The following is a 95,661-nucleotide window of genomic DNA, read 5'->3' on the forward strand; positions in this document are numbered from 1 at the left end:
CTGCCTGTCATACGGACGGAGATCCGGATAATCCAGACTCATATGATCCTACGATAGATACTGAAAACTCGAAGCCGGTTATTACGCGTTTAGGCGGTGATATTACCGCAAATGTCGGTGATGGATTTACCGATCCGGGAGCAACGGCATCAGATGCGGAAGATGGAGACATAACGTCCAGTATTGTTATAGGCGGAGATAGTGTAAACACGGGGTCTGCCGGAACATATGTAATAACCTACAACGTAACGGATTCCGCGGGACTTGCGGCTGATGAGGTAACTCGCACAGTAACCGTTTCCGGTGGTAGTGGAAGCGGTGGCGGAGGAGGAAGTAGTGGCGGTGGCGGCGGTGGTAATGGCCCCCTCGGTCCGGTAAGTGGTGGGGGCGGATCATCTATCACCCTTCAAATCAGCAATGAAGCTATTGCTCTTAATGCAGAGGGGACCGCTGTTGTTACATGGGACACAAACCTGCAAGCAACGAGCCGTGTTATATTCGACACGTTATCTCACAATACGGCCGACAAGACACTTTATCCTCTTACAACACCCAAAGATACTTCCCTTTCAACGTCACACAGTATGACGATATACGGTCTTACGGCGGGAACCGAATATTTCTTCCGTCCTCTCTCTGATCGCACCAATGAAGAAGCTATTGGTATCCAGCTTTCCTTAACGCCGCTTTCTACAACAATAGCTCCTCCCATAACAACCCCGGTGGAGAACATTGCACAATGCTCGTATTTGGAGGAATTTATTCGTTTGGGAACGAATAATAATCCTACCGAAGTACGAAAGTTAGAAGTATTCCTACGTGATTTTGAGGGATTTACGGATATTACGGTAGACGGTATATATACCCAAACCGATTTTGATGCCGTAACAACATTCCAAGAAAAATATTTCGGAGATATTCTTGCCCCATGGAACCATACAGCCGGAACCGGATATGTGTACATAACAACACGCAAGAAAATTAATGAAATTTACTGCGCAAAAGCATTTCCTCTCACGAGTGATCAATTACGCGAAATTGACGCGTTTCGTACCCTTATCCAATCCGGCGTTCCTACAGATACCAGTATCGTAGGGTCCGCAAATGGATCGGAAGAGAATCACAATGTTGCTATAAACAACACTGTTCCGGCACCTGATACAACTGTTTCCGGAACAACCACGGCCGACATTATTGCATCTCTCGGCGATACATCTGATGGCGCTTCTTCAAATTCTGAAGGTACATCCTCTCAAGTAGCCCGCGTAATATCCGCACTTGCAGACAATAAGGGTGCCGTTGCTATTATTTTTATCGGCATAGGGGTGCTTATCATCGGACTTATTATTCTCTTTGTCCGCAAAGAGAGTGTTTCCGCTCCTACGAACATAGAAACACCCGTTCCTGAACTAATCCCCTCACCTACAACTGAACCGACGGAAATAAAGAACAATTCCGAAACACATCCGCCGATCATATAGTACGCTGTTTGTCCGGTAAGGCCCTTCACTTTGAAAATGAGGGGTCTTACCGTGCACAAACCTTTCATTTTCCTGAAGAAACTTTATAGAGGCAAAAAGCGTATTATAGTATAGTAAGAACAGATATAAGAAACCATCCGATTATGCCGTATCTTTCTCACAACTCTCCCCCGCAATCTTTTACTAATCACGCCGATGAGGATATTCTTGCCGCCTCCCTTTCAAATCCGCACATGTTTAGTATTATCATAGATCGATACCAAGAAGCATTTATGCGAGCATCGTACAGCATTGTGCGGCAAAAAGAGGAAGCGGAAGATATCGTACAAGAAGCGTTTACCAAAATATATCTGCACGCCGGTAGTTTTAAAAAACAGGAAGGCGCATCTTTTAAAAGTTGGGCGTATCGTATTGTTATTAATGCGGCCATATCGCGCTATCGCAAGTTAAAACGCATACGAGAAAACCAGGCGCCACTCGATCCCGAAATTTATAATAATCTTCCCGGCAAAGAACACTCTCTCGGAAATGCCGAAAATCGTCTTTTTACAAAAGAATTATTAGAGCAGTTACCCGATGATATGCGTCGCTTGGTGGAAGGACACTATTTGGAGGGAAAACCCTACCAGATACTCGCCTCGGAAGAACGCCTTCCCCTTTCCACCATAAAAATGCGTTTGTTTCGTGCAAAGAAACAGTTAAAACAATTCATACAATAACGGTCGAACCTTTTTATTCACTATTCATGCTTTTTTAAGCTTATTACAAATATGGAACTATCTACTGCCACAAAAAACTCCCTCATGCGCCGCGTGCATTTGATATTTTTCGCACGCCGCGTACTGCCCATGCTTGTCGTGGAAATGGGAGTGCTCGCGTTTGCTCTTCAAAAAATCGCCGAACACGTATTTATAAACCAAGTTTTGTGGAATGCGGTCGTGCATACGCTTACCCGCTCCCCCCTTATGATGATTTCCTTTTTCGGACAGGCATTTATAAACACGGAAATAACAGTGCAAATGCTTATCGTAGGTTTTGGCATAGCGGGCATATTCATGATGAAAGACATGATGCGCAGTACTCAAACGCTTTTACGGCATAACGCATAGCACGCAAAGGCGTTTGTAACTTTTTTATATATAAACTCGTTGTATGTGTGTAGCCCCGAAGATGGGGAAAGGTCGTAAAAATTATATGAAGTGCTAATACTCCGCTCCCACGCGGAGTTTTTTTTCGGGCAAAAATGGCTAAAATTTGTTGGAGAAAAATAACTAAGTACTATTATAATAATTTTGTCAAGACTTCCCTTGTCGCTTATTTTCTGGTATTATTTGCCTGTTGCTTATTACAAACCTATAACTACGTTCTCTTACACAGCAGACACATCCGACCGTGTCCGAAACACGAGAAACAACTAGTATGACCAATTCCTTTCGTTTTTTTCAAAGCAGCACTTTCCTTATTTTGGCTTTGTCTCTAACAACTTGGCGTTTTCACGCCTCATACTCCCTGTCATAACAATGGAGGGTAATTTCTTATGTTCCGTGCATGGTATGTAACCATTGCTTTTTGCTGTAACGAAACAATCACTATTATGAACACGGTAACCGTAGGAATTGCGGTAGTAGCTCTTCTGTTGGGAGGAGGAGTTGGCTATGGTCTTCGCCATCTTCTCATGCAACAGAGACGTAATTCCATTGAACTCAAGATCAGACAAATGCTCCTTGATGCGAAGACGGAGGCAAAAGAAGCACTTCTGGAAGCAAAAAATAAAGCGGTGAAAATCATAGAAGACGCTACCGCGGAATCAAAACGAGAAGAGGAAAAAATCCGCCGCCTTGAAGAACGCGTTCAAAGGCGCGAGGAGGTAATGGATAAAAAATATGAAGATATTGAGCGCGAAACACAATCACTGAAGGAAAAAACCGAAAAAATAACGGAAGCGAAGGAGCGCATTACCGCCATCGAGGAAAAACGCCGCGTTGAACTGGAACGCATTACCGGACTTTCCCCCGAAACGGCGCGCGATGAATTACTGGCGGCAACCGAAAAAAAGTATGAAGAGGATATTCTCCTTCGTATGCAAAAACTCGAACGCTCCGGTAATGAAGCACTCGAACGTAAATCGAAGGATATTCTGGCCGCCATTATTCATCGTCTTGGCTCTTCCGCGGCATCCGAATTTACAACGCTCACCGTACCTATTCCGTCCGAAGACATTAAGGGGAAAATTATCGGGCGCGAAGGTCGTAATATCCGTACCCTTGAACGCGCCGCCGGTGTTGAGATTATCGTTGACGATACTCCGGGAGCTATTATCATTTCCGGCTTTGATCCGGTACGCCGACATATAGCAAAAATGGCTCTGGAAACACTTATATCAGACGGGCGCATTCAGCCGGCGCGTATCGAAGAGGTGGTAGATAAAGCACGAGCGGACATGGAAAAACTCATTAAAAAAGCGGGGGAAGAAGCGGCGTATGAGATTGGTATATTTGACCTAGATGCACGACTTTTACAGCTTTTGGGACGACTTAAGTTCCGTACCAGCTACGGACAAAACGTTCTTCAGCATTCCGTTGAAATGGCGCATCTGTCCGGTATGCTTGCTTCCGAACTGGGTGGAGACGTCGCTATTGCTAAAAAAGGTGCTTTGTTGCACGATATAGGAAAGGCGGTTGATCATGAAGTACAAGGTACGCATGTGGAAATAGGGCGACGCATTCTACAAAAGTTTAATGCCGATAACCGTATTATACAGGCCATGCAATCGCATCATGAGGAATATCCTTATGAAACACTGGAATCCATTATCGTACAGGTTGCTGATGCTATATCAGCCGGCAGGCCCGGAGCCCGCCGCGACACCGTGGAAAACTATCTAAAACGCCTGGGCGAGCTTGAAAACATAGCAAATTCATTTGATGGTGTTGAAAAGGCATATGCCATCCAGGCAGGACGCGAAATTCGTATTTTTGTATCTCCCGAAAGTATTTCCGATCTTGATGCCAAAAAAATGGCGCGTACCATTGCTGATCGCGTGGAAGCCGAATTAAAATATCCGGGTGAGATTAAGGTAAATGTCATCCGCGAAACACGCACTATTGAATATGCCCGGTAATATCAGATAGAAACGGATTTCCACAGGTATTTCATGTGATATTGTTGAAAAATAAAGATAGTGTATAATACCACCAGAAGTTGCTACAGGTCCGTCGAAGCCTGTTATATAACAATCGTACAGTTTATTAGATCAGAAGATTTTACTTTGGACATATTAAGACACAATACTAAATGGTTTTGTTCGAGTATGCGCCAAAAGAAAATCATAAAATATATTTATGAATAAGGCAGATTTAGCAGAAGCAATTATGGATAAAGTGGGCGGCACAAAGAAGGCAGGAGAAGACGCAATTGACGCTGTATTTGAAACTATTACATCTTCCCTTTCAAAAGGAGAGGACGTAAGTATTGCCGGTTTTGGCGTATTTGCCGCAAAGCCGCGCGCCGCACGAGAAGCACGCAATCCCCGCACGGGTGAAACAGTGCATGTACCGGCAACAACGGTACCTAAATTCCGTGCCGGAAAGGCTCTTAAAGACGCCGTGGCAAAATAACATCCTTTTGTCTCGAAATAACAAAACCGCCTCTACTACATTAGTAGAGGCGGTTTTATCTATACGAATCAAACAACCAAAGATATACAACTATAACAAAATGGGAGAAAGTATATACGCTAGCACGCCCCCAAGCATTACACCCATAACAACCTCCCCCAACTTGTGTCCGCTCATGTCTATAAGATGCTTATAAGCACCTCCCCTTTGATGAAATTTTTTAAGAAGATCCTGCTGTTTTTTATTGTCGATTAAATTATATAAAAGGACGGAGGAAACAACAGCCGTAATGGCGAATGTCGTACTAAAACCTTCTTTTACGCCAACAAAGTAGGTAAGCCCCGCAAGGACGGCCGAATGACTACTTGGATACCCTGATGCCCACATATATGCCCAAAAAAATGATTGAAACGAAACACGCTCCCCTCCCAAAATACGAATACTATATTTTATGGTCTGGCTTATAAACCAGATAACCAGCGTCCCTATGATTATTTCCATACCCCATTATGACATATGAACACAAAACCGAATACATATAACTGTGTGTATTTCGTTAATCTATTTCTTTTATAGGAACAGATTGATTAAAAAACCTATCAAGTACCGCTCTATATTCATCCCACATAGGATCCAAGTCTTCATACTCACCTTTCCGCACCCATTTCATTTCTTGATTTTCCTTATCGAGCTTTATATCTTCGGGGTTTCCCATAAAATGGCATCGATATATCACCAAATAGTGATTTAACCCCGAAACACTTTTGTACACAAATGTATCAAAAATGCCTTCTACATCTATTTCCATAGAGAGCTCCTCTCTTATTTCCCTTTTAAGCCCCTCCTTAGGCGTTTCTCCTTCATTAAGGCGCCCACCCGGTAATTGCCATCTTCCTGCTTGTTTTGTTTCTTTTACAAGCAAAACGCGCCCCCCATACTCAAGTAGGGCCTTTTGCGGTATATCAGCTATAAAATGCTTATCTTTTTCCATAAAATCCAAAGACACAACATATCTTACCTAAAGATAGTTTTTTGTTATAAAGAATGGTACAAAATTGGAGCGGGTAGGGGGAATCGAACCCCCCTCTACAGCTTGGAAGGCTGTCATAATAGCCACTATACGACACCCGCACAATATTTTATTCGTCTCTCGATTCTACAGAAAATACATTAAAATAACAACGGTAGGATAAAATCTGGGGATAACCTGTGAGACATGGGGATAAAAGACATAAAAATGTCTTTTTGTCCAATATTATTCCTCTCTATCTTCCCTACCCCATGAAATAGCATTCCATATCCGTTCATGAATGTAATATGTAAGGAGTCCAAATAACGTAACAGCAACAGTAAGTCGAACAGAGAGTCCAAAACTTCGTGTTAAGTAATAACTATAACCGAACGTAAACACAGTTGCCAAAAAACGCCAAGATATTGCCTTTGCAACAGAACGCTTATTGGATTCAAAAAAATTCATATATATTCTTCACGTGAAGGATTTAATTAATGCCGTTCATCTGTTTCATATGAAACAATTGCAGGCATTATTTTGTGGACCTAGGGAGAATCGAACTCCCGTCACTACAATGCGAATGTAGTATCGTACCACTAGACCATAGGCCCGAATACTTAATATTACTTATACAAACTGTTTCTCATGAAACTTATGGATCGCACAGACTAATACAAGCATCCGTACTTTAGTATAGTACAAATGAAATATTTACATACTATACATACCAAAGACCTATTTCACATAAAACAGGTTCACACTTAACAATTTATGAATTCTTCTTGTCGGGGTGCCGAGATTCGAACTCGAACTACATGGTCCCAAACCAAGCGTGCTACCGTTACACCACACCCCGATATATACAATTTTCAACTACTAAAAGACATAATGCTTTTAGATTCACTTGGTTTAAAACCAAGGATTTATATACCACCGACATATAAATCTACCTCTTGCATTATACCCTGATATTAAGTTTTTCTCATATTAACAACGTTTCGTTACACAAACCCCATAGTATTTATGGATTCCCGTTTCATATGAAACAGGAATATGAGTAAATCCATAAAACCAATTAGAACGGCGTTATATAATCATCCCAAATTAACGTTATCAATACTATATATAATAGCCTTATTTGATAAAAAATCAAGTAAAACACAATAGACATCAATAACAAATTCCCTATCTTCTAATTCACTGTGTTCCATATGATATGATCTGATCGATCTTTCAAAGCGTTTCATTTTTCCGAATGTCATATTTTCTTCAGGCCTGTAGAAAAAAGGAGGATTTTTAGTATATATAACATCCATAGTTTCATATGAAACATCATTTTCTGGATTTAAAAAGTTTGAAATGGAACTTTTTACCTCTATAAAGTGTATTATATCCCCTTTTTCAGCAACAATATCTATCTCGCCCCATTTTCTTAGATAATTTCGCTCTATAATACACCACCCTTGTTTCACAAGAAACATCTCTACAATACTTTCCCCAATATCTCCTTTTTTACGCGTTGGCGATGGCATATACCCTCAACATATTAATCTTACCGTTTCATATGAAACGTTGTCTTGTAAATAAAGGAATTATCTATATTATATGAAGCCTTCATATAAAAGACATAATATAAAATATATTTTGTCTTTTATATTATGTCTTTTAATTGTCCGATAAAGAAACCACATATTCTTCTTTAGGCACCCCCGTAATACTAGCATACGCCATCAGAAATGCCCCTACAAATAATAACCTGAACATAAGAACAGGCCACCCGGGAATACCTATTTGATCAAAATAACCTATAACAAGGTATAAAAGAACGGAAAAAGGAGCGATAAGATCAGCATAAGAAGAAATCTTTTTTTGCATGAGAAATATACCCTGACGCACAACATCAATGAATAAAAGGGCTAAAAGAGGGAACATGGTTATTTGAAAAACAAGAGTAGCTTCATAACTTGGCTCATATTCAGTGATAAAAAAATTAACCACATCAACGGGGATACTGTTATATACAAGTGTTGCCGCAATACCCAACATACCCAACACAGCATAAACAAAAAGGGCAATAATAGTAACAAATTTCTTATGAAAAAGTTTTTCAAATACATACCCTCCTAAAAATAATGCCGAGAGAAAGACGAATATCTGCGCATATTCGAAAAAAAGAGCGTCCAGTTCGTAATTATTAAAAGCACCCGCAAGAGAACGTATGGTAACGAGAAACCAGAGAAAAGCGGTAAAAAACCAAAAAAGGCCGAACAAACGAAGCTCTCGCCCGATACTCTTCCACTTACCGAGAATGTATGTCGTTAAAGATGTTGCCGCCAGTGTAACAACAAGCACGATAATGGCATTAAAAAATCTTCCTATGTACAACATGGAAGAATTATATACTATGCGATTACTTTTTAAAAAGAATAACTGCCGTAATAAAATATAATACACAGAAAAAATCACAGGAAAAAAATAATATTGTGGTATAATAAGCACATGTACTATTTTGGGAGGAGGGGATTTACCCTTTTGGAAATCATGATAGCGATTGCCATTTTAGGTACTCTTGCAATCATAACAATATCTGCCTTCAGTCCGTTTCGAAAAGGAACGGATCTTGATACCGCAACAGAAAAAACCCTGGGTCTTTTATTGGAAGCGCGTGCAAGAACACTTTCTTCAGAAAATGCAACGCAGTATGGTATTCATTTTGAATCATCCCGCATCGTTCTCTTTACTGGCAGTACCTATATAAGCTCTGATCCTTTAAATGAAGAAACACTTCTTCCCAGTACCGTTACCGTATCGGGAATTTCTCTTGCGGGCGGGGGAGACGATATCGTATTTTCCCGCCTTACCGGAGAAATAACAGCATACGGCACCATAACACTTAGCCTTACCTCGGACGCCACCCAAACAAGACAAATTTCCATATTATCAACCGGCCTTTCAAGTATTTTATAGCCCCCATGAACAACACTTCTTCGCGTTCACGCGGATTTGGACTCATAGAAATCGTTATCGCCATTACTATTGTCGGATTCCTTATATTCGGGCTTATAACCGTAGCGCGCATATCGTTTGCAGGGGTTTCTGCAAACACGGAACGCTTACAGGCAATTTTTCTTCTCGAAGAAACCATGGAAGCCGTACGCATTATGCGAGACAATGGATGGACAACAAACATCGCTTCTCTTACTCTCGACACGCCGTATTACCTTGAATTTACCTCGGGTACTTGGGGAACAACAGGAACACCCGCCCTCATCGACAGCACCTTTACCCGTACCATTACTTTGTCATCTGTGGAACGAGATGCTAACGATGATATTATCGATTCAGGAGGCACGATTGATACCGACACAAAACGCATAATCGCCTCCGTTTCGTGGCCTTCGCGCGGAGAAATCGTAACCGTTTCAATCTCCGGTTATATTACCAATATATTTGCAAATTAATAATGAAGCGGGGATATACACTTATAGAAACTGTCATTTATATAGCGCTTGTAATAGTTATAGCCGTTGTTTTTGTACAAGTACTCGTATTCTTCGCTCAAGGATTTCGCCAAGCAAAAGAACTCCGTACTATGCATTTCTCGGCGGAAACAGCATTAGAGCGTATTGTACGTGAAATACGGTTTGCCGATGGCGTTACAATAGGAAGCAGTGTTTTCGATACTCACCCCGGCGTACTCACGCTTTCGAGCATTGACCCGACAACGGAAGTGCCCCAAATAATTACTATAAGCACGTCCGGATCACAACTCACCCTACAAAAAGACTCTGCATCGCCTGATTTTCTTACACCAAACACGGTAACGGTGGAAAATATAGTCTTTCGGTATATTGCAACACCCATTTCCGAAGCGATAAAAATAGAACTGCGCATTAACGGCAAAAACTTTTATTCAACTGCATTACTTCGAAGAAGTTATTGATAACCGGCAATAATGATACTACAAAAACAATACCTTGCGCGAAATCAGTATAATGGGGGATATGCGGCTTTGATTTCCGTTATGTTTTTTCTTTCCATATCCCTTCTTCTTACATTTGGTTTTTCCGCTCTTGCTCTTCAGGAAAAAGAAACGACGCGCCTTGTTTTACGGGCAAAGCAAAGCTATTTTCTGGCGGAATCAGGTATTGAAGATGCCACATATCGCATCATGAACGGAAAAGCCATTGATGCATCTGAATCACTCACACTAAATAACTCAACCGTTACGACTTCCATTACGGATAACTTCGGCGAAAAAGACATAGTCGCCACCGGAGACATTAACCAGTCTATTCGTATTGTCAGCACAACGCTCGAAACAAGCGCCGGGGCTTTATTCAATCATGCGGCACAAATAGGATATCTTGGCCTAACTTTTAAAAATGATTCGAGCGTAATAGGGAGTGTTTTTTCTAACGGTAATGTATATAGGGATTCCGGTGGTTTGAACAATATAGTTACGGGAGATGTATTTGTAGCAAAGGGTATTGGAACCCTGCCTGATCAGGAGAATACCCTTGGTTTTTCAGAAACAAGCACTATAGATCCCCCAAGGGAATTTTTCGTACATGAAGTTGATGGATTGCAGGATGCCGCACAACAATTTATCCCTACCGTAACCGCAGAGCCTCTCCGATTGGATTTTTATGTAAAAAAAGTGGGGAACGTACCAAATCTTAACATAAGAATCGTTCCTGACGACGGAAGTGGCGCTCCCTTACATAACAATACCATAGCAAGCGGTCAGCTAAAGGAAGATGCCATATCAGACAGTAACTTTAGCTGGGTTTCCATGACATTTAACTCAACGGATATTCTAACTGCGGGCATACCTTACTGGATCATAATAAATTCAACCGGCTTTAATGGCAGTAAATATTGGATTTTTGGAGGTGATGATGATACTTCCTACGCGGATGGAACATATTACACCACCCAGGATTGGAATCAAGTAAGTGCTGTTTGGATCCCTCCCGCTTCCGGTATTGCAGATATTGCGTTTAAATTATATTTAGCTGAAGTTGATACATACATCGATTCTATCCAAATAGGAACAGTCGCAGAACCAACCGATGCTCATGCATTACACATTGGTAATTCTATTATCCATGGAGACGCTTACTGTAATATTAATGATGGGGGAAATACTTTTGGTGGAGATAGTTGTCCCTGCGCTGATCCGCCTACATGTTCAGTATCAAATGACTTTGATGATGTTCTTCCTATCGATGCACCGCTTTCGGACCCTCAAATTCAACAATTTAAGGATAATGCGGATTTAGGCGGCACGTGCGATTTTTCCAGTTGCCCGCAATTTACCGGATCTTTCACTGTTAACTCAAGTAATACATTTATTATGGACGGCAGTGACGTAGCGGCATCAACCGGACCGGTGAATATTGTCGGCGATATGCTCATAAAAAATTCTTCAATTCTTACATTAGGAGGAGACATACATGTATCAGGAAAACTTGATATTGAAGGGTCGTGCACCATTAAACTTGATCCTTCTTATGGTTCAGCTACCGGTATTATCGTGGTTGATGGAAAAATAACGGTAAAAAACAATTGTATCGTAGACGGAGTTCCTTCCGATCCCGATTCGTACACAATGCTCCTTAGCACAGATCCGGACACAAATGATGCTATTACCATTGAAGGCAACGGCACCGATGTAGGTATTGTTTATGCTTCAAAAGGCAGTGCATTTATAAAAAATAACCCTATCATCAGAACACTCTACGGAAATGGCGTAAGACTGGAAGGAGGCGCCGTCCTTCAATACGAATCCGGTCTTGCAAGTTTAAACTTTAGCGGGGGACCGACAAGCGGATTTGCGGTAAAAACATGGCGTGAGGTAGAGTAGGGTAATAGTTATATACACAACATATAAAAAATTCCGCAGGAATTACTTCCGCGGAATATTATCTCTAAAAAGCACGTAAACCTATCAAGCGCCCAAAACGTTCCAGCCACTCGTCGGTTTTTTTCCATCTCGTCGGCCGTACATACAAAACGTCGCCTTCCGTTAAATGCCTACTATTGCGCATATCCACCATTGTCGATGTTCCGCTGGCATTCACAATCATGACATTCTCCCGTACGGCATACTCCGTAAAACCACCGGAAGCGGCCACCGCTTCTTGGATAGTATACGGACGCGTTAATCTTATTTGCTGAGGATTTTTTACCTCTCCTAAAACGGATACTGTTTCCGCCTCGGGAACAAACACTGCGTCTCCCGGCTTAAGAACAAAAGATGTTTCAGAGCCATCAGGCACGCCCGTCTTTAATGATTTAAGATCGAAAAGTATTCTTTTCCCTTCTCGTACTACATACACCTTCATACCGGAAGTGTTCTCATTAAGCCCTCCCGCCCATGCAAGAACATTAAATACGGTTGTCCCTGGAACAATCGGGTAAGGACCTGGCTTCATAACGGAGCCGGTAACGGTAACGCGACTGCTTATTTTTTCCCGCAAAGAAAGTTCCACCCGCGGATGGCGATAAAAACGACTAAGAGCCTTCCTGATAAGCATACTCGCTTCCGGAAGAGTTTTACCGGCAACCGAAACATAAGCCGATACTTCAGATACATATACCGTACCGTTACCCGCTACAGTTACCTCAAACTCTTTTATTGTGTCGGTGCCGTTAATTTCAGGAACTGCCTGACGAACAATCAAAACGTCTCCCGGCCCCAACGAATAATCATCGTCCGACGGCTCTTCAATGAACCCATGCAAACTTTCATTGCTATTTACGGCAGGACCATTAGGTAATAATATGTCTTCGGAACTACTTACTTGAGGAACCTGCCGCGCAGAACATCCGCAAAACGAGAAAAAAAGAAAAGCACCTATTATCCTAAAGGCACGCCATTGCCTATTTTTTTGCTCATGAGAATTCATGTCGCCCTCCTCCTGTTTTTTTAATCCATACAGTAAAAAATATAATATGTCAAATTTTTACCCATCTATCCGCCCGTAAAGTTGACAGCGATTTTATTATGAGTATAATGTATAGCGGTGCCCTATGCGTGTATATGTATGAGGCTTTCTTTAAAAGGATAGGAAAGGAGGTGATGCATTTGATTGTATAGTAATTGTTCGGTAAGGGGAGATTAAAACAACGTTTGTCTTTTCGAGGAGGAGACATGTCTGTAAGTATTTTCTGGAAGATTGGAAAAGGGGTTGTAATTGCGGCTATGTTGCTTATTGGAATAGCGTTGCCGGCCACAGCTCAGGTGCTGCCGGCACCCAACGCAACATCGGTAATAATCCTGGACACAACCGTGTCGGGTGGTCTGGGTAGTGCTGAAGCTGTGGAGTCTGTTGCTCTTGGTTTAACGCCCATAATTGTAACGGTCGCTGTGTGGCCAACGATAACAAGCTCCGATTTCTCATCGTATCGTGCCGTCATATTTGGTGACAGAAGATGCGCGGGTGTCGGTTCTATTGCACCTGCCGATGCAAACAAGGCAATATGGGGACCTGAAGTGGATGGCCCTGTTGTTCTTGTGGGAACAGATCCAATGTACCACTCACATTACAACGGCATTCCATCTCAAGGTGGAGATGTTGTCACTAATAGTGGTATAGCGTTTGCAACGAGCAATCCCACAAAAACGGGCATGTATGCAACACTGTCATGTTACTACCATGGTGTTGTCAGCGGCACGCCCGTTCCATTTCTTGACCCTTTCGGTGCGTTTACTGTACGCGGGGTTGGATGCTTCAATGACGCACATATCGTCGCCGTACATCCGGCACTTTCCGGCTTAACAGACCCAAGTCTGTCAAATTGGAGCTGTTCCGTACACGAAGCGTTTGATAGTTTTCCCCCTGACTTTCTGCCACTTGCCATTGCACGCAATACCAACGGAGCAGGGGAAATTGATTTCGCTGATGGCTCAAGAGGTGTACCGTACATAATTGCACGCGATGAAGAACTTTCGCCGATTAAATGCGGTGATGCCATTTTGGATCCAACGGAAGAATGTGATGATGGCAATACCGACCCGGGCGACGGATGTTCCACAACTTGCAAACTTGAGTTCTGCGGAGACGGCGTTATCACTGATGTACTTGGTGAAGAATGTGATGATGGTGGTACGTTGCCCGGTGACGGATGTTCGCCAACTTGCACCTTAGAACCCTTCTGTGGCGATGGCGTTACAGATGCCGGTGAAGAATGTGACGATGGTAATAACGCCAACGGCGACGGATGTTCTGCAGTTTGCGAACTGGAAAATGAACATCCGGACTGTTCCGGCGCATACGCTGATCCTGATTATCTGTGGCCGCCAAATCATAAAGGCGTCGCTATCGGCATTGAAGGTGTTACTGATCCGGACGGTGATAGTGTCGTCGTAACCGCAACCGGTGTATGGCAGGACGAAGAGGTAAATGCCATTGGTAATGGTGATGGAAATACATCACCCGACGCATCGCTCTCGCCTTTAGAAGTACGTGCTGAACGAAACGGCAACAAAAATACGCCGGGAGACGGTCGCGTATACCACATCTTCTTTGACGCAGATGATGGTAACGGCGGCACATGCTCCGGAGAAGTTACCGTATGCGTACCGCACGATCAAGGCAATGGCAATTTATGCGTTGATGGAGGTGCGCTCTACGACTCAACCAGCCTTCTATAAACTTCCTAACCTAATCATGTAATCCCAAAAGGATTATGTCATAACCACCCGCCCGCGATGCCACAAGCATTACCGGCGGGTTTTTTATTTATTTCATATCCGATCTTCACTATTTAACCCAGTGCTTTTTTTTAATAGTACCTACCGCTCCTTCCTCAACCGCATCTGCCTTCTTTTTTGCCTCGTCCGCTAATTTTTTAAGTTCCGCATCGCTCATTTCTCCAAGCTCCTTTACGCGCTTTTCTAAATAGTCCTTAGTGTTAAGTGCCGGATCATCCAGAACATCTTCCAAAAGAATTTTCAGGAGAAATCCGATACGCGGACCCGGTTCAATGTCGGTAATACGTATAACATCATCTCCCCGAATTTTAAGCATACCTACGGAAACAGGATCACGCGATAATTTTTCCACTAAAAAGCGAAAATGGCGTATTTTGTACGGCTCCGCTTTCGGTACACCGGAACCGATACGGTCACATATACGCACACGAATAAGGTCTTCCATATCTTCCACACCCACTTTCATAATAAGGCGGCGCACTGACGATTCCGTTACCTCGTCTACATTGTAATAAAACAGATGGTACCGAACGAGTTTTGTTACCTTTTCCACATATTGTTTCGGATACATAAGACGGTTCAGAATTACTTTCGTCATACGAGCCCCCACAACATCATGGCCATAGAATGTTGAATATGTTCCTTCACCATGTTTCGTGCGGGGCTTTGCAACATCGTGCAAGAGAGCCGCCATACGAACGTCAAACGGCCATCCTTCTTCTGCCGCATGCGTAAGGGCGCGTAAATTATGCTCCCATACGGTATAAATATGGTGTAGATTTTGTCCCACTCCATATCCTTCGAGAAGTTCGGGCATCACATAGGTAAGTATGTTTAACTCCCGCATAATCTCAAACCCACGTGCAGGCGCATCCGCCATCATAAGTTTTGTAAGCTCGCTTTGTATACGTTCCCGGGAAACATGCTGTAAAAGATCCGCATTCACCGTAATGGCACGGGCGGAATCAAGATCAATATCGAAATCCAACTGAACGGCAAGGCGTACGGCGCGCATAAGACGAAGCGCATCTTCGGAAAATCGCTCCTGCGGACGCCCCACCGCACGCACCAGCCTATCTTCCAGATCTTTTATACCATCAAACATATCTATTACTTCGCTATCCGTTTGATTCTGATCATCCGCCGTAAGCCGCACCGCCATGGCATTTATGGTAAAATCCCGACGTTTCAAATCCTCCCTTAATGTATTAGAAAACGTAACGGCGTCGGGATGGCGTCTGTCGGAATATGTCGTCTCGGCACGGTATGGCGTAATTTCAATATGCTTAAGGGAATCCTTTTTACTCTCCGTAACTACGGTTACGGTGCCAAAATTATTTTCGTAGAAACTGTCTTTCGGAAACAAATGCTGAATATCTTCCGGACGCGCATTTGTTGTAATATCCCAGTCCGACGGTGTACGCCCCAACAACAAGTCACGCACACATCCGCCCACAATATATGCATCAAAACCCGCGCCAACAAGTATGACGCCCGTGTTTACAACTTCAATAGGGAGGGGAGGGAATTTCATAATAAAGTATGTGCGCCCGCCAGGATTTGAACCTGGAACCTCTTGGTTCGAAGCCAAGCACTCTATCCAATTGAGCTACGAGCGCGTTTTATTGTATAATTTTATCGTCTATCTCTTCATAAGCCATGCAAGTATATCGTATCGCATAAACAAAATAAAGCCCAGAGGAGATTTCTCTCATCCGGGCAAGTTAACTCTACTAGGAACACGACACATCAATAATCGCCGGGCGGGCGATCATATCAAAATCGTTTCCACCGAGCGAAAAACCTTTCGGGTCTTTCGCAATTGATGACGGCATGGGACCCGTTGTCATACGTATCCATGCATCCAAGGACGCATGGTATAACCACGGAATTCCCGAAACGACTTTCAGATTTGTCGTTCCAGAGCATATCTCGTTCTCTCTGAAATATGCCTCTTTGTGTTTTATAATAACTCTAACAACGCCACACCCCTCTTTAAATTTTTTCTCAACCTCACCAACCACACGCCCGGCGTCAACTTTAGAAACAACGCAAGATGCCGCCGGTATGGTCGATGCTGATACGGGAGTAGTCGGGGAAACGGGCGCCATAACAATTGGAGCAGGAACAACACCGGCTCTCTTTATATTGTGCGGGTTGTTAGGATACGCTTCCCCCGCTTTGTAGAAAAAGCCGTCATGGCTATCTACAGCTCTTTCCAACAAATGCGGGGGACTTATTGATCGTGTGTTTCCTCCGCCTTTTGAGAAGGCATAAAAGAATAAAACTAACACTAGGAGGCCTACAATCGACAGTACGGCGTCGCTTTTTACTATGTGTTTCAGTAAAGTGGCGACGACAACCCAAAGAATAAGAAAGGCCAGCAGAAGCCCCCAAAAAAATGAAATGCCTATGGAATCAGCAGTAATGTGCCCCATGGCCGCTAATATTTCTACGGGCTTTTTACCAGAGAGTTTCTGCCGCCATGAAATGCCGTCAATAATCCCTATTTTCTCCTCGCCGGCGCTTTTCTCGCATGCCGCCAAACGAGTTTTTCTATCCGAAAGAAGTTTTTCCCGTTCGGCGTTTTTCTTTACCCACTCGTCCGTTTCCACATCCAGCGTAACAAGTTCGTTTGTTACATCGGCAATTTTCTTTGCATAAGAATCACCGATGTAAGCACACGCCTTATTAGTGTACTCTCGAACTTTGTCTGTTGTCATTTCAACAGCGGTAGCCGGTTTTCCGCAACTCAGAACCGCATTTTCCATTTCAGACATACGGATACGAGCCGCTTCATCACGCTCTCTTAGAGAAAGACTTCCTCCTCGGAAACGAATATCTTCAATATCCTTTTCCCATACTCTCCGAACCATACCGCAGAATAATTCCGTCTCCACAGTGAGAAGATCATCAACGGAAGAACATTCCGCCCGCGCCATTTGAGCATGAGCCTGATACTTAAGAAGGTTCAGTTTTTCCGTTTTTTCCGGAACGGAACCTGTTCCCGCCACAACTTCTTCCATCTCTTCTTCCCACGAATCACGAATAAGGTAGCAAAGATCCGCTTTCGGCATTTCTCCCAATGGAGGCCGAATTTCTTCAGCTATTTTTTTCTCCGTGATCTGACGCCTTTCTATTGTTGCCCCGTGAAGCCATGGGATATTGTTACTTGCCCATAGCCCGATGTTTAAGGAACCGATGTTCCATACAAGCAAAATCCTTGCAAGAACAACAGCCAAGACGAAAAGAAACGCCCATTTCCGTATTCGGCCGTGATAACTAAGAAAATACCTGAATCGGAATATCAAGTATAAAGCCAACCCAGCTAAAAGCACGGTTCCGAAAAAGATTGTTCCCCAGTCGGGTATAAGACCAACCCAACTAAATAAGAAAACAGCAAAGATAACCAACAACAGCTCTCCAAATATTCTTCTCGTACTCATGGTGCGTCCCCTTTTTTTCGTTTAGCGTCTTCTTCGGAAAAACCAGAGACTCCGGAAAATATCGGCAAGGGGCGCAATGCCACCGGAAAACATTTCCCAAAACTTTGGTCGCCCCTCGCGCTCTGGGGTATCTCCTTCGAGGTCTTCCAATACTCTCTTTTTACCCCATCTAAAAGCGCGGATAATACCTCCGATGCTTGCATACAAATACATGAGAATGGTAGTAGCCCACAAAAGCCATAGAAGTTCCCAAAGAGAATCGATGCGGGAAATTTCCTTGATTTCCGGTAAAACCGGCTCTTCCGGCTTTTGAGGAATCGGCGGCAATCCTTGGAGTTTCCGCGTTCTTTGAATTCTCTTCTGTGCCGTAAGGTGGTCTCCCCACCGCACATATGCATTATATTCGGAAAGACGCTCTTCATATTCGTTCTTCTTCTGGTCAAACTCTTCCTGCGCCATTCTTTCTTCTTCGGTAGCCCCCAGCAATACTTCCGCTGTACTGAAGTAATTAAAGTATGCGAAAGTACAAAGAATTGAAAGACCAAGAAGTATGTGTGCTATCTTACTGGCGCGTTTTGAGACTTTCACAACCGGTGGTCCGAACACATCAAAGTTTTCTGTTCGTTCCAACGGTGGAGATTCGATGAAGAATTTTGTTCGGCTCCGTATAAAGAGCCTGCGCTTCACATATCCCTCCAATGGAATAACGATGTCAATAATCCTTTTCTCGAACCCTTTCTCATATACGCTTAAGACGCAGGTTCCGGCACATGGATTTTTATCCTTATCCCACATGCGCACGGTGTATGAAACTTCTCCCGCCTCTGTTTCTTCGGGTGATTGTTCAAGAATTTTCATATCAAAGTCTGCTGCAACAATTGGTTTTAAAACCGTTATCGTGTCGCTTTGCCGCACGCTTGACTTCTCCCGAATATATGCGGCAACAACATGCTGTCCCGGAATAAGGTCGGTTATGTTATATACCGCCTTGCCGCCTGCACCAGAAGACATGTCCGCAACAACCCTTCCATTGAGATCAAACGAAATTGTTTCGTTTACCTCTTTTTTGTCATCGCGAGAAACAATAGCCGTAAGTATAACACTGCCCTTGCCATCCAGATCCGTCACCGGATCCGTATGCTCAAGGTGTATCTTAAACACCGGCTCTTTCGGTTTCGAGATGGAAATTTTTTTATCTTTCCTTATCGTTGTTCCCACAACCTGCGCGCTTACCGTATGACTGCCTGGCTCAATGCCGCGCATAACGAGAGATGCATTTCCGTCTTCCTCGGAAGACAGCGTTTCATACACCACCTCATCAAGGAAAAAACGTATTTCAACACCTTCAATGGGGGTATTATTTTTTTGTGACAGCGTAACTGCCACGGTAACATACCCCACACCATCTTCTTCTTTTGGCTCAGAAACACGCAAAACAAGTTTTGTGCCAGACAGATTAAGGTGGTTCTTGTCTTCTTTTTTTTCTTCTCCTTGAGGGTGACTTATGGTTATAGTCACTTTTTTTTGGCAGTCCCAGCAATAGGGGCCGCTCCAGTTAACAACATTACTCACACCGCAAAGCGGGCACGTTACGTTCTCCATAAATCACCTCTCTTTTTTCAAATTATTGATTGCAATATAACACTTTTTTATTAAAAAGTCAATAGTTTAAACACTTCATTCTACGTTTTTTATTATTTCTTTTTTCTTTTATATAAAAACACTCCAAATGGTGTAAATGAAGCGTTATTGACAAATAAGAAATTTACTGTATTTTTAATAACAAGACAAAGGAGAGCATACATGGAACGCCTTATATTGTTTTTTGTTATTTGGGCTGTTTTATCCGGATGGGAAGATAATAAAATAGCGTTTCGAAAAAGCGCTCTAATATTGGTTTATATTCATATCGGTATTCTTTTTTTTATTCCTCTGGGCGTCATTGGCCTCACGGCAAAAGCCGGTGGATTGGCCATTATACTGGGTTTTGCCGTAGGTGTGTTTATTTTTCTTTGTATTTTTATAGAAATGCTGGGGTGCCTTGCCTGGTATTACGGCGTGCGAGAAGATGGTCGTAGGGGTGAAGCTTCCTGGCGCATTCCTCTTCTTATTGTAGGCGGACTGCTCTGGATTATAGGCCTTCCAAACACGCTTTTCTTCTGACAATACTCCTTTTTATAAGGAGTTTTTTATTGCGCGTCACTCTTCTTTCCGGCGGCGGCCGTGAAACGCCTTATGCACTTCCCGAAGCTGTTTATCCGTAAGGTGTGTATATACCTGTGTGGTTGTTATATTCGTATGCCCCAACATAACCTGTACCGAGCGCAAATCGGCGCCGTTTATAAGAAGATCGGTGGCAAACATGTGCCTTAACGTGTGAGGGGTTACTTTTTTTGGAATACCCGCCTTAAGGGCATAGTACTGTAATATACGCTGAACAGAACGAGGCGTTAGACGTGTTGGTTCTGTAAGCGCATTTCCCTTATGCGCACTTACAAAAAGGGCCGGAGTAATATCTCCGCGCTTATCAGTATATGATTTTATGGCTTTTTTTGCGCCATCAGACAGAAAAACAACGCGTATTTTTCCTCCCTTTCCCCGAATGGAAAACTCATCTCGATCAAGCGGTATCGATTCTTTATCCAAAGAACAAAGCTCGGATACGCGAAGACCCGTTGAAAACAAAAGCTCTAGAAGCGCCTTATCCCGCAACACTGAAAGGGAAGACCCCTTTGGCGCATCAAGCAAACGCTCTAAATCCCGCTCATCTATTAAGTCAATTTCGCGCCCGTCTGTTTTTGCCAGCTCTATTTTTTCCGGAATAAGCGATGGCTCGTCCCGGCGCACAAGATATTTCAGAAATCCCCGAAGGGCGATAAGGTGGTAATTCTGGGTTTTTCTGTCTAATGCGGCTCTGTTAAGCCATAATCGGTATTGTCGCACAACTTCATCCGTAATAGCTTCCGGCTTTGTAACTCCTGAAAACCGAATAAACCGGGTAAGATACCGCCTATAATTATCAATGGTTTTCCTGCTCCGTCCCTTTTCAATCTCAAGATAGGCAAGATAATCGTCAATAAGCTTCATGCTTTTCATTGTACCAAATTGCCCCCTATTATGCTTACATATGGCAAAAGTTGCCGGTTACTTTATAAAGGGGGCTTGCAAAAAACCGCACACTATGGTAGTATGCGTGTACATGATTCCCGCAAAAGAAAAATCAAAAGTTATAGCAAAATTCCGTATCCATGAGAAGGATACGGGTTCTTCTGACGTACAGATAGCCGTTGTAACGGAAGAAATTACCCGCCTCGCGGATCATTTGAAAAAAAATCCCAAAGATAATCATTCCCGCCGCGGACTTCTTAAAATGGTAGCTAAGCGGAAAAATCTTCTTGCTTATCTTGCTCGTGAAGATGACGGACGTTATCAAGGTGTAATCAAAAAACTCGGCTTAAAGAAATAATGCCACATCTTATACTAGGTGGTGTTATTTTTATAAAACATACCATAAAACGTAAAGACACATAGGTTTAGCCATGACTTAAGGAACAGATAGACCGTCATGGATAACAGGAAGACATGCTAAATATGTGTGCCGTAAAGAAGAATTATGACAAGACCTCTCTATCCTGCTGAACGTGTTGCGGTGTTTATCGATGTACAAAACATGTACCATTCCGCGCGCAGTTTACATAATGCGCGCGTAAATTTTAAAGAAATACTGAAAGAAGCCGTGGCCAACCGCCACCTTATCCGTGCGTTTGCTTATGTAATACGTACAAAAACGGGGGAAGAACAGCCGTTTTTTGAGGCACTGCAAAAGCAAGGTATCGAAATTCGCGTACGTGACCTCTTGGAGTTTTACGGGGGTGCTAAAAAGGCGGATTGGGATGTCGGTATTGTCATCGATGCTATTCGTACATCCGAAATTGTGGATGCTATTGTTCTGGTAAGCGGGGATGGAGACTTTGTTGATCTGATCGATCATTTGCGTAGCCGCGGACGGCATATTGAAGTTATGGCATTCGGCAAATCAACCTCAAGTCGCTTAAAAGAGGCGGCCGATACATTTATAGATATTTCCGAAGAACCGAAAAAATACCTTATCAACATTAAAAAAGGTTCCAGTAAACCATAATAATAATTAATATATTAATAACGCAGTTGAAAGGAAAGGTCTGTAGATAGATAGATGCTTACTCATAGCAAGGCGTCTAAAATCTGGAGATCTGTACCGGAATACTGCGTATTCCATCAATGGAAACTAAACAATTCTCTATAGAAGTTGCCGGAAAACCGCTTGTGGCGGAATTTTCTCCTTTAGCCGAACAGGCAAACGGATCTGTACTAGTACGCTACGGGGAAACCGTCGTATTTGCTACTGCCGTTATGGACAAAAAAGAACGCGAAGGAGCAAAATTTTTTCCGTTAATGGTAGATTACGAAGAAAAATTTTATGCCGCGGGGCGTATTTTAGGCTCACGTTTCATGCGACGGGAAGGGCGCCCTTCCGAAGAAGCTATTTTAATGTCGCGCGTTATCGACCGCTCAATTCGTCCGCTATTTGACCACCGCATGCGAAACGACCTTCAGGTAACAGTAACGGCTCTTGCGGTAGATGAACAAAATGACCCCGATGTACCCGCACTCTTTGCGGCTTCTTTGGCGCTTGCCGTTTCAAATATTCCCTGGAATGGTCCGGTAGCCGCCGTACGCGTCTGTAAAACGGCTGAAGGGATGCATAGCATAAATCCCACATACGAAGAGCGGGAAGATAATACTCTTGATACGTTTTTTACCGGTGTTCCCGGGCACATAAACATGATTGAAGCTAGCGCCAAGGAAGCATCCGAAGAAGAATTCATTACGGCATTTGAAGAAGGGTCCGCCGTAATAAAACAACTTATTGCATTTCAAAATGATATCGTAAAAGAGATGGGCGTTCCCAAACGAACTATTAAGCTTCCGGAGCCTACCGATGAACTCATAAAAGCGCTCGCCGCATATGAAGAACGCGTGGAAGATGCCATATATGAAACCGATAAAGTTCTTCGTGCCGAACGCATGAACGATATGATGAACGAATGGATGAGCCACGTTGCTGAATCTTATCCCGATGCATCAGCCCAGCTCGCGGAACATATGTTTGAAGAGCTTATGAATAATATCGTACACCGCAACATACTGGACAAGCCGGATGGTGAAGAAAAACGCGCCGACGGACGTGCTCTTAATGAAATTCGCCCCCTCTTTACCAAAACACATATTACCGAAAGGAATCATGGGTCTGCTATATTCTATCGCGGACAAACACACATCCTTTCCGTGGCTACTCTTGGCGCTCCGGGAGATTCGCTCCTTATTGAGGGTATGGAGGTACGCGAAAAGCGGCATTTTATGCATCATTATAATTTCCCGCCATTTTCGGTAGGAGAAGTAAAACCCATGCGTGGTCCGGGGAGACGCGAAATTGGGCATGGAGCCCTTGCCGAAAAAGCACTTCGTGGCGTCATTCCGCCAAAAGAAGATTTTCCCTACACCATTCGTGTTGTTTCGGAAACATTCTCTTCAAATGGATCATCCTCGATGGGTTCCGTATGTGCATCTTCCATGGCACTTATGGATGCGGGTGTACCTATTAAAGCCGCTGTCGCCGGTTCCTCTATGGGACTCATGGTGCGTCACGACAAAGCAAGCGGAAAAGTAATCTATAAGGTTCTCACCGATATCCAGGGCGTTGAAGATCATTTAGGCGACATGGATTTCAAGGTTGCCGGCACGCGTACCGGTATCACCGCCATTCAGCTTGATATTAAAGTGGAGGGCGTTACGCTCGACATGATCCGCGATGCATTCGCGGAAGCCCGCAACGGCCGGCTTAAAATTCTCGATGCCATGGATGCCACTATAAGCGAAACTCGGAAGGAAATTTCTCCCTATGCACCGAAAATAATTACCATGACGATAAAGCCCGATAAAATTCGTGAGGTTATAGGACCGGGTGGAAAAGTCATTAACGAAATTATCGATCAAACCGGATGTCAGATAGACATAGAACAGGATGGCTCTATCTTCATCACCGGAACAAACACGGAAACGGCAATGGAGGCGCAAAAACTTATCGAAGAAATTGTGCAAGATTATGAAGTGGGGCAGAAATTCACCGGACGCGTAACACGTCTCTTCAACTTTGGAGCCATGGTTGAAATCGCGCCGCGCACGGAAGGAATGGTACATATCTCTGAATTGGCGCCATTCCGTGTCGAGCAGGTAACCGATATGGTAGATGTAGGGGATGAAGTGCCGGTAGAAATTATCGCTATTGATGACATGGGACGTATTAATCTCTCTATAAAGCGCGTCGCCACTCTTGAGGCAAAAAATCCCTCCGCAGGCAAATCATCCTCTCGTCCGCCTTCTGAAAACACTCCTTATAAGGGAAAACATGCTCCACGCGACAGACATGATCGTTCATAGATAGTGTAATAACTAGTAAAAACAACTGGTGGTACAAACATACCGCCTGTTTTTTGTATGACACCCGCCGAACGTACTTATAAACAACGTATACCGCATCTGCCACTTATCACTTTCTGCCTCCTACGGTATACTAAACACCATGGATGAAGAAAAACAACCAATAAATGAATCGCCGTCCGATAAATCAACAAGTCCGTTTGGAAGACAATCGGAAAAAAAACTTCCTCCCCAAGAAGATTCAAAAGAAGAAAAAGAAACGTCTACACCGGAAGAACTTCTGCCGCACATTCGCACAATGAAATATGACGTACAACACTATGTAAAGGAAAAAAATCTTTCTTTTTCGGACCTTGTCGCTAAACAACAACAAAAACAATCCTCCGAACCCTTCGTTCGGGAAGACCCTATTTCCGAAAAAGGATGGTTTCGGGGCGTATTAGGTCTTATCCTTCTTATTGTTCTTGGCATCGGCGGATACGGCGGATTTGTACTCTTCACCACGCGAAACACCCTTCCGGCTGAAGAAGCCCCTCCGGCAAAAGCATTTATTGTGGTGGAAGACCGTGAAGTTATAACCGTCCGCGACGGAGACCGTGCCGGCCTTCTGCAAAAGATCGAAGCTTCTCGCCGTGACCGCCTGCCGTCACGTTCCATAAAACACGTTGTTATACGACTTGAATCATTCGGTGGCGGATCTCGTTTTGCCACCATTGAGGACTTCTTTTCCATTCTAAAATTTCAAGTTCCTTCCGGATTTATGAATAATTTAGAAGATAAGTTTGATCTTCTTGTATATTACCGTCCCGATGGTGCTAACACTGCCCTTATTCTTGACGCGAAAGATGACGAACGCGCTCTTTCGCACATGCTTTCCTGGGAATCAAGCATCATGTTTGATTTCCGAAATCTCTATTTCGATGATGCCGTAACACAACCGTCTCAACTTTTTGAAGATACGGTTATTCGAAACATAGACGTTCGCACCCTCGCCCTCGGAGGCGGGCTCACGTTTTCCTACGGTATTTTTGCCGAAGATCTTCTTCTTCTTTCAACATCGGAAGAATTCCTTGAAATCCTTATAAACCGCCTCTTCGTCTCTCCTCCACGATAGACTTCCTCTCCCAAAAACCCTATAATAGACTCGTTACCAGAATATACTATTTGTAATCCATGACCTTAGATATCAACAATTTCAAAGCGAAACTCGAAGAAGAGCGGACACAATTGGAAATCCAGCTTTCGAAAGTCGGGCGGCGGAATCCGGAAAATCCTGAAGATTGGGAGCCAAAATTTGACGACATCAACGAACAAGAGTCCAGCGCTGATGAAATGGCGGACAAGTTTGAAGAAATGGAACAAACACTTGCCCTTCAAAATAATTATGAAAGCCGTCTTAATACGGTAAAGACCGCGCTCGCTAAAATTGAGGCGGGAACTTACGGACAATGTCCGAAATGCAATAAAGCAATCCCTCTCGAGCGCCTTGAAGCCGATCCGGCGGCGGGATGTATGTGCGAAGAAGCTTAGTTTTAAGCAATAGAAAACTTCTCCCACACAAGACAAAGCCCATCCTTGAAGGTCGTCTTGCTTACTAAAACAGACATGCTATAAAGAACATACGGGGAATACACACTGCCCTGTATTTTTTTGTCTTAATCTTTCCTAATAAGAGAACAACCTAAAAACTAACCTCTGAAAATGTCCGTAAAAATTCATTCAGCGGAAATTGTCGGTATTGATGGCGCTATTATAGACGTGGAGATCGACCTATCACCCGGTTTACATACGTTTTCAATCGTGGGACTCGCCGATAAAGCGGTGGACGAATCCCGGCATCGTATAGCGGCCGCTATAAAGAATTTCGGTGCCCGTCCACCGCATAAAAAAAATAATCGTGTTACCGTTTCCCTGGCACCTGCCGATTTGAAAAAAGAAGGTCCGGCATTTGATCTTCCTATAGCTCTTGCTTATCTTTTAGTATCTGAACAGGCAATTTTTACACCGGAGGGAAAGCTGTTTTTAGGAGAGCTTGCACTTGACGGCACACTTCGTCCTGTTAAAGGCACTCTTTCTCTTGCCATAGCCGCACAAAAATATGGCTATAAAGAATTATATGTCCCGTATGGAAACGGTATGGAAGCGGCGCTCGTTAACGGCATAACTGTTTATGAGGCGCGTCATCTGAAAGATATTGTATACCACCTTGAAGGATCCTCTCCTCTTTCTCCCGTTCCTATTACGAGCACAGAAAAAAAATCAACGGAACACCATGCGGACTTTTCCTACATAAAAGGACAGGAAGCCGCTAAACGCGGACTTGAAATTGCGGCGGCCGGCGGACACAATATAGCATTATCCGGACCTCCCGGCTCTGGTAAAACACTTCTTTCCCGCGCACTTCCGTCCATACTTCCACCACCCGAACGTGAAGAAATTATGGAGATTACTCAAATTCATAGCATTGCGGGCATATATCCGCCGCATGAGGGTATTATTACGGAGCGCCCGTTCAGAAGCCCGCATCACACAGCGTCCCACGTTGCTCTTGTGGGAGGGGGAACGACACCGCGCCCGGGAGAAATTACACTGGCACATCGGGGAATATTATTTTTGGATGAATTTCCGGAATTTGAAAAACGCGTACTGGAAGCGTTGCGTCAACCACTAGAAGACGGTGTTATCTCTATTTCCCGCGCCCGGGGATCCATCACATTTCCTGCACGCATTATGTTGGTTGCCGCTATGAATCCGTGCCCGTGCGGAAATACGGGAAGCGCTAAAAAGGAATGTATATGTCCACCGCATGCAATAGACCGATATGCACGAAGAATATCCGGCCCTATTATGGATCGCATTGATATGTGGCTTACCGTAGATGCCGTTGAACATGACAAATTATCCCTTAGTAAAAATGGAGAACCGTCGAGCACTATCCGAGATAGAGTAGAAAAAGCACGCATTATTCAAAAAGACCGCCTGAAAAAAACTCCCTACATTACCAATAGCGATATTGGTGCAAAACACATACAAACGTTATGTGTACTCTCTTCAAAGGCGGATGCAACATTACAAAATGCGGCGAGCGCACTGGAACTTTCGGCACGAAGTTATCACCGCGTTATAAAAATAGCCCGCACTATCGCAGACCTTGCCGGAGAAAATATCATCTCTGAAAATCACATTCTGGAAGCCATTCAATACCGTCCCCGAAAACAAGAATAAAGAATGGAGAAGTAAGCGCGCCATACCCGTCTCCCTTAAGAAACTCAATCCATTATTTGTCTAAAAACTACTACAGATGCCCGCTAGAAAGGATTTTTAGCGCCCCGAACTTCAAAATGCACATGACATCCCGTGGACCGTCCGGTTGATCCGATCGTACCAATCGTTTGCCCCTGCACGACGTACTGTCCAATGGAAACCCAGTTTGCGGTATTGTGCGCATAAAGCGTCTGGGTGCCGTTTGCATGTGATATTACGATATAATTTCCGTACCCGCCATTCCATCCGGATGCCCGAGAGACAATTACCGTTCCGGAGGCGGATGCATAAATAGGGGAACCACACGAAAGTGCTAAATCCACACCATTAAACCCATGTAAATCTTGTGTTTTCTTTCCACCACCTACAGGACGGATATAATAGCCGGAAGCATCTTTTAAATTGCCTATATTAATCCGAAGCTGACTTGTACCTGCCGCTATCACGCGCTCTTTTGTTACCTCTCCATCGGGAATAATAACCTCATCCCCAACAGCAAGCACCGCATCCGCCGAAAGATCATTATAGGCAAGAATTTCATCCAGATCTCCGCTATATTTTTTCGCAATGGACTGAAGAGTATCGCCCTTTGCAACAGCATGACGAATTCCCGTTACCGGCAAAATAACCAAAACATCTCCCGGTTTGATAAGATCCCCGCGCGTTATATTATTCGCCCAGATAATGGTATTGGTTGTTACCCCAAACATGCGCGCAATGATGGAAATATTATCGCCCTCGCGTACGGTATAAAGCGTAATACTATCGGTCCTTATTTCTTCCACATCGGCAATGCTTCCCAAAGGACCCACCACCGGAAGAAGGGTACTCGCATCTATAATGGGAAGCGATGCTCCTCCGGTAGCCGCCGCTTTTATATCCGGATTATGTGGTGCCTCCAAAAGAGGCATGGTTTGAAGAGATGTAGTTCCGTCATAATCCGCATCCGCTTCTTGCAACACATTATTAAGCCCTAAAAGACCGCCTATAAATGAAAAAAGCCCGGCGTGTGCCTGCTCTATAGAAAACAAGGATATGGTAAGCGCAACTACGACAAACAGGATTGCCTTTTTAAATCGGTACAAAGAAAGACGTTTTGATTTTTTCTGCGTACTAATGGAATTGCATATAATGATAATCTTCTAAATATGCGGAAAAGCGACAATAACACGGAGAAATTTCAGAGTACGGAGCGTTCTATATACGTCCTACCATGATACCAATCTTACCATACCGTGCAATATTGACAATAAAATAGTATTATTGTATATTATATTTAGTTAAATTTACCTGTGTAATCTTGCGCCAAAGAGGAGGCAAGTATGACCGATGTTTCGTATCTTTACGGGAACTTTGTCGAGGGTATTACAAAAAAAAGAGCCCCGGTGAAGGGAATTGTGGTAGGGTTTCAAGAAGGAGAAATTAAGGATTCTGTCCCGGAAATTTATCTTTTGATCGAGCGAGAAAATGGATTTCTGGAATCTATCTTATTTGAAGGAACAAAAGTCATAATATAAGCCTGCTTACGGGGCTTTTTTCTTTGTATATTATATTGCCTGCTTTCTTATTATCCTCTAGCCGTCCTCTCATGTTATCCTTTCTGTATCGCTACACTATAATCCTATGTCGCAAACAAACATCTTAAACGATCTGAATCCCGCCCAACAAAAAGCCGTTCTTACCAAAGACGGCGCTCTTTTGGTTATTGCCGGCGCCGGATCCGGGAAAACAAAGGTGCTCGTACACCGCATTGCACGCCTTATAGAAACAGGCGTTCGTCCTGAAAACATCCTTGCCGTTACCTTTACCAACAAAGCCGCCCGCGAAATGAAGGAACGTGCCATTCAACTATTAACAGGAAACGCACGCTCCGGCGAAACACCCACACCCAAAACCACGCCATGGATAGGCACTTTTCACGCATTGGGCGTTTATATTCTCCGGCGACACGGCAGTCATCTGGGCATCCCCGGCAACTTTACCATTCTTGATGAAGATGAGGCGCGGGCCCTCGTGAAACGGCTTTTAAAAGAACGTTCCGCTGACCCAAAACAATTTCCGCCCGCCCGCATACGCCAAATGATTTCTCACATGAAAAATAATCCCGCGACAAAACATGACGAAGAAGAGGAACACACCTATCCCGAAATAATACGAGATGTATTTCGGGCGTATGAAGAAGAACTTGAACGCGCACATACGCTCGATTTTGATGATCTGCTCGTGCGCACTCTTCGCTTGCTATCCGAATATCCCGACGTTCTTGCGGCATATCACCGTACATGGCCGTACATTATGGTGGACGAATACCAAGACACAAACCATATACAATACACCATAACGAAACTTCTAAGCAAAGGGTCCGGTAATATTATGGTAGTGGGAGATATAGATCAGGCAATTTATTCGTGGCGGGGGGCTAATTTTCGCAATATTTTGGCATTTGAAAAAGATTGGCCCAAAACAACAGTCATAACGCTTGAACAAAATTACCGCTCAACATCAATAATTCTTGAGGCGGCAAATACGCTTATCAAAAACAATAACGAACGGCGGGAAAAAAACCTCTGGACGGCAAATGAGGGAGGGGATCGTATTCGCATTACCGTAACGGACGACGAGCGACAAGAAGCGCGATATGTTTTGCGAACCATTCATGCTCTTACCCAAAAACATACGCGCCTTAACGATATAGCTATTTTGTACCGCACCAACGCACAATCCCGTGCCATTGAGGAAGAACTAATAAAACACGCTGTTCCATACCGCCTCGTAGGAGGCACGCGATTCTACGAAAGAAAAGAAATACGGGACATGCTTGCTTATATGCGTATTGCGCAAAACCCGGAAGACGTCATAAGCATGGATCGCATTCGCAACGTTCCCGCGCGGGGCATCGGAAAGGTTCTCGCGGAAAAATACAAGAATAACATTCCTCTCACACCAAAGGAACAGAAAAAGATTTCCATTTTTGAAAACATACGGCGCATACTGGAAGAAGCGCGTGCCAAGAAACCCGTAAGCGAATTTTTACAGACAATCATCCGGCATACGGCGTATGAATCTTTTTTGCGGGATGGAACAGCAGAGGGAGAAGACCGCTGGGCAAATATTCTTGAGCTTTTTACGGTGACAAAAGAATATGATTCCGTGCCAGCTCCGCGCGGAACGGAGCAATTTTTAGAGGAAGCATCCCTTCTTGCCGATGCCGACACGGTGGATGAAACAACGGGTGCTGTGCATCTTATGACCGTACACGCCGCAAAAGGGCTGGAATTTAATACCGTATTTGTTGTAGGACTTGAAGAGGGTGTGTTTCCCCACAGCTTAAGCGCATTTTCAGGGGATGAACTCGAAGAAGAACGCCGCCTGTGTTATGTGGCTCTCACACGGGCAAAATCACAGCTATTCCTCACTATGGCACGTACCCGCATGCTTTACGGAGAAAAAACATGGAATGAACCGTCGCGATTTCTTGCGGAAATTCCGGAACATCTCATAACAGAAACACCATCCAAACCGGCTATTCAAGAAGAAGATATCATAGGCTACGACATAGGATAACAACATGCATCCCAAAAAATCCCTCGGGCAAAATTTTTTAACCTCAAAAGAAACGGCAGGGCGCATAGTACGCGCGGCTACTCTTTCGCCGGGAGACGTTGTGTTGGAGGTGGGGCCCGGAAAAGGAATATTAACAGAACTTCTTCTGGAAACAGGAGCTGTAGTATTTGCCATAGAAAAAGATCCGCGCATGGTTCTCTTTCTGAAAGAAAAATTTGCGGATAAAAAAAACTTCACCATTACGGAAGGGGATATTTTAGACAGCACCGTCCATGACGTACTGCCCGATACTTATTCTATTGTCGCTAATTTGCCGTATTATATTACATCACATTTCCTGCGCCTTTTTTTGGAAGAATTAAGAAAAAAACCCGTGTCCATGACGCTCATGGTACAGCGCGAGGTGGCTGATCGTATTATAGCGCGCCCGCCGCACATGAGTTTATTGTCGCTTTCCGTGCAAGCTTTTGGTACACCAAAAAAAATACTCAACGTATCCCGCAAACAATTCTCACCGCCACCCGATGTAAATTCTGCGGTAATTACCATACAACAAATTTCTGATGCGTTCTTTATAAAAAATAATACAACGCCCCAAGAATTTTTCCCCGCAATCAAAAAAGCATTCTCCCAGAAAAGAAAAATGCTTCGTTCATCAATAGGCATTGCGGGGAAATGTTCCACAAAACGCCCACAAGAATTGTCGTTGCAAAACTGGCTGGATATAGTACCTCTAATAAAAAATGCTTTGTGAACTCACAAAGTATTTTTACTTACGAGACCGGAATATATCCGTCCGGTCCTCGTTTGTAAATTTTTTCCCCCGGTGTGGCCGGAGAAAGTGAAAGAGGAGAAGATCTCGCTCGGGGAGCCACGTTCGCCTGCAATGGAATCACGAACGACTCATACTTTCTACCATTAAAGACAGAAAACGCGAGTTGTTTATATTCTCCCGACGGGAAGAATATACTGCCGGATACCGTACCTCCCGGTGCAAGCGTAGCGCTTTGTATCTGAGTTTCGTGCAAGCGTGCAAGTTCCTGCTGTGGATTTCCTGTAAGAGCATGTTGCAGTCCCGCTCCAAACATACGCCCGGCATACGGCACCGATGATCCGAGCATCACAGCCCCTATTCCGAGAGAATTTAATCCTAATGAATCAACGGGTTCGCTCCACGATTTTTGCGGAGCCAGAGCGCTTGTCTGATGTCTATACAGGCCGTTAACATCAACGCCTTGTACGGATGAGATTGTGATAGGAATATTCCCTTTGTTCGTGGCGCTAAACTGAAACTCTGTCCAACGCGCACTGCCGGACACCGGCCGAACAAACACACTAAGGGAACCGTTCCTTGTTTCCACGCCTTTACCGGGTACGCCAACCTCTTTTGGCGCAAACACACCCCCGATTGCCCGTCCGGCAAACTCACTTGCTATATTGGTTGCCGTGTACTGCATTAACGCAGGGCCTGCGGCCGTGCACCCCGAAAGGGAAAGCACAACACACCACCCCAACATCCTTGAGAGGTTCACGTTCATAACCTCCTCCTTTCGTAAAGTTATATTGAATTATTAATACCACATATTATTTAAAAAAGCAAGTCTGTTCTCGAATCGCATACCGTATAATACGAATCATATATTACCCGCACCCGCATATACCCGTCTGTGGATCCCATATGGCATTTGGCCAGGCGCCGCACTGTAAATTAAGGCATCCGAGCGGTATGGTGCATCCCATGGAATGCGGTCCACAATCGGGAACGCTTACACACACAAAACCGGTACAATTAAGTCCGCAATTACAACAGCCAATCACGCTGTTAAATCCCGGCACCGTAAAAAATGGGGCATCATCCTTATAGCAATCTCCCCCCAATCCAAATGATGATCCCCCCGTTACCCATGACGCACGTGCTTCTTGTGGAATTAAAACAAAGGCGACAGCATCCAGTATATCCCGTACAAGATCATGCGTATTTTCCGTACTTATAAGAAACTTTTGCCCGCCAAGCATCACAGAAACCGATTTAAACTCCCTTTCATAACTCTGCCGCTCCCGCGTAACATCATCTTTAAGCGTGGTTGTAATATGATATATATACACTTCTTTCTGCTCTTCCGTAATAAAACCGCGTTCGGCGGCATATGCCACGAGTTGCCGTAAAATAACACTGATTTCTTCGTCCGTAGCGGGATTCGGATTAATATCCTTTTCATCAATAAACCCTTCATTCTTCATAAGAAGCTGTACATTATACAAAGAATCCCTGTACGTCGGCGGCCATAACCGGTCAAAAACAAGCTCTTCAATCTCTTCCGGAGAACGTTCTGGTGTTTTGTCGGGGGAAGAATCTGTAGTTGCAGGAATAGAAGAATGTTCCTTTTCCGGTACCTCGTCTTGATTTATGTGCGGTAATAATGTCACCACATTGTTTTTTATCGTTTCAAACACATCATATTGAGTGTTATTATCATCGCTTTCTTTTATTGCGGAAAATAGAGGAACTTTTTCATGCAAACCGCCCGTATATTCTTTCTCCGATAATGATACATATGACGAGGAAGAATAATCTTTACTCTCACGAGACAACTCATTGTCTTCTCCATAGCGCGTGCCTAAAAAAACCAGGGATAGTAAAACAAAAGCAAGTACTGATCCGCCGCCTAAAAAAAATATTGTTTGTTTATCTATGCCGTACATATGTACATCATATACCGTACCATGCAAAATATATAGAGGTTCATAAGTTATCCACACGGAAAAACATAAATTTGTCACGGGAAAAGGTACAATATATTGTATTAGCGGTAATGTCCGTGCGTTTTGCAATACCTTCCTAGTAAAAAATTTTTTATATTCCTTTTTACTCTCACAATACTCTTGAGTGTGGGATGGTATTTAAATTCTCCAAAAACACATCAGACAATACAGACAAACACATCATCCAAGAAAAAGGATTCCTCCACAGGCATCATAGCCAAAAAAGATACGGACGGCGACGGACTTCTTGATTGGGAGGAAACTCTCTGGGGAATGAATCCCGACAATCCCGATACTGACGGGGATGGTATTTCTGACAATGAAGAGGTTCTAGCACAGGAACACACGCTTTCTCTTGAATCCATCGCATCCATATCACCCGCCTCCGATACGCTTTCTGACGACGAACCGCCTTCTCTCGTTGCTCAAATTGCCCAAGATTTCGGAAAAACGTATCTCCAACAAAAATTCACCACCTCATCAATTGATACGGAGCGCATGAGTACGGATCTTGTAACAAAACTGCAAAATACCATTGTCGAAGAATCATCCCGAAATCTTTCCTCACCCTTTAGTGAAAAAGATATTATTGTGATAAAAGAAAACTCCTCATCCGCTCTGCTTACCTATATAAATGGGCTCGGAAATGCCATACAAAGCATGCCTCATATTGAAAAAAACGGCATACTGCTGTTTACTCTCGGACTTTCCAAACAAGAAATTATCAGTGAAGATCTTTTTACTGAAGAGCTTACGGGCTACCTGACACTTATAGAGTCGCTTAAAAAAATTCCCGTACCGAAATCCATGGCAGATACTCATATCGCTCTGATGAATAACTTCTGGCATCAGTATCAAATTATACGCAGTCTTTCGAAAGTGGACAGCGATCCGGTTCGAGCGCTTGCGGCATTCAATCGCTATCCCGAAATTGCCGAAGAATCCCTCTCTCCTCTTGGCGCTATTATAGATAGTATTGTTCAAAACGATCTCTCCTTTACCGAAGAAGACGGCGGTCTGGTGTTTGTCAGTTATAAGGAATTACGCAAATGAAATTTCTTTCCCTACTACGACAGTCTTTCAGATCTCACACTCTTGTTAAGGGAGGTGTTGCTCTTTTTATAGTTGGTAGTATATTCCTTCCATTCGTTCGTACGGCCGATGCCGTAGTTCCCGTACACTGCCCGACCATCTGCCAAACATGGGATGTTGCGCTTTCGGGAAAAATAGGCGCATCACCCGAAAGATGGTTTGCCACGAAAGAACATAGTTCAACCGGCCTTGCAAGCGTTACGGGGATCGTTGACGCAATAACAAACCCTTCACTCGATGCCATTCTTTGGGAAATAGCACGCGTTATCTTACGACAATTCGCTGAAAATATTATTGAATGGATTAAAACCGGCCAAGATCCGTTCTTTTTCGGCGGTACAAACGGGGGGTTATTCGTAACAAACATAGATGAGTTTGTGCTTGATGCGGCGGATAATGCGGCAGGCGTCTTTCTTTCGGAATATTTGGGAGATGCATATGATAATCTATGTTCTCCGTTTCGTCTTGATGTAGCACTTGGCCTGGGACACAGTTACGGGCGTGATTACGGCAGTTTTAAATATCAGGCACGGTGCAGTATAACCGACATTGTTGCCAACCTCGAAGATTTTTATAACGATTTTGAAAACGGCGGCTGGGAAGCATGGTTTGCAACGTCTCGCTATGAAAATAACCCCTTAGGCCTTCTTACTCTTTCCGTGGAAACTTCCATTGGCCGCGAAACGCGCGCCGCAAATGCCAACATTCTTGATTTTTCAGCCGGTCTCGGTTTTCTGGGTCTTCGCGAGTGTCCGCCGGAAAACCAGATTCCCGGCCCCACACAGGATGGAAAACCGCTTTGTAAAAATAACGGCTACATAACAAAATCTCCCGGAAAAGCCGTAGAGGATCAATTAGCCGATGCACTTGGTCAAGATATCCGTCAGCTGGAAATAGCCGATGAAATGAACGAAATTATTGCCGCCATTTTTGATGAACTTCTTTCCTGGGCATTGGGAGGCGCCGGCGGGGGACTCCTTGGTTACGAAAAAGGATCCGTTCCTGATTTTCCGGATCCCGGCGATACGGGAGCGCTTTCCTGTGCCCGCGCAACAGGAAAACCCAGTGGCTGTGAATGTTCATTTAATGAACAGTGCGCAAGTAAAATATGTAATGGAAGTCTGGTATGTGAGGCACCTCCAACACCGCCCGATATTCCCGGAGGAGGAACAACACAGTGCTCGGACGGTTTTGATAATGATGGCGATCGCCTTATAGATTCCGCCGATCCCGATTGTGTTGATGCAAATGACGATTCAGAAGCTTACCCTCTTCCCGAATGTAGTGATGGTCTTGATAATGACGGGGATTTACGAATTGATTTTCCTGTTGATCCCGAATGTCCCAATGCTCTCTTCAACGACGAAACAGGAGGACCACCACCTCATTGTAGTGATGGTCTTGATAATGACGGGGATAGCCTCATCGACTGGCCGGATGACCCGGGATGCAGAGACATATTTGATGATCGTGAAACGGATACTCCAAACCCGACTGAAAACTAAAACAAACAAGATTACATAATGATTTCTTTTTTGCAAAATAAAATACTCCTTTTTAGTGGCATACTCCTACTTACGCTGTTTGCGGTGTTTTCGCCGGCGGTATCGCATAGCGCGGATGCTCAATTTTATTCCGAATGCATAAATAACGTAATACCGGGAAAAATCGAATATGCTTTATGCGGCGAGGGCGCAACACTAAAAGCCGCCGCAGACGCTTGTGCGGCAAAAGGGTGTACAGGGCTTCAATTTCAATGTCTTGGATCCTCGGCGGGATCTTGCCCCACACCTCCTGTTGATCCCACCGCCACACTCACAAAGGCAGCCGGTGGTGCCGTCGTGCAGTACGTTCTTCCGAGTGTTATCAAGGCTCTTATCGGTATAATACAATTTCTTAATTCCGTTCTTGTCTGGGTGGTGGGAATTGTGGCACGTCTATTTGATCAAGCTGTTGCCATAGCGCTTGCCGGCTTTGGACAATTAAAATTTATTGAACTGGGCTGGACTATCGCGCGCGATGTTGCCAACATATTCTTTATTCTTATTCTTCTTGTTATTGCCATTGCCACCATCCTGCGTGTTGAAACATACGGCATAAAACAACTCCTTCCGCGCCTTGTCATTACCGCTCTTCTTATCAACTTTAGTTTGGTAATATCATTTGCCGTGGTAGATGCGTCCAATCTGTTAGCGCTTCAATTTATAGAGCCCATTTATCCGGTATCTAATAAAATTGCTGATGTTATGAATATCAGCCAAATAACAGCGCTTAACGCGGGCACTTCACCAAGAACAGAAATTGAGTTTACCGATGCGGTTACTAACGGTTTTTACGATGTTCTTAATAAGTACAATAACTCCCCTGTAGCAAATCCAAGCGCTGCGACCGCAATGGCTCTCGGCCAAGCTCCCAACCAGTTTGACCCTCTTATAGTAGATGGCTTGTTTCAGGTTATCATTCTTATTCTACTGCTCATTCTTATATTTGTGTTTATAGCGCTTGGCGCCCTTCTTATCATTCGCACCATTGCTCTCATGGTTATATTTGTTTTCGCCCCTATCGGATTTATCGCCGGCATACTCCCGCAAACAAAAGGATATAGCACGGACTGGTGGCGGGCACTGTTTAACTGGTCATTCTTCTTTCCGGCATCCGCCTTCATGATGTACCTTGCCATACAATACGGAAAAGAAATAAGCGCCATCGTACGAGATTCTCAAACGCTTAATACCGCCGCTCTATTCAGTTATGTGAGTATCGCCGCCATCCTGCTTGGCTCCATCTTGGTGGCAAAGAAAATGGGTATCTATGGAGCTGATGCCGCCATCAATATTGGCAGAAAGATACAAAAAAGTGCGCAAGGATATGCCGGTAGGGGAACTAAAAACTTAGGATTGCGAGCTACCGGGGGAGTAGCGCAAAGCGTCACGAAAGGCGTCTCAAGCATTCCAGTAATAGGCGGCGTACTAGCTAAAACTCCTGCCGCTATTGTGCGCGCAGACGAAAAGAGAAAAAGTGAAAAAGAAAAACAATACCGTGAAATTGCGAAAGGTTCCAAAACCGCCGTTCGAGCGGCACTCCAGGGAACAGCTCTTCCGGGCAATAAAGAACTTATCCGGCGCCTTGCCGTTGAAGAAGGAAAAGCGGATGCATTAGACACCGCAGACCTTAGGCGCGATCACGCAAAATACATCACCACAGGAAATACGAAAGCTATTAAGAATATTGAAAAAGTACTTCCTGAACTTGCCGCTACCCGCGGAGCAACTCCTCAAGAGCAGGAACTAAATCTCAACCAAGCGGTATCAAACCTAACCGTAAAAGATATTCAGGATAATCTTAGGGAAGATTCTCTTGCCAACGAAAAGGTTCAGAATGCGCTTCTTTTGGCGGCAAAATCAAATGTATTGGAAGCGGGATTGGATGAATTTGGAAAGAAATTTGGTGATGCATTGGAAAGCGCATACACTCGCTTAAAAAGCATTACACCGCCTCCCGGAACTTCTCAAGAACTGCATGCATACGATAAACTAAGCAGATCGACCGCGAAATTCTTTGTCGTAAGTCCGGGCGCTCAAATTCTTAATTCGAAAATAAGTCATGAAATTGCGTCTTCAGCTAAAACAAGAGGTCATAATTTTAATCCTTAATTTATATGGCAACACTTACACCACAAGAAGCGGATCAACGCATACAACGTCTCCCAAAGGCGCTTCGGCACGTTTTGTTTGCGGGAGCTACGGCTGACGCCGTATTTGATATTGGTACAAAATACAAACTTCTTATCGATAAAATGGGAGAACTGGCGTCCGAAATAGGCGACTTTATGATCGGTGCCACAAAACCAAATGAATTTGTCGGTAATTTGGAACGTCGCCTTCAAATAGATAAAAGCGTTGCAAAACAAATAGCCGACGATGTTAATAAGCAAATATTCGCCCCCGTCCGAAAAGAACTTCGTGAACTTCATGGCGTGGAAGAAAGCGATAAAGACACAAAAACGGAAGAGGTTCCCCAAAATATTGCGGAAACAACGGAACAAAGTACCGCTTCTTCCTTATTTGACGACAAACTTAATTTCGTAGAAGAAGAAGGAAAGAGTCTTTCTTTTGTAAAAAACAGCTCCATTGAAACATTAAAACGCGAACTTGATGAAGCGGTAGAAGAACCCCCTCACTTAAAAGAAAGTCATTCCTACTCACGGAATGACCCGTACCGTGAGTCCATCACCAATGATGCATCTCCGCCTCCAAAACCATTCCCTAAATCAATAAAACCGCCGGAAGAAAAAGCCCCGCCTCCGCCGGAAGAAAAGATCACACCCGCATCTCCCATGTTCTCCCGTCTTCCCGAAACAACCCTTCAACCCAAAAAGAATATTCCTCCCGCCGCACCTGTTCCGTATACAAATGAAAAACCTTTTTCTTCCTCTCCATTTAGAAAAATACCGTCTCCGGGACCAAAGGCTGTTATCGACATAGATACCATAGCCAATGAAAAAGTTTCTTTTACCCCTATAGAAAAGAAAAATGACCCGCCTCCACCGCTCACCTCTTCCTCGCAAGAAAAAGAGCCTGTTAAAGAAATAACCCCCGTATCTCCGCCTGAAATAGTATCTCTTGAAGAAAAATCTCCGGAAACCATACCAAAAGGAGGCGCTATCCCCACATTTCGCGGATTTTCCGCACAAAAGAAACAAGTGGAGGGCGTCCCTCGTGTACCGGATTACTTGCGTCCGGCCGCTTCTCCGCCTCCGCCAAAACCACCAACGCCACCCAAGCCAAACCCCGTAAAACAAAACCTTTCTCCTTCAAAACAAGATGAAAGCGATCCCTACCGCGAACCAATATCATAAAACACACTATCCGACCCTCACCATATACTTACATGCAACAATTTCAGGTACCACAATTTATTCAGGTGGAAGATAAAATTTTCGGTCCTCTCACCACAAAACAATTCTTCTATCTTCTGGGTGGAGGCGGGCTTTCCTTTTTATTTTGGTTTTTCTTCAATTTCTGGATCTTCATCATACTTTCCATTCCTGTCGTAGCACTCGCACTCGCACTCGCATTTTACACGGTAAATGGACAGCCTCTTGTTTCTGTTATCGGAAACTACTTTGGCTACATAGCACGCCCCCGTCTCTTTATCTGGAAAAAGAAGGAACATTTTTCCAAAAAAGATTCTGTCATAACGGGCGGAGGCGGGGGACTGCACATACCAAAAGTATCCCAGGATAAACTAAAGGACCTCGCATGGTCTTTAGATGTTATGGAGCATGTAAAGCGAGAACGTCCGCCAAACATTCGTGAAAATGCATTCCCCGCGAATAAAGATAAGGACAACGTCCCTCCGCGCACGACCGACGTCTAATAATATAAATCTTTTCTATGGCACAATCCACACGCCCCGCACAAGACATTGTCTCCATAAAGGAAGTTCGTGACGGCGTTCTTCTTTTGAAGGACGGTTCTTTTCGTGTGGTACTTATTGCTTCCTCTATTAACTTCGCTCTTAAATCGGGTGAGGAACAGGACGCTATCGTGCTTCAGTACCAAAATTTTCTTAATTCGCTTGATTTCTCCGTTGAATTCTTTATTCAATCACGCAGATTGAATATTGATCCATACCTTGATATTTTACGCGAACGCCTTAAACACACCTATCATGATCTTATGAAAATTCAAATTACCGAATATATCGACTTCGTAGGTTCATTTGTGGATTCCGCAAATATTATGACAAAGAATTTTTATATCGTTGTTCCCTTTACGCCGGGCGGATCTTTAAAGAAAAAAGAAGTACAAAGCGTTTTTTCCTCTTTATTTAAGGGAGGAAAGGAATCAAAGCCGATTGAAGAAGGAGCCTTTGAAGAATATAAAACGCAATTATACCAGCGTGTGGAGGTTGTCCGGCAAGGACTTATACGCACAGGCGTGCGCGTTGTACCGCTTAACACCGAAGAATTAGTGGAGCTGTTTTATGAACTTTATAATCCGGGAGAAGCGGAGAAGGGGAAGATACCGGAAACAACCGGTTAGGGCACCATATATTGGCTTTTTGGAAATGGTTCCAAGAAACCAATACCCGGCATCCTAATATTACACTATGGGTTTATTTGATTCCCTTACGGGGAAAAATAAGAAAAAAGAGGATGAAATTCTTCCTGTATTTCCGCAGGATATTTATGCCGCCGGCATGCTTGATTTGGGAGATGCTATAGCTCCCGCGGCTCTTGAGGTGAATTCCAGCTATATTCGCCTCGGTGAAAAGTATGCCCGCACCATATTTGTATTTACCTATCCGCGATTTCTTGCGACTAGCTGGTTTGCTCCCATCATTAACCTGGATAAAATATTCGATGTCGCAATATTTGTCCATCCCGTAAACACCGTTATTATTTTGCGCGATCTTAGAAAAAAAGTTGCCGAAGTGCAGTCGCAAATTTCCTTGCGCGAAGAAAAAGGACTGGTGCGCGATCCGGTGCTTGATACCGCATATCAAGATCTTGAAGCGCTCCGCGATAAACTGCAACAAGCCCAAGAAAAATTATTTAGCTTGGGACTCTATATAACCGTATATGCCGATACGCTCAAGGAGTTAGATGATTCGGAAACTGAAATTCGATCTCTTCTTGAAGCCCGTTTGGTATACGCAAAACCGGCATTGTTTCAACAGCAGGAGGGTCTTACGAGCACATTTCCTTTAGCACTTGATGTGTTAAAAATAAGCACCTACATGAATTCTTCTCCTATTTCGAGTATTTTTCCTTTTGTTTCCTTTGATCTTACATCCAATCGCGGTATTTTATACGGCATCAATCGGCACAATAACAGTCTTATCTTATTTGATCGCTTCACCCTTGAAAACTATAATACGGTAATCTTCGCAAAAGCCGGTGCCGGAAAATCATACATGACAAAACTTGAAATCCTTCGCTCCCTTATGTTTGACGTAGAGGTGATTGTGATTGATCCGGAAAGAGAATATGAGTATCTTGCCGAAACGGTGGGAGGACGCTTCTTTAATATATCGGTAAACTCGCCTCATCACATCAACCCCTTTGACCTTCCGTTTCCGCAGGATGATGAATCGGTGGCAGACGTACTCCGTTCAAATATCATAAACCTTGTCGGACTTTTTCGTATTATGCTGGGCGGCTTTACGCCCGAAGAAGATGCTATTTTAGACCGCGCCATTACGGAAACTTATGCCGCAAAAGATATTACCCCCGATGCTGATCTTACAAAAGTATCTCCTCCTCTTCTTTCCGACCTACAAACCATTCTTGCTGACATGGAAGGAGGGGATCATATTGCCGTCCGGCTAAGAAAGTATACCGAAGGAACGTGGGCCGGATTCCTCAATCACCCCACCAATATCAATATCGACAAACATATCGCCGTATTTTCACTGCGGGATATGGAAGAGGAAATTCGTCCGGTGGGTATGTATATCGTTACCCATTACATCTGGAATGTTGTGCGTTCAGAGCTTAAAAAGCGTATTTTAATCGTAGATGAGGCGTGGTGGATTATGAAAACGGAAGATGGTGCCTCTTTTTTGTACGGTCTTGCGAAGCGTGCGCGTAAATATTACCTGGGTGTTACTGCCATTACACAGGATGTTACTGATTTTATCAGCTCCACCTACGGAAAACCTCTTATAACCAACTCCTCCATTCAAGTTCTTCTCCGCCAATCACCCGCATCTATCGATATTATCCAGCAAACATTCAACCTTACCGATGAAGAAAAGTTCCTTTTACTGGAATCAGATGTGGGGGAGGGTATTTTCTTCGCGGGATTAAAGCATGTTGCCATTAAGGTTATTGCGTCGTATACGGAAGATCAGATAATTACATCCGATCCGGCGCAATTACTGGCCATTAAAAAAGCGAAAAAAGATCTTACGGAACAGGAGGGATTATAATAAATCTTGAACAGCTTATTTACAAGCATAATCTATTGCTATGGCATCAGACGCAATAGCGCAAATATCCATAGAACAATCTGATACCGAACAGGAAAGCCGGGCGGATCTTCTGCGTGCACGGACGGCCGATAAGCGGCGGGAAAAAAATACCGAAAAAAACCAAGAAATAAAAACCGGTACTCAAAAACCCTTTCCCATTAGTCCCGTAGAATCAGGGATTGGTATGATGATTGGCTTATGTGTGGACGCATTTGAAGCGTTGGGGGCGCTTACCGCCGTCATTCCCGTTATAGGGTGGGCTATTGCGGGTGCCAGTGCTGTGGTAGGAGCCGTATTTAGTGGTATAATGTTTTTAGGAATTGCTCTATGGTTTTTGTTTAAGGGAATTTGTCCCGACAATCCACATAATATAACATTATATACCGTTTTATTTGCCACAACGTTCAGTAATACCGTTTTTAATTGGCTTCCCGCATGGTTTGGATTTTTCTTCTGGCTATTTTATCGTTTTTATAAGAAAAAAATTATTCCTTTTTCATTCGAATCTAAAAAATAATGACGTATTCTTTTAAAAAATATAGTAGTCTTTTTGCTCTTGTAGGAAGTGGTACGCTTCTTGTTTTTAGTTTTATGACGTTCTCCGCTTATGCGCAAGACACTCTTGTTAGCCGTGATGTGCAGTTTATATTCACACCCCCTTCTCCCGGACCTCACGAAACTGTTCGGGTGGATGCACGTTCTTTCAGTTTTGATATGGAAACAGCCCTATTTACCTGGGTAGTAGATGGCGTAACGGTGGAATCGGAAGTCGGTAAAAAATCCATAACCATCACAACCGGTCCGGTGGGGTCCGAAACACGCATATCCTTAACTGCCATACCAAAAACAGGCAGACGCGTTGAAAAAAGCATTACTATTTTCCCCGGTAGTTTGGATTTAATATGGTCAGCGAATACATACGTGCCGCCCGGATATCAAGGAAAACCCCTTCCCACCCGAGGATCTACCGTAACCGTTACGGCCGTTTCCAATATTGCGGCCGGATTTGGACTCCTTTCGGCAAACGAGCTTTTTTACGAATGGCGGCTAAATAATATTATTCAACCCCAATATTCCGGACGGGGACGAAGTGTATTTTATTTTACTATCGGAACAAGTCCTAATATAGAACATGTTGTGTCCGTAATCGTGAAAGACGCTTCGGGTGCCACCACCCAAGAAAAACGCGTTACCATCAAACCGCAAGAGCCGCGTATATTGTTTTACGAAATAAATCCTCTGCGCGGTCCTCAATTTAATAATGCTATCACAGATCGTTTCTCGCTAACGTCGGGTCAAGAAGCCCAATTTCTTGCTGTTCCGTTCTTTATACGCACGCCTCTATCATCATTTACTTCTTTTTGGAAAATTAACACAGATATACTTCCTCCGGATGAATCCGATCGTGATATACTGAATTATCGTTCCGATTCGGGAAGTGCGGGAAAGCAAACTATTTCTTACGAAATTGAAAATCCGTCTTATATTTTTGAACGGGCACGTAATTCATTTATCATCAATGTACAATAACTTCTCTATGCGTATATTCTTCTTTATTGTAATAATCCTGTTATTCTTTTCTGTCGGGTGGTTGGGGGCGGATGCCGCCACTTACAACCTGCTCGCGCCCTTGCCGGGCGGAACAGCATCTATTGATACCAGTAACGGCTTTATTACCTATATTTCTCAAATTTTCTGGTTTCTCTTAAGTGCCGCCGGCATTTTAGCTGTTCTTATGCTTATTTTTGCCGGAGCCGAATATGTGGGCGCCGCCGGAAACCCCAGTGTTATAAATGACGCAAAAAGCCGTATTTTTAATGCTATCCTTGGCCTCCTTCTCGCACTTACGGCATATCTTATTTTAATAACGATAAACCCCAATCTGATTAATTTAAAATTAACTGTTCCTCCCATTCCGGCATCCGTAAATCCTTAGATATTATATGAACAGCGACAAACGAAAAAAAATAATTATTATCGGCGCAAGCGTTCTTGGTGTCATTCTTATTGGAACAGGAATATTTTTCTTTTTCCGCGGTGACAGTCAGAATTCCGAACAGTCATTTTTTGGAAGGCTGTTCGGCGGAGATATGCCCGTAATTCCCGGCGAAGGCGACGGTATAGAAACTCTTCCCCGCCCGAACACACCTGCAGAAGGGGAGGGGCCACGCCTGAATCGTGTTTCGGAAGAACCGGTTATCGGAGCAACATTCATACCCGATACTGATAAAATAAAATATTTTAAAAAAGCCACCGGTCACCTTTTTGAAAATACTTACGACGGATTAAACGAACGTCGCGCGTCAAATATCACCATTCCCGCCATCCAAAAAGCACTCTGGTCTCCTTCAAAAGAGTATGCGGTACTTTCCTATTATACGGACGGGGATATACGACACTTTTATACAAAATACTCCGGCACAACAACGGCAGAATCCGGTTTTTTACCGCCGTCTCTCACATCTATAACTATGTCCGCTGAACGTGATGTTATGGCATATACACTTCCGGTAAACGGAGAGACTGCCGTCATAACGGCACGCCCGGATAATACCGCGCAAAGCACTATTCTTCGCACGTCCATCCCTGACATTATACTTGCCTTTCCCGGATCACAGACGCTAAGTATACAAACAAAGGGGTCCGCTTATGCTGAAGGTTATTTATATACCCTCACAACGCCAAACGGAAATCTCGTTAACGTATTGGGCGAAATATACGGACTTTCATCGCTTTGGTCCCCGGATATAAATACCGTTCTCTATTTTTCAACAAACCAAAACGGCAATAGCCCGTCACTAAATCTTTATTCAAAAAATACCGGAGTGGTACGCACCCTTTCTATGACAACACTTCCGGAAAAATGCGTGTGGTCATCACGGGAAGAGGAACATATCCTTTATTGTGGTATTCCCGATAAACTCCCCCGCACGACATTACCTGATGCGTGGTGGCAGGGGACCGTATCATTTTCCGATTCCATTTGGCGCATCAACCTGGATACTAATGAACAAATAAAACTTATAGATACAAGCGAGTTGAACGTAGATGCTGTGCATCTTTTCACTTCAGGGGATGCTTCTCATCTCTTTTTCACCAATAAAAAAGACGGCAGCTTATGGAGCTACCGCCTTACTGGTCTCTAAAAACCATGTATATTTAGGTTGTATTTGTTGAAGGTTTTATAACCACACGCCTGGTTTCTCCCTCCCCGATGCTTTCCGTCTCTATGTCAGGATCTTCTGCGAGAGATACGTGAATAATACGGCGCTCGTATGCGCTCATGGGCTGCATAATAACTTCTTTTTTAAAATACCGCACACGTTGAGCGCTCATACGTGCTCTGTCTTTAATTTCTTCAATGCGTTTTCGCTGGTAATCATTAACGTCAATAAGAAAGGGAATATACTCATCTCCCAAAACCCGCTCCGCCATGCGCTTTACAATAGCATGAAGTGCCAATAAGTGCTGTCCATTTTCCCCTATTAAAATGCCGCCGTCAGGCGTTTTAATATGAAAACATACGCTATCTATAAGCTCTGTTTCTTCAACCGAAGACACAATATTCATTCGTTTAAGCGTTTCTTCAAGAAGACTTCGTATCACCGGCGTTGTTTCGTTCTGGTTCATGATCTTGGGAAGATGTGGCCATTATTATCTGTGCTTTTCTGCGCACGATTGACTCGTGGATAATAGCAAATAGGTTCATTGTTGTCCAATAAAGCGCAACAGCAGCCGGGAAACGAAGTCCGATTATAAAAATAACAATCGGCATTACGTACATCATCTGCGATGTCATGATACGGGAAATGTCGGGCATACCGGAAGAAGACTCTTTTGGCGGTGTTTTGGGGGATGGAGGCATTGCCAACTTCATTTGAATAAATTGTGTGATTGCAGCTAAAGCCGCCACAAAAACACTCGCCTCCATAAGATCGATAACCCCGAAAAACATGGTATGTATCGTTTCCGGCAACGCAACAAAAGAGTAAAGCTCTCCCGGAATCGTTTCCATATTAAGTCCGGCCCCAAAAACATGATAAAGCGCAATAAGAATGGGGAGTTGCACAATAAGCATCAGGCATCCCGAAAAAGGATTAACGCCGTGCTCCTTATACAATGCCATAATCTTTTGCCCTTGTTCCTGCTGATTATCTTTATGTTCTTGGCGTATTTGGGAAATTTTTGGCTCAAGTGTGCGCATTTTTGCCTGCGCTTTCACTGAATGATGAGTAAAAGGAAACAATAAAAACCGCACCGCAATCGTAAGGATAATAACAGCAAAACCAAGATCATGAAATGGTAAGAATGTCGTTAAAAGAATAAGCGCATTTAAGAGCGGTTTATGGAGAATTTCGTTATAGAGTGTTATAAAAATATTCATTGGTAATTATTACTTAACAGGATCATATATATCATGCCGAGAAAAAGGGTGGCACCTGCCAATACGACGCATGCCACACCATATTCCTTTTATAAACCCATATGTTGTGAGCGCATTTATGGTGTATTCGGAACAAGATGGGTAAAAACGACACGTGCGAGCACGCCCTCTCATAAAGAATCCATGATCAGGTGAGAAAAAAAAGCGATACGTCTTTATAATATATACGGCTACTAAGACCATGTTTACTATTAATCTATTTCTAACTTAGAGTGCTTACTTCTATCGTTCATGATAGCACTTTTTTTCAGTATTATCTCTATATGTTTTTTCATATCCTTATAAGATATACCGACAATATCCGGGTACGTACGCAATACGCAATCATACCCACCGGAGAGAGAAGGCAGATAAAATCGTATAATCTCATGAAGCTGTCTTCTAAGACGATTTCTAACAACAGCATTCTTGGAAACAGCTCCGGAAACAACAAAACCGAATCGTATATACTTTCGGTCTGTTCTGCTATATAAGAGCGTAAGGGGACCGCTTCGGGCCGTATGACGAGCGTCAAACACCCCCTTAAAATCTCCTCTGCTTACTAAACGATGTGTTTTAGGTAGCAATTTCCTTTATTTACAAGGTTTTTATAGGTTATACCGTAAGCTTGGCCCGCCCCTTTCGACGTCGTCGAAGAAGGACGTTTCTTCCCGTCTTTGACAACGAACGCTTTAGAAATCCATGCGTACGCTTACGTTTTTTGTTCTTTGGTTGATAGGTAACTGACATATCAAACACCATACCATACTTTCTTTTATACTTCAATATGGATGTTTATTTTCTCTAAAATAAGAAGTTCATACACAGGTTATACACAATTGATTGATTTTGAGGATAATATGTGGATAATTTTTTTCTTTACCTCTTTTCTGATACAATATACATACAAAGAAAAAATATACGGCATGTGGATAATATATTTCCCTTTTTTCTTAACTTTGAACCTTTTAGTCACCCATAACTGTTCTTAATTATGACAAACGAGGAATTATGGCAGGCAGTTCTCGGGGAAGTTGAGCTCGCTATCTCACGCGCTAACTTCATAACGTGGTTTAAACACACATCTATTGCACAAAATGAACATAATGGCATCGTAGTACATGTACCAAATGCCTTTACGAAGGAATGGTTGGAAAATAAGTATCATAAGCTTATTATGCGGGCTCTTAGAAGTAATAATCCCGACGTACGCAGTATTGAATACGTTATCTCATCCTCTCCACCGCCCATATATACTCTCGACACACCATCACGGCCGCAAGCGGTCGTTATTGAAACGACCGGACAAGAAGAACAGCTTGATTTTCAGGACTTTAGCGTTGACAAAGAAACAAATCTTAACCCTCGTTATACTTTTGATACGTTTGTCGTTGGGGGGTTTAATGAACTTGCTCATGCGGCGGCAATGTCTGTTGTAAAAAACATAGCGTCCCTCTATAATCCCTTGTTTATTTATGGTGGTGTGGGTCTTGGAAAAACCCATCTTTTGCAATCCATCGGGAATGCGGTTAAAAAAGAAAATCCGTCTCTTTCCGTGCATTATGCAACATCAGAAAAATTCACCAACGATCTTATTACCGCCATACAAAACAACGAACCCCAACGATTTAAAGACCGTTACCGTAAATTCGACGTTCTTATTATCGATGATATTCAGTTCATTGCCGGAAAGGTGCGTACCCAGGAAGAGTTTTTTCATACATTCAATGCATTGTATGAAAACAATAAGCAGGTTATTTTTTCATCCGACCGACCGCCAAAATCAATCCCCGATCTGGAAGAACGCCTTCGTTCTCGCTTTGAAGCCGGTCTTATTGCTGATGTATCCCAGCCCGACTACGAGACACGCCTTGCTATTACACGATCAAAAGCCGCCGCACGCAACCTTTCCGTTCCGCCTGAAACCCTTGAATATATAGCCTCCGCCGTCGAAAAAAACATCCGTGAACTTGAAGGAGCGCTTAATATAGTCGTTGCACGAAGTAAAGTACTAGGACGCCCGCTTACTCCCGAAGAAACAAAGGAAATCCTTCTTCAAATAATTAATAAGCCGAAAAAAGTCATTACCGCGGCGCGAATCATTAAGGAAGTTTGTCAGTTATATGATATTCAGGAACGCCACTTATTTGAACGAAGCCGTAGGCGTGAAATTGTACGTCCCCGTCAGATAGCCATGTATCTTCTACGTCAAGATTTTGGAGGATCCTTTCCGTATATCGGACAAAAATTTGGCGGCCGTGACCATACGACAGCTATTCATGCCTATGAGAAGATTTTACGCGACATGAAGACCGATACAAAATTGTCCGATGAAATAAATATGCTTCGCGATCAAATCTATGAAACGTAAGGATATTCCGTACATAACCCCATAAAAAGACATTACAAAAGACAAAGGGGATTACCCGTTAATAACAAGTGGTGAATCTACGTATAACATAGTTGTAAGATATCCCTCCCGAAAAACACCTTCACATACCATACATGTTATACCCTACTTCCTCCTCTTTTTATCCCCACACCGATTACACATAAGACGATGTGCAGTAGGAGATTTATGAAGTTATCCACCTATCCACAGGCCTTACTACTAGTGCAAAAAATAATAATTATTTTCTTTATTACTAATAAGTAATTAATAAAGATCCGGAATATATGAAATTCACCGTTCTCAAAGACAATCTAAAGGAAGCCGTTTTATTGGCGGAAAAAACCACCGGACGCAAGTCTTCACTTCCTATATTGTCCGCTATATTAATAACAGCTGAAAAGGGGCGTATTACTCTTACTGCCACAAATCTTGAAACCGGCATTGAAATTACATTACCGGGCAAGATTGAGCAAGAAGGAAGAATAGCGGTTCCGGCGCGTGTTTTAAGTTCTTATGTAGGTTTACTTAGAGATGAGCAAGTAGAAGGATTACTTGAGGGGGATAATTTGGTATTAAAAACAGGTGCGGGACGAACAGTTATGCGTGTGTATCCAGCGGATGAATTTCCTCTTCTTCCTAAAACAGAGGAGGGACATATGATTGAATTACCGGCACGTACAGTACGCGATTCACTTAGGCGTGTTGCGGTAGCGGCGGCAACGTCTGATATAAAACCTGAAATTGCGAGTATTTTATTCGCCTTTACACCAAAGGATCTTATAATAGCCGCAACGGATAGTTTTCGGCTTGCGGAAGCGAAAATTACCGGGACATACGGAGTTTCCGGTGATGGTATGCGTTTTTTATTGCCGGTACGCAGTGCACATGAACTTGTGCGCCTCTTAGATAATGAAGACGGATCGGTAGAGGCTTATATTTCCAAAGGGTATGTTACGTTTTTAACAAAACGCTTCCGTATGGTCTCCCGGTTAACGGAAGGTGTATATCCGGATTATGAGCGCATTATACCGACAAAATTTATTACAGAGGCGCAGGTGAAGCGAGATGATGTGTTAGAAATGCTTCGTCTGTCCAGTGTGTTTATAGGAAAACTTCAGGATGTTGCGTTGTTTGTAGATCCTGCTGGTATTATGCGTGTTGATACGGTAAATGCGGAAGTGGGTGAAAATACATCTCATATTCCGGTAGAGGCTAAAGGAGAAACAATGCAGATAAGTTTTAATCATCGTTATGTTCTTGATGGTCTTACGCAATTACCTGGTGGAGATACGTTTTTTGGCTTTACATCCGCTTCCGGTCCTTTGTTAATGCAGAGTAAGGGGGAGGAGGGAAGGTATAGATATATTGTTATGCCAATGAAGGTTTAATATAAAAGTATCCTGTTCGATATATTATTTTTTTATTGCTTTTATATGAACTCTTACCTATAAATAATACTGATATGTTCCTTAAATAAAGGAGGTAGGTGATGGATATTGAAGAGCGGCTTATTATTGCGGCAGACTACGATCCCGAAAAATCCGGTGGCGTAAAGGATGTTGTCCGTAATGTGCTTAATCTGGCGGATAACCTTGAAGGTCTTGGTGTATACATTAAGGTTAACTCCGCGCTACGAGTGGCGGGGTATTATCTTATAAATAAGTTGCATGATAGGGGTTTGAAAGTATTTGCGGATTTGAAGCTTATCGATATTCCAAATACAATGAAAACCGATGCTTTATTGCTGGCTGATTATTTTCCGGAAATACTCACGGTTATGTGTTGTGCGGGTACTTCCGGTATGCGCGCCGTTCAAAATGTACTTTCGAAAACAAAAGTTCTTGGGGTTACGGTGCTTACAAGTCTTAATGATGAAGAATGTCGCAGTGTGTTTAACTGTTCCGTTAATGATGGAGTGTTGCGATTTGCTCATATGGCGAAGTTAGCCGGCTTAAATGAGCTCGTAATTTCACCCAAGGAAGTTGAGGTTATTAAAAATAACTTCGATTCTGAATTTTGGCTCAATACGCCGGGGATTCGTCCTGAATGGAATTTAGTTGAAGGAGACGATCAGTCACGTTTCCTAACGCCCGTTCAGGCGATTAGAAACGGAGCAACGCGCATTGTTGTTGGACGCCCAATTACTAAAGACAAGAATCCAAGGGAAGCCACAGAACGCACCTTGGAAGAAATAAGGCAGGGATTAAGCGAAAATTAACTCCACTCTAACGAATAAAAACCCTTTGCAAATAATGCATAATTGGGTTTTTTTTATAAAAATGGAAAAAATAGAAATAGGTGTCAGGCACTTTTTGGACAACATACCAATGAACGTTCACTGAACATATCATGGTATGTTTTTTTGTGGGGAAAGAAAAAGCCCAGATGGGGGTGTCTGGGCGGGGCTTGTTATAAGAACTTGTTATTCTTCAGTAAAGACACTAGTTGGATAAGAAGCCACGAGGTTTCATTTGGGTTGCCTTGTGGACCTAGCCATTTATCGTTAATAAAACAGATAAGTCTGCGTGCATAACAATATACTGCGAGTTCTGTTCTATAATCCACCCCTTGTATGTGGGGTATTTCTACAAGTGCGATCTCGTCTGTTGGTAATGTTTCCTTTACTTGATTCCACCGTTTAAAAGAGTAGGGAATTTCCATCGTATCCAGGAAAGTAAATAAATGGGGCGAATAATAGCGTGTTATTGTTTTATGGATGTTGCCTCCACTTATATAGACATTCATTAAGTTCTCCATTTCTTTTCGAGTATCTTTTTACAATATACTAGTATTGGTTTTGTAACACAAATTATTGTTTAACTTTCGAGAGAAGAGCAAGAGCAGTGATTTTAGCGGCGGTTGCTTATGAAAAAAGCGTACCATAAGCATAGTACGCTTTTGTTGTAGAAATCCCTGTTTCATACGGGTAGAAACTCAAGATAGGGACTCTTATTCTGATACTGCGGCATGGAAGAGATCATTAAGCAATCCGATCACGATAGCTTTCTTCGCATAAAGATCAAGACAGGATAATTCCTTCCGAAGTTCCTGGACCCTGTCGGTAAGTTGTATTTCTTCTTTGCGGGGCAGAAGCGCCTTGATCGCTAATGCGGTTATCGCTTCAGGAAGACGGACGGACTCATTACCGACAGTACCAAAATCAGAGCCTTTGCATGATGTACGCGCATCAATATAGGGAGAATGATCAACGTTAGTTCGGGTTGATAGATCGCGTACTTCATAAATACGCGGTTTGTCTTTATTGTCGTTCGGGTTCAAACATACTAGTAGATCAAAATCTATCAGATGTTTCATAGCGTATGCCGGGACGTTTGCTTGGCGGAGGATCTTTTTCGGATTCATTACTACAAAACAATCTCTTTCATATTGCATCGCATGCTTCTTAAGCACAGTTAAGGCGATTTCATACTGTTCCCTACGCTCTGTTGTTCCTTTGCGGTACCCTTGCGGCTGGTTGTCGGGTACGGGAAGGCTTTCAGAACGCCTTTTTTTAACCTCCTTATTGGAATTCCCCCCTTGAGGACCGGTTGCGGGCGCTGAATTCATGATCTCACGCATCTCTTTTATGGCTTGTGTTTTTAACTGACTTATCCTACTTTCTGTCAGATTCAACATTTGTCCAACTTCTTTTTCAGTGCGATCCTCATAAAATAGAAGGGTCAATACTTGTTTGCTTCGATGTGGTAGAAGATCAAGGGTCTTAATCGCCATACGGAGTAATTCCGCCTCCTCTACTGCGGATTCCGGATTATTCGAGTAATCAGGCAACTCGAATTCATAGGATTCCAAGTAATGGTAATGATTCTCTGTATTACCCGGATAGGGAGGCAGTATATCCCCTAAACCTCTTACATCGATATGTGCACGTGCCCTTCTTTTCTGAAATTCCTCCATGGTGAGGCCTAACCGCTCCGCCTCTTCTTCATGAGTTGGAGTGCGATGAAGCTCCTGCTTCAAATTTAAATTATTAGAAGTAATTTCTCTCTCCATCCTACGCGAAGAGCGCGGCGCTATATCAATGGAGCGTAAATGTTTTATCATTTCCCCATTGATTCGCTTCTTTGCATAGTCAGTAAAAGCAACACCATAAGACGGATCATACCGGTCTCTACACTGAAGCAAGCCGACCACACCGCTTTGAAAAAGCTCTTCGATAGAAACAGTATTCCGCCGTAAGGATTTCTGCATATTCTGCGCCATAGTGCGCACCATCGGTAGAAGGGATTCTACATCGATGGGAGCATCGGCAATTTCCCTTTCTTCAGAAGACATAAAACTCATCCCCCATTCTGAATTTATGTTATGTGAAGGTATGTGTGTTAATGAGCACGTGTAGAAACTCTGCGTACGCGACACAGTATCTTTTACGCAACTCACGCAAAGAATTACACGCTTACATTACTGCCCGAACCGAATAAGATTACCTACAAAGGTTATTCGGTTTTCGGACATTGTACGTTATAATCTATCTTTTAGCAATGACCTATCTTATTTATATTCGGCAACACGCACCCCTTACTCAACCTTAAACTTCACTTCTTTTTCTTCCACATTTCCTACATTATCATAGACCTTAATGAGAAGTATCGCGTTTTTCTGATCGGGAGTAAGTGATGAAAAATCAACCGAAAATGATCCTATACCCTTATCAGATCCCATAAATTGTCCATTCAGAAAATAATCCGCCTGCTTAATGGGATACGTTCCTTTTGTAGAGAGTGTTATGGTAAGTGGAAGAGATCGCTGATAAGTGGCTCCATCCTGCGGATGAACTATAATAATATGCGGTTTGTTTTCTTCCGTGTGAACATCATCAAATTCAGTGGGAATATTGTTTGGTTCGCCGGTAATATCGATATTATTTTGTACAGCCCAGGCCTTAACACCTTCTTCCCAGTTTTTATATTGGGCGTCTCGTTCAGGAAACTCCGGAATAGGTCCGCGCGGATCGCTTTTATTCACCCAGTGCAGTATGGAATGAAGTTCCGGTACTACGCGTATTTCGCGGAATTCTTCAGGCGTGGCATCTGTGGCACGTTTTCCGGATACGGTATCAATTTCGTATGTAACACCGCCGCGCCATTCTCCCATAAGAAAGGGTTTTGTTACGTCTTCTCTTTCCGGTGGTACAAAATCTTCCGGCGGCAAGGTTTCAAATACGCGTTCCAGAAAATCATGCCAAATAGGTGCTACGATAAATCCGGCAACTTTTTTCTCCATAGGGGAATTATCGTTGTTTCCCGCCCACACACCGGCTACGATGTTGGGAGTGTATCCTAAGATCCATGCATCACGGAAATCGTTTGTGGTTCCGGTTTTAGCGGCTACAGGACGTGTTGAGAAGTATAATGCCGATTGTGACCCGAATGCGGGTGTGCGCGCGGCATTGTCGGACAATATATCGGTAATACGGCGTGCAATCTGTGTATCAAGAACGGGTCGGGGGGTTGGTTCGTAATCAAAAAGCATATCTCCGTTATTTTGTTCTATATGAAGAATCATGGCGGGTTCATTGCGCACGCCATCATTTGCAAACACGCCGTAAACGGAAGCAAGCTCAAGGAGTTGTACCTCACCGCCCCCTAAAACGAGGGTAAGACCGTATCGATTTTGTCCTTCAAGGGTAGTAATACCGAGTCGGGACGCCGTTTCAAGAGCTTTTTTAATACCTGTGAGGTAAAGAACTTTTACGGCGGGTATGTTTACGGACTGCGCTAATGCTTCCCGAAGTGTCATAGGGCCGTGAAATGTGCCGTCGTAGTTGCCGGGCCGGTAACTTTCTGCTCCTGCGGATGCAAATTCTGTTTGTACGTCAAAAACAATGGTTTCCGGTGTATATCCCTGTTCGAGAGCGGACGCATAGACGATCGGCTTAAAGGCGGAGCCGGGTTGGCGGAGAGCGGTTGTTATATTAAAATTTCCCTCATCTTCACGATTAAAATAATCACGCGATCCAACCATGGCAAGTACTTCACCGGTTTTCGGATCGATCGCTATGATACCGGTATTGGAAGCGCCGAAATCATTATCTATTGTTTCCGCATACTCGGCAATAGTTTCCTCCGCGTGCTGTTGATAATCGATATTAAGCGTTGTTATTACCTGCAAGCCGGTCTTTTTTATAAATTCCTCACCATATAGTTCATGAAGCTGATTGATAACATCCATAACAAAGTGTGGTGCGCGAATGCCGTGTTCAGCAACGGGAAGAAAAGCTATGGTTTCTTCTTTTGCCGAATCACGATCCTCTTCTGTTATATATCCCAGTTCTGCCATACGGTTAAGAACAGTGTTTTTACGTGCCTCTAGTTCGCGAGTATGAGTTCCATAAGGGGAAAAATAGGAGGGTGCCTGTGGAAGAGCCGCTAAATATGCCGCTTCCGCAAGAGTAACGTCTTCGGCGCTTTTGCCGAAGAATATTTGTGAAGCCGCTTCCACGCCATAGGCATTTGATCCGTACGAAATTTCATTTAGGTACATGTTTAAAATTTCATCTTTGGTATTAGTGCGTTCGATTTTGAGCGCAAGTACCGCCTCCTTTAACTTACGGGTAATGGTTTTTTCGGGGGAAAGGAGGGTATTTTTTACCAACTGCTGTGTGATGGTTGATCCGCCCTGAACAAGAATGCGTCCGCGCATAAGGTCCGTTATAAATGCACGAAATATGGAAAAAGGCGATATGCCGTGATGATTGTAAAAGTTGGCATCTTCAATGGCAATTGTTGCGTTTTTAATTTCGCGAGGAATATGGTCAAAATTAATAACAGTGCGCTTTTCTTCATTAAAAATTTCGAATAAAAGCGTCTCTCCGGTGCGATCGAAAATTTTTGTTGATTGAACCACTTCCCGTTCCCGTAATTCGGCGGCACTGGGAATATCAAGGGTGAGAATAAATATGCTTAATCCCGCAATTCCCGCTAAAAACAAAAAAAGACCCAGGACAAAAAGCCCTTTTACCATACGTCCAAATTGTTCCCATTTCCGCTTTTTTGGCATAATGTCAATATATAGGAGTGCGTAGTAGGTAGCAAGAGGTGATAAGTGTGTTGTCTGGATAATATATATAATGCCATGGTACGCTTACAGGTATGAAAGACGATATAAGTAGGCGCATAGACGACCTTCTTGCCCGCGGGGTAGATGAAGTTATAGATAAGGAGCATTTGCGCAACCGGCTTAATGTATCGGCAGGCGGAGGAAAAGCGCTTCGCGTAAAGCTTGGTATTGATCCAACAAGTCCGCATATTCATCTTGGTCGCGCCGTACAACTCCTTAAGTTACGGGATTTTCAGGAGCTAGGGCATCAGATCGTATTTATTGTGGGGGATTTCACCGGTGTTATCGGAGATACGAGCGATAAGGAAGTCGAACGCCCTATGCTTGCAAAAGAAAGTGTTGAGAAGAATATGAAAACATATCTAAAGCAGGTCGGTAGAATACTTGATATGAAGAAGGTAGAGGTGCGGTATAATTCAGAATGGCTTAATAATGTTTCCTACCAGGAGATTACTCGTCAGGCGAATGTTTTTTCACTGCATGATTTTATCGGACGAAAAAATATAAAAGATCGTTTGGATGCGGGTAAGCGTATATCGCTTAGGGAACTTCTTTACCCGCTCATGCAGGGGTATGATTCAGTGGTTATAGAGGCGGATGTGGAAATTGGCGGTACTGATCAGCGATTTAATATACTCGCCGGACGTACTCTTCAGGAAGAATACGGACAAGAACCGCAGGACATTATAACAAGTAATCTTATCCTGGGCCTTGATGGCAGGAAAATGAGCTCCAGTTGGGGTAATACAATTAATATTACGGATGAACCGAATGATATGTACGGAAAAATAATGAGTATGGCGGACGGGCAAATAATCCCCTATTTCGTGCATTGCACGCGCATACCGATGAATACCGTAAAAGCATACGAAGAAGATATGAAGAACGCGACTAATCCGCGGGATATAAAAATGATACTCGCGCGTGAAATTACCGCCTTGTATAACGGAGAAAAAAAGGCAAAAGAGGCGGAAGAATATTTTACATCCGTATTTCAAAAAAAGGAAATTCCAAAAGATATACATTCTGCACATGTCCATGCGGACGAATCAATAGATGTTGTTCTTTTCCGCCTTAAGCTTGCTTCATCAAAAAGTGATGCGCGTCGCCTAATACGGCAGGGAGCCGTATCTTTGGACGGTGAAAAAATTAGCAAGCCGGAATACATGTTTAAAAGCGGAGGTATTCTTCGGGTGGGGAAACGTCATATGATAAAAGTTATATATCCGTAATGGTGTTTACAATAGAAAGTTGTTAAAAGAAAACCCCGCACATATGTGCGGGGTTTTCTTTTCAAAATATACGCGCTTACTCTTCGTCCTCGTCTTCTTCATCTTCTTCTGTAATCTCATCGCCTTCCATCATTTCATCTTCATTTGAGATAAACTCATCCATAGTATAAATAAATACTATTTCTAGTAAAACGACCGTTGGCGCATCATCAATTACGAGACGCTTTATAATAAATAACAAAAAGAAAAACCTCTGTCAACGGGTAAAATATCCTTATTTTTTAACGATATTACGCAGTATGTTTTGTTTTTGCTGTAGCGGCCGCGGTAAGAGCGATTGCGAGCGCGTCAGCGGCATCATCGGGTTTTGGAATGGCGGGAAGACGCAGTAATTGCGTCACCATATACTGCATCTGTTTTTTGTCAGCATTTCCATATCCGCATGTGGCAACCTTTATTTCAAGGGGTTTAAGTTCTACAAAAGGGATGGCATGTATTTGGGAAAGAAGAATAATAATACCGCGTGTTTCAGCAACCTTGAGAGCTGTTTTTGCATTTTTAGAAAAAAAGAGCTCTTCCGTAGCGAGAAGATCCGGTTTTTCTTCCTCTATAATACGGGTAAGTTCTTTGTAGAGCGCATGGAGTCTTTCCGCATGAGGAAGCGTTTTTGCAGTTTCAATGCATCCGGCACGGATATGGGTGGTGGTCATACCTTCTCCTAGAATAATACCATACCCCATGCGCCCGAATCCCGGATCAACGCCAAGTATTTTCACGACGAAGGAGCAATGTTGGTAAAGATGCTCTGAATATCGTCATGCTCGTCTAATATTTCCACGAGAGTGGCAATTTTTTCCCGAATAACGTCATCCGCTTCTACGGTTGTTTGCGCTATCCATTCGTCATCAGATTTTTTAAATGCCCACAAGGCACCGCCCGGCGCCATCTTAGTATCATGATCCGAAAGAATTTTACGAATTTCTGAAAAGGTGCGGTTATTGTTGTCCGTTATACCCTCGATAATTATAGCAACACCACCCGGACCAAATGCTTCGTAGGTTACCTGCTGTAATGTATCGGCGGACATACTGGCTTTTGCAATAGCTCGCTCGATCGTATCTTTAGGCATATTCACCATTTGTGCTTTTTCGATGGCCGTGCGGAGTGCCGGATTCATATCCGGATTCGGTCCCTTTTCTTTTGCGGCTATGGTAATAACACGGGAGAGTTTGCCAAAATTGGCGCTTCGCTGTGCGTCTTTAGCGCCCTTTTTATGTTTAATGTTTGCCCATTTTGAATGTCCTGACATACGTTTTTAATTTTACCATTATAATTATTCATTCGTTTCTTTATGAATCTTACGGGAATATTTGAGTATAAGATCCTTAGCCTCATGTAAGTGCGGAATTTCATGAACAACAAAGCTTTTTTCTCCGGCCGTTTGAATGGTCATGTTCCCGAAATCAAACATGGTTGGAATAAATCCGGGAGTTTCCACGGTAACATCTTGTACGCGCTCTATCAAGAATTCCGAAGTTTCACGACTGAAAAGACCACGCTGTTCCAGATCGATAATACGTTTATCGGTAATAACCCACACATCCAAATAATAATTAATCCAGGATGTAAATAAAAACGCAACCGTAAAAAGAACATATAAAGTGAACAAAAGCCGTCCGAGCGGAATAACAATATCTTCACCGATATAAGGGGTAAGAAAAACACGGAGTAGAAAAATAAAAAATCCGCACACCAAAAAACCCAAAATAGCGGCAATATCTTTGGCAAGAGAAAACCAATGGCGATGGATTACCAGAAGTACTTGTTCGTTTGCATCAAGATGAAGAGGTTTTATAGGCATAATGAGGTGTGTTTTCTTTATATCACAGTAATGAAAGATCATTCCATGGTACGCGCAGAAAGAATATGATGGAGAGGATAATTAATATTCCTGAAACAACAATAAACGGCATAATAAAGTTATGTGTGGGATCTTTTTCAATCACATACGTACGTACATGATAAATAAGGGCAGCGGCAAACGCGATATATCCGCCCAATATAAGAAGAAAAATAATAAGACTTATAATAACCATGGTGCGTATAAGGCCTATAAAAGCTTTTTTTGATGTTCTTCCGGCATATGCACACCCATGTGATCGTATGCTCGTGCGGTGGCGATGCGTCCGCGGGGCGTGCGTTCTAAAAACCCGAGCTGTAAGAGGTAGGGTTCGTGTACGTCCTCTATGGTCTCTATTTCTTCGGCAGTAGAGGCGGCAAGCGTTTGTACCCCAACGGGACCGCCACGATATTTTTCGATAATGGCGGTTAAAATGCGCCGATCACTCGTATCAAGTCCCAGTCCGTCTATTTCAAGAAGTTGAAGAGCGGCGGTACTCATCTCGGATGAGATGGTGCCGGTTCCCCGCACCTCGGCGTAATCACGGCATCGTTTCAGTAGGCGATTTGCGACGCGCGGTGTAAACCTGCTTCGACGCGCAATTTCATGCGTAGCATCTGCGTCAATGGGAACGGAAAGAATATTTGCTGAACGGGTAATAATGCGTTCAATGTCATTTTCCGTATAAAAATTAAGACGAAATACACCTCCGGCAAAACGAGAGCGAAGCGGGGATGATAAAAGCGCAATACGGGTAGTTGCGGCAAGAAGAGTAAAAGGGGGTAGATCAAGCTGAATGACGCGTGCGGAGGGCCCTTTCCCGAGAACAATATCAAGAGAGCGTGATTCCATGGCAGGGTAGAGAATTTCTTCTACGAGCTTATTTAATCGGTGAACCTCGTCTATAAATAAAATATCTCCGGGGGATAGATTGGTAAGAATAGAAGCAAGATCCCCAACGCGTTCAATGGCAGGGCCGGATGTTATGCGAATTTGCGAACCCATTTCTTTTGCAATAAGATGAGCAAGTGTTGTCTTACCAAGTCCGGGCGGACCGTAAAACAACGCATGCTCCATGGGTTCTCCACGTTTCTTAGCCGCTTCTATAAATATAGAAAGATTTTCTTTTATGGTGCTTTGACCAATATAATCATCCCATGTTTGCGGACGCAGTGTCATATCGAGTGATTTGTCGTCGCGTTCACCGGCGGGAGTGAGAATATGTTCGTTTTTTAGTTCCATAATGAGTGAAGATATAGATTTATTTTGCGTGTCTTTTTATAGCGGGAACAGAGGTACATAAAATGTCGATAAAAGTAGGGGGTTGACTTTTCTTTTTAAATCTGTTATAAACTCTAAGAACAGCAAACAGCCAAAAAGGCGGTTTTTCTTTGGAAGCCTCCAGACAATTAAGGCCTATACACCTTACCTGGATCCTTTTGTTGCGGATATTCTGGTCGTCGCGTTTACGTGCCGTAGCTGGGGTACTCCCACGTTGGATTCTAAGTCCTTTGTACCTATGCGGGGACAATTGTCCGGAGGCTTTCGAAGAAAAAAACTACTATTCTCCCGTAACGCGTTCCACTTCCGAAATGCTCGTAATTCCCGCGAGCATTTTTAGTATACCATCCTGTTGCATGGTGAGCATGCCTTGTTTTTCTGCCGCTTCCCGTACGTCCGCTTCGGATGGTCGTTCAAGAATAAGATGCTCTATTTCATCATTAATACGAAATACCTCGAAAATGCCAATGCGTCCCGTGTATCCCGTATTATTACATGAGGCACATCCCTTAGCACGCCATATTGTCGCACCGGAAAGAGGAGGTGTGGTGTAGGGTTTAGGTAGTTCTCGTACCATTTCTTTTACACTCGCAAGCTCCTCGCCTTCAAGAATATACCCCTCTTTGCAATGTTCGCATAAACGACGGACCAGCCGCTGTGCCATGGCTATGTTAATGGCAGGGGCGATAATACTGGGATCTACTTCAAGATCAATTAGGCGCGGTATGGTTCCCGGCGCATTATTGGTGTGTAGTGTGGAGAATACGAGGTGTCCGGTAAGGGCGGCATGCATAGCAATCTCCGCCGTATCACGGTCGCGGATTTCTCCCACGAGAATAATATCGGGATCCTGGCGTAAAATAGATCGAAGGCCGTTGTTGAAATCATATCCTTTTTCGGTATTAACCTGTGTCTGATTAACACCGGTAAGATGATATTCAATAGGGTCCTCGATAGTGATAATATTTATGTTCGTATTGTTTACTTCTCGAAGAAAGGAATAAAGAGTGGTTGTTTTTCCGGAACCGGTAGGACCGGTTGTGAGAATCATGCCATTGGGTTTTTTAAGCTCTTCTTCGACAAGTATGCGAACCGGATCTTGCATTCCTAAATCCTTAAGACCAATATCTATTGTCTTCGGATTTAAAAGACGCATTACAATTGATTCCCCGTGAGGTCCCGGCAGAGTAGAGGTACGGACTTCTATATCAATATCATCCGTACGAATGGTAAATCGTCCGTCTTGTGCGCGATTTTTTATATTAAGCTTAATGCCGGACAGCAGTTTAATGCGTGAAAGGAGAAGAAGGTAAATACGCTCCGAGAAAAAAGTAACGTCTTCCAGTACGCCATCAATACGTACGCGAAGACGTGTTTCTTTTTCTTCGGCCTCAATATGAATATCCGATGTCCCCAGGTTAAGAGCTCCTTGTAAAAGCACTTCAAGTGTTCCGCTCGTTTTACGGTCTTCTTTTGCTTCAAGAAGGGGTGATAGGGTATTGGTAAGATCGGCAAGACTTCTTATGGTACGAGCCGCTTTGGTGATGTCGGACGTAGCGCGGAGTTCAACAACACCCTCTTCAACCGCTTTAACGGTTGATACTTCTTTATATTTTTCCCACGCCTTTTCCAGGCTGTGTGTGGAAACCAAAAAAAGTTGTGGTATGTAGCGTTTTCGTTTTAAGTCTTCCAAAAGAGCCTGTGCGGAATCATGATTAGGTGCACGCAAGCCGATTTTTATATTGCGTCCGACTATCTGAATAACGGCAAGTCCCGCATCTCGTGCGATGGATTCGGGAATAACGGCGAGTGAATCAGTATCAATAGATATAGTATCCAAATTTAAATAAGGGATGCCGTATTTTTCGGCAAGCATGCGTGCGAGATCTTCCCCTTCTTTTATGTGAAGCTCGCGCAGGTGCTCATCTACTTCATCTTCGCTAAATTCTGTCATAGAGAAAGTATATCATTTGTCATTCCGTTCTTGAAACAAATTTTCTCGAAGATAATCCGGGAAATGCCATACGCACAGGTATTTATAAGACGTTTTTTAAGAGTTTTCGTATTTCTATCTCCGCCTCGCTGAAAGTCGTGTATGATTCCAGAATAAGATATCCGTTTGTAAGAGGCGTTTTCGCTTCAAGAGAAATAATACGAAGCATCTCCCGATCAGATCCATATATAAGCACCTTTATATGATCTTGTTGCTTGGTTTTCATTTCTTCCTGCCATAAAACAATAGCCATAGAGGGAAGAGTTATAATGGTGCTCATATGTTCTACCAGCGAAGGAAGAATTGACGGTTTTGTTTCCGTTTTTTCAAAATCTTCTTTTGGGAGAAATGCCCACAGTACATCAATATCTTCATCAGTATGGGAACGTAACAGTGCGCGCCCTAAAAGTTTCATGTGAGCTTCATTCCAGGGGAATAATGCCTTTTCTTTAACGTCTACTGCGGGAGGGGATGTGTACGTATGCTTTATGTGTGAACGGGAGAGGTTAAGGATAACGCGCTCATTCTTAAACGGCGCATCATGCGTAAGAGTATTCGATAAATCTTTTTCGTCGGCAAATCCAAACGCCACAATGGCGTCACATGCCGGATAATGTTCCTCGAGATCAAAAGACTCTTTTGTTATGGGATGGTCCGGAGAAAGAAAAATACGTAAATGCCCATTTTGTTTTTCATACCGAAGTTCGCCTATGGGATTTTCTTCAATATTAAAAGAAAGCGCGACTTCTTTTTTAATTCCTTTTTCGGGAAAAAGATTCGCCCAACGTTTTTGCACAGCGGATGGCATATTCATTATATGCGCCCTATCATTAAGTCGCTCCTTGAGAGCATGAGCCGCAAGTACGTCGGTATCTTCCGATTCACTGCCAAGTAAAATACCTACGCGCTCAGATTTTGTAATAGTATCCAATAAAGATGATATATCACCATTTTCCATGCTTCATTCCTAGCATAAGAGGAAAGCGAGCGCACTATTGACTTTTTATATATTTAACAGTATAATGATAAAAATCTATTCTCGTTAAAAAAGGGGATTATATGGCAATAAAGAACATCGCTTTTTTGGTAGCCCTAATCTTTTTATTTGGTTCGGTAGACGTTTCTGAGGCTGGTGGTCGTAGGAGGCGCAATAATAGCGGTCGTACAGCAGCATTTGCCACTATTGGTACGGTGCTAGGTATGGGATTATTGCTTCGTTTTTTTAACAACAATAAACGAGAAGAAACGGAACGCCTTGCTATCAAAAAGGAATACGAAATGCAGGGCAAACAAGCGGAGCTGAATGCAGCGCTTGCCGCACCTAACGCACTGGGAGACAATAGAGAAACGTCCACTGTTGACCAAACGCTTCCGGGTCGCACGATTTTACACGCGCCGTTTCGGACGGCATCACCCAATCCTATTCCGCGGAACGATGGAAGTTTGTTGCGAGATAAAAAGAGGCGAGAATTCCATCAGAAAGCGCCGAAGTTTATTCCTCCACCACCTCCACCGGCAAAAGGGGAATTTAGGACGGAGCCGGCTCATTATGTGCAAGCCTCGCTTGGCGAGCGCAAGAGAAAGCCACAACTTCCTCGTATTGATACTTTGCACCAGCTTCGTGCAGAGCTGCCTCTTACGGATGAGTATAGAAACGCGCGCCTTGCGCTTTCTATGGGCATTGAAGAGGTAAGTGATCCGAATCGTGCGGCGTATAGCAAAAGTGAACTTCGTGCCGTTCTTGGAAATCTTAAGGAACTACAAGAACGTAGGCGTAGCCGCGCCCTCGACGATCTTGTAATGTATCTTTTATGGGCGGTTAGATAGGAGGATTAGTGAAGATAGTACTTTTGATTGCAATTATCATATTATCTGGGATATCATCGGTATCGGAAGCGCGATACTATAACAGGAGTTATAGGTCACGGTATTATAATAATTATCATTATAACGATAATTATTATAATAGATATCGATATAGGCACTGGAATGGGTGGTATGGACGCAACAATTATAACTATTGTTGCGATAGTGATAAAAGTACTGTCGAAACCGGACGAGAACGGTTTCGACAAAAAACCATTATCGAGAAAAAACCGGACGGATCATTCCGGTATGAAAATTCTCGATAAAACATGTTCCTTCATTTTAAGCGACATCAAAACAGGTGTCGCTTTTTTCTTTACCCGCTTTATATATGGCGTATATCTGCTACTATGCGTGCATATGGAATCAAAAGAATTTACCTCCCATTCAGAGGATGAAACAAAGGCCATTGCCCGTTCTATAGCGAAGGAACTTATGAATAATCCGCTAGAGGGAGCGGGAGCGTTGGTGGTGGCTCTTACCGGAAATCTGGGCGGCGGAAAAACAACGTTTACGCAGGGATTCGCTGAAGGTTTTGGTATTACGGAAACCGTTTTAAGTCCTACTTTTATCCTTATGAACACATACCCCATTCCTCTGTATACAACAACAAAAACACAACACGAATCCTTTAAAAATCTGGTGCATATCGATGCATACCGTCTGGACACCTCTATGCAGTTACACGCCCTTGGTTGGGAGGATATAATGAAAAGTATCCATAATATTGTTTTGATTGAATGGGCTGATAGAGCGCGAAAACTATTACCGGAACGGTATGTGGAGATACAATTTGAGGTTATTCATGAAAAAACAAGACGTATATTACTTAAGATATTATAATACTTCTTACTAATGGTTTCTTCCCAAAAAATAGAGCAACCGCGCAAGCTTCTTATTCTTCTGGATACGCATGCTCTTATTTACCGTGCATTTCACGCCTTACCTCCGCTTACATCACCGGCGGGGAAACCCGTAGGAGCTGTGTATGGTGTCGCTAACATTGTTCTTAAAATGCTGAAGGAGTATAAACCTGATTACATTGCCGCCGCATTCGATCGTGCGGAACCGACATTTCGCCATGATGCCTATGACGGTTATAAGGCGCAACGGGAAGAAGCGCCAGACGATCTCATTGCTCAATTCGGTACCACACGCGAGTTAATGGACGCATTTCATATTTCGACTTATGATGTTCCCGGTTTTGAAGCTGACGATATGATTGGCACCATCGTAACCCGTGTTTTAAAAGATACGGATGATGTTGATATTCTTATTATATCGGGAGATGCGGATTTACTTCAGTTGGCGGATGAAGATCGTGTGCGGATATATCGGCAGGGAAATAAAAACGTATCCGACACAACGCTTAATGCGGCGGGTGTGCGAGAAAAATATGGATTCGGACCGGAGCATATTGCGGATTATAAAGGATTAAAGGGGGATTCTTCGGACAATATTAAGGGTGTGCCGGGTATTGGGGATAAAACGGCAACGGCTCTCATTATGGAATTCGGAAGTATTGAAAATATTTACAAAGCGCTTTCCAGAAAAGATGCCTATCCGGCATTATTTAAACCGCGCGTGGTACGCGCTCTGGAAGAGTATAAGGAAGATGCTTTTTTTAGCCGTGACCTGGCGCGTCTCCATACGGAAGCACCTATATCTTTTGATCTTGAAAAAACATACTGTCCCCGGTTTGATACGGAACATGCTTATACTTTTTTGGAACAGCAGGGATTTCGCAGCCTTTTAGCGCGTTTGCCCAACGAAAACGGAAAAAAGGAGGAGGTGCTGGAAGATAAAAGCACTAAGCATAACGTGCATCAATGCACAAAAGATACGGAGGAAATGTTCATAAAGAGTGTTTCGAATATGCCGATAGTAGGATGGCTTCCTGACGAAGACCGCACCGGCGTTTTGATAGGAGATAAAAAAATGATATGGCATATTTCCGCCAAGGAATGTTTTCGCATGAAAAAAATGATACGGGACCTATTTAGCGATGCCGCTAAAAAGCATATTGCCCACGAAGCAAAAGATTTAATACACATCCTGCATGCGGCGGGCGTGGATTATGTTGCATTTGCCCATGATACGGGTATAGCCGCATGGGTTTTAGATCCCATCGAGCGGGACCTTACCATTAATGCTTTGGCGGATATGTATTTGGGAGTGGAATTGAAAGCATATGAAGAAGGTGTACTTTATTTGGAGGATATTACAAAAAAACAGGAGCAAAATCTTATAGCCGATAAGGTGGATAATGTATTTTATACAATAGAACTTCCTCTTATACCGGTACTTGCACGCATGGAAGAAACAGGTATAGCGCTTGATACAAAAGAGTTAGCCGTATTTTCCCGTAGGTTGGAAAAGCGCATAACGGAACGAGAAAAAACGATATATGCGCTTGCGGGAGAAGAGTTTAATATAAACTCGCCGAAACAACTTTCTGAAATTTTATTTGATACCATCGGCATTATGCCGGAGCGCATGAAAAAAACAGAGGGAGGAGCTCGCTCTACGCGTGCATCCGAACTTGTAAAAATGAAGGATATGCATCCGATTATCGATGAAATTTTGAGTTACCGGGAGGAAGCGAAACTTAAGTCGACTTATGTAGATGTTCTTCCGGTTCTTGTACATAAGGATACGGGACGCATCCACGCCACGTTTAATCAAACGGGAACCGTAACAGGGCGATTATCATCGCAGGATCCTAATTTACAAAATATTCCTATTAGAACGCCGTTAGGACAGGAGATTCGCCGTTCCTTCGTAGCGTCTCCGGGATATGTATTCATCGCGTGTGATTATTCGCAAATCGAACTTCGCCTCGTAGCATCTCTTTCGGGGGATGAAAAAATGATAACGGCGTTTAAGAACGGGGAAGATATCCATACCCGTACAGCGGCGGCCGTACACGCGGTTTCGCTCAAGGAAGTAACGTCCAGTATGCGTCGGGCGGCAAAGGTTATTAACTTCGGTATTCTCTATGGCATGGGGGCGGTAAGTCTTGCCGAGAATCTTGGCATAACGCGTAAAGAAGCGGATGTGTTTATAAAAGCATATTTTGCGGAATTTCCGCGCATAAAGGAATACATGAATGAACTTAAGGAACAAGCCGAAGAAGAGGGATATGTTGAGACATTATTTGGACGCAGGCGATATTTTAGGAATATGGCATCTTTAGGATGGCAGGCGCGGCGGGAAGCGGAGCGCATGGCTATTAATGCGCCCATTCAGGGATCGGAAGCGGATATTATGAAAATCGCAATGATACAGATAGCGGAAAAACTCAAAAAGGAACAAAGTAATAATACCGTGCGTCTTCTTATTCAGGTACATGACGAATTGCTGTTTGAAATAAAAGAAGACTTAGCAGATCATTACGCAAAAAAGATCGCATCCATTATGGAATCCGTATGCACGCTCGCCGTACCGCTTACGGTAGACAGTAAAAGAGGAAAAAACTGGTATGAATTGAGTGTATAAATTTACGTATGTTATGGCTACACTATTTGTCCATGATACAATACAGTGATGGAATCTTCGGAAAAAAACGTCACATCCGTACAAAAGCAATATATGGAATTTGACTCACGAAGAGTTTCGGTTACAAACTCGTTATTTTTTCGCATTTTTATATCCATTTTCGGCCTCTCCATTATTCCGGTTATTGTTTCGGGCATTCTCATAGCGGCGGCATATCAAGCCATTTTACGGGATTATGTACACGGCGGTATCCTGGCGATTGTAGAGCAGAATGTTCGTATTCAATTTTTATTAATTCTTCTTTTTATTGTTATTCTTGTTTCATTTTTTTCTTTTATTCTGGCACGCAGTATTACACGTCCCATACAGTTATTGATTAGCGCCACGCGCCGCATTACGGATGGCGATATGAATATACGCATTAAGCTTGATAGGAAAGATGAAATTGGAAAACTTGCCACATTTTTTAATATTATGGTTCAACGCTTTGTTGAAACACAAAAAAGAAATACAGCCATATCACGCATTAAATCACAGTTTGTATCTGTGACGGCGCACCAACTGCGTACACCGCTTTCGGCCCTTAAGTGGACAATACGTATGCTTCTTGACGGCGATATAGGGACACTGCAAAAACGACAAAAAGATTTGCTTATGCGCGGATACGATACAAATGAGCGCATGATACGATTGGTGAATGATTTTTTGAATGTTTCGCGTATCGAGGAGGGGCGATATGGGTTTCATTTTGATAAGATACAGATAAGAACGAGTATTAGTGAGGCTATTGAGGGAGTTTCTCTTGATGCCGCACGCCGACACGTTGCCATATCCACCGATCTGAAAATCCCTGAAGATCTTGTGATTGTTGCCGATAAAGAACGTCTTCATACCGTATTTACCAACGTTCTCGATAACGCGGTGAGATACAGTAAAGAGAACGGTTCCGTTATCGTATCGGCATTTATGCGTCCGGACGAATTACTGCAAGTAGATATTACCGATACGGGCATAGGTATTCCCGCGGAGGAACGCGACCGCATATTTACGCGCTTTTACCGTGCATCAAATGCCACGCGGCATCAAACAGATGGATCGGGACTGGGATTATTTATCGTACAAAATATTGTCGAACGTCATGGAGGCACGGTGTGGTTTACTTCAGAGGAGGACAAGGGAACAACTATTTCTTTTACCCTACCAAGTGATGGTAGGGATTTAAACGAGAAAAAGGATTCGTTTAAGGAATTTATGGACGCTGTATAGTCATGTTGCGTCATGATAGTATAAGATATACGCTAAATACCGATCATTATGAAAAAGCGCATTCTTGTTGTTGAGGACGAAAAAGATCACCTGAATATTATGGTGCATAAACTAGAACTTGAGGGATATGAAGCGCTTTCAGCGGAGGATGGCGCGGAAGGACTTCGTATGATAGAGGAAGAAAAACCGGATCTGGTGCTTTTGGATGTTGTACTGCCTTCGATGGACGGGTTTGAAGTATTGACTCGCATGCGCGAAAAAGGCATCACAATACCTGTGATTATTGTTTCAAATTCGGGGCAACCCGTAGAAATTGACCGCGGAACGGCATTGGGAGCGAAGGACCATCTTGTAAAAGCAGAGTTCAATCCGGGAGACGTTATAGAAAAAATTCGTATTCAGCTGGGGGAAGTGTCTTTATCGGAGGAGGAGAAGGAGAAAAAGAATCACGAGTCGTCCAGTAACGTTCCTATAGCGCATTATGTGCAAAATAAGGAAACAATTATTTTAATTGTTGAGGATGATAAATTTCTTCGGGACCTCATTGTGAATAAATTTTCGAAAGAAGGATTTACGGTACATGAGGCCGTCGATGGAGAAATGGCGTTATCCGTATTGCAGAAAGTCGCGCCGCAAATAATTCTCCTTGACCTACTTCTTCCGGGAATAGACGGATTTGAAGTTCTTCGGCGATTACAAGCGGATGAAAAACTTTCCGCTATTCCCGTTGTTGTCTTAAGTAACTTGGGTCAGCAGGAGGATATGGATAGGGCACGTTCATTGGGTGCGCGAGATTTTCTCATAAAGGCGCAATATACGCCAGGTGAGATTATTGTGCATATAAAGAAAATTCTTAGCGAAGCATACATTAATTAAATGTTTTAAATGAAGCCTGCGGATATATTCTAATTATGCTGTATTTTTTTTATGGGGACGATACATACCGGAGTCGGAAAAAACTTCGTGAGATTGAAGACCGTTTTCACGCACTTATGGGAGGAAAAGAGGCAAGTGTACGCATTGAAGCCGCATCGGAAGAGATTGCCTATATGCGTCGTACTATCGAAACACCATCACTGTTTCGCGATAAGCGTCTCATTATTATAGAAGGAAGTCGCGAAGCGTCGGCGGATATTCGGGAATATGTGGAAGAGCGCGTCCCGGCATATGCCGCCGATGAGGATGTGTATGTACTGTGGGAGAGGGGACTGGGAGATTCATGTAAAAAATTTGTTTCATTGGTAAAACAATACGCGACGAAAACACAGGAATTTAGCTCTTCGTCTTCGGTGGGAATACGTTCTTTTTTGGAAAGTGAGTTGCAGAGGCGGAAAAGAACTCTACCGGCCGATAAGAAACAGGAATTACTTGCGTATGCCGGAGGAGATTCTTGGCGTCTCGTCAATAGTCTTGATAAGGTTCTTTTGGAAGGAGACGGTGACACACATGAACGGGTATCCGGGCAGAAGGAATCCAATATATTTTTATTTACGGACGCCGTCGGTATGCGAAAAAAAGATCAAGCGTTTCAATTGTTTCATCAGTTTAAGGAAGAAGGTATGGCGCCGGATCAGATATTACGCGCACTGGCATGGCATGTGCGCGTTCTTGCTGTTGTTGCCGATCTTGTAGCGCACGGTGAACGGGAAAGTGATATTGCACGCCAGGCAAAACTTCATCCCTTTGTAGTTAAAAAGGCCATAATGCAAAGCAAGAAATTTAGCTTAGCGGAGCTTTCAAATTTTTATAATCGCCTCTCTTTGTTGGATACGAAAACAAAAGAAAACCGAGGGGATATATCCCTCGGCCTTCTGGATGTACTGCTTGCATTATAAATTAGGATCCTTTCTGTATGAGTTTTGCGAGGTAGGATTTTTTACGAGATGCAGTATTTTTTTTGAGAACATTTGTCTTTGCCGCCTTATCAATTGCTTTATACGCTTTTGGAAGGAGTACCACGGCTTCCTCTTTTTTACCCGCCTCCACAAGTTTTTTAATGTCTTTTGCGGTATCTCGAAAGGCCCGTGTTTTTTTCAGGTTTTGGATGCGGCGTTTTTCTGATTGTCGCAGGTCTTTAATTTGTGATTTTATATTCGGCATAGTTTTACGACTATAGCATATATACGGTTAATGTCAAAACCTAAATACGGGTGAGTATATCGCGCAGTTTTGCCGCTCGTTCAAAATCCAAGTTTGCCGCCGCGTCCAGCATTTCGTCTTCCAGTTCCTTTTTTAATTCCGTTACCGACCGTTTTTCTGTTTTTACGCGTCTAACAGCATCTTCAATTGTTTCCTCTTTTGCATGTTCAGGAAACCATTCCCGGACATCTTTTTGTATGGCGTGGGGAATAATGCCATGCTTTTTATTGTATGCGTTCTGTTTTTTGCGCCGGCGTTCCGTTATGCCCATAGCGCTTTTCATGGAATCCGTTATGGTATCGGCGTACATAATAACGCGTCCCGACAAATGGCGCGCGGCGCGTCCCATTGTTTGTATGAGTGTTGTTTCATTGCGTAGAAACCCTTCTTTGTCGGCGTCCAGAATGGCTACCAGGGAAACCTCCGGCATATCAAGTCCCTCTCGCAGAAGGTTAATACCAACGAGGGCATCAAATGTTCCAATGCGGAGCTTATTGAGAAGCGCGGGGCGTTCCAGTGTTTTTATGTCGGCATGAATATATTCGGCCTTAATACCGGCATCTCTAAGATAATCCGCAATATCTTCCGCAAGTCGTTTTGTTATAGTAGTTACAAGTGTTCGTTCTCCCCGTTTGGAGCGTATTTTTATTTCCTGAATCAGGTCCTGAATCTGGTTTTTTGTGGGGCGTATTTCTATTTCAGGATCCAGTAGTCCGGTGGGGCGTATGATTTGTTCTATAACGGGACCTTGTTTTAATTCGTATGAACTCGGAGTAGCTGATACATATATTGTTTGTGATACTTTTTCTTCGAATTCGGCGAATTGGAGAGGACGGTTATCAAGCGCCGATGGTAATCGAAATCCATGATCAACGAGAGTGCGTTTTCGTGCCTGATCTCCGTTATACATGCCGCGAATTTGGGGAAGCGTAATGTGTGACTCGTCGATAAAAACAAGGTAGTCATCCTTAAAATAATCAAATAAGGTATATGGCGGATCTCCCTTTTTTCGGAATGATAAATGACGGGAATAATTTTCAACACCAGACAGATATCCGGTATTTTTAAGCATTTCCATATCAAATCGCGTGCGTTGTTCCAAGCGTTCAGCTTCTAAAAGTTTTCCGTTTTTGCGAAAGACGGCAAGTTGTTCTTCCAGTTCGGTATAAATATTTGCAACAGCTGTGTCTATTTTTTCCTGTGGCGTGACGAAATGTTTTGCCGGAAATATACGCATGTCTTTTTGTGTGGAGGTGTTATTTATGCGGTCAATCTGATTGCCAAAAAATTCGATTGTCGTTATTTCCATGCCGGTTGGAGAGGTAATGGTTACCTTCTCTCCTTTCGCCGTGAATGTTCCGGGAAGGCTTTGTATGTCATTTCGGGTATATTGAAGAGTGGCAAGCGTTCGTAGGAAATCCTGCCGGCTAAGGGTTTCTCCCACACGAATGCGCGCACTCATGGCATCATATTCACGCGGATCCCCAATGCCGTAAATGCAGGAAACGGAGGCGACAATAATAACATCTTTACGGGAAAGAGCGGATTGTGTGGATGCGTGCCGTAGACGGTCGATAAATTCGTTTATACTCGCATCCTTTTCTATATAGGTATCTGTTTGGGGAATATATGCTTCCGGCTGATAATAATCGTAGTAAGATACAAAATAGTGTACGGCGTTTTCCGGAAAGAACTCCTTAAATTCCTGATAAAGCTGTGCGGCAAGAGTTTTATTATGGGAAAAAATGAGGGTTGGTTTTTGAATACGCTCAATAACATTCGCCATGGTGAATGTTTTTCCGGACCCCGTAACACCCAGAAGTGTTTGATAGGGCTTTCCTTCCCGAATACCGGCCGCTAAGCTTTCAATAGCAGTGGGCTGATCTCCGGTAGGTTTGAATGGTGATGAGAGATGAAATTTTGACATAATAACGTAGCCATTATACAGTATGGTGAGGAAATGAAAAGGAATGGAAATTATCTATAAGCGAGCCGCGGCTTCGCTTTTTTCTTTCATTAAAAAAACCTATACTACCAATATATCCTGACCGTTAGCATCTAATACTGAACATATGATATCACGCATTGAAGGCATGATTGTACTCAAGGGAAATCGGTTTCTTGTTATAGATGTGGGCGGCGTGGGGTATAAGGTGTTCGTAGCGCCCGAGACCCTTAGAGCCATTCCGTCAGATCAGGGTTCTATAGCATTGTGGACGCATACGCATGTGAAGGAAGATGTTTTGGATTTATACGGATTTCCAACTTTTGCTGAAATGAGTTTCTTTGAGACGCTCATTTCGGTTTCCGGCGTAGGACCGAAATCAGCGCTGGGTATTTTGGGTGTTGCTCCTCTCGATACCCTGAAGCGCGCAATAGCATCGGGAGAGACGATATATCTTACCAAGGTGTCCGGTATCGGTAAACGTGTGGCGGAAAAAATCATAGTGGAGTTACGAGATAAGCTAGGTGGAGACACGATGAGTGATGAGGTGCGTGAGACTATGCAGGGAGATGCCGATGTTATTGATGCTCTTCTTGCTATGGGATACGGTCAGCGAGAAGCACGCGAGGTTATTCAGAAAATTCCGGCAGACATTACGGAAACAAAAAAACGTCTCGCGGAAGCACTTAAAATTATGGGAAAAGGACAATAGTATTATGCAGGAACCGACAGAAACAATATTGCGTTTTTTCCGCCGCTTAATTCCGGAGCGGCTCTTTATTATATTTCAGCCGTACTACCATAAAATTCTTTCGGGCTTTGCTTCTATGCTTTATCGCCGACCGTCGAAGAATCTTATCGTTATAGGTGTTACCGGTACAAACGGAAAATCAACTACGGTAGAGTTTCTTTCCGAAATTCTTACGGAGGCTGGGTATCGTGTGGCGTCGACATCCTCTATTCGTTTTCGTATTCACGACCGTGAAAAAACAAATACAGCGAAGATGACTATGCCGGGGCGGTTTACATTACAAAAGTTTTTACGCAGTGCTGTGCGCGCCGGATGCACGCATGCGGTTCTTGAAGTAACATCCCAGGGTATACGGCAATTTCGGCATGCAAATATTGATTTTACTATAGCGGTTATTACAAATATAACCCCCGAACACATAGAATCACACGGATCTTTTGAAGAATACAGAAAAGCAAAGGCGGAGCTGTTTGCTTTGGCACCTATTCACGTTCTTAACAAAGACGATAAAGAGACGTACGATCATTTTTTGCGCATACCCGCTGATGAGCGGCATGTGTACAGTGTTCTGGATATTCCTAAAAAACTGCATCTGAAGATACCGGGTGAATTTAATAAAGAAAATGCGATGGCGGCCCTCACCGCGGCGCGTGTATTGGGTGTCGATGATAAAGTAAGTATGCGCGCCCTTTCACAAATAACATATATACCCGGGCGCCTGGAGATTATACAAGAAGAGCCGTTTGGTGTTGTAGTGGATTATGCTCATACGCCGGACGCACTGGAGAAGGTATACGAATCTTTTGATGTAGGCACGCATAAACTTATTTGCGTTCTAGGATCCACCGGTGGCGGGCGGGATACTTGGAAGCGTCCGGAACACGGACGCATTGCCGCGGAGCATTGCAATAGTATATTTCTTACCGATGAAGATTCTTATGACGAACCTCTGGATCATATTTTAAAAGATGTGGAAAGGGGTTTTTATAAAGCACCGTCCTTGCAGACAAAAAAACTTCATTATGAAAAAATTTCCGACAGAAAAAAAGCCATTGAAAAAGCCATTATGTCGGCACAAAAGGGAGATGTTGTTATTATTACGGGGAAAGGTTCCGAATCGGTTATGATGGGGCCGGACGGTACGCGCATTCCTCACGATGATAGGGAGGTGGTACGCACGATACTGGCACAAAGGAAAAAAAATCATGGAAATGGAAAAGGAGGTCTATCTCATACTGCATAATATCCGCAGTCTTCATAATGTAGGGTCCTTATTTCGAACAGCGGATGCGGCCGGCGTTGCGGGTATTATCCTTACGGGGTACACATCAAAGCCGATTAGTGCACTCGGATATGTTCGTCCGGAGATTGCAAAAACAGCGTTGGGAGCGGAGCATGTCGTATCATGGAAATACAAAAAAAGCATAAGAAATGTCGTATGCCAGTTAAAAAAAGAGGGCGTTTCCGTTGTGGCGCTTGAGCAGGGTGAACAAGCGGTCGATTATAGAGCATACGTGCCAGCATATCCCATGGCGCTTATTGTCGGTAATGAGGTGCGTGGTTTGTCAAAAGCATTACAGAAACAATGCGATACGGTTATTCACATTCCCATGCGGGGAGTAAAGGAGTCATTAAATGTTTCGGTGGCGGGAGGAATTGCTCTTTTTGAGCTAATGCGCTAAAGGTAATATATAGAACAACGTTGAAAACATATCTTGTTTTCCGTATATTGCATACCATATACTATATATCATGAATGAAATCGTACTTGATATCGAAACAAAAAAATCATTTCAGGAAGTGGGGGGAAAAAACAATATGCATCTCTTGGGCGTATCGGTCGTTGGCGTGTATCAGTATGCCGACGATTCATTTCGGGCGTATGAAGAAAAGGATTTTTCCGAACTTGAACAGGTCCTTAAAAACACATCGCGCGTTATAGGTTTTAACAGTAAATATTTTGATTTTCCTGTTTTACAACCACACATACAAATTGATTTAAAGTTGATTCCGCACCTTGATCTTATAGAGGCAACGCAAGATCACTTGGGTTTTCGCGTATCCCTCGATAATTTGGCAAAGATTAATTTAGGTGTGGGAAAAAGCGGGCATGGTTTGGATGCGATAACCTGGTGGCGGGAAGGGAACATAGAAGCCATTAAAAAATATTGCCTGGATGACGTTCGTATTACGCGTGATATTTATGAGTATGGAAAAAAACACGGTAAGGTGGCGGCGGAAACACGGACCGATCCGCGGGTAGATATACCGGTACATTGGGAAATCGCAAAAGACGACCCGCGATATGTACAGGGATCTCTCTTTTAATACATAAGAAAGTGAAAAAGAAATACCACCCCTCAAGGGCGGTATTTCTTTTGAATCTTAATAATGTATGGTGGGCGATCATCTTTTACCTAGAACTGAATTATTACCTAAATACCACGAAAAGTACAATTTAGTGTTGATTTGCAACGAAATTGATACATTAATTAAAAGAATTGCTTGCAGAAATTAATAGACAAACAAAAAAGCACCACCAAGGCGGTGGTGCTTTTTTTAGATGGCTATGACCCCAATAATATTCGTAAGTTTGCTGACATTGAGACCATAATGTTATCCATCATCTCATATGCATCTTCATTGGTAGAATATTTAATTTTTGCTTCTCCCATTGAATAAGCCAAGAATGATACTGCGTTTAGCAGGTCTTTATTATCCTTGTTTTCAAGGATAAAACGTCGGTAAAATGGATGGGCAATATTCCATAGAATAATTGTCTTTTTACCTTGTTTTTCTACGTCAAATATAATTCCCGCGCTTCCAAAATCATGTAATTCAAACTTTGCTATTTCAGGAAGAGATGGGCGTCCTCTGTGTTTATCTGTCTCCGGCGTTTTATTTTCTTCTTTCTCTCTTGCTTTTCGTGTTCTTTTTACAGGTATTTCCTTTTTTGCGTCAGACACATCAAGGAGTTTTCTGCTTTGAGCTATAGCTTTTTCAGCATCACTAAAGTTTAAATCTTCTGACTCTTCTACAGAATGGATTTTTCGGAAGCGGTTCCGAAGAGTATCGATTTGCGGCAATACATCATTTTTCAACTTGTCTAACACCGCTTGTGATGGTTTCACACCATGTTTGGAGTAATTAACACCCATAGCCTGATCTAATGTTCCCGGGAAGAATATCTCAACTCGTACTCGGTTTAGATCATTGTGTTTTGAGAAAATATTTAGCGTTTCCCCACCAGAGATTTGTCTATGGTTCCTAATTAGATAAAATCCTTGATTTGTTTGATTGAGTTTAAGTTTCCTGTTTATTGATTGGTCAAACATGGGAAGAACATGGATCTTAACAACTATTTCTTCTTCTCCAATGTTTGGAACTTTAATCGAAAACTTTTCACTACTGTAAAGTTCAGACCGTTTTTTATATTCATCCACCAAAATACCATCTTGCCACATGGGATCCACAATATCAACTTTAGAGTTGTTAACTGTAATAACTTTGCCCGCGCGGAGAAACTCTCTGAATACTTCACCAAAATACTTACTTACCCTGTCAGAAAGCTCATTAATATCCGTATAATTAACCTGATCACACTTTTCAATGATTAGTACCGTTCCGCATTTATCCAACCCATATCCTGCCGCAATACGCATATCCTCTTTGGATGATTTCTCCCTGTAAACCTTAAAGTCATTAACTTCCGCCATATAATCCAAATCCATAATACCGGTGAGCATATCTTGTCCTTCCTCTTTGGTGTATATAACAACCCTTCTTCCTATGGATATAGATGCGGTTACAAGCCCCATCCCAAACCTACCAAGGTCTGACTGGGTATCACGGGAAGTTAGAGATCCTAATTTTAGTGCTTGTTCTAATACATCTTCACTCATCCCGATCCCGTTGTCTGCAATAGATACCCGATAATCCTCCCTGTTTTTTTCAATTTTTATGTCTATAAGACTGGCGTCAGCATCAAGCGAATTATCTACCAAATCAGCTAAAGCGATGCTGTTATCATAGCCGCTAAATCGAAGGGACTCCATCAGTTTAGAGGCGTTAGGAGTATTATTCCTAGAGAAGTTTTTGTATTCCATTTTATTTGACCTCGATAGCTATTAACCACCAAGATCGGTTAATTTTAATAAACAAAAACAGACCACATAGAGCGTCTGTGTACGTTAAAAATATTATGGATCCATAAGCTTTTAGATTAGGCCTCGATAACGCCGTAGCGCCACCAAAACACTGCTTATAATTTAATATCTCCAGTATACATGATGAGATTTTTTTGTCAAGCGCATGTGATCATGTATAGTGAAGACATGTTTAGAAACGAGGAGAAATCTGAACACAAAGACCTGCCCACCACACTAGAGTCCTTGGACACGGGTGATGGGCTATACATTGCTATTGGTGATCCATTGCCCAACGGAGACGTAAAAGTAAACTACTTTTACAGCAATGAGATACCTAAACTGAAAGCAAAAGTTGGAAATACTGTGCGCCAAATGAAAATCTCGTATGACTCTGTTGCGTACGACAACAATCAGTTGCTACATCTTTTATTTGGAAAAACAAAAAAGTTTCGTGAACAAGTTAAAGAAAAAAACTAACCCGGATAATGTTTTTGTTGACAGCAAAGAACTTGTTGAGTTTCTTCATGGTGCCATTCGCGCCAAAGGAAGAACGACGCAACATACGCAATTTTCAGTAAGAGAAGCGATATTTCTATCCGAACTTATTTTACACAAACAAAACGATCTAGTCCTATTTGTAATTGCGGACTATATGGCTGATAACTACCACAGTAGAGTTTCTGTATTTGCAAATGGTGCTTCATTCAGACGATTGCAATTCTTCAAACAATTTCTTTTGCATAAAGGAAATGCTACTAAAGCGGCAATTGGTGCTGGCTACAGTCCAAAATCAGCCAAGCAACAGGGTCATAGATTACTTCGTTGGATACAAAATAATCAACACAAATCAGTATCTGGGTTTCCTCTATAAGTCATCAAAAGTAAGCATTTTACTCGAACCAATAGAAACTCTTGCCTAAAGTAAGCCGGATCCACTGATTTGCTATCAATGGCATATTTAGTGATTTTGTTCTTTGGCTTTACTCGAAAAAGTAATCCCTATCCCAAGCAACACGATGAATACACTCAATTGAACCAGCCCATGGAGCGAGAAAGCCTCAAAAATGAAATTAAGTATATAACCAAGATAAGGAATAAACACTGTCCAAGTTGGGGGAGTAGGGATCGCAAAACCAAACAAATCTCTTGCAAACGGCTCATCAGGTTCTTTAGAAACTATCATTGAAAAACTTATGAGGAAAACGATAGCAATCCCGATAAAAAAATTGCCAACAATTCTATTTAATTTTAACATATTTTCGCGTAGGTTTTAAGCTAATAATTGCTCACACAAAAAGTCCGCATAACACACATCGACAATTCTTTTCGGATACTGCGGGATATTCCAAAGAATAACTTATTGATTACATACTTTCAGGCATCACTACGATAACCACACAAGGCGCACAAATATGAGATAACCAAGCAGTAGAATTACCGTTATTGGTGTAAAAACCAACATCATTCGCCATTCTTTTTTATCTTTTGTTTTGTCTAAACGCATAAGCGATATTGTGCCGGTGGCAACAGCAAAGATCATAAATACGATGGTCAGATACAAAGACGCAACAAAAAGGTTCTCGGAAGCAAAGAACAGGAAATCATCCAAATCTTCATGCCTTTCTAACCAGTCTGACAAGTATTCATACCTGTATACAAAATCATATAACCAGTCAAACGACGACGGCAAAAATGTTCCTATCCCCACCCACAGTAATCCAATAACATACAGCACAATGAAAACGAGAGTAAGTTTTGAGTATTTATTTGTTGTTGAAAACATATTCATGGTTTATATTATTTTCCTCTAATAAACAAAGTTTTTATCCTATGGCGTAGTAGTATCAAGATCCCCAAAATTATGAAAACGAGCCTCAACAATGGTTCGTCAGTAATATCACCCCCTACTTTTCCAAGAAAAACGCCGGGAAGTAAACCAACTACTACCAGCAAATAACCAAACAAGTCCCATTCGGAGCGATTATTTTTTTTGTAATTTTCTAGCGACTCTTTGTCAGTTATTGTAGACTGAAAATAATCTTCTCGCGCTTTTCCTTTTAGAAAAGGTGGGATTGGCTTGCCTACCAACTTAAAGTTAGGTTTGTACAGCTCATCCTGCTTTTTTTCGTTTTGATTTTCCATGTTCGCGTAGGTTTTAACTATTAAAAGTTGGCCACAAAAAAGGCCGCACAACTCACACCGACAATTCCTTTCGGAATTGTCCAGCACCCTTTCGGGTACTGACCTACGCGAATAAGTGGCGGTCATGCGACCATCTTTATTCGCGTAGGATTTGATACCATACCTTTAGAAATCTAAAGGGTTAGGTTTGTAAGTATAATTATATAATCACAATTGTGATAAGGGAAGCTGATCTTCTTTCTTCAAGCTCATTTCTCTATAGATCTTCTTTAAGCTTTCCTTCGCATATCTTATAAAAGTATCATATTCTTCTTTTTGCCTATCAACTTCTTTCAAGAATGCCTCATACATTTTAAGAGACCCCGGCATGTTGTTATTCTTTTCGTACATTAAGCCTTGTACAAAAAGAAGCTCTTTTTTGCTTTGATATTTTTTATAGTATTCAGCTAAAAACACTAATACACTATTGAGCGTAAAATCCGTTACATATCCATCAAGTGCCTTCTTATACAAATTAAACGATCTTTCAAAATTGCCTTCAAGTAAAACAAGAAAGGCTTCGCTATATCTCCAAGCACTATCAGGTAAACTACTGTTCCTATTTTGTTTTTTAATTTGTTTAATAACTTTTTTTGACCCCAACACATCTCCTTTTTCAAAAAGGTATAAGGCTTTGCTTAAACGCGCTCCGTAATGATTTGGCAGTATTGCTAAAGCTTTTTCATTTAAATCAATGGCATTGTCCAAGTTACTTAAAAAATACTGCTGTGTTCCAAGAATACTATTTGTTTCTGCAAGCCAAAATGGAAGTCTCTGAAAAACCGGACTTAAATCTTTTCGTTTTTTCAGATCAGAATGTAGAATGTTATATAAATCACTGTGGAGCTTTTTATGTGTATTAAAATCACCACTCAAATGTGCGGCGATACCAATAACATAAAGTGCTATTTCTCTTATGTTTTGTGCAGTCACAGGAATAGCACCCAAAATATCCCTAGCTACGAAATCCCATTTCTTATCAATTAACGCCTCTGTGAAACTTTGAGCAACAACTTGTTGTTGTATTTTTTTCAACCGCCGATGTCTTACCATAAAACGAAGATCAAATCTATATTGATCTTCATAGTTCAAACTTTTGCCCCAAATTACAAATTGTCCCCGTGTTTTATTTGAAGCAATCTTTGCAGTGTCATCATCCACAACTTTCTTTGCATGGTAATCTTCTAATTCGATTAACTCAATAAAAGCACCACTCTCTATTCCCGATAATATGCTTTGGAAGTTGTCTATGACGTCTTGTTTCACCTTGCGAGCGTTTTCTGAATTGTCTCTAATTGCAATTACAATGCCGATGTTCTCCTTTTTTCTTTTGGGGTACCGAGTATTTACAAACCATATTATAAGAGAAAAAATTGCCAACAATAGAGCGCCAAATGTAACCATCTCCCATAGATTTTTTATGATTAGGTCGTCTGTTGAGTCTTTTAACACAAAAGATAGAAATTGCCTACCAGCATAGAACACTGCAAAAAAAATCACAACCCCAGTGTACTTTTCATACCAACTCTTCTGTATCCACTCAATTATGCTCTGAATATCTTTAAAACTCATTTGAAGTTATTTTAAGAAATGCTCTATATCAACCTTTCTATACCGTCTATCGCCGCGTGTACCATACCGTATTGCCCTTAAAATGCCTCTATTATCCCAGTTACGCAGGGTATTGGGGTGAACACTCAAAATCTCACTCACTTGCCTTAAAGAGAGTATTAGGGGCAAATCTTTGAAATTGTCTTGTTGTTTTTTCATACAAGATAACTTACCATAAGTTTACATTTCTTTTTAAGGAAATACAAGGCTTTATATACTAATATAGTATAGTTCTATACAAGATCTCTTATTTATACAAATAGATGCAAAAGGACGATACACAACAAGGAATACAGCGAGTGGCCATATACATAAGGGTATCCACCGAAGAACAGGTTGAAAAATATGGCCGCGATCTGCAAGAGTCAGCTATCAAAGCACTTATAGCTTCGAGAGGTCATCTTGATAATAAATTGGTTTTTGCGGGTGAAGATTATATCTATTTTGATGAGGGTATTAGTGGCACAATGCGAGTTGAAGAGCGTCCCGCATTCACGCGATTAAAAGAAGATATACTTAATTCCTTGCCGGAGAACAGACCGTTTGATGCTGTTGCTGTTTATAAAATAGACCGTTTTGCTCGAAGGTTAAAAATACTTTTAGAGATCATTGATTTTTTTGAATACAACAACATTAAGTTTTTGTCGGTCAACGAAAGTATCGACACATCAACACCTTTCGGTAAGGCAATGCTTGGTATTATTGGTGTCATTGCTGAACTAGAAATTGAAACCATTAAGCAACGCACACAAGCTGGACGGGATGAAGCAGCTAAAATTGGTGTTGTAATGGGTAATGCATCTTTGTTTGGTTTCAAGAAGACTCTTGAAAAAAGAGCAGAAATCTTTGAGCCAGAAGCTAAAATTGTGCGCTTAATTTTTGGTTGGTTTTTGCAAGAAAAACTTGCAGTTGGATTGATTGCAATCCGCCTTAAAGATATGAAATATCTATCACCAGAAGAGTCGGCAATCTATTACGGAAAACGTGGGGGTAAAAGCAAGAAAAAGAATAATCCATTCCATTGGACAGTTGGTGCGGTGCGAAGTATCCTTTCTGATGAAATATATGTGGGCGTTTATTACTACAACAAATCAAAAGGTCGTAAGCGATTACCAAAAGAACAATGGAAAAAATCCTCTTATGCCGTACCACAAATAATTGATAATCTTACTTTTGAAAAGGCGCGCAGGCGTTTAGAACAGAATAAACACGAACGCCCCGTTACACATTCAAATCACACATATCTTTTAAGTGGTTTGCTCACATGTGATGCATGTTATGAACCAAAACGAGATCATGCAACTGGTAGAAAGTATTGGGTTGGATCTCGAAAGAAAATAGATGGCAGTGGTACATATACACATGCCTATAATTGTGGGAGAAAAAATAGGAGTAAGTACGATATTGATGCCTTATGCACAACCCTGCCGTTACCTGCTAATGAGATAGAAAAATACATTGTAGCATTTACAAAAAATCTTCTAAAAAATCCAATTACTACATTTGAATACCAAAAAAGATTAGCATCTACACAAAAAGGTATTGAACATTTAGACAGACAAGAAAAGGAATATATTGAACTTATTGACGGGTTGCCGGGAAAAATGAGCAACCTCCGAGAACAACACGCTAACGGATTTATCAATATGGAGACACTAAAACAAGAAATGAATGAAGCGAATGGTGATTTAAAAAAATATAGACAAGAGTTGGATCTCATTCGGCAAAGAAGATCGGAAAGTTATCTCTCAAAAAACTACATAGAAAGCATCGGGTTGTTTTCAAAGCGATATAAAACTGCCCTCAACGATATTTTCGGAAATAGAGATGAGATATATCAGATCCTTCATGCACTAATAGAGGAAATTGTCGTTTACTCACGCCCACTTAAAAAACGAGATGTTGTTGCAGGAATAAAAAGAGAGAACCAGCTAATCCCGGATCGGTTACACATTAAACTAAAACTGCCCCAAGAGATACTTCAAGAGCTTTCGGTTCGTAGTGAAAAATCATCTCTGGTGGGTGATGTAGGACTCGAACCTACGGCCTTCTCGGGTCTTTTAACGTTACACTGGTGGGCGCACAAGGACTCGAACCTTGGACCTTCTCGGTGTAAACGAGACGCTCTAGCCAACTGAGCTATGCGCCCCCACCAGTGTAACGTTAAAAGTGTAAACGGTTTAAAGACACGGGGATGTCTTTAAACCTCTAGCCAACTGAGCTAATCACCCGGAAGATTATATTATAAAGTGTAAACGATTTAGAGGCATTGCCATGTCTCTAAACCTCCAGTCAACTAAGTTATACGCTCAAATTGTTCCTAATTTATACCGCAATAAGGATTTTTATGCAATAAACGGTAATTTAATTGAAGATAGTTTGCATATGTGCCGCGGGTCAGAATCGAACTGACGACACGAGGCTCTTCAGGCCACTGCTCTACCACTGAGCTACCGCGGCAATATGTATAAGATATAGCATGCTTTAATAAGAAAATCAAAAATATTTTATTGAATAGTACTATAATACCCGGCATATGCCGGGTATTATAGTACTATTCTTCTTTTGTTTTAACGCGCACCCGTTGAGTACCGGATCGCTTATTTAATTTAGGCAATTTTACGGTAAGAAGTCCATGTTTAAACGATGCCTCCGCATTATCGGAGTCAACTTCTTCGGGAAGGAGTATGGAGCGAGAAAATAGTCCCCAATAGAGTTCCTGATAGTAATGATCGTCGGATTTTGCCTCATCATGATGCGCGCGTTTTCCACGAATGGTTATCATGTCCTGCGTTATAGAAACATCCACGTCGTCAGGTTTTACGCCGGCCATGGGGGCCTGAATAACAATATGGGATGGTGTCTGATATACATCCACCGTAAGCTGTCCCTCATGATCCTCTACTTCCTCAAGCCATTCTTTATTACCGTCATTATCATCATCGCCATTGTCTTCAATGGCAATAGTAGTGCTTGCAACACCTGCTTGAGGAGATTCATCGGTATCGTCTTCTTCTTTCGATTCGGTATGTTCGTCATGTACTCCCGTCAATTTTTCAAAAAATGAACGATCGTCGTTAGACATACATATTAAAGGTTATTTGTAACACGTTGAAATTTTCTTAGCTTCTTAACTTTATCAAAAGCAAAAATAAGAACAACGCCGGTAAGAACGAGAACTCCCAGGGTCTGGCTTATGCCATCACTTGAAATATCCTCGGACATTACCAGTACGTTAAATATAGCATGAAGGATGGTGGCAAGTACAAGCCCCCACCATGTGTAACTTTTCCGGTGTTCCGGGGTATAAAATGAAAGCGCTATCATATAGCCCACGATACCGGAACTTACGGCATGCAGGAGTGTGGCGCCCAAAAAACGAAGATTTCCTACAATAAGTCCTTCAAAAACACTTGCACCGAATGCCGGAAGAAGAAAGAGCATGTTTTCAAAGGCGGCAAATCCGAGAGATACGGTAATAAGGTAGATCATGGCATCCACAGGTTCATCAAAATCGCGTCCTTTCAAAACGAGTTTTTTTGCACTTTTATATTTTACATATTCTTCTGTGGCGGCAAATGTGACGATAAGAAATAAATTGGCTATAGATGCAAATGCCGCAAGGGGAGGGTGATTTATTGCACACAAGGTAGATTCGTTTGGCGGAAAAAATAAAAATGCGTTTATGCAATAAAAAAACGATTCCGCAAATAAAGCAAAAGGGATGGCGATACCGCCGGCAAGGAATGCCTTAAATATAAGCCGCTTTGGTTCGGGATGAATATCTTCTCTTAACCAGAAGAAAAGCCAAACAAGAGCAGGAATAAGACCGCCTAAAACAGCATACAAAAGTTGTGTGCCAAAAGATGTCATAGTGTATGTCTTGGAAAAGATAGGCAAAAATAAATATTTTTTGGCATTATCTTATGGATTATAGAGCATGCTTTCAAGAAGGCCATGTTTCTACTAACAAGAGTTCTTTGTCTTTTTTTGGCATGTAGCGCCAAATGGCTTCCGTTACAAACGGAATAAAGGGATGAAGGAGCTTTAAGAGAGTTTCAAGGATTTCATGAAGCACCCAAATCGCGGCGTCTCTGTCCTTCGATTGTTTCTTGGCAAGGCGCGGCTTCGATTCTTCTATAATCGTATCAGCAAACGTATGCCAGAAATAGTGATAAAGCTTTTCGGCGGCAAGATATAATTTATACGATTCAATATCCGATGTTATCTCCCGAGCAAAAACATGCAACTCTTCCAGTATCCTTTCATCCTCTTTTGTAAGAGGGGGTTTTTCCGAAAGATTGGTATCATGAATATTCGAGAGGACAAAACGGCTTGCATTCCATATTTTATTGGCAAAATTGCGATATCCGCGAATCTTATCTTCCGACATTTTGAGATCATTTCCGGGACCATTTCCTATGATAAGAGAAAGACGCGTTGCATCAGCGCCGTATAGGGTAGCCATATCAAGCGGATCAATGCTGTTTCCCAGAGATTTGGACATTTTACGTCCCGTGCTATCCCGCACAAGACCATGGAAATATACCGTATGAAATGGAATGGTTCCCGTATGAAAACCGCTCATTAAAATCATGCGGGCAACCCAGAAGAAAATAATGTCATATCCGGTTTCAAGAACATTGGTGGGGTGATATATCTGAAAATCACTCGTATCTTCCGGCCATCCGAGTGTGGAAAATGTCCAAAGACCCGACGAAAACCAGGTATCTAGCGTATCGGGATCCTGGTGAACTGTTCCTTTGCAGTGGGGACATGCGGTAATTTCCTCAATACTTACAATTGGTTCCGCGCAAAGAGGACTTATTTTTTTATCAGAACCGGAATATTCGCAGTACCACACCGGAATTCTGTGTCCGAACCAAATTTGCCGGCTAATACACCAGTCACGAAGATTATTGATCCAGTTAAAATATATTTTTTCAAACCGATCCGGCACAAGCGCTATTTCCTTGCTTTCAACGGTAGTTTGCATTATTTTTTTCAGTGACGTTTCCGTGCCGGCAGGAATGTTCCGCATGGTTGAATGTTCATGCTTAAACGGCGCGTTTACATCGACAAACCATTGTTCCATAATTTGCGGCTCAATCGTGCCGCCTCCACGACTATTTATGGCAATGCGGTGCTGATAAGTTTCATCTATTTTTTTCACCAACCCTTTTTCTTTCAGTTTTTCAATAATTTTTTCGCGCGCCGGTATAATTTTCATACCCGCAAACTCTTCACCGGCACCGGGAAGTAGTTTTCCGTAATAATCAATAATCTGCTCCTTATCTAAGTTGTGTCGCTCGGCAATATCAAAATCGGTTGCATCGTGCCAAGGAGTAATGGTCATAACACCGGTCCCGAATTCTCTATCAATTGCCGTATCTTTAATGATAGTCGCGGTAATGGGACCGTTAATCCATTCAAGATTAATTTTCTGTCCGTCTTTATATTCTGCGTACCGTTCATCATCCGGATGCATGACAACATACTTATCGCCAAACTTTGTTTCCGGGCGCGCGGTTCCTATAACAAATGGACCGTATTTCAGATAATAAAACGGCGCCGCCTCATCTTTATAATCAAGCTCATCATCAGAAACCGTGCTTTGCATTTTCGGATCCCAGTTTACTATTCGATGTCCGCGGTAAATAAGTCCGGCATCATACATGCGCTTGAATGCCGTGCGCACGGCATATGAGCGTTTCTCATCGAGCGTATATGCCTCGCGCGACCAGTCCAAAGAAAACCCCATTTTTTTAAGCTGGTTTACGATAGTGTCATGGCTATCCTTTGCAAATGTTTCCACGCGCCGCAAAAATTCTTCGCGACCCAAATCGTGCCGGTTCTTTTTTTCTTTCTTGTATATTTCCCGCTCTACTTTTTCCTGCGTGGCAATGGCGGCGTGATCCGTTCCCGGCAACCATAATGCTTTTTTACCCCGCATACGCCAAAATCGTACAAGAATATCTTGTACGGTATACATCGCATGTCCCAGGTGAAGTGTTCCCGTTACATTTGGAGGAGGAAGAATAATGGTATAGGGTTCTGTTCGTTCACCCGGTAGGTTGTCCGGATTAAAAAATCCCGATTCCACCCATTGATTATATATAACTTCCTCTGTTTCCCTGGGATTATACGGTTTTTCAAAATCCGATAGATTATAAGACATAACGCTATACTAGCACTGCTTTTACCGTATCTACAACCGCATCCGCGCTTCCGGCCGAAGAGTTTTCCATATGCTTGTCGTGGCGTCCGCGCGGTGGATATAAGAAGCAATCGCTATCATGAGTGCGTTATCGCCCGTTAGGCGGGTGGACGGCAAAAAACAGGCGGTATCAGGAGGAAGTTGGTTGTTAATTTCTGCGCCTAATTGTCTGCGCAACTGGTCATTGGCGGCAACTCCGCCGCCGAGCAGAATTGCCCGGGCGCCATGCTTCTTTGCCGCCCTCATTGTTTTTGTAACGAGAACTTCCGTAACCGCATCCTGAAATTCCTTTGCAATAAAAGGACGCATCTGCTCAAGGGAAACATGTTCTTTTTTAAGTTTTTCGGTTAAATACAACACAGCCGTTTTAATGCCCGAAAACGAAAAATCAAAATCTCCGGAATGAAGCATGGGTCGCGGTAGTACAATTTCAAAATTTTTTTCTTTTTCATCCGTTTTTTGCCGTGTTTTCGCCAAATGAGAAATAGCGGGACCGCCCGGATATCCAAGTTCAAGCAAGCGTGCCACCTTATCAAACGCCTCACCGGCGGCATCATCCCGCGTGGCGCCAATAATTTCATATTGCATCCCTTTTTTTATGAGAATCAGCTCGGTATGTCCGCCGCTTACTAGCAGTGCAAGTGCGGGATAAGGTACGGTACATAATGCGTATGTTTCGTTTTCTTCGTCCGTTATCTGTTTTAAAACCGCCGAAATTATATGTCCCTCCATATGATTAACGCCCAAAAGGGGAATATTCCATATATATGAAAGCGCACGCGCCATATTAACACCCGTCCAAAGTGCCGGTTCCAGTCCCGGTCCTTGGGTTACGGCAATAAGGTTAATTGCCGGTACGGGAAGAGGAGTAATTTCCTTTTTACATCTTTCCAAAAGATATGTTTCGCGTTCAAAAATAGAATCTAGAACGCTAAGATCTGATTTTTTTGATCCGGATTTTTTATTCTCCACACCCGATTTACCAAGAACCTGAAGAAGAAGGGGAATAAGGTTTTTCTCATGTTCTCGTTTTGCCATATTCGGCACAACGCCTCCCCATACATTGTGTAATGCGGCCTGGGAGGAGGTTATGTGGGAGCGCACGGAAAAAACGGGCGTTTCACCATCATTATTCACATCAACAAGAGCAATGGATGTTTCATCGCACGATGTTTCTATGGAGAGAATATGCATGGACATACGGTACTATTAATGTGTGTGTTTGTAAATTGACCCGTTATTCGTGCTCGTTTATTATAAAGAGATAGAAAGCATACATACATATCCGGTCGATATATAGTTATTATGTACTAAATATCCATTATGAATATATTACAATATGGTTTTACCTTAGTTACGGTTTTCGCACTCTCTTTTGCGGGACCGATGGCAGTTTTAGCGGAGGACACTCCTACCAATTCTTCGGATTTGCAAATGATGCAGGAGGAAGGATTAAAGGATAACCTTACGGCAAAAGAACGTGAAGAGATGTTGCGGCTCAAGCGAGAAAACCAGCTTACGGATTTGGAAAAAAGACGTGATGCATTGCAGATGCGGGCAGATATGCAAAGAGAGCACAGTGAAGAAATAAAAGAGAATCGTCCGGGAATAATGATGGATCGGGAAGAGTTTTCAGGAGAAAATGGAGAGGGTCGGATGGATGAAATGATGGAACGGCGGTCGTTGGAGATAAATGCGCGTATGGAAGAACGCAGGCGTGAGGTCGATGAGAAACGTGACGAAATGAAACAACAGATCGAAAAAAGAAAGGAGGAATTACGAACAAGATGGGAAGAGCATAAGACAAAGCTTAACGAAGAGCGTAAGGAGCGTATTCGAAATCATGCGGAAAAAATTATAGATCGTGTACAGGCCGCCATTAACCGGCTCACTCATCTTGCTGAAAAATTTACCGCGCGCCTGGCTTTATTGGAAAGCAACGGCCGCGATGTAAGCGTAGCACGTGAGTATATTGCGACGGCACATGCGGCAATTGCCAGCGCGCAGACATCTTTAGATGATGCTAAAGGTGCACTGCGTAGTGCGGTGGACGCGGAGAATCCTGCTGATGCTATCGGAAACGCTCGAGCATTATTTGAAGACGTAAAAGCATTCCTTCGCGAGGCCCATATCGCTCTCAAGGATGCGGTGGTATCGGTGCAAGACGGGAATAGTGATGCCGACGACAACATAGATGATGAGTCGGACGATGAAGATGATAATGGTGATGATGATATTAATTAACAATAGAATATGAATAAAAACCTCATAATTCTCATCATCGTGGCGGCCATTATTTTGGGAGGTGTATATTATTTCGCGAATAATGATAATGACAGCGGAGCCCTTCCGCCGGAAGTTATTGAGCAGGTAAGTTCAGACACTACACTGAAGGTTATCGACGAAGAGCTTAATAATACGGATATAGACACCCTGGACCAGGAATTTGCCGATATCGATGAAGAACTTGAAGCCGCGCTCACCGAACTGAACACCGTTCAGTGAGGAAGTGCAACACAAAAAAACTCCACCCATGGGTGGAGTTTTTCTTTATGTTATTTAGATACTAATGTGCCGGTGCCGGTGTTGGAATGGGAACATCTGCCGGGGATGTGTTTTTCGCACGTTTTAAAAAGAACGTAAGTACCGGCGGCGTAAAGAGAGTGGTAAGAATAACCATAATGACAATAATGGAAAAGAGTTCTTCCGATACCACACCCAGAGATCGTCCAATTGTAGCAAAGATAAGTCCCACTTCGCCTCTGGGTACCATGCCCCAACCTACAATGGATTTACTTACATTTCCGGCAACAAGTCCGGCAACAACCTTTCCAATAAATGCCACAACCGTAACGCCAAGAGCCACAAGAAGAAGAGGGCCGTCCGCGAGTGTTGCTAAATTAACGCCCATCCCCGTTACAACGAAGAAAATAGGAACAAGAAACAATCCAACCGGTTCAATAATGTCCTCAACATGTTTGTGCGCATGGGATTCAATAACTTGTTCAATACGGTTCCGACACACTTTATCCATATCGTCACTAATACATTCTCCGATATCATCAACAATTTTTGGATTCTTAAAGTACCGAAAGTGCACGGGATCAAGTACCAGACCGGCGGCAAACGCACCCACGATGGGAGCAAGTCCGATTTGTTCAGCCACAAAGGCAAGGATAAGTCCGGATGATATGGCAAGAGTAAATTTCGTTCCGGTACCGGTATGGATATGGGAAAATAGACGCCCCAGGTAATCAGCCACGAATCGTCCGGCAACAATAGCACCCGCAAGAAACAGAAATGCCTTTGCGACAATCCATCCAACCGCGCCAAACGAAACGGCACCCAATGTAACCATTGCGGATACAACCGCAAGAATAATAAGGCCAAGCACGTCATCAATAACGGCGGCTCCCAGTACGATTTGTGCCTCCTTCATTTGCAGTTTTCCCAGATCACGAAATACACGCGCGGTAATACCAACCGATGTGGCCGTCATGGCCGCGCCGAGAAATAAATACGCACTGGAGGAGAGTCCCGGAAGTAATACGGGGCCTACGATATACGCTCCCAGTATAAAAGGAACAACAACACCCACAATAGCCACTAAAAATGCGCTTCCTCCAACGGTGCGCATTTTCTGAATATTCGATTCAAGGCCAATCTGAAAGAGAAGAATAACAACACCAAGTTCTGCTAAAAACTGGATAATGGCATTGTCTTTAATGGGTTCAAGCGTATGAATGCCGATAAGAGCCAGGTTTCCCAGTACAATTCCGATAACCAACTCGCCTAAAACCGATGGTTGACCAAAACGTTCCACCAGACTGGAGAATTTTGCCGCCAGTAAAATAACGGCAATCCAAAGAAATGTCACAGCAACGTTGGCATGAGATCCCGCTTCTTCCGCCATCACACCGCCCTCGTTTGCGTAAGCGAAAGAAAGTCCCGCGACGAGGGTAATAATGGCAATAATAGCAACAAGATATTTCTTCAAAAATTGCATAGGATTATATATTATAATAAACAATAAAAAACACCCACTTACCATACTTGTACACTAAAAAATACACAGGTATGCGAAGGCGTAGAAAGACTATGGAATTAAAACGTCACGGCAGCATATGAATAACATATGCATATGCTATCGTGATATTTTAATAGCGAGTAATGAATATAACTGGTAATTCAGGGAGCCCCCTACGCCATAAATATTTCCTCCGTCAATGTACTACCGATAGTATAGTCCTAAGAAAAAATAATGCAATAGGAGTACGGGTGTGGATATGTTTCGGGGTAATTACCTGGATGTGGATACCGATACCTGCCTGTTTTGTTAAAATGGAGAGTATGAAAAATCATTTTTAATGCAGGGAACAATTATGACTTATGTGTGGCGGTCCCACGGGGAATCGAACCCCGATTTCCAGGATGAAAACCTGGCGTCCTAACCGTTAGACGATGGGACCGTGTGTCTTAATTAATTTGTGCAAACACTCTATTGTTAATACCGTTTTTTCTTATTACGATTCATCGTCGTGCCTTTATGAAAAGACGGATTTCCAGGATGTTCCCGATTTACTCAAATCTGTGATTTGATTGTAAATCGCAATCCCGAGGGGAAAACCTGGCGTCCTAACCGTTAGACGATGGGACCGTGTTTTGTGATATCATATGAATACCACACATTTGCCCTATATTCAATAATATGTTCTTTATAAATGATTATGCTTGGGCGTATAGCTCAGTTGGTTAGAGCGCTACATTGACATTGTAGAGGTCAGAGGTTCGAGTCCTCTTACGCCCACCATGCCGCCCATAATTTACGAAGACGATGACATTCTTGTGATAAACAAGCCGGCAGGCGTACCGGTGCATTCGGACGAGCATTATAACAAGGGAACTATATTAGACGATGTACGAAAGCAGTACCCCGAAGCGGAGCTTGCACATCGGTTGGACAAAGACACGTCCGGCGTTCTTCTTATCGCGAAAAATAAAAAAGTACATGAATTTCTAAAAAAGCAGTTTCAGGAGCGAACCATTAAAAAAACCTACATAGCGCTTGTGGTAGGCCGGATGACACAGAGCGAAGGGGTAATAAATCTGCCCATAACGCGCTCGAAAAAGGATTTCAGAAAACGTGTAGCAACACCGCGTCCGGATGAAAAAGCCCGAGAAGCAATTACGGAATATGAAGTACTAAAACGCTATGAGGAGTTTACCCTGTTAAAAGTATTTCCGCATACGGGCCGTACGCATCAAATTCGTTCCCATTTATCTTCTCTCGGAACTCCTGTTACGTGTGATAATTTGTATGGCGGGAAGCGGTTTGTGTGTCCCGAAGGGCTTACGCATCATTTTCTTCACGCCGAAGAACTGGAGTTTGTAGTACCTGGCGGAAAGACAGTACACGCAAGCGCGCCTTTACCGGCGGATCTCCATACCGTTCTTCTGCACCTGGCTATATTGCCAAGTACATAATTTTCTGCTATAACACCATGGTAGTTTATAGAGAAATATTTTATCCATGCAAGGAAGCATAATAGCATCACCCGTTCCGGTAGCGGAGCGAAAAAACCTTGATATGCGTCCCGGGGACACAGTTCGTGTTCACCAGCGCATTACGGAAGGAGACAAAACTCGAACACAGATATTCGAGGGTCTTGTTATTGCGCGCAAGCACGGCACCGAGGCGGGGGCAACGTTTACTGTGCGCAAGATAGCGCAGGGCGTTGGTGTGGAGCGTATTTTTCCTCTGTATTCTCCCAATATTGAGAAAATCGAAATTGTAAAGCGATCCCGCGTACGGCGCGCAAAACTCTACTATGTACGCGAAAAAGCGGCGAAAGAACTTCGCCGCCGCCAGAAACGTCTTGATGTGGACAATCTTGGCCGCGTAGGATTTGATGCGCCACCGGAAGAACAACCGGTACCGGATATATCTCCGGCAGATGAAAAAGAAATACCGAAGGAAACGGAAGAAAACGTAACAGCAGAAACGGTTCAGACAGAGAAACAAAACGAGGTACCGGAAGAGAAAAAGGAAGATTCAAAACAAGAATAACAAAAAAGAACCGCACAGTGGCGGTTCTTTTAATGCATATATCTTTCTGTTACAATGCGGATACAAAAATATTTTGCGCGGGTGGCGGAATCGGTAGACGCGTCAGCTTGAGGGGCTGGTGGGGCTTAGCCCCGTGGAGGTTCAAATCCTCTCCCGCGCACACATACAAAAAGCGCCGCAACAGGCGCTTTTTATATGTGTGTCTCTATTGTACCAAGTTAAAACCTATTTCAAAAACCGGTAATGTGCCACG

At 42.9% G+C, this 95,661-nt stretch carries 92 protein-coding genes, 9 tRNA genes and 1 pseudogene; 54 read left to right on the forward strand and 48 right to left on the reverse strand.

The features are described from left to right. From COU90_03630 to COU90_03650, 5 genes are all read left to right on the forward strand, one after another. Positions 1–1,481 (forward strand): hypothetical protein (locus COU90_03630; GenBank protein PJE64167.1); only part of this gene is annotated, 1,481 nt, incomplete at its 5' end. A 143-nt stretch (positions 1,482–1,624) separates the two neighbouring features. Beyond that, positions 1,625–2,200, forward strand: coding sequence for a hypothetical protein (locus tag COU90_03635; protein ID PJE64168.1), 576 nt, complete (start codon positions 1,625–1,627; stop codon positions 2,198–2,200). Between the two features lie 51 nt (positions 2,201–2,251). Further along, a complete protein-coding gene (locus COU90_03640) occupies positions 2,252–2,590 on the forward strand; it encodes a hypothetical protein (GenBank protein PJE64169.1) in 339 nt (112 codons plus the stop codon). A 485-nt stretch (positions 2,591–3,075) separates the two neighbouring features. Next, a complete protein-coding gene (gene rny, locus COU90_03645) occupies positions 3,076–4,602 on the forward strand; it encodes a ribonuclease Y (GenBank protein ID PJE64170.1) in 1,527 nt (508 codons plus the stop codon). A 220-nt stretch (positions 4,603–4,822) separates the two neighbouring features. Next, positions 4,823–5,098 (forward strand): hypothetical protein, encoded by a 276-nt coding sequence (locus COU90_03650; GenBank protein PJE64171.1) that lies wholly within the window; start codon positions 4,823–4,825, stop codon positions 5,096–5,098. Positions 5,099–5,188: 90 nt separating this feature from the next. On the opposite strand, the gene COU90_03655 is transcribed toward COU90_03650, so the two are convergent. From COU90_03655 to COU90_03690, 8 genes are all read right to left on the reverse strand, one after another. Next, the gene (locus tag COU90_03655) at positions 5,189–5,599 is read right to left on the reverse strand and encodes a hypothetical protein (GenBank protein ID PJE64172.1); all 411 of its coding nucleotides are present in this window, start codon (positions 5,597–5,599) and stop codon (positions 5,189–5,191) included. A gap of 55 nt (positions 5,600–5,654) precedes the next feature. Further along, a complete protein-coding gene (locus tag COU90_03660; GenBank protein PJE64173.1) occupies positions 5,655–6,089 on the reverse strand; it encodes a hypothetical protein in 435 nt (144 codons plus the stop codon). A gap of 65 nt (positions 6,090–6,154) precedes the next feature. Then, positions 6,155–6,229: transfer RNA gene (locus COU90_03665), tRNA-Gly, on the reverse strand. Between the two features lie 124 nt (positions 6,230–6,353). Then, positions 6,354–6,575: a hypothetical protein gene (locus tag COU90_03670; GenBank protein PJE64174.1), complete on the reverse strand. Its 222-nt coding sequence runs from the start codon at positions 6,573–6,575 to the stop codon at positions 6,354–6,356. A 72-nt stretch (positions 6,576–6,647) separates the two neighbouring features. Beyond that, positions 6,648–6,721: transfer RNA gene (locus tag COU90_03675), tRNA-Ala, on the reverse strand. 171 nt (positions 6,722–6,892) lie between these two features. Beyond that, a tRNA-Pro gene (locus tag COU90_03680) sits at positions 6,893–6,966 on the reverse strand. A 238-nt stretch (positions 6,967–7,204) separates the two neighbouring features. Beyond that, a complete protein-coding gene (locus COU90_03685; protein PJE64175.1) occupies positions 7,205–7,642 on the reverse strand; it encodes a hypothetical protein in 438 nt (145 codons plus the stop codon). 133 nt (positions 7,643–7,775) lie between these two features. After that, positions 7,776–8,498, reverse strand: coding sequence for a hypothetical protein (locus tag COU90_03690; protein PJE64176.1), 723 nt, complete (start codon positions 8,496–8,498; stop codon positions 7,776–7,778). Positions 8,499–8,609: 111 nt separating this feature from the next. Between COU90_03690 and COU90_03695 the strand changes: the two genes are divergently transcribed. The 4 genes from COU90_03695 to COU90_03710 are packed head-to-tail and all read left to right on the forward strand — an operon-like array spanning position 8,610 to position 11,979. Continuing rightward, positions 8,610–9,077, forward strand: a complete 468-nt coding sequence (locus COU90_03695; GenBank protein PJE64177.1) for a hypothetical protein — start codon at positions 8,610–8,612, stop codon at positions 9,075–9,077. A gap of 5 nt (positions 9,078–9,082) precedes the next feature. Continuing rightward, positions 9,083–9,571 carry a hypothetical protein gene (locus COU90_03700; GenBank protein ID PJE64178.1) on the forward strand — a complete coding sequence of 163 codons (489 nt, stop codon included), beginning with the start codon at positions 9,083–9,085 and terminating at the stop codon, positions 9,569–9,571. Between the two features lie 2 nt (positions 9,572–9,573). Next, positions 9,574–10,053 (forward strand): hypothetical protein, encoded by a 480-nt coding sequence (locus COU90_03705; protein PJE64179.1) that lies wholly within the window; start codon positions 9,574–9,576, stop codon positions 10,051–10,053. A gap of 12 nt (positions 10,054–10,065) precedes the next feature. Further along, the gene (locus tag COU90_03710; protein PJE64180.1) at positions 10,066–11,979 is read left to right on the forward strand and encodes a hypothetical protein; all 1,914 of its coding nucleotides are present in this window, start codon (positions 10,066–10,068) and stop codon (positions 11,977–11,979) included. A 64-nt stretch (positions 11,980–12,043) separates the two neighbouring features. Here COU90_03710 and COU90_03715 read toward each other — a convergent pair whose 3' ends face one another. Next, positions 12,044–13,024 carry a hypothetical protein gene (locus COU90_03715; GenBank protein ID PJE64181.1) on the reverse strand — a complete coding sequence of 327 codons (981 nt, stop codon included), beginning with the start codon at positions 13,022–13,024 and terminating at the stop codon, positions 12,044–12,046. 623 nt (positions 13,025–13,647) lie between these two features. Between COU90_03715 and COU90_03720 the strand changes: the two genes are divergently transcribed. Further along, a complete protein-coding gene (locus COU90_03720) occupies positions 13,648–14,772 on the forward strand; it encodes a hypothetical protein (GenBank protein ID PJE64255.1) in 1,125 nt (374 codons plus the stop codon). Positions 14,773–14,881: 109 nt separating this feature from the next. Here the strand turns inward: COU90_03720 and COU90_03725 are convergent, their stop codons facing one another. From COU90_03725 to COU90_03740, 4 genes are all read right to left on the reverse strand, one after another. Further along, positions 14,882–16,366 carry a hypothetical protein gene (locus COU90_03725; protein ID PJE64182.1) on the reverse strand — a complete coding sequence of 495 codons (1,485 nt, stop codon included), beginning with the start codon at positions 16,364–16,366 and terminating at the stop codon, positions 14,882–14,884. A gap of 11 nt (positions 16,367–16,377) precedes the next feature. Then, positions 16,378–16,451, reverse strand: a tRNA-Arg gene (locus COU90_03730). 114 nt (positions 16,452–16,565) lie between these two features. Then, the gene (locus COU90_03735; GenBank protein ID PJE64183.1) at positions 16,566–18,278 is read right to left on the reverse strand and encodes a hypothetical protein; all 1,713 of its coding nucleotides are present in this window, start codon (positions 18,276–18,278) and stop codon (positions 16,566–16,568) included. A gap of 21 nt (positions 18,279–18,299) precedes the next feature. After that, positions 18,300–19,880: a hypothetical protein gene (locus COU90_03740; GenBank protein PJE64184.1), complete on the reverse strand. Its 1,581-nt coding sequence runs from the start codon at positions 19,878–19,880 to the stop codon at positions 18,300–18,302. 201 nt (positions 19,881–20,081) lie between these two features. Here COU90_03740 and COU90_03745 point away from each other — a divergent pair, with 201 nt between their 5' ends. After that, positions 20,082–20,441, forward strand: a complete 360-nt coding sequence (locus COU90_03745; protein ID PJE64185.1) for a hypothetical protein — start codon at positions 20,082–20,084, stop codon at positions 20,439–20,441. A 36-nt stretch (positions 20,442–20,477) separates the two neighbouring features. Here the strand turns inward: COU90_03745 and COU90_03750 are convergent, their stop codons facing one another. After that, a complete protein-coding gene (locus COU90_03750; protein PJE64186.1) occupies positions 20,478–21,374 on the reverse strand; it encodes a hypothetical protein in 897 nt (298 codons plus the stop codon). A 103-nt stretch (positions 21,375–21,477) separates the two neighbouring features. On the opposite strand from COU90_03750, the gene rpsO reads away from it, so the two are divergent. The 6 genes from rpsO (at position 21,478) to COU90_03780 (ending at position 27,983) form a co-directional block, all read left to right on the forward strand. Beyond that, the gene (rpsO, locus tag COU90_03755) at positions 21,478–21,744 is read left to right on the forward strand and encodes a 30S ribosomal protein S15 (GenBank protein PJE64256.1); all 267 of its coding nucleotides are present in this window, start codon (positions 21,478–21,480) and stop codon (positions 21,742–21,744) included. 147 nt (positions 21,745–21,891) lie between these two features. Further along, positions 21,892–22,419: a hypothetical protein gene (locus COU90_03760; GenBank protein PJE64187.1), complete on the forward strand. Its 528-nt coding sequence runs from the start codon at positions 21,892–21,894 to the stop codon at positions 22,417–22,419. 119 nt (positions 22,420–22,538) lie between these two features. Beyond that, entirely contained in the window at positions 22,539–24,758 is a 2,220-nt protein-coding gene (locus COU90_03765; protein ID PJE64188.1) for a polyribonucleotide nucleotidyltransferase, read from the forward strand. 142 nt (positions 24,759–24,900) lie between these two features. Then, positions 24,901–25,872 carry a hypothetical protein gene (locus COU90_03770; GenBank protein ID PJE64189.1) on the forward strand — a complete coding sequence of 324 codons (972 nt, stop codon included), beginning with the start codon at positions 24,901–24,903 and terminating at the stop codon, positions 25,870–25,872. Positions 25,873–25,931: 59 nt separating this feature from the next. Further along, the gene (locus COU90_03775) at positions 25,932–26,288 is read left to right on the forward strand and encodes a hypothetical protein (protein ID PJE64190.1); all 357 of its coding nucleotides are present in this window, start codon (positions 25,932–25,934) and stop codon (positions 26,286–26,288) included. A gap of 171 nt (positions 26,289–26,459) precedes the next feature. After that, complete coding sequence (locus tag COU90_03780; GenBank protein ID PJE64191.1) at positions 26,460–27,983, forward strand: magnesium chelatase; 1,524 nt, start codon at positions 26,460–26,462, stop codon at positions 27,981–27,983. Between the two features lie 83 nt (positions 27,984–28,066). On the opposite strand, the gene COU90_03785 is transcribed toward COU90_03780, so the two are convergent. Further along, positions 28,067–29,107, reverse strand: a complete 1,041-nt coding sequence (locus tag COU90_03785) for a hypothetical protein (protein ID PJE64192.1) — start codon at positions 29,105–29,107, stop codon at positions 28,067–28,069. A gap of 237 nt (positions 29,108–29,344) precedes the next feature. Between COU90_03785 and COU90_03790 the strand changes: the two genes are divergently transcribed. From COU90_03790 to rsmA, 3 genes are all read left to right on the forward strand, one after another. After that, positions 29,345–29,539, forward strand: a complete 195-nt coding sequence (locus COU90_03790; protein PJE64193.1) for a hypothetical protein — start codon at positions 29,345–29,347, stop codon at positions 29,537–29,539. A 106-nt stretch (positions 29,540–29,645) separates the two neighbouring features. Continuing rightward, positions 29,646–31,586 (forward strand): ATP-dependent DNA helicase PcrA, encoded by a 1,941-nt coding sequence (locus tag COU90_03795; protein ID PJE64194.1) that lies wholly within the window; start codon positions 29,646–29,648, stop codon positions 31,584–31,586. 4 nt (positions 31,587–31,590) lie between these two features. Next, on the forward strand, positions 31,591–32,340 hold the full coding sequence (gene rsmA, locus COU90_03800) for a ribosomal RNA small subunit methyltransferase A (GenBank protein ID PJE64195.1): 750 nt from the start codon (positions 31,591–31,593) through the stop codon (positions 32,338–32,340). A gap of 19 nt (positions 32,341–32,359) precedes the next feature. On the opposite strand, the gene COU90_03805 is transcribed toward rsmA, so the two are convergent. After that, on the reverse strand, positions 32,360–33,103 hold the full coding sequence (locus tag COU90_03805; GenBank protein PJE64196.1) for a hypothetical protein: 744 nt from the start codon (positions 33,101–33,103) through the stop codon (positions 32,360–32,362). A gap of 124 nt (positions 33,104–33,227) precedes the next feature. After that, positions 33,228–34,418: a hypothetical protein gene (locus COU90_03810; protein PJE64197.1), complete on the reverse strand. Its 1,191-nt coding sequence runs from the start codon at positions 34,416–34,418 to the stop codon at positions 33,228–33,230. On the opposite strand from COU90_03810, the gene COU90_03815 reads away from it, so the two are divergent. The 11 genes from COU90_03815 (at position 34,413) to COU90_03865 (ending at position 46,567) form a co-directional block, all read left to right on the forward strand. Continuing rightward, positions 34,413–35,402 carry a hypothetical protein gene (locus COU90_03815; protein PJE64198.1) on the forward strand — a complete coding sequence of 330 codons (990 nt, stop codon included), beginning with the start codon at positions 34,413–34,415 and terminating at the stop codon, positions 35,400–35,402. The two genes, COU90_03810 and COU90_03815, sit on opposite strands and share 6 nt — an antisense overlap. Further along, positions 35,399–36,946, forward strand: a complete 1,548-nt coding sequence (locus tag COU90_03820) for a hypothetical protein (protein ID PJE64199.1) — start codon at positions 35,399–35,401, stop codon at positions 36,944–36,946. The genes COU90_03815 and COU90_03820 overlap by 4 nt, the downstream gene beginning before the upstream one ends. A gap of 18 nt (positions 36,947–36,964) precedes the next feature. After that, positions 36,965–39,094, forward strand: a complete 2,130-nt coding sequence (locus COU90_03825; protein PJE64200.1) for a hypothetical protein — start codon at positions 36,965–36,967, stop codon at positions 39,092–39,094. Positions 39,095–39,099: 5 nt separating this feature from the next. Continuing rightward, the gene (locus tag COU90_03830) at positions 39,100–40,299 is read left to right on the forward strand and encodes a hypothetical protein (GenBank protein PJE64201.1); all 1,200 of its coding nucleotides are present in this window, start codon (positions 39,100–39,102) and stop codon (positions 40,297–40,299) included. Between the two features lie 32 nt (positions 40,300–40,331). After that, entirely contained in the window at positions 40,332–40,820 is a 489-nt protein-coding gene (locus COU90_03835) for a hypothetical protein (GenBank protein PJE64202.1), read from the forward strand. 17 nt (positions 40,821–40,837) lie between these two features. Beyond that, positions 40,838–41,488 carry a hypothetical protein gene (locus COU90_03840; GenBank protein PJE64203.1) on the forward strand — a complete coding sequence of 217 codons (651 nt, stop codon included), beginning with the start codon at positions 40,838–40,840 and terminating at the stop codon, positions 41,486–41,488. A 67-nt stretch (positions 41,489–41,555) separates the two neighbouring features. After that, complete coding sequence (locus COU90_03845) at positions 41,556–43,379, forward strand: conjugal transfer protein TraC (protein ID PJE64204.1); 1,824 nt, start codon at positions 41,556–41,558, stop codon at positions 43,377–43,379. A 40-nt stretch (positions 43,380–43,419) separates the two neighbouring features. Further along, positions 43,420–43,938 (forward strand): hypothetical protein, encoded by a 519-nt coding sequence (locus COU90_03850; protein PJE64205.1) that lies wholly within the window; start codon positions 43,420–43,422, stop codon positions 43,936–43,938. Next, positions 43,938–44,951, forward strand: a complete 1,014-nt coding sequence (locus COU90_03855; protein ID PJE64206.1) for a hypothetical protein — start codon at positions 43,938–43,940, stop codon at positions 44,949–44,951. Before COU90_03850 ends, COU90_03855 begins: the two co-directional genes overlap by 1 nt. A 7-nt stretch (positions 44,952–44,958) precedes the next feature. Beyond that, positions 44,959–45,357 carry a hypothetical protein gene (locus tag COU90_03860; GenBank protein ID PJE64207.1) on the forward strand — a complete coding sequence of 133 codons (399 nt, stop codon included), beginning with the start codon at positions 44,959–44,961 and terminating at the stop codon, positions 45,355–45,357. A 7-nt stretch (positions 45,358–45,364) separates the two neighbouring features. Next, positions 45,365–46,567 (forward strand): hypothetical protein, encoded by a 1,203-nt coding sequence (locus tag COU90_03865; protein ID PJE64208.1) that lies wholly within the window; start codon positions 45,365–45,367, stop codon positions 46,565–46,567. Between the two features lie 13 nt (positions 46,568–46,580). On the opposite strand, the gene COU90_03870 is transcribed toward COU90_03865, so the two are convergent. Genes COU90_03870 through COU90_03890 form a run of 5 tightly spaced genes read right to left on the reverse strand, consistent with a single transcriptional unit; the run spans position 46,581 to position 48,594 of the window. Further along, positions 46,581–47,051 (reverse strand): hypothetical protein, encoded by a 471-nt coding sequence (locus tag COU90_03870; GenBank protein PJE64209.1) that lies wholly within the window; start codon positions 47,049–47,051, stop codon positions 46,581–46,583. Next, positions 47,008–47,805: a hypothetical protein gene (locus COU90_03875; protein PJE64210.1), complete on the reverse strand. Its 798-nt coding sequence runs from the start codon at positions 47,803–47,805 to the stop codon at positions 47,008–47,010. Before COU90_03875 ends, COU90_03870 begins: the two co-directional genes overlap by 44 nt. 9 nt (positions 47,806–47,814) lie before the next feature. Beyond that, on the reverse strand, positions 47,815–48,048 hold the full coding sequence (locus COU90_03880; GenBank protein PJE64211.1) for a membrane protein insertion efficiency factor YidD: 234 nt from the start codon (positions 48,046–48,048) through the stop codon (positions 47,815–47,817). Positions 48,049–48,056: 8 nt separating this feature from the next. Beyond that, complete coding sequence (rnpA, locus tag COU90_03885) at positions 48,057–48,431, reverse strand: ribonuclease P protein component (GenBank protein PJE64212.1); 375 nt, start codon at positions 48,429–48,431, stop codon at positions 48,057–48,059. Between the two features lie 28 nt (positions 48,432–48,459). Next, entirely contained in the window at positions 48,460–48,594 is a 135-nt protein-coding gene (locus COU90_03890; protein ID PJE64257.1) for a 50S ribosomal protein L34, read from the reverse strand. Between the two features lie 41 nt (positions 48,595–48,635). Here COU90_03890 and COU90_03895 point away from each other — a divergent pair, with 41 nt between their 5' ends. The 4 genes from COU90_03895 (at position 48,636) to pyrF (ending at position 52,454) form a co-directional block, all read left to right on the forward strand. Then, the gene (locus COU90_03895) at positions 48,636–48,836 is read left to right on the forward strand and encodes a hypothetical protein (GenBank protein ID PJE64213.1); all 201 of its coding nucleotides are present in this window, start codon (positions 48,636–48,638) and stop codon (positions 48,834–48,836) included. A gap of 2 nt (positions 48,837–48,838) precedes the next feature. Then, positions 48,839–50,215, forward strand: a complete 1,377-nt coding sequence (locus COU90_03900; protein ID PJE64214.1) for a chromosomal replication initiator protein DnaA — start codon at positions 48,839–48,841, stop codon at positions 50,213–50,215. Positions 50,216–50,520: 305 nt separating this feature from the next. Further along, positions 50,521–51,624: a DNA polymerase III subunit beta gene (dnaN, locus tag COU90_03905; protein ID PJE64215.1), complete on the forward strand. Its 1,104-nt coding sequence runs from the start codon at positions 50,521–50,523 to the stop codon at positions 51,622–51,624. A gap of 101 nt (positions 51,625–51,725) precedes the next feature. Then, entirely contained in the window at positions 51,726–52,454 is a 729-nt protein-coding gene (gene pyrF, locus COU90_03910) for an orotidine-5'-phosphate decarboxylase (protein ID PJE64216.1), read from the forward strand. Between the two features lie 191 nt (positions 52,455–52,645). On the opposite strand, the gene COU90_03915 is transcribed toward pyrF, so the two are convergent. The 3 genes from COU90_03915 to COU90_03925 all read right to left on the reverse strand — a co-directional run bounded on the left by COU90_03915 (position 52,646) and on the right by COU90_03925 (position 57,253). Next, a complete protein-coding gene (locus COU90_03915) occupies positions 52,646–52,993 on the reverse strand; it encodes a hypothetical protein (GenBank protein PJE64217.1) in 348 nt (115 codons plus the stop codon). Between the two features lie 192 nt (positions 52,994–53,185). Next, entirely contained in the window at positions 53,186–54,538 is a 1,353-nt protein-coding gene (locus COU90_03920; GenBank protein ID PJE64218.1) for a hypothetical protein, read from the reverse strand. Positions 54,539–54,772: 234 nt separating this feature from the next. After that, the gene (locus COU90_03925; GenBank protein PJE64219.1) at positions 54,773–57,253 is read right to left on the reverse strand and encodes a penicillin-binding protein; all 2,481 of its coding nucleotides are present in this window, start codon (positions 57,251–57,253) and stop codon (positions 54,773–54,775) included. Between the two features lie 92 nt (positions 57,254–57,345). Here COU90_03925 and COU90_03930 point away from each other — a divergent pair, with 92 nt between their 5' ends. After that, a complete protein-coding gene (locus tag COU90_03930) occupies positions 57,346–58,545 on the forward strand; it encodes a tyrosine--tRNA ligase (protein ID PJE64220.1) in 1,200 nt (399 codons plus the stop codon). A gap of 290 nt (positions 58,546–58,835) precedes the next feature. Here COU90_03930 and COU90_03935 read toward each other — a convergent pair whose 3' ends face one another. From COU90_03935 to COU90_03965, 7 genes are all read right to left on the reverse strand, one after another. After that, positions 58,836–59,321: a crossover junction endodeoxyribonuclease RuvC gene (locus tag COU90_03935; protein PJE64221.1), complete on the reverse strand. Its 486-nt coding sequence runs from the start codon at positions 59,319–59,321 to the stop codon at positions 58,836–58,838. Continuing rightward, positions 59,318–59,854 (reverse strand): YebC/PmpR family DNA-binding transcriptional regulator, encoded by a 537-nt coding sequence (locus COU90_03940; GenBank protein ID PJE64222.1) that lies wholly within the window; start codon positions 59,852–59,854, stop codon positions 59,318–59,320. Before COU90_03940 ends, COU90_03935 begins: the two co-directional genes overlap by 4 nt. Before the next feature lie 24 nt (positions 59,855–59,878). Further along, positions 59,879–60,448 (reverse strand): hypothetical protein, encoded by a 570-nt coding sequence (locus COU90_03945; protein PJE64223.1) that lies wholly within the window; start codon positions 60,446–60,448, stop codon positions 59,879–59,881. Further along, on the reverse strand, positions 60,429–60,641 hold the full coding sequence (locus tag COU90_03950; protein PJE64224.1) for a hypothetical protein: 213 nt from the start codon (positions 60,639–60,641) through the stop codon (positions 60,429–60,431). The genes COU90_03945 and COU90_03950 overlap by 20 nt, the downstream gene beginning before the upstream one ends. Positions 60,642–60,655: 14 nt before the next feature. Then, a complete protein-coding gene (locus COU90_03955) occupies positions 60,656–61,687 on the reverse strand; it encodes a Holliday junction branch migration DNA helicase RuvB (GenBank protein PJE64225.1) in 1,032 nt (343 codons plus the stop codon). Between the two features lie 319 nt (positions 61,688–62,006). Continuing rightward, positions 62,007–63,680 carry a hypothetical protein gene (locus COU90_03960; protein ID PJE64226.1) on the reverse strand — a complete coding sequence of 558 codons (1,674 nt, stop codon included), beginning with the start codon at positions 63,678–63,680 and terminating at the stop codon, positions 62,007–62,009. 82 nt (positions 63,681–63,762) lie between these two features. Next, entirely contained in the window at positions 63,763–64,677 is a 915-nt protein-coding gene (locus tag COU90_03965) for a hypothetical protein (protein PJE64227.1), read from the reverse strand. A gap of 101 nt (positions 64,678–64,778) precedes the next feature. Here COU90_03965 and COU90_03970 point away from each other — a divergent pair, with 101 nt between their 5' ends. The 6 genes from COU90_03970 (at position 64,779) to holA (ending at position 72,184) form a co-directional block, all read left to right on the forward strand. Beyond that, entirely contained in the window at positions 64,779–65,546 is a 768-nt protein-coding gene (locus tag COU90_03970; protein ID PJE64228.1) for a hypothetical protein, read from the forward strand. Between the two features lie 162 nt (positions 65,547–65,708). Continuing rightward, a complete protein-coding gene (locus tag COU90_03975) occupies positions 65,709–66,428 on the forward strand; it encodes a tRNA (adenosine(37)-N6)-threonylcarbamoyltransferase complex ATPase subunit type 1 TsaE (GenBank protein PJE64229.1) in 720 nt (239 codons plus the stop codon). Between the two features lie 12 nt (positions 66,429–66,440). Continuing rightward, a complete protein-coding gene (locus COU90_03980; protein PJE64230.1) occupies positions 66,441–69,083 on the forward strand; it encodes a DNA polymerase I in 2,643 nt (880 codons plus the stop codon). A gap of 48 nt (positions 69,084–69,131) precedes the next feature. Beyond that, positions 69,132–70,349, forward strand: coding sequence for a hypothetical protein (locus COU90_03985; GenBank protein PJE64231.1), 1,218 nt, complete (start codon positions 69,132–69,134; stop codon positions 70,347–70,349). A 48-nt stretch (positions 70,350–70,397) separates the two neighbouring features. Then, on the forward strand, positions 70,398–71,225 hold the full coding sequence (locus COU90_03990; GenBank protein ID PJE64232.1) for a hypothetical protein: 828 nt from the start codon (positions 70,398–70,400) through the stop codon (positions 71,223–71,225). 35 nt (positions 71,226–71,260) lie between these two features. Beyond that, positions 71,261–72,184, forward strand: a complete 924-nt coding sequence (gene holA, locus COU90_03995; protein ID PJE64233.1) for a DNA polymerase III subunit delta — start codon at positions 71,261–71,263, stop codon at positions 72,182–72,184. 1 nt (position 72,185) lies between these two features. On the opposite strand, the gene COU90_04000 is transcribed toward holA, so the two are convergent. Then, a complete protein-coding gene (locus COU90_04000) occupies positions 72,186–72,449 on the reverse strand; it encodes a 30S ribosomal protein S20 (GenBank protein PJE64234.1) in 264 nt (87 codons plus the stop codon). A gap of 40 nt (positions 72,450–72,489) precedes the next feature. Then, positions 72,490–74,418: an excinuclease ABC subunit B gene (locus COU90_04005; protein ID PJE64235.1), complete on the reverse strand. Its 1,929-nt coding sequence runs from the start codon at positions 74,416–74,418 to the stop codon at positions 72,490–72,492. A 142-nt stretch (positions 74,419–74,560) separates the two neighbouring features. Here COU90_04005 and ruvA point away from each other — a divergent pair, with 142 nt between their 5' ends. From ruvA to COU90_04025, 4 genes are all read left to right on the forward strand, one after another. After that, a complete protein-coding gene (ruvA, locus tag COU90_04010; GenBank protein PJE64236.1) occupies positions 74,561–75,145 on the forward strand; it encodes a Holliday junction branch migration protein RuvA in 585 nt (194 codons plus the stop codon). After that, positions 75,018–76,427 (forward strand): hypothetical protein, encoded by a 1,410-nt coding sequence (locus tag COU90_04015; protein PJE64237.1) that lies wholly within the window; start codon positions 75,018–75,020, stop codon positions 76,425–76,427. Before ruvA ends, COU90_04015 begins: the two co-directional genes overlap by 128 nt. Next, positions 76,342–76,866: an RNA methyltransferase gene (locus tag COU90_04020; protein PJE64238.1), complete on the forward strand. Its 525-nt coding sequence runs from the start codon at positions 76,342–76,344 to the stop codon at positions 76,864–76,866. Before COU90_04015 ends, COU90_04020 begins: the two co-directional genes overlap by 86 nt. 70 nt (positions 76,867–76,936) lie before the next feature. Next, the gene (locus COU90_04025) at positions 76,937–77,512 is read left to right on the forward strand and encodes a hypothetical protein (GenBank protein ID PJE64239.1); all 576 of its coding nucleotides are present in this window, start codon (positions 76,937–76,939) and stop codon (positions 77,510–77,512) included. Positions 77,513–77,751: 239 nt separating this feature from the next. Here the strand turns inward: COU90_04025 and COU90_04030 are convergent, their stop codons facing one another. Then, positions 77,752–79,290 (reverse strand): hypothetical protein, encoded by a 1,539-nt coding sequence (locus tag COU90_04030; GenBank protein ID PJE64240.1) that lies wholly within the window; start codon positions 79,288–79,290, stop codon positions 77,752–77,754. A gap of 427 nt (positions 79,291–79,717) precedes the next feature. Between COU90_04030 and COU90_04035 the strand changes: the two genes are divergently transcribed. Beyond that, positions 79,718–80,203, forward strand: a complete 486-nt coding sequence (locus COU90_04035) for a hypothetical protein (protein PJE64241.1) — start codon at positions 79,718–79,720, stop codon at positions 80,201–80,203. Positions 80,204–80,290: 87 nt separating this feature from the next. Here the strand turns inward: COU90_04035 and COU90_04040 are convergent, their stop codons facing one another. The 5 genes from COU90_04040 to COU90_04060 form a co-directional block, all read right to left on the reverse strand. Beyond that, positions 80,291–80,587 (reverse strand): hypothetical protein, encoded by a 297-nt coding sequence (locus COU90_04040; GenBank protein PJE64242.1) that lies wholly within the window; start codon positions 80,585–80,587, stop codon positions 80,291–80,293. A gap of 129 nt (positions 80,588–80,716) precedes the next feature. After that, positions 80,717–81,115, reverse strand: coding sequence for a hypothetical protein (locus tag COU90_04045; GenBank protein PJE64243.1), 399 nt, complete (start codon positions 81,113–81,115; stop codon positions 80,717–80,719). Positions 81,116–81,129: 14 nt separating this feature from the next. Continuing rightward, a complete protein-coding gene (locus COU90_04050) occupies positions 81,130–81,474 on the reverse strand; it encodes a hypothetical protein (protein ID PJE64244.1) in 345 nt (114 codons plus the stop codon). Positions 81,475–81,681: 207 nt separating this feature from the next. Further along, entirely contained in the window at positions 81,682–83,085 is a 1,404-nt protein-coding gene (locus COU90_04055; GenBank protein ID PJE64245.1) for a hypothetical protein, read from the reverse strand. 6 nt (positions 83,086–83,091) lie between these two features. Beyond that, on the reverse strand, positions 83,092–83,283 hold the full coding sequence (locus COU90_04060) for a DNA-binding protein (protein PJE64246.1): 192 nt from the start codon (positions 83,281–83,283) through the stop codon (positions 83,092–83,094). Positions 83,284–83,387: 104 nt separating this feature from the next. Between COU90_04060 and COU90_04065 the strand changes: the two are divergent. Beyond that, positions 83,388–83,906: pseudogene (locus COU90_04065) on the forward strand (hypothetical protein). Positions 83,907–85,196: 1,290 nt separating this feature from the next. Here COU90_04065 and COU90_04070 read toward each other — a convergent pair. From COU90_04070 to COU90_04095, 6 genes are all read right to left on the reverse strand, one after another. Continuing rightward, positions 85,197–85,273, reverse strand: a tRNA-Val gene (locus tag COU90_04070). A 239-nt stretch (positions 85,274–85,512) separates the two neighbouring features. Beyond that, a tRNA-Phe gene (locus tag COU90_04075) sits at positions 85,513–85,584 on the reverse strand. 94 nt (positions 85,585–85,678) lie between these two features. Beyond that, on the reverse strand, positions 85,679–86,209 hold the full coding sequence (locus tag COU90_04080; protein ID PJE64247.1) for a hypothetical protein: 531 nt from the start codon (positions 86,207–86,209) through the stop codon (positions 85,679–85,681). 5 nt (positions 86,210–86,214) lie between these two features. Beyond that, positions 86,215–86,997, reverse strand: a complete 783-nt coding sequence (locus tag COU90_04085; protein ID PJE64248.1) for a hypothetical protein — start codon at positions 86,995–86,997, stop codon at positions 86,215–86,217. Positions 86,998–87,070: 73 nt separating this feature from the next. Continuing rightward, complete coding sequence (locus COU90_04090; GenBank protein ID PJE64249.1) at positions 87,071–89,302, reverse strand: valine--tRNA ligase; 2,232 nt, start codon at positions 89,300–89,302, stop codon at positions 87,071–87,073. A 30-nt stretch (positions 89,303–89,332) separates the two neighbouring features. After that, entirely contained in the window at positions 89,333–90,541 is a 1,209-nt protein-coding gene (locus COU90_04095; GenBank protein ID PJE64250.1) for a tRNA (adenosine(37)-N6)-threonylcarbamoyltransferase complex transferase subunit TsaD, read from the reverse strand. Positions 90,542–90,664: 123 nt separating this feature from the next. Here COU90_04095 and COU90_04100 point away from each other — a divergent pair, with 123 nt between their 5' ends. Next, positions 90,665–91,585: a hypothetical protein gene (locus COU90_04100; GenBank protein PJE64251.1), complete on the forward strand. Its 921-nt coding sequence runs from the start codon at positions 90,665–90,667 to the stop codon at positions 91,583–91,585. 9 nt (positions 91,586–91,594) lie between these two features. Further along, complete coding sequence (locus tag COU90_04105; GenBank protein PJE64252.1) at positions 91,595–91,846, forward strand: hypothetical protein; 252 nt, start codon at positions 91,595–91,597, stop codon at positions 91,844–91,846. 61 nt (positions 91,847–91,907) lie between these two features. Here COU90_04105 and COU90_04110 read toward each other — a convergent pair whose 3' ends face one another. Then, the gene (locus COU90_04110) at positions 91,908–93,254 is read right to left on the reverse strand and encodes a cation:proton antiporter (protein PJE64258.1); all 1,347 of its coding nucleotides are present in this window, start codon (positions 93,252–93,254) and stop codon (positions 91,908–91,910) included. 481 nt (positions 93,255–93,735) lie between these two features. Beyond that, positions 93,736–93,810, reverse strand: a tRNA-Glu gene (locus tag COU90_04115). A gap of 264 nt (positions 93,811–94,074) precedes the next feature. On the opposite strand from COU90_04115, the gene COU90_04120 reads away from it, so the two are divergent. The 4 genes from COU90_04120 to COU90_04135 all read left to right on the forward strand — a co-directional run bounded on the left by COU90_04120 (position 94,075) and on the right by COU90_04135 (position 95,568). Next, positions 94,075–94,151: transfer RNA gene (locus COU90_04120), tRNA-Val, on the forward strand. Further along, positions 94,151–94,825, forward strand: a complete 675-nt coding sequence (locus tag COU90_04125) for an RluA family pseudouridine synthase (protein ID PJE64253.1) — start codon at positions 94,151–94,153, stop codon at positions 94,823–94,825. Before COU90_04120 ends, COU90_04125 begins: the two co-directional genes overlap by 1 nt. Before the next feature lie 46 nt (positions 94,826–94,871). After that, on the forward strand, positions 94,872–95,408 hold the full coding sequence (locus tag COU90_04130; protein PJE64254.1) for a 50S ribosomal protein L19: 537 nt from the start codon (positions 94,872–94,874) through the stop codon (positions 95,406–95,408). Between the two features lie 75 nt (positions 95,409–95,483). After that, a tRNA-Leu gene (locus COU90_04135) sits at positions 95,484–95,568 on the forward strand. The last annotated feature ends 93 nt before the right edge of the window (positions 95,569–95,661 follow it).

The organism is Candidatus Ryanbacteria bacterium CG10_big_fil_rev_8_21_14_0_10_43_42, from assembly GCA_002793915.1.
Classification (GTDB): domain Bacteria; phylum Patescibacteriota; class Minisyncoccia; order Ryanbacterales; family 2-02-FULL-48-12; genus 1-14-0-10-43-42.

Excerpts from the sequence above, each read along its gene's own strand:
- COU90_03635 (PJE64168.1), top strand. The coding sequence starts at position 1,625 with ATGCCGTATCTTTCTCACAACTCTCCCCCGCAATCTTTTACTAATCAC.
- COU90_03640 (PJE64169.1), top strand. The coding sequence starts at position 2,252 with ATGGAACTATCTACTGCCACAAAAAACTCCCTCATGCGCCGCGTGCAT.
- rny (PJE64170.1), top strand. The coding sequence starts at position 3,076 with ATGAACACGGTAACCGTAGGAATTGCGGTAGTAGCTCTTCTGTTGGGA.
- COU90_03650 (PJE64171.1), top strand. The coding sequence starts at position 4,823 with ATGAATAAGGCAGATTTAGCAGAAGCAATTATGGATAAAGTGGGCGGC.
- COU90_03655 (PJE64172.1), bottom strand. The coding sequence starts at position 5,599 with ATGGAAATAATCATAGGGACGCTGGTTATCTGGTTTATAAGCCAGACC.
- COU90_03660 (PJE64173.1), bottom strand. The coding sequence starts at position 6,089 with ATGGAAAAAGATAAGCATTTTATAGCTGATATACCGCAAAAGGCCCTA.
- COU90_03670 (PJE64174.1), bottom strand. The coding sequence starts at position 6,575 with ATGAATTTTTTTGAATCCAATAAGCGTTCTGTTGCAAAGGCAATATCT.
- COU90_03685 (PJE64175.1), bottom strand. The coding sequence starts at position 7,642 with ATGCCATCGCCAACGCGTAAAAAAGGAGATATTGGGGAAAGTATTGTA.
- COU90_03690 (PJE64176.1), bottom strand. The coding sequence starts at position 8,498 with ATGTTGTACATAGGAAGATTTTTTAATGCCATTATCGTGCTTGTTGTT.
- COU90_03695 (PJE64177.1), top strand. The coding sequence starts at position 8,610 with ATGTACTATTTTGGGAGGAGGGGATTTACCCTTTTGGAAATCATGATA.
- COU90_03700 (PJE64178.1), top strand. The coding sequence starts at position 9,083 with ATGAACAACACTTCTTCGCGTTCACGCGGATTTGGACTCATAGAAATC.
- COU90_03705 (PJE64179.1), top strand. The coding sequence starts at position 9,574 with ATGAAGCGGGGATATACACTTATAGAAACTGTCATTTATATAGCGCTT.
- COU90_03710 (PJE64180.1), top strand. The coding sequence starts at position 10,066 with ATGATACTACAAAAACAATACCTTGCGCGAAATCAGTATAATGGGGGA.
- COU90_03715 (PJE64181.1), bottom strand. The coding sequence starts at position 13,024 with ATGAATTCTCATGAGCAAAAAAATAGGCAATGGCGTGCCTTTAGGATA.
- COU90_03720 (PJE64255.1), top strand. The coding sequence starts at position 13,648 with ATGTACCACTCACATTACAACGGCATTCCATCTCAAGGTGGAGATGTT.
- COU90_03725 (PJE64182.1), bottom strand. The coding sequence starts at position 16,366 with ATGAAATTCCCTCCCCTCCCTATTGAAGTTGTAAACACGGGCGTCATA.
- COU90_03735 (PJE64183.1), bottom strand. The coding sequence starts at position 18,278 with ATGAGTACGAGAAGAATATTTGGAGAGCTGTTGTTGGTTATCTTTGCT.
- COU90_03740 (PJE64184.1), bottom strand. The coding sequence starts at position 19,880 with ATGGAGAACGTAACGTGCCCGCTTTGCGGTGTGAGTAATGTTGTTAAC.
- COU90_03745 (PJE64185.1), top strand. The coding sequence starts at position 20,082 with ATGGAACGCCTTATATTGTTTTTTGTTATTTGGGCTGTTTTATCCGGA.
- COU90_03750 (PJE64186.1), bottom strand. The coding sequence starts at position 21,374 with ATGAAAAGCATGAAGCTTATTGACGATTATCTTGCCTATCTTGAGATT.
- rpsO (PJE64256.1), top strand. The coding sequence starts at position 21,478 with ATGATTCCCGCAAAAGAAAAATCAAAAGTTATAGCAAAATTCCGTATC.
- COU90_03760 (PJE64187.1), top strand. The coding sequence starts at position 21,892 with ATGACAAGACCTCTCTATCCTGCTGAACGTGTTGCGGTGTTTATCGAT.
- COU90_03765 (PJE64188.1), top strand. The coding sequence starts at position 22,539 with ATGGAAACTAAACAATTCTCTATAGAAGTTGCCGGAAAACCGCTTGTG.
- COU90_03770 (PJE64189.1), top strand. The coding sequence starts at position 24,901 with ATGGATGAAGAAAAACAACCAATAAATGAATCGCCGTCCGATAAATCA.
- COU90_03775 (PJE64190.1), top strand. The coding sequence starts at position 25,932 with ATGACCTTAGATATCAACAATTTCAAAGCGAAACTCGAAGAAGAGCGG.
- COU90_03780 (PJE64191.1), top strand. The coding sequence starts at position 26,460 with ATGTCCGTAAAAATTCATTCAGCGGAAATTGTCGGTATTGATGGCGCT.
- COU90_03790 (PJE64193.1), top strand. The coding sequence starts at position 29,345 with ATGACCGATGTTTCGTATCTTTACGGGAACTTTGTCGAGGGTATTACA.
- COU90_03795 (PJE64194.1), top strand. The coding sequence starts at position 29,646 with ATGTCGCAAACAAACATCTTAAACGATCTGAATCCCGCCCAACAAAAA.
- rsmA (PJE64195.1), top strand. The coding sequence starts at position 31,591 with ATGCATCCCAAAAAATCCCTCGGGCAAAATTTTTTAACCTCAAAAGAA.
- COU90_03805 (PJE64196.1), bottom strand. The coding sequence starts at position 33,103 with ATGTTGGGGTGGTGTGTTGTGCTTTCCCTTTCGGGGTGCACGGCCGCA.
- COU90_03820 (PJE64199.1), top strand. The coding sequence starts at position 35,399 with ATGAAATTTCTTTCCCTACTACGACAGTCTTTCAGATCTCACACTCTT.
- COU90_03825 (PJE64200.1), top strand. The coding sequence starts at position 36,965 with ATGATTTCTTTTTTGCAAAATAAAATACTCCTTTTTAGTGGCATACTC.
- COU90_03830 (PJE64201.1), top strand. The coding sequence starts at position 39,100 with ATGGCAACACTTACACCACAAGAAGCGGATCAACGCATACAACGTCTC.
- COU90_03835 (PJE64202.1), top strand. The coding sequence starts at position 40,332 with ATGCAACAATTTCAGGTACCACAATTTATTCAGGTGGAAGATAAAATT.
- COU90_03840 (PJE64203.1), top strand. The coding sequence starts at position 40,838 with ATGGCACAATCCACACGCCCCGCACAAGACATTGTCTCCATAAAGGAA.
- COU90_03845 (PJE64204.1), top strand. The coding sequence starts at position 41,556 with ATGGGTTTATTTGATTCCCTTACGGGGAAAAATAAGAAAAAAGAGGAT.
- COU90_03850 (PJE64205.1), top strand. The coding sequence starts at position 43,420 with ATGGCATCAGACGCAATAGCGCAAATATCCATAGAACAATCTGATACC.
- COU90_03855 (PJE64206.1), top strand. The coding sequence starts at position 43,938 with ATGACGTATTCTTTTAAAAAATATAGTAGTCTTTTTGCTCTTGTAGGA.
- COU90_03860 (PJE64207.1), top strand. The coding sequence starts at position 44,959 with ATGCGTATATTCTTCTTTATTGTAATAATCCTGTTATTCTTTTCTGTC.
- COU90_03865 (PJE64208.1), top strand. The coding sequence starts at position 45,365 with ATGAACAGCGACAAACGAAAAAAAATAATTATTATCGGCGCAAGCGTT.
- COU90_03870 (PJE64209.1), bottom strand. The coding sequence starts at position 47,051 with ATGAACCAGAACGAAACAACGCCGGTGATACGAAGTCTTCTTGAAGAA.
- COU90_03875 (PJE64210.1), bottom strand. The coding sequence starts at position 47,805 with ATGAATATTTTTATAACACTCTATAACGAAATTCTCCATAAACCGCTC.
- COU90_03880 (PJE64211.1), bottom strand. The coding sequence starts at position 48,048 with ATGGTCTTAGTAGCCGTATATATTATAAAGACGTATCGCTTTTTTTTC.
- COU90_03890 (PJE64257.1), bottom strand. The coding sequence starts at position 48,594 with ATGTCAGTTACCTATCAACCAAAGAACAAAAAACGTAAGCGTACGCAT.
- COU90_03895 (PJE64213.1), top strand. The coding sequence starts at position 48,636 with ATGTTTATTTTCTCTAAAATAAGAAGTTCATACACAGGTTATACACAA.
- COU90_03900 (PJE64214.1), top strand. The coding sequence starts at position 48,839 with ATGACAAACGAGGAATTATGGCAGGCAGTTCTCGGGGAAGTTGAGCTC.
- dnaN (PJE64215.1), top strand. The coding sequence starts at position 50,521 with ATGAAATTCACCGTTCTCAAAGACAATCTAAAGGAAGCCGTTTTATTG.
- pyrF (PJE64216.1), top strand. The coding sequence starts at position 51,726 with ATGGATATTGAAGAGCGGCTTATTATTGCGGCAGACTACGATCCCGAA.
- COU90_03915 (PJE64217.1), bottom strand. The coding sequence starts at position 52,993 with ATGGAGAACTTAATGAATGTCTATATAAGTGGAGGCAACATCCATAAA.
- COU90_03920 (PJE64218.1), bottom strand. The coding sequence starts at position 54,538 with ATGAGTTTTATGTCTTCTGAAGAAAGGGAAATTGCCGATGCTCCCATC.
- COU90_03925 (PJE64219.1), bottom strand. The coding sequence starts at position 57,253 with ATGCCAAAAAAGCGGAAATGGGAACAATTTGGACGTATGGTAAAAGGG.
- COU90_03930 (PJE64220.1), top strand. The coding sequence starts at position 57,346 with ATGAAAGACGATATAAGTAGGCGCATAGACGACCTTCTTGCCCGCGGG.
- COU90_03940 (PJE64222.1), bottom strand. The coding sequence starts at position 59,854 with ATGTCAGGACATTCAAAATGGGCAAACATTAAACATAAAAAGGGCGCT.
- COU90_03945 (PJE64223.1), bottom strand. The coding sequence starts at position 60,448 with ATGATCTTTCATTACTGTGATATAAAGAAAACACACCTCATTATGCCT.
- COU90_03950 (PJE64224.1), bottom strand. The coding sequence starts at position 60,641 with ATGGTTATTATAAGTCTTATTATTTTTCTTCTTATATTGGGCGGATAT.
- COU90_03955 (PJE64225.1), bottom strand. The coding sequence starts at position 61,687 with ATGGAACTAAAAAACGAACATATTCTCACTCCCGCCGGTGAACGCGAC.
- COU90_03960 (PJE64226.1), bottom strand. The coding sequence starts at position 63,680 with ATGACAGAATTTAGCGAAGATGAAGTAGATGAGCACCTGCGCGAGCTT.
- COU90_03965 (PJE64227.1), bottom strand. The coding sequence starts at position 64,677 with ATGGAAAATGGTGATATATCATCTTTATTGGATACTATTACAAAATCT.
- COU90_03970 (PJE64228.1), top strand. The coding sequence starts at position 64,779 with ATGGCAATAAAGAACATCGCTTTTTTGGTAGCCCTAATCTTTTTATTT.
- COU90_03975 (PJE64229.1), top strand. The coding sequence starts at position 65,709 with ATGGGTGGTATGGACGCAACAATTATAACTATTGTTGCGATAGTGATA.
- COU90_03980 (PJE64230.1), top strand. The coding sequence starts at position 66,441 with ATGGTTTCTTCCCAAAAAATAGAGCAACCGCGCAAGCTTCTTATTCTT.
- COU90_03985 (PJE64231.1), top strand. The coding sequence starts at position 69,132 with ATGGAATCTTCGGAAAAAAACGTCACATCCGTACAAAAGCAATATATG.
- COU90_03990 (PJE64232.1), top strand. The coding sequence starts at position 70,398 with ATGAAAAAGCGCATTCTTGTTGTTGAGGACGAAAAAGATCACCTGAAT.
- holA (PJE64233.1), top strand. The coding sequence starts at position 71,261 with ATGCTGTATTTTTTTTATGGGGACGATACATACCGGAGTCGGAAAAAA.
- COU90_04000 (PJE64234.1), bottom strand. The coding sequence starts at position 72,449 with ATGCCGAATATAAAATCACAAATTAAAGACCTGCGACAATCAGAAAAA.
- ruvA (PJE64236.1), top strand. The coding sequence starts at position 74,561 with ATGATATCACGCATTGAAGGCATGATTGTACTCAAGGGAAATCGGTTT.
- COU90_04015 (PJE64237.1), top strand. The coding sequence starts at position 75,018 with ATGCTCTTCTTGCTATGGGATACGGTCAGCGAGAAGCACGCGAGGTTA.
- COU90_04020 (PJE64238.1), top strand. The coding sequence starts at position 76,342 with ATGATAGGGAGGTGGTACGCACGATACTGGCACAAAGGAAAAAAAATC.
- COU90_04025 (PJE64239.1), top strand. The coding sequence starts at position 76,937 with ATGAATGAAATCGTACTTGATATCGAAACAAAAAAATCATTTCAGGAA.
- COU90_04030 (PJE64240.1), bottom strand. The coding sequence starts at position 79,290 with ATGGAATACAAAAACTTCTCTAGGAATAATACTCCTAACGCCTCTAAA.
- COU90_04035 (PJE64241.1), top strand. The coding sequence starts at position 79,718 with ATGACTCTGTTGCGTACGACAACAATCAGTTGCTACATCTTTTATTTG.
- COU90_04040 (PJE64242.1), bottom strand. The coding sequence starts at position 80,587 with ATGTTAAAATTAAATAGAATTGTTGGCAATTTTTTTATCGGGATTGCT.
- COU90_04045 (PJE64243.1), bottom strand. The coding sequence starts at position 81,115 with ATGTTTTCAACAACAAATAAATACTCAAAACTTACTCTCGTTTTCATT.
- COU90_04050 (PJE64244.1), bottom strand. The coding sequence starts at position 81,474 with ATGGAAAATCAAAACGAAAAAAAGCAGGATGAGCTGTACAAACCTAAC.
- COU90_04055 (PJE64245.1), bottom strand. The coding sequence starts at position 83,085 with ATGAGTTTTAAAGATATTCAGAGCATAATTGAGTGGATACAGAAGAGT.
- COU90_04060 (PJE64246.1), bottom strand. The coding sequence starts at position 83,283 with ATGAAAAAACAACAAGACAATTTCAAAGATTTGCCCCTAATACTCTCT.
- COU90_04080 (PJE64247.1), bottom strand. The coding sequence starts at position 86,209 with ATGTCTAACGACGATCGTTCATTTTTTGAAAAATTGACGGGAGTACAT.
- COU90_04085 (PJE64248.1), bottom strand. The coding sequence starts at position 86,997 with ATGACATCTTTTGGCACACAACTTTTGTATGCTGTTTTAGGCGGTCTT.
- COU90_04090 (PJE64249.1), bottom strand. The coding sequence starts at position 89,302 with ATGTCTTATAATCTATCGGATTTTGAAAAACCGTATAATCCCAGGGAA.
- COU90_04095 (PJE64250.1), bottom strand. The coding sequence starts at position 90,541 with ATGTCCATGCATATTCTCTCCATAGAAACATCGTGCGATGAAACATCC.
- COU90_04100 (PJE64251.1), top strand. The coding sequence starts at position 90,665 with ATGAATATATTACAATATGGTTTTACCTTAGTTACGGTTTTCGCACTC.
- COU90_04105 (PJE64252.1), top strand. The coding sequence starts at position 91,595 with ATGAATAAAAACCTCATAATTCTCATCATCGTGGCGGCCATTATTTTG.
- COU90_04110 (PJE64258.1), bottom strand. The coding sequence starts at position 93,254 with ATGGCGGAAGAAGCGGGATCTCATGCCAACGTTGCTGTGACATTTCTT.
- COU90_04125 (PJE64253.1), top strand. The coding sequence starts at position 94,151 with ATGCCGCCCATAATTTACGAAGACGATGACATTCTTGTGATAAACAAG.
- COU90_04130 (PJE64254.1), top strand. The coding sequence starts at position 94,872 with ATGCAAGGAAGCATAATAGCATCACCCGTTCCGGTAGCGGAGCGAAAA.